Raw genomic sequence first — 115,343 nt, forward strand, 5'->3', positions numbered from 1 at the left:
CGCAACGCTGAAAGACGTACGGCTGCAGATACCGATGCAGGTTTACAGCGCCGATGGCGAACTGATCGCCCAATACGGTGAGAAGCGCCGCATTCCGCTGAAACTGGATCAAATTCCGCCGGTGATGGTGCACGCATTTATCGCCACCGAAGACAGCCGCTTCTATGATCACCATGGCGTCGATCCGGTCGGCATCTTCCGCGCCGCCTCAATCGCGCTGGTCTCCGGCCACGCTTCGCAGGGGGCCAGTACCATTACCCAACAGCTGGCGCGTAACTTCTTCTTAAGCCCGGAACGCACCCTGATGCGTAAAATCAAGGAAGCTTTCCTGGCGGTACGCATCGAGCAGATGCTCACCAAGGATGAAATCCTTGAGCTGTATCTGAACAAGATCTATCTGGGTTACCGCGCCTACGGCGTGGGCGCCGCCGCACAGGTCTATTTCGGCAAAGACGTCAGCCAGCTCACCCTGAGCGAGATGGCGACCATCGCCGGCCTGCCGAAAGCCCCGTCTACCTTCAACCCGCTCTATTCGCACGATCGCGCCGTTGCCCGCCGCAACGTGGTGCTGTCGCGCATGCTGGACGAGCATTACATCACGCAGGCGCAGTACGATCAGGCGCGCGCCGAAGATCTGGTCGCCAACTACCATGCGCCGGAAATCAGCTTCTCCGCGCCGTATCTCTCCGAGATGGTGCGTCAGGAGATGATCAAGCGCTACGGTGAAAACGCCTATACCGACGGTTACAAGGTTTACACCACCGTCACCAAACGGCTGCAGCTGGCGGCGCAGGAGTCGGTACGCAACAACGTGCTGGCCTATGACATGCGCCACGGCTACCGCGGCCCATCCAACGTGTTGTGGAAAGTCGGCGAAGCGGCCTGGGATCGCAAACAGATTGTCGACTCGCTGAAAAACTTGCCGAGCTACGGCCCACTGGCGCCGGCGGTCATCACCGCTACTAACCCGCAGGAAGCGACGGCGATGCTGGCCGACGGCAGCAGCATTGCCCTGCCGATGGCCACCATGCGCTGGGCGCGGCCGTACCGTTCAGACACTCAGCAAGGCCCAACGCCGAAACGCGTCACTGACGTGGTGCAGACAGGTCAGCAGGTATGGGTGCGTAAAGTGAACGACGCCTGGTGGCTGTCGCAGGTGCCGGACGTCAACTCGGCGCTGGTCTCGATCAACCCGAACGACGGCGCGGTGAAAGCGCTGGTCGGCGGCTTCGACTTCAACCAGAGCAAGTTCAACCGCGTGACGCAGGCCCTGCGTCAGGTGGGGTCAAACATCAAACCGTTCCTGTACACCGCCGCGATGGATAAAGGCCTGACGCTGGCCACCATCCTGAACGATTTGCCGATCACCCGCTGGGATGCCGGCGCCGGCACCGACTGGCGGCCGAAGAACTCACCGCCGACCTACGACGGCCCGATTCGCCTGCGGCAGGGGCTGGGGCAATCGAAGAACGTGGTGATGGTGCGCGCAATGCGTGCGATGGGCGTCGACTACGCGGCGGAATATCTGCAGCGCTTCGGCTTCCCGGCACAGAACATCGTGCATACCGAATCGCTGGCGCTAGGTTCCGCCTCCTTCACCCCGATGCAGCTGGTACGCGGCTACGCGGTGCTGGCGAACGGCGGTTACCTGGTTGACCCGTACTTCATCACCAAGATTGAAGACGACAACGGCAATACGGTGTTCGAAGCTAAACCGAAAGTGGTGTGCAGCAGCTGCAACCTGCCGGTGATCTACGGCGACACCCACCGTTCGGCGGTGCTGTCCGACGACAACATCGAAAACGTCGCCACCTCGCAGGAAGGCAGCAACAGCACGGTGCCGATGCCGCAGCTGGAGCAGGTTACCCCGGCTCAGGTGCAGCAAGACGGTGACCAACAGTATGCGCCGCACGTGATCAGCACGCCGCTGGCCTTCCTGATCCACGATGCGCTGAACAGCAACATCTTCGGCGAACCGGGTTGGATGGGCACTGCCTGGCGTGCCGGGCGCGATCTGAAACGTCATGATATCGGCGGCAAAACCGGTACCACCAACAGTTCCAAAGACGCCTGGTTCTCCGGCTATGGCCCGGATACCGTGACGTCGGTGTGGATCGGTTTCGACGATCACCGCCGCGATCTGGGCCGTTCGACGGTATCCGGCGCTATCCCGGATCAGATTTCCGGCGGTGAAGGCGGAGCCAAGAGCGCCCAGCCGGCGTGGGACGACTTCATGAAGACCGCGCTGGAAGGCATTCCGGAGCAGAAAGTCACGCCGCCGCCAGGCATCATCAGCGTCACCATCGACAAAAGCAGCGGCAAGCTCTCCGGCGGTGGCGGTGGCAGCCGTTCCGAGTACTTTATCGAAGGGACGCAGCCGACGGACTACCCATCGCGCGATACCGGCACCACGTTGACCGATCCGGGCGGTGAAAGCCACGAGCTGTTCTGATCGAAAAGGGCCAGAGAAATCTGGCCCTTTTTTTATTCGGCGCGAAGCGTATCAGCGCGACGCGCGCAAAAACGCCTCGGAGAGAAACAGCGCGCTGACGTTGCGCGCCTCACGGAAATCCGGTTCCGCCAGCAACGCCATCATGTTGGCGATCGGCCAGCGCACCTGCGGCAAGGGCTCCGGTTCATCCCCTTCCAGGCTCTGCGGGTAGAGATCGTGGGCCAGCACGATATTCATTTTGCTGGAAAAGTAGGATGGCGCCATCGTCAGCTTACTGAGAAAATCAAAGCGCTTCGCGCCGTATCCCACCTCTTCCATCAGCTCGCGGTTGGCCGCTTCCAGCACGCCCTCTCCGGGATCGATCAACCCTTTCGGGAAACCCAGCTCATAGGATTCAGTGCCCACCGCATATTCGCGGATCAGCAGCAGGTCATCGCCAATCACCGGCACGATCATCACCGCTTCGCGATCCGAAGGCCGCATGCGCTCATACACCCGCCGAACCCCGTTGCTGAATTCCAAATCGACCGACTCGACGTTGAACAAACGCGAACGCGCGACCGTTTCCACTTTCAGAATTTTAGGTTTTTGCAGGTGTTTATCCATGATTGCCTCAAAGAGGTTACCCAGGCGTGGACGGGGCAACCGAAATAATGATTGGCGTAACGCACGGCTCGTTGGCGCTCAAATGCTGACCAAATTCGATCCTGATCACATTGTGCGTTAATGGCAAGCTCCGCCGCAACGAGCATGAACAGTAATTTACTTTCTTTTAACAAGCGTAGCCAGCGGCGGGCGATTTTCCGTACTGATTCAGCAAACAGCACGCATGAAAATAGGATAATGCCGATATCGACGGCAGAGGCCGGTTGCTAGTATCACGCAGGCAAGAATCAGTGATAAAATGGCCTTGCGTCATGAAGGAATGAGATCCAGAGCGAGAATCTGTTTGTTCCCTCATTAGTTCTGGGTGCCTCCTGGCGGTTTACTCCGTATAATATTCAGCTTTTCATCAGGTTGGCGAAATTCACGGGTGTGAGATGGGGATTGCATGAGCACAATAGTGTTGATATTGGCCTTAGTGCTTGTCTGCCTGATTGCCGCCGGCCTGTACCTGTGGTTCAAGGCCCGCAACCCGTCGGCGCTGGCGCACGCGTTGCCGTTTATCAAGCCTGCCCACCGCAAGCTGACCGATGAAGAGCGCGCCGCGGTCGAGTTCTACCTCAATCAGCAAAACAAGCTGAGCAACAAACTGTTGCCCGGCGGCGGCGCTACGCTGCCCGCAGCCAAACTGGCGCTCACCCCGCAAAGCGATAACGTTTATCCCGTCACGCACGCCATCACCCGCTACGGTCTGGCCAGCGACGATCCCAATAAATGGCGCTATTACCTCGATGCCGAAGAGGTACATCTGCCGCCGTTTTGGGAACCCTACATCACCGCCGACAACCATGTGGAAGTGATCCGAACCCAGACGCTGCCGCTGGTGATTTCGCTCAACGGGCACTCGCTGAAAGATCATATTCACGACCGGCCGCAGCCGCCGGTGGTGACCGCCGCGCCGACCAAAAACGCTTCCATCCGCAAGGAAGAGAGCGAACATGTCGAGCTGGTGAACATTCGTAAGGAAACGCCGGAAGAGCATGCGCTGAACCGGCCGAACGGCATCCGTGAAGCCGTCATCATCTCCGCCGCGCTGCTGCTGCTGTTCTTCAGCCTGATCAGCCCGGTGCTGGTGATCCCGTGGATGATTTTCGTGGCGGTGCTGATGATCGCCTGGGGATGCTGGAACCTGTTCCGCCGTCCGGCGTCACGCGAGCTGAAAGAGATCCACTGCCTGCGCGGCACGCCGAAGCGCTGGGGACTGTTCGGCGAATCCGGCCAGGGACAGATCAGCAACATTTCACTCGGCATCATCGATCTTATCTACCCGCCGCACTGGCAGCCGTACCTGACGCAAGACTTGGGCAAGACCACCGATGTGGACGTCTACCTCAATCGGCAGGTGGTGCGCCAGGGCCGTTTCCTCTCGCTGCATGACGAAGTGAAGAATTTTCCGCTGCAGCAGTGGGGCCGCAACGCGGTGCTGGTCGCCAGTTCGGCACTGGTACTGCTGTTGTTGCTGATCTATATCCCGCTCAATCTGCCGCTGACCCTCAGCATGGCCTGGCTGCAAGGCGCGCAAAAAGTGGAAGTGACCAGCGTACAGGCGCTGGAAGCTACGCCGCTGCGCATCGGCGACACCCTGAAGGTGCGCGGCAGCGGCATGTGCTATGTGCCGCCGCCGGCCAACGGTGGCGGCGCCGTCAATTTTGCGCCGTTCGATTGCTCCGGCATTTACTGGAACAACGCCGCCCCGCTGCCGCAGCCGGAATCAGAAGTCATAGACAAAGCGACGGCCCTGCTGGCCACGGTCAACAGCCAGCTGCATCCGAGCGGTACCGATCAGAAGATCAACCCGCAGCTGGCCAGCGCCATCGAGAAATCCGGCATGATCCTGTTGGATGACTTTTCTGATATCGTTTTGAAAACACAGGATTTATGCCAGGCAGAAAACGACTGTGTGCGGCTGAAAAACGCGCTGGTCAACCTGGGCAACGCCAAAAACTGGAGCGGCCTGGTGAAACGCGCCAGATCAGGCGCGCTGCAAGGCGTCAACGTCCTGCTGCGCCCGGTAAGCGCCGAGTCGCTGGAAAGCCTGACCAAAGTGGCCACGTCGTCGTTCATCTTCAATGAAACGCGTCTGGCCGCCGCGGCGCTCAACAGCCCGCCGCCGGGCGGTTTCCTGATCCGCAGCGATGAAGGTCGACAGTTGGTCAGCCATCCGCAATCCTCAGCGCCGCAGAGCGAATACAACGCTCTTGACCAGTGGAATGAGTTGCAGCGCCTTTCCACTCTGCTGCTGCATACCCCATTCCAGGCGCAGGGGGTGATCACCAGCCTCAGCGTCGATGCCAACGGCACCCGCCACGTGGCGTTGCACAGCGAACCGGACATGATCACCCTGTGGCGCTACCTCGGTACCAGCCTGCTGTTGCTGGCGGTGGTCGTCAGCCTGGGCTATAACGCCTGGCGGCTGGTACAGCGTCGGCGCATCAATCAGCACCGCGTCGCCGATATCCAGCGTTACTACGACAGCTGCTTCAATCCGCAGCTCAATCCGATGTCAATGCGGCCGATGGCCTGAACCTGACGCCGGGGGTCTCCGCCCTGTCATCTGCTTATGCTACGCTAACGCTATTATTCTCATCTGCGGACCGCCCGTCGGTCCGCCCATGGAGTTTTTATGGTTCCCGAGTTTGATTGGCCGCAGATCGATACCGTGCTGCTGGATATGGACGGCACCTTGCTGGATCTGGAGTTCGACAGCCACTTCTGGCTCAGCCTGGTGCCGCAAGCGCTGAGCGAAAGGCGCGCCATTCCGTTCGACGAAGCCCGTCATATCATTGAACGGGAATATCAGGCGGTGCAGCACACCATGAACTGGTATTGCTTCGATTACTGGAGCGAGCGGTTGGATCTGGACATCTACCGCATGACCAGCGAAGTCGGTAGCCGCGCGCGGCTGCGCGAAGACACCGAGCCGTTTTTACGGGCGCTGCGCGACGCCGGTCTGCAAACCATTTTGCTGACCAACGCCCATCCTCACAGCCTGGCGGTGAAAATCGAGCATACCGGCCTCGATCGGCACCTTGATTTATTGTTTTCCACCCACACATTTGGTTATCCGAAAGAAGATCAGCGTCTGTGGCAGGCGGTGCAACAGCACACCGGGTTCAACCCACAGCGCACGCTATTTGTCGATGACGGCGAGCCGATCCTCGACGCGGCGCGCACTTTCGGCATTCGTTACTGCCTGGGCGTGCAAAACCCGGACTCCAGCACGGCGGAAAAAAGCTTCCAGCGCCATCCGTCGATGCGCGACTACCGTCTGCTGATACCGGCGCTGGCCAAGGGGGAAGCATGAAGGAAAAAGCGACGCGCGACGACGCGGTCCGGCTGGATAAGTGGCTGTGGGCCGCACGCTTCTATAAGACTCGCGCGCTGGCGCGCGAAATGATCGACGGCGGCAAGGTGCATTACAACGGCCAGCGCGGCAAACCGAGCAAGATTGTCGAACTCAATGCCGAGCTTAAGCTGCGACAGGGCAACGAAGAACGTACGGTGATCGTGCTGGCGCTGACCAACCAACGCCGCGGTGCCAACGAGGCGCAGCAAATGTATCAGGAAACCGAAGCCAGCATCGCCAACCGCGAAAAAATGGCGCTGGCGCGCAAGATGAACGCGTTGACCATGCCGCATCCGGACCGTCGTCCGGACAAAAAGGAGCGGCGCGACCTGATGAAATTTAAATTTGGTGAGCCGGAATAACCCCTCACCGTAATGAGAGAAGATTATGTCCAACCATGACCAATTGCACCGTTACCTGTTTGAAAACTACGCGGTGCGCGGCGAGCTGGTTACCGTCAGCGAAACCTATCAGCAGATCCTGAACAACCACGACTACCCGGCGCCGGTGCAAAAGCTGCTGGGTGAACTGCTGGTCGCCACCAGTCTGTTGACCGCAACCCTGAAGTTCGACGGCGACATCACCGTGCAGCTGCAGGGCGACGGCCCGCTGAAGCTGGCCGTGATCAACGGCAACAACCGCCAGGAGATGCGTGGCGTTGCGCGCACCCAGGCGCCTATCGCCGACGACAGCACCCTGCATCAGATGATCGGCAACGGCGTCATGGTCATCACCATTTCCCCGACGGAAGGCGAGCGCTATCAGGGCGTGGTCGGCCTGGAAGGTGAAACCCTGGCAGAATGCCTGGAAGCCTACTTCCGCCAGTCCGAGCAGCTGCCAACCCGCCTGTTCATCCGCACCGGCGAAGTGGAAGGCAATGCCGCAGCAGCCGGTATGCTGCTGCAGGTGCTGCCGGCGCAGGACGGCAACCTCGATGATTTCGATCATCTGGTGCAACTGACCAACACGGTCAAAAGCGAAGAGCTGTTCGGCCTGCCGGCCAACGAAGTGTTGTACCGCCTGTACCATCAGGAAGAGGTCACCTTGTACGAACCGCAGGACGTGCAGTTCCGTTGCACCTGTTCGCGCCAGCGTTGCGCCGACGCGCTGATGACCCTGCCGACCGATGAAGTGGCGGACATGCTGGAGCAGGACGGTAATATCGACATGCACTGCGACTACTGTGGCAGCCACTATGTCTTTGACCCGGTTGATGTTGCCGCGTTGTATGCGGGTAACACCAGTGAAAGCGACCAGTTGCACTAAGTAACACCTTTTCGGCGGGCGCCCCCGGCGCCCGCCAACGCCCGCCGTTTGCACGTTTGCTTTTTTCCGTGTGCTATCTCTCAGATCGTAACGAAATACCGCCTAAAACGTTAAATATTTGATACCCATCGCGGTTACTCACCGTTAGATCCCTACAATTGCCGCCAGAAATTCTGTGACCAAGGAGTAGTAACATGCGCGTTAAAGGTATAACCCCTCAGGATCTGGCCGCTTACGGCATTCACGACGTTAGCGAAATCGTTCACAACCCGAGCTATGAACTGCTGTTTAAGGAAGAAACAGACCCATCTCTGGAAGGTTTTGAGCGTGGGGTAGTCACCAAGCTGGGTGCCGTCTCCGTCGATACCGGCATCTTCACCGGCCGTTCGCCGAAAGACAAATACATCGTCCGCGACGACATCACCCGCGATACCGTGTGGTGGGCCGATCAGGGCAAAGGCAAAAACGACAACAAACCTCTCAGCCCGGAAGTGTGGGCCGATCTGAAACACCTGGTCACCGAGCAGCTTTCCGGCAAACGTCTGTTCGTGGTGGATACCTTCTGCGGCGCCAACGCTGACTCGCGCCTGAAAGTGCGTTTCATCACCGAGGTGGCCTGGCAGGCGCACTTCGTGAAAAACATGTTCATCCGCCCGAGCGACGACGAGCTGGCTGACTTCGAGCCGGACTTCGTGGTGATGAACGGCGCCAAATGCACCAACCCGAACTGGCAGCAACAAGGCCTGAACTCGGAGAACTTCGTCGCCTTCAACCTGACCGAGCGCATGCAGCTGATCGGCGGCACCTGGTACGGCGGCGAAATGAAGAAAGGCATGTTCTCGATGATGAACTACCTGCTGCCGCTGAAAGGCATCGCTTCGATGCACTGCTCGGCCAACGTGGGCGAGAAAGGCGACGTGGCGGTGTTCTTCGGCCTGTCCGGTACCGGCAAGACCACCCTTTCCACCGATCCTAAGCGTCAGCTGATCGGCGATGACGAGCACGGCTGGGACGACGACGGCGTGTTTAACTTCGAAGGCGGCTGCTACGCCAAGACCATCAAGCTGTCTGAAGAAGCCGAGCCGGACATCTATCACGCCATCAAACGCGACGCGCTGCTGGAAAACGTCACCGTGCTGGCCGACGGCAGCATCGACTTCAACGACGGTTCGAAAACCGAGAACACCCGCGTTTCTTACCCGATCTACCATATCCAAAACATCGTCAAGCCGGTGTCCAAAGCGGGTCACGCCACCAAAGTGATCTTCCTGACCGCCGACGCCTTCGGCGTGTTGCCGCCGGTATCGCGTCTGACCGCCAACCAGACTCAGTATCACTTCCTGTCCGGTTTCACCGCCAAATTGGCCGGCACCGAACGCGGCGTAACCGAGCCAACGCCAACCTTCTCCGCCTGCTTCGGCGCTGCGTTCCTGTCACTGCACCCGACGCAGTACGCCGAAGTGTTGGTGAAACGCATGCAGGCCGCCGGCGCCCAGGCTTACCTGGTCAACACCGGCTGGAACGGCACCGGCAAACGCATCTCGATCAAAGATACGCGCGGCATCATCGACGCCATCCTGAGCGGTGAAATCGACAAGGCGGAAACCGTTACCCTGCCAATCTTCGATCTGGCGATGCCGACCGCGCTGCCGGGCGTGAACCCAGAGATCCTCGATCCGCGCAATACCTACGCCAGCCTCGAGCAGTGGCAGGAAAAAGCGCAGGATCTGGCCGAGCGCTTCATCACCAACTTCGACAAATACACCGACACGCCTGCGGGCGCCGCGCTGGTTAGCGCCGGCCCGAAGCTGTAATTCGGTAGCGTTACCTCTTCAGCTAAGGCGCGGATCCCGCGCCTTTTTTTATTTTCATCGATTGCTTTTTAACCAGCAAGGCGAGAAAATAAGTCAATGCAATCATTGATAGCAAAGGAGGTTTAAATGGCGACTATCACCGTCAGAAATCTGGACGACGAAATCAAAGAGCTGCTGCGTATCTCAGCGGCGAAAAACGGCCATTCTATGGAAGAGGAAGCGCGCATGATCCTGAAGCAGGCGCTGGTGAAAAAGCCGCCTCGCTATGGATTGGGTACCTGGATGCATCAGCACTTCGCCGAATTCGGCGGCGTTGAGCTGGAGATCCCACCGCGTGACGCCGTGCCGCCACGCATCGTCACCTTTGATGATGAAGATGACAACGCATGATCATTATCGACACCAACGTCATTTCAGAAACGCTGCGTCCCAGCCCGTACTACAACGTCATTAACTGGTTAAATGAAAAGGACAATGACGAGCTCTATCTCAGCGCCATTGTCCTCGCCGAACTGTTCAGCGGCGTCGCCTGCATGCCTGACGGCAAGCGCCAGCGGGATCTCAAGCTGAAATTGGCGGACGCCATTGAATTGAAGTTCGAGGGGCAGATATTACCGTTTGATGGGCTGTGCGCGATGCAATACGCGGAATTGACGGCAAGGAATCGGCTGCTGGGTAAAGCGATGAGCGTGCCGGATACCCAAATCGCCGCCACCTGCCTGCATTACGGTGCCGCCCTGGCCACCCGCAATACCAAAGACTTCCTCCACTGCGGTATCGAATTAATCGATCCGTGGCAGGCGCCGACCGGCCGCCGGTTGCATGAGGATGCGGCGGAATACTACGTGATGAGCAGAAAGTCCTGACGGGGCCGCAGCGGCGCGGCCCACATCAGAGGTCAGGCGTTTTCCCTGGCCGTTTGATGACCGTTGGTCGACTCTTTTTTCTCCATCGGCAACGGAATATACGCGCGGATCAAAAGCCCGCCGCGCTCGCTGGTGCCGATATCCAGTTCGCCGTCATGCGCGTCGATAATACGCTGCACGATCGCCAGCCCCAGACCGGTGCCGCTGGTGCTGCGCGCGCTGTCACCGCGTACGAACGGCTGCAGCAGGTGCTTCAACTCTTCCGGCTTGATGCCCGGGCCGTCATCTTCCACCTGGAACCAGCCGCGCTGCAGCTCGCGGCCGCTGCTGACCTTGATCCAACCGTTGCCGTAACGCGCCGCGTTCACCACCATGTTCACCGCCGCCCGCTTAATCGACAGTGGGTGCACGTTCATCATCAGTTCGCCCGGTGACAACGCGGTTTCAATCACCCGCTCATAACCGCTCTCCGCCGCAACCACCTCGCCCAAAATGGCGTTCAGGTCGCTGCTTTCGGTCGGCATCTCCTGCCCGGTGCGCAGATAATCGATGAACTGCTCGATGATGGCGTTGCACTCTTCGATGTCTTTATTGATCGACTCTGCCAGATAACCGTCTTCGGCGCTCATCATCTCCGTCGCCAGCCGGATACGCGTCAACGGCGTGCGCAGATCATGGCTGACCCCGGCCATCAGCAAGGTGCGATCGTCCGCCAGCTGCTTGACGCCCGACGCCATCTGATTGAATGCGCGAGTCACCGACCGCACTTCGGAAGCCCCATACTCGCGCAGCGGCGGCGGAATAATCCCTTTGCCCACCTGCAGCGCCGCATGTTCCAGCTCCACCAGCGGGCGGTTTTGAATACGAATAAACAGCCAGGCACCGCCGATCGCGAGCAGCATGATCGCCAGCGTATAACGGAACAGCGGAGAGAAGTCGCCCTGATGGATTTCCGTCAGCGGTACGCGCACCCAGATATCGGGCTGCAGCCAGGTTTTCAGCCACACCACCGGGGAGTTCTTGTTCACCTCCACCCGCACATCGGTCGGCCCGCCGAGCTGCTGCGCCATCTGCTGGCTGAGGAACTGGTAGTGCTGCGCCCAGCGCAGGCCGCTCTCCTCCGCCGCCGAGTTGGTGTAGAGAGAAATGCCCAACTCGCGGTAGATCTCACGACGGAACGCCGGCGGCACTTCCAACAGCGTGCCGTCCTCCAGCTGCAGCCGATCGGTCATCAGCATACGCACTTCGTAAGCCAGTACCTTGTTGAACTGCTGCAGGCTGGGCAGGATGGCGAAGTTCAGCACCACCAGATAGGTCGTCACCAGGCTGACGAACAGCAAAGTGACGATCAACAACAGGGTTCGGGCAAACGAGCTACGCGGTGAAAAGCGCAATCGCCTCATGCCTTGCTGCCGTCCGGGACGAAGACGTAGCCGAGACCCCACACGGTCTGGATATAACGCGGATGCGCCGGATCTTCTTCAACCATGCGGCGCAGACGAGAGATCTGCACGTCGATGGAGCGCTCCATGGCGCTGTATTCGCGGCCACGCGCCAGATTCATCAGCTTATCGCGCGACAGCGGTTCACGCGGGTGGCTGACCAGCGCCTTCAGTACCGCGAATTCGCCGCTGGTCAACGGCATCGGCTCGTCTTCGCGGAACATCTCGCGGGTGCCGAGGTTCAGTTTGAATTTGCCGAAAGCGATCACCGCCTCTTCCTGCGAAGGCGCGCCCGGCAGTTCGTTCGCCTGGCGGCGCAGCACCGCGCGGATACGAGCCAACAGCTCACGCGGGTTGAACGGTTTAGGAATGTAGTCGTCGGCGCCGATTTCCAGCCCCACGATGCGATCGACCTCTTCGCCTTTCGCGGTGACCATAATGATCGGCATCGGGTTGCTCTGGCTACGCAGACGGCGGCAGATGGACAGGCCGTCTTCGCCCGGCAACATCAGATCGAGCACCATCAAATGGAAGGATTCACGGGTCAGCAAGCGATCCATTTGCTCAGCGTTGGCAACGCTGCGAACCTGGAAGCCCTGTTCGGTTAAATAACGTTCTAAAAGCGCGCGCAGGCGCATGTCATCATCGACAACCAGGATCTTATGATTCTCTTGCATGGTATTACTCCCAAAGGCTTTATTGCCTGACTCGAATATTGTTAGAAAACCTTGCCATTTGAGACAGCGTTTAATGGTATGTATTCTAGACGAAATTGTTACAAAGCTTATTCTTTTCCCCATTTATCAACAATTTTCAGTGAATGTCGACGGGGGTTCGTCAAAATTTCGCCCTTTATCGGCACAATGTGGGGCAGCGGCCCAATTTTGTGCAATTTCGCCACCGGGGAAGCGCCCGGTGGCGTTCAGCTGTCGGGTCAGGAGGTCTGCAGGAAACGTGCCAGCTGCCTACGCAGCTGCCGGTTCTCTTGCTGTAGCGCATCAACCCGATCGAGCAGCGTCAGCGCCATGGCGATCCCCGGCCAGTCCAGATCCAGCTCGGCCCGCAGCCTGCGCGCGCGCTGCAGATGGCTCAGCGCCGGATAATCGAACTCCCAGCGCGGCTGCGCCGGCTCCAACGGCACGATCACGCCCAGGCCGACGATCTCGACCAGCTCATCCTCTGAAATCTCCACTCGCTGACACAGCTCCACCACGGTGAATGTGATCTCTTTCTTCATCATGTGCTTTACTCCCATTCCGCGCGCGGGTTGAACGCCGCCTGTTCAGCCAGCTCTCGCCACAGGGCGCTGGCCTTCTCGTTCGGCTTCGGCGGCATCACCACCTTGAGAATGACATACAGATCGCCGGGCTCTTTCTTGCCCGCCAGCCCTTTGCCTTTGACCCGCAGCCGTTTGCCGCTCTGGCTGCCGGCCGGCACGGTCAGCGCGATTTTTCCGGTCAGCGTCGGCACCTCGATGCTGGCACCCAGTGCCGCTTCCCACGGAGCGAGCGGCGCCACGATGCTCAGGTTGTGGCCATCTATCTCAAACAGCGGGTGCGGCGCGAGGCGGATGACCAGATACAGATCGCCGTTTTGGCCGCCGCCCACGCCGGCAACGCCCTGCCCCTTGAGGCGAATGCGCTCGCCGTCGCCCACGCCGGCCGGGATTTTCACGTTCAACGTTTTGTTGGCTTCGCTCACCTGCCGCCCCAGCTCGTCATACACCGGCAGCGTATAGGAGATCTCGCGGCTTTGGCCATGCAGCGTTTCCTCGAGGAACAGCGGCACCTCCATCTCGAGATCCTGGCCGCGGAAGCCATGCCCGCCGTGCGAGTGTGAAGCGGAGCGATGCCCGCCCGCCGCCCGGCCGCCGAACATGCTCTCGAAGAAATCGGAGAAATCTTGCGTGTCGGCGCCGCCGTGCCATGAAGCGCTCTGCTGATGGCCGCCGTGATCGCCGCGCGCCTGGCGACCAAAGTTCGGATCGTTCCGGTGCAGCCTGATCTGATCGTACTCGGCGCGGCGCTCTTCGTCCTTCAGCACCTCATAGGCTTCGGCCAGCGCCTTGAATTTGCTCTCGGCGTCGTCTTCGGTGCTCACGTCAGGGTGATATTTACGCGCCAGCCGGCGGTAGGCCGTTTTGATGGTTTTCAGATCGGCGTTGGGCTCGACGCCCATCGTGGCGTAATAATCTTTAAATTCCATGCGGTAATACCTTCAATGTGTTGGGTTGTGCGCCAAAATTCCTTGTCTCTCTCGCCAGATATCCTCCTTATCGTCACATTCCTTTTCCGCTATCGCTAAGCATACTCCCGATTGTTAAAAGCTGCGCAAACTGAATAAAAACCGTGCGACAAGGCGCAGGCCCGCGCGCCATTTCTAAAGCCCCCCGCATTCACGTACACTGTGGCGGTGGCCCCATAAAGATAAATCACGATGAGAACTCAACTGATAACCCGTGAAGGGTATGACAAGCTCAAACAAGAGCTGGATTACCTCTGGCGCGAAGAACGCCCCGAGGTGACCAAGAAAGTGACCTGGGCCGCCAGCCTGGGCGACAGAAGCGAAAACGCCGACTACCAGTACAACAAGAAGCGGCTGCGCGAAATTGACCGCCGCGTCCGCTATCTGACCAAATGCCTGGAGCAGCTGAAGATCGTCGATTACTCCCCGCAGCAGGAAGGCAAAGTGTTCTTCGGCGCCTGGGTGGAAGTAGAGAACGAAGACGGCGAGACCAAACGCTTTCGCATCGTCGGTTACGACGAGATCTTCGGCCGCAAGGATTACATCTCCATCGATGCGCCGATGGCGCGCGCCCTGCTGAAAAAAGAGGTCGGGGACGTCGCCACCGTCAATACGCCGCTGGGCGAGGCGCAGTGGTACGTGAACGAGATAGACTACCCGAAGTAAGCTTTCAGCTTTTTCCGAACCGCCGCCAACGCCGCCGCCTGAGCTGTTCTCCACGCCGCGGCCGCGCGGCGGCGGCCCGCTCCACTGGCATTTTCCCCGATCAATCCGTATAACTGTCCCCCTGTTTATTCACCGTTCTCAATACAGATACCAGACCTATGAATGACCCACTGAGCCGCATTATTGCAACAGAACTGCAGGCCCGGCCGGAGCAAGTCGACTCCGCCATCCGTCTGCTGGATGAAGGTAATACCGTGCCCTTTATTGCACGCTATCGTAAGGAAGTCACCGGGGGCCTGGACGACACCCAACTGCGCCAGCTGGAAACCCGCCTGGGTTATCTGCGTGAACTGGAAGATCGTCGCCAGACCATCCTGAAGTCGATCGATGAACAGGGCAAACTGACCGAACAGCTGGCGGGGGCGATCAACGCCACGCTGAGCAAGACCGAACTCGAAGACCTCTACCTGCCTTATAAACCGAAACGCCGCACCCGCGGCCAGATCGCTATCGAAGCCGGTCTGGAACCGTTGGCGGATGCACTATGGCAGGATCCGCAACAGCAGCCGGAACAACTGGCTGAACGCTACGTCGACGCCGACAAGGGCGTGGCGGACGTGAAAGCCGCCCTCGACGGCGCGCGCTATATCCTGATGGAGCGTTTCGCCGAAGATGCCTCGCTGCTGGCCAAGGTGCGCGACTACTTGTGGAAAAACGCCCATCTGGTGTCCAAAGTGGTCGAAGGCAAGGAAGAAGAAGGCGCCAAGTTCCGCGACTACTTCGATCACCACGAACCGATTTCTCAGGTGCCTTCGCACCGCGCGCTGGCGATGTTCCGCGGCCGCAACGAAGGCGTGCTGCAGCTGGCGCTGAACGCCGATCCGCAATTTGAGGAAGCGCCGCGCGAAAGCCAGGCGGAGCTGATCATCATCAATCACCTCAACCTGCGCCTGAACAACGCCCCGGCCGACGCCTGGCGCAAGGCAGTGGTCAACTGGACCTGGCGCATCAAGGTGTTGCTGCACCTGGAAACCGAGCTGATGGGCACGGTGCGCGAGCGCGCGGAAGATGAAGCGATCAACGTCTTCGCCCGCAACATGCATGACCTGCTGATGACCGCGCCAGCCGGCATGCGCGCCACCATGGGTCTCGATCCGGGCCTGCGCACCGGGGTGAAAGTCGCCGTGGTCGACGCGACCGGCAAGCTGGTCGCCACCGACACCGTCTACCCGCACACCGGGCAAGCGGCGAAAGCCGCCGCCATCGTCGCGGCGCTGTGCATCAAACACAATGTAGAGCTGGTGGCCATCGGCAACGGCACCGCTTCGCGTGAAACCGAGCGGTTCTATCTCGACCTGCAAAAGCAGTTCAGCGACGTCCGGGCGCAGAAAGTGATCGTCAGCGAAGCGGGCGCATCGGTGTACTCCGCGTCCGAACTGGCGGCGCTGGAATTCCCGGATCTCGACGTGTCGCTGCGCGGCGCGGTATCCATTGCCCGTCGCCTGCAGGATCCGCTGGCGGAGCTGGTGAAGATCGATCCGAAATCCATCGGCGTCGGCCAGTATCAGCACGACGTCAGCCAGAGCCAGTTGGCGAAGAAGCTGGATTCGGTGGTGGAAGACTGCGTGAACGCCGTCGGCGTCGATCTGAACACCGCGTCGGTCCCATTGCTGACCCGCGTGGCCGGCCTGACGCGCATGATGGCGCAGAACATCGTCAACTGGCGCGACGAGAACGGCCGCTTCAGCAACCGTGAACAGCTGTTGAAGGTCAGCCGTCTGGGGCCGAAGGCCTTCGAACAGTGCGCCGGCTTCCTGCGCATCAACCACGGCGACAACCCGCTGGATGCCTCCACCGTTCACCCGGAAGCCTACCCGGTGGTGCAGCGCATCCTGGCCGCCACCGAGCAGGCGCTGCAGGACCTGATGGGCAACGCCTCGGCGGTGCGCAGCCTGAAAGCGGTCGATTTCACCGACGACAAGTTCGGCGTGCCAACGGTCACCGACATCCTGAAAGAGCTGGAGAAGCCGGGCCGCGACCCGCGTCCGGAGTTCAAAACCGCGACCTTTGCCGAAGGCGTGGAAACCCTCAACGATCTGCAGCCGGGGATGATCCTGGAAGGGTCGGTCACTAACGTCACCAACTTCGGCGCCTTCGTGGATATCGGCGTGCATCAGGACGGCCTGGTGCACATCTCCTCGCTGGCGGACAAGTTCGTCGAAGATCCGCACACCGTGGTGAAGGCCGGCGACATCGTCAAAGTGAAGGTGATGGAAGTCGATCTGCAGCGCAAACGCATCGCGCTGAGCATGCGCCTGGATGAGCAACCGGGCGAAGGTTCACCGCGCCGCGGCGGCAACGCGCCAGCACAGGCACGCGACAACGCCAACCGTTCGGCGGGCGGCAACAAGGCCAAACCGCGCAATGCGACGCCGGCCGGCAACAGCGCCATGGGCGACGCGCTGGCAGCGGCGTTCGGCAAGAAACGCTAAGCCAGAGCCAACAGGGCGGAGCCTGCTCCGCCCTTTCTGATGAATAAAACTTGCGGCATTTCTTGACCCGTCTCAATAAACCATCATCTTTTTATTTCCCGTTCCTGCGTGACCGCCCTCCCATTATTCAGGCAACAAAAATGCCTTCTGCAGCCATTTATTAACAACTCCGTTAACACATATTTTTCATCTCGCGAATTGTGAGAGAAACACAAATGGTTACCGCTCGCATTACGGCGGAATAATGTTATCGAATTGCCTTTCAGCGGAAATAAATAAAGGGAAAAAACCATCGATATTTGCAAACGAGAAAACTCGGCTACAAATACGTAACTGATTTAACTCGCCATTCTCATTTGTTCCCAAGCGCAAGCAGTGATAAAACATCGTTAATCAAGACAACGCCATCAAAAACTGCCGTCACTATAATAATTGGTTACAATACCCTTACTTTTTGTATTGAACGCGATAATGATAATTACTATTATTTGCGCTCACTTTATTGCATGACCTTATGGATGAATACCGCCGACGGCGTGGCATTTTCGCCGGCAACGTCCAATTATCATCAGACCGATGTTCATCGGCACCCGGAAGGTTAATCACATGCAGCTTCAACCTAAACGCACGTATAAGATTGTCGGCTTTTCCGGTGAAATTGCGCCGGCCTACCGCCAGAAATTGTTATCGCTCGGCATGCTGCCCGGCTCTTCATTCGACGTGGTGCGCGTCGCGCCGTTGGGCGATCCGATAGAAATTAAAACTCGCCGCGTCAGCCTGGTGCTGCGCAGGAAGGATCTGGCGCTGCTGCAGCTCGACGGCCAGCCCTGACCTCCGTTTGCCGACGCGCTCTTGCGCCGGCGCTGTTCTCCTTCAAGACGACACGCTGAACTATGAAAAAACTCACCATCGGCTTAATCGGTAACCCGAACTCCGGCAAAACCACGCTGTTCAACCAGCTGACCGGCGCACGCCAACGGGTCGGCAACTGGGCGGGCGTGACGGTCGAACGCAAAGAAGGCCATTTCACCACCCCGCAATCCGCTGTGCGGCTGGTCGATTTGCCCGGCACCTACTCCCTGACCACCATTTCAGAGCAAACGTCGCTCGATGAGCAGATCGCCTGCCACTACATTTTGAGCGGCGACGCCGATCTGCTGATCAACGTGGTCGACGCCTCCAACCTGGAGCGCAACCTCTACCTGACGCTGCAATTGCTGGAGCTGGGCATCCCCTGCATCGTGGCGCTGAACATGCTCGACATCGCCAAAAGCCAGCATATCGATATCGACGTCGCCGCGCTGTCGGCGCGCCTCGGCTGCCCGGTAGTGCCGATGATCTCCACCCGCGCCGACGGCATCGGCGTGCTGAAACAGATGATCGACAATCATCGCATCAACGAACAGCAGGCGCTGGTGAACTACCCGCCGTTACTGCTGAAAGCGGTCGCCACGCTGAGCGACGCCATGCCGCAAACGCTGCCGGCGGTGCAACGCCGCTGGCTGGCATTGCAAATGCTGGAAGGCGACATCTACAGCCACCGGCTGGCCGGCCCCGCCGCCGCGCTGCTGCCTGCGGCCATTCAGGCGTTGCAACAGCAGGAGCAAGAAGACCCGGCGCTGGTGATCGCCGACGCGCGCTACCAGTCTATCGCCGCCCTGAGCGACGCGGTCAGCAACTCACAGCAGGCGATGCCCAACCGCCTGACCGACATGCTGGATAAAGTGATCCTCAACCGCTGGCTGGGCGTGCCGATCTTCCTGTTGGTGATGTACCTGATGTTCCTGCTGGCGATCAATATCGGCGGCGCGCTGCAGCCGATCTTCGATATCGGCTCGGCGGCGATCTTCATTCAGGGCATTCAGTGGCTCGGCTACACCCTGCACTTCCCCGGCTGGCTGACCGTATTCCTGGCGCAGGGCGTCGGCGGCGGCATCAACACCGTGCTGCCGCTGGTGCCGCAGATCGGCATGATGTACCTGTTCCTGTCATTCCTGGAAGACTCCGGCTACATGGCGCGCGCGGCGTTCGTGATGGATCGCCTGATGCAGGCGCTCGGGCTGCCGGGCAAATCCTTCGTGCCGCTGATCGTCGGCTTCGGTTGCAACGTGCCGTCCATCATGGGCGCCCGTACGCTGGACGCCCAGCGCGAGCGCCTGATCACCATCATGATGGCGCCGTTCATGTCGTGCGGCGCCCGTCTGGCGATCTTCGCGGTGTTCGCCGCCGCCTTCTTCGGCCAGGACGGTGCTGGGGTGGTGTTCTCGCTATACATGCTCGGCATCGCGGTGGCGATCCTGACCGGCCTGGTACTCAAATATACCCTCATGCGCGGCGAAGCCTCACCGTTCGTCATGGAGCTGCCGGTTTACCACGTGCCGCACCTGAAAAGCCTGCTGCTGCAAACCTGGCAGCGGTTGAAAGGCTTCGTGTTGCGCGCCGGTAAGGTGATCGTGGTGGCCAGCATATTCATTGGCGGCCTGAACAGCTTCTCGTTCAGCGGCAAAACGGTCGACAACATCAACGACTCCGCGCTGGCCTCGGTCTCCAAGGTGTTGACGCCGCTGCTGCAGCCGATGGGCGTCCACAGCGATAACTGGCAGGCCACCGTCGGCCTGGTGACCGGCGCGATGGCGAAAGAAGTGGTGGTCGGCACGCTGAATACGCTGTATACCGCCGAGCACATCAACAAAGAGGCGTTCGACGCCGCCAACTTCAACCTGCTCGATGAGCTGGGCGGCGCGCTGCAGGAAACCTGGGACGGCCTGAAAAACACCTTCAGCCTGAGCGTGCTGTCCAACCCGATCGAAGCCAGCAAGGGCGACGGCGAGATGGGCGTCGGTTCGATGGGCGTGATGAGCAGCAAATTCGGCTCCGGCATTTCCGCCTACAGCTACCTGATCTTCGTGCTGCTGTATGTGCCTTGCGTTTCGGTGATGGGCGCCATCGCCCGTGAATCTAGCCGCGGCTGGATGACCTTCTCTATCCTGTGGGGGCTGAACGTCGCCTACTCGCTGGCGACGCTGTTCTATCAGGCGGCGACCTTCAACCAACACCCGCAGTACAGCCTGACGGCGATCCTGGCGGTGGTGGTGGTGAACCTGCTGGTGCTGTTCGGACTGCGCCGGGCGCGCAGCCGCGTCACGGTGCGCCTGGGCAACGCCACGCCGGCGGCCTGTTGCCAGAGCGCCAAAGGGAGCTGTCACTGATGGCCAGGCTGCTGCAGGTGCGCGATGCGCTGGCGCTGCGCGGCAGCGCCCAGGCGCAGCAGCTCAGCCAATCGCTGGCGACGCCGTTGCCGCTGGTGCAGGCGATGCTGGATCGTTTGACGGCAATGGGGAAAGTGGAACGTATCGAACAGGATGGCGGCGCCTGTCTGAGCGGCAGTTGCAAAAGCTGCCCGCAGGGCCAGGGATGCAGCACGGTGTTCTACCGGCTGAAGGCCTGACGATCAGGGGCGCCGCAGCGGCGCCCCTTGCCGTTCAAGGCTTATTGCTTGTCTTTGTAAACTTCGGCGATGGCGCTGAATTTACCGTGTTCGCGGCCCGCCAGGATCACGTAGTATTGACCGCCCTTTTCGTCTGCCAGTTTGGACAGCTCTTCCTTGGCATCCATCGGTGACGTGGTTTCCGCCGTCGTGGTGACGGTGCCGATCTTCTCGTATTTACCCGGATTCTTATCCAGATCTTCCTTGGTCAGCAGGGTTGCCGCCATGGAGCCGAAAGACACCGAACCCAGCACTGCCGCTGCAATAATCATCTTCAATGATTTCATGACACTAACCTCTCAATGGATAATTTATCTGTTATGAAAGCCGTCAAGGATCCATGCGTAGTACCGCAGGCTGCCGCGACATCCTCAGGCCTCGTTGCTTTCCCTGACGGGGCCTGTTTCCCAGAGACGAAACGCCAAAATGAAAATCGCCGCACGCGGTCTTTTCATTTTGCAGCCAACGCATTGACTCACTAAGTATTGAACAGCTTTGTCTTTTATCCACCCGGCGGCGTTTTTTTTCGCGCTCTATCGTGCGTTTTCACGCTGCATTCAATGTGCTGCAATAAACGCTTCGATCATCGTCACAAATTCATCGGGATGAGAGATAAATGGCGCATGGGCGGCTTTGGCCACGATCTGCGACGTAGAGTTCGGCCAGTCGGCGTCGAGCAGCTCGGCGACCTTGCGCGGCACCAGCCCGTCCAGATAGCCGTAGATCCGCAGCAGCGGCAGCGTCAACTCCGCCAGCGGTGCACGCAGATCGGCTGTGCGCAAGATCTCCAGCCCACCGTTCAGCACCTCGACGCTCGGCGTCGGTTGGTTGAGCACCACCGCTTTCAGTTGGCGCGCATCCTGACGCGCGCTCTCGGTGCCCAGCGTCTGCAGCGCCAGAAAACGCTCGACGGTGCGCTGGAAATCCAGGCTCAGCTGATGCTGGAAACCGCTCAGCACGTCCGGGCGGATCCCCGGCCACTCATCGCGGGCGGCAAAGCACGGCGAGGAGGCTACGGTGATAAGCCCCTTGACTCGCTCGGGCTGCATCAGCGCCGCCTGGCTGGCCACCAGCCCACCGAGCGACCAGCCAAGCCACCAGGACTGCGGCGGGGCAGCCGCCAGCACGATTTCCGTCATCTGCTCCAGCGACAGGGCACCGACCCCCTGGCTACGGCCGTACCCCGGCAGATCGACCAGGTGCAGGCGAAAATGCGGCGTCAGTCGCGCCTGAATGCAACTCCACACTTCGGCGTTCAATCCCCAGCCGTGCAGCAGCACAAGATCGCGTTTGCCTTCGCCTATTGTTTGCCAGTACAGCGCTGTCATTGGTTATTGTCCTTTCATACTTATCCGTCACGGAGACGCTATGCTATCAATCCGCAGCCGTTGTTGGCTATGCCGACAACCGTTGAGCCTGATCCGTCATGGCATCTGCAGCTGTTGCCTGCGTCATCTGCCGGCCCACCCGCCGTGTTGCCCGCGCTGCGGATTGCCCGCCGGGAAGACGCGAACGCCCTGCGGCCGCTGCCTGCAACGGCCACCGCCCTGGCAACGGCTGGTGTTCGTCGGCGACTACGTTGCGCCCCTCAGCCAACTGGTAAAAAGGTTCAAGTTCCACCGCGCGCCCGAGCTGGCGCCGACGCTAGCGCGCCTGATGTTGTTGCGGTGGCAGCAGGCGCGCAGAGAGCAGTATCTGAACAGACCCGACCTGATTTTAGCGGTACCCTTGTATGCAACACGCTGCTGGCACCGTGGTTATAACCAGAGCGATCTGTTGGCCCGGCCGCTGGCGCGCTGGCTGGGCTGCACCTATCAGCCCGCCGCCTTGCGCCGGGTGCGCAAAACCGCCCCGCAACAGCGGCTGAGCGCCGGGGTACGCAGGCGCAATCTGCAACGCGCGTTCGTTTGCGTGGCATCGGTCGCCGGCCGGCATATCGCCCTGGTGGATGACGTGGTGACCACCGGCAGCACCGTCGCGCAGATAGCGGCGCTGCTGCAGCGGCAAGGCGCCGCCTCGGTGCAGATATGGTGCATTTGCCGCACGTTGTAGTGCCACGGCAATGGGCGTATTATAACCGACTATAGAAGTCAACTATTGAGCTAATGCTATGATCCGTATAACAGATACTGCACAGGAACACTTTGCCAAACTGCTGGCAAATCAAGAAGAAGGCACCCAAATCCGCGTATTCGTGATCAACCCGGGCACGCCGACGGCCGAATGCGGTGTCTCTTATTGCCCGCCGGACGCGGTAGAAGCGACGGATACCGAACTGAAGTTCGACAAACTGTCCGCCTATGTCGATGAGCTGAGCGCGCCGTATCTGGAAGACGCCGAAATCGACTTCGTGACCGACCAACTGGGTTCTCAGCTGACGCTGAAAGCGCCAAACGCCAAAATGCGCAAGGTCGATGACGACGCGCCGCTGATGGAGCGCGTGGAATACGTGCTGCAGTCGCAGATCAACCCACAGCTGGCGGGCCACGGCGGCCGCGTCACGCTGATGGAGATCACCGACGACAACATGGCAATCCTGCAGTTCGGCGGCGGTTGCAACGGTTGTTCGATGGTCGACGTCACGCTGAAAGAAGGCATCGAGAAAGAGCTGCTGCAGAAATTCCCGGAGCTGAAAGGCGTGCGTGACCTGACCGAGCACCAGCGCGGCGAGCACTCCTACTATTGATACCCTTCTTACTTGAAGTTGCAGCGTTGTTGGCCGCATGCGCGCACCCCAGTCACTTACTTAAGTAAGCTCCTGGGGATTTACGCACTTGCCGCCTAGCTGCAACGCCAATTAATTCGGGTATCCGTCATTTGGATGGGACTAAAGTTCTCGTCCTTTGACCTAATACAACGACACCTCATCGTCACCCCACCGACACCTTGCGGCGCCGCTTGTCCAAATCCTTCAGTAAGCGGTTTATGTGCGGGTCGGCAAACATCTCCTCCAGCGTCTGGGTCAGCTTGCGCCGCCAGTTAGGGTACTGATCGCTGGTACCGGGAATATTGACCGGATCGGCCATATCCAGCCAGTCTTCCGGCTGCAGGCCGAGCAAGGCGCTGGCGCTGTCGGCGACATAGCGCTGTAGGCCGCGGTTGAGCAGCGGGCTCATGCCGAGCAGCGCTGCCTTCTTGCCCACCTTCTGCGGCACGCAGCCATAACGATGCAATCCATCCAGCAGCCCCTGCTTGGCGCGTTCCCGATCGGCGAACAGCGCCCGCAGGATCTCCGCGTCCGGGTAAAGACCCAGCCGGTTGCCGAGCGTTAGATCGTCGCTTTGCCAGTAGCCGCGCAGCGTCGGCAGATCATGGGTGGTGATGGTCGCCATCGCCTGCACCGGATAGGCCTGCGGCGCGCGGAAATGGTGTTCACCGTCGCTTTCGAAATAGAGCACTTTGTAGGAATAGACGCCGCTGTCGCGCAGCTTGCCGACGATTTCCACCGGCACCGTGCCGAGATCCTCGCCGATCACCATGCAACGGTGGCGCTGGCTTTCCAGCGCCAACACCGCCAGCAGATCGTCCACCGGGTATTTGACGTAGGCGCCGCGATCGGCGGTTTCGCCATACGGGATCCACCACAGCCGCAGCAGCGCCATGACGTGATCGATGCGCAGCGCGCCGCAGTTGGTCATGTTGGCGCGCAAAAGATCGATAAACGGCTGGTACCCGCGTGCCGCCATCACGTGCGGATCCATCGGCGGCAGGCCCCAGTTTTGCCCCAGCGGCCCCAGAATATCCGGCGGTGCCCCGACCGACGCTTTCAGGCAGTACAGTTCGCGGTCACACCAGGTTTCCGCCCCGCCTTCCGCCACCCCGACCGCCAGATCGCGATACAGGCCAATCGGCATCTGCTGCTGCCGGCTCTGGTCAAAACACTGCGCGAACTGCGTGGCCGCCAGCCACTGCAGCCACAGGTAAAAGCGGACCGCATCCTGATGTTCGGAGCAGAACAGCCGTACCGCTTCGCTCTGCCCCTGCCGATAGCGCTCTGGCCAGGCCGGCCAGCCCCACTGGTGGGCATCTTTGGCCGCCAGATGGGCATGCAGCGCGTCGAACGCCGCCTGCTGATACAGGCTGTCGCCGCCCTCGCTGACGAACTGTTCGAACGCCTGACGCTGCCCGTCGTTTGGCTGGCGCGCCTGAAACAGCGGGAACGCCAGCTTCAGCGCCGCCAGCTTCAGCTGCATCACGGCGGTGTAATCCACCCACTCCGCGGCGCGCGCCTTGGCCAGCTGCTTCTGCGTCGCCGGCTTCTGCCACCAGCGCTGCGCCGCATCGCTGCGCTGGAAATCCTCCACCGCGTTGACGTCGATATACGCCAGATTCAGCCAGCGGCGCGACGAGGGGCTGTAAGGGCTGGCGCTCTCCGGATTAGCCGGATACAGCGCATGGATCGGGTTAAGGCCAACGAAGGCGCCGCCGCGCTCCCCCACCTGCTCCACCATCAGACGCAGATCGCCGAAATCGCCGATGCCCCAGTTGCGATCGGAGCGCAGCGTATACAGCTGAACGCAAGCGCCCCACAGCTTCTTACCGGTCAGCAAGGCGTCCGGCTCGAAGCAGCGTCTCGGCGCGACGATCAGCCGGCATGGCCACTGCTGCTCGCCCTGGCTCAGCGTCAATTGGTGGTAACCCACCGGCAGATCGCCGGGCAGCGTCAAGGTCTTGCGCGCGCCGATGCGCCCCTGCAGGCATTCGCCGTCTTCACGTTGCAGCGCCCACAGGTACTCGCCTTCGCCCGCCGGGGTCAGCGCCAGCGGCGCGCCCTGATAGAACACCTTGACCGCCGGTAACGGCGGCGCCGCTCCTTCCTGCTCGGCATCGGTTCGGTTCATGGCCGCCAGCAGCTTGCGCTTGGTCTGCGGTTCAATCGCCTGCCGCTTGCCGTGGGCATTGATGAAATCGGCGGCGATCCCCGCCTGCGCTGCCGCCTGATCGATACGCTTGCGATCCATTCGCTCTCCTTAACGTTTGGCTTGCCAGATACGCTGCTGATAATCGCGGATCGAGCGATCCGAGCTGAACATGCCGACGCGCGCGGTGTTAAGGATAGTCCGCCGCGTCCATTCGTCCCGATCGCGATACAGCTCGTCGACCCGGCGCTGCGCCTGGCAGTACGAGGCAAAGTCCGCCAGCACCAGGTAGGGATCGCCGCCTTCCAGCAGGCTGTGCAGCATCATGTCGAACGCGTGCTTGTCGCCGTGGCTGAAGGTGCCGCTCGCCAGCTCGTCCAGAATCGCCTTCAGGTGCTTGTCTTTCTTGCGGTAGCTGAGCGGATCGTAACCCTTCGCCACTATCGCCTTCACCTGCTCCACGGTATTGCCGAAGATAAAGATATTGTCTTCGCCCACCTGCTCGGCGATTTCGACGTTGGCGCCGTCCAGCGTGCCGACCGTCAGCGCGCCGTTCAACGCCAGCTTCATGTTGCCGGTGCCGGAGGCCTCTTTGCCGGCGGTGGAGATCTGTTCGGAGATATCCGCCGCCGGGATCATCAGTTCGGCCACCGACACGCGGTAGTCAGGGATGAACGCCACTTTCAGGCGATCTTTCACCAACGGATCGTTATTGATCTTCTCGGCCGCCTGATTGATGGCGTAGATGATGTTCTTCGCCAGGTAGTAGCCCGGCGCCGCCTTGGCGCCGAACAGGAAGACGCGCGGCACGATGTCCAGGTTGGGGTTGTCGCGCAGCTGACGATACAGCGACAGGATGTGCAGCAGGTTCAGGTGCTGGCGTTTGTACTCGTGCAGACGCTTGATCTGCACGTCGAAGATCGCGTCCGGGTCAAGTGTCAGCCCCATTACGCCGTGTACGTAATGGGCCAGCGCCACCTTGTTGTCGCGTTTGATCTGCTGATAACGCTGGCGGAACGCCGCGTCGTCGGCGAATTTTTCCAGCCCGCGCAGCGCGTCGAGATCGCCCGCCCACTCCACCTTCAGCGTCTCGTCGATCAGGCCTGACAGCGCCGGGTTGCACTGTTTCAGCCAGCGGCGCGGCGTGATGCCGTTGGTGACGTTATGGAATTTGTTCGGCCACAGCTGGTGATATTCCGGGAACAGATCCTTCACCACCAGATCCGAGTGCAGCTGCGCCACGCCGTTGACCGCAAAGCCGCTGACCACGCACAGGTTGGCCATGCGCACCTGCTTGTTGTGGTGCACCGCCAGTTTCGCCCACACCGCCTCGTCGCCCGGCCAGTGCTTATCCACCAATTTTTTAAACCTGGCGTTGATCTGTTTGATGATGGAGAAATGGCGCGGCAGCAGGCTGCGCACCAGTTTTTCATCCCAGCACTCCAGCGCTTCCGGCATCAGGGTGTGGTTGGTATAGGCGAAGGTGTTGCTGGTGATCGCCCAGGCCGCCTCCCACTCCAGCTGGTGCTCGTCCAGCAGAATGCGCAGCATTTCCGGAATGGCGATGGTCGGATGGGTGTCGTTCAGTTGGATCACTTCGTACTTCGGCAGCTCTTCAATCTTGCGGCCGGCCTGATGGTGCTTGCGCAAAATGTCCGCCACCGAGCAGGCGCACTGGAAATACTGCTGCATCAGGCGCAGGCGCTTGCCGGCCTGATGGTTGTCGTTCGGATAAAGCACCTTGGTCAGTTTGTCGGCTTCTACGCCCTGCTTCTCCGCCTGCAGGAATTTGCCGTCGTTGAAATCGCTCAGGTTGAACGGATGCTGATGGGTCGCCTGCCACAGGCGCAGCGGCTGCGCCACGCCGTTGCGATAGCCCAGCACCGGCAGATCCCAGGCTTCGCCGCGCAGGGTGAAGGCCGGGCGCCACAGTTCGCGGCCATCGGCCTGCTTTTCCAGCTTGCCGCCGATGCCCACGTCCACCGCCAGCGCGGCGTTGTGGCGGAACCACGGGTAGCTCTCGCGCTGCCAGTTATCCGGCGCCTCTTGCTGCTGCCCGCCCTGGAACGACTGGCGGAACAGCCCGTACTGGTAGTTCAGCCCATAGCCGGTAGCCGGTTGTTCCACCGTCGCCATCGAGTCGAGGAAACAGGCCGCCAAGCGCCCCAGCCCGCCGTTGCCCAGCGCCGGATCGGTTTCCTGCTCCAGCAGATCCGCCAGCTTGACGTTCTGCTCGGCCAGCGCCTGCTCGACGGTGTCGTACCAGCCCAGGTTGATCAGGTTGTTCGCCGTCAACCGGCCAATCAGAAACTCCATCGAGATGTAGTTCACGTGGCGCAGCGGTTTGGCGCTTTTGCGCGGCGCCGGCTGTGCGGCCAGCTGCTCGGCCAGCGCCGCACTGACGGCCTCCCACCATTGATGTTGCGTCATCTGCTGTGCGGAACTGAGGCCGAACCGTTGCCACTGGCGGGCGAGCGCCGCCAGAAAAGCATCCTTCTTGAGCGTAGGCTGTGACATAAGGAAAACTCTCTATCCAGTAAGTGGGTCAAATTGCCGCTATCGTGCCGGTGAGAAAGTCTGACGGCATCATCCCGCCTGGGGATTAGCTGGGGAGGAGGATTGGGGCGTAGCTGGAATTGTGATCTCAGGCACTGTTTGACTCCCTTGCAACGATGCAAAAAAGCCCGCCAACGCGTGCGGCGAGCACTGAGAACGTTAACCATGACGTTAGCACAAGTATTCGCACTGCTGAAGTTTTGTCCATGGCCGGAAATGCGATCCGCAACCGTATCGCCGCGCGCCGGCGCCAAACGTAAAAAAGTGTGATCGATAGCAACTTAACTCCAAGCCGATGCGGAAGCTTGTTGCAATACGTTTAGGGTTGGCAGAAGTTAGGGGGAGCTATTAATTACGAACCATAAAATAATTAGCGCCACTCCAATCCCGGCGGGAACCGCGATTTATACCCTGGAATACTATGCTGATCCCATCAAAACTGAGCCGCCCGGTACGGCTGCAAAATACCGTGATCCGCGATCGCCTGCTGGCCAAACTGGCCAGCGCGGGCAACTATCGCCTGACACTGGTCAATTGCCCGGCGGGATACGGGAAAACCACGCTGATCGCCCAATGGGCGGCCGGCAAGGCCGATCTGGGCTGGTATTCGCTGGATGAGAGCGACAACCAGCCGGAGCGCTTCGCCAGCTACCTGATCGCCGCGCTGCAGCAGGCCAGCGGCGGCCGCTGCGTCAAGAGCGAGGTGCTGAGCCAGAAACACCAGTACGCCAGCCTGTCGGCGTTGTTCGCCCAGCTGTTTATCGAGCTGGCCGACTGGCACCAGCCGCTGTACCTGGTGATCGACGACTACCACCTGATCACCAACGACGCCATCCACGAAGCCATGCGCTTCTTCCTGCGCCATCAGCCGGAAAACCTGACGCTGATCCTGCTCTCACGCACCCTGCCGCCGCTCGGCATCGCCAATTTGCGGGTGCGCGATCAGCTGCTGGAAATGGGCACGCAGCAGCTGGCATTCACCCACCAGGAAGCCAAACAGTTCTTCGACTGCCGCCTGGCGGCGCCGATGGAACAGCAGGACAGCAGCCGCCTGTGCGACGAAGTCGAAGGCTGGGCCACCGCGCTGCAGCTGATCGCGCTGTCGGCCCGCCAGTCCGCCTCGTCGGCTCAGCTGTCGGCCAAGCGCCTGGCGGGGCTGAACGCCAGTCACCTGTCCGACTACCTGGTAGACGAAGTGCTGGACCACGTCGATGCCGATGCGCGCGCTTTCCTTCTGCGCTGTTCGGTGCTGCGTTCGATGAACGATGCGCTGATCGTGCGACTGACCGGCGAAGACAACGGCCAGCAGCGGCTGGAGGAGCTGGAGCGCCAGGGGCTGTTTATCCACCGCATGGACGACACCGGCGAATGGTTCAACTTCCACCCGCTGTTCGCCTCTTTCCTGCGCCAGCGTTGCCAGTGGGAACTGGCGCTGGAGCTGCCGGGGTTGCACCGCGCCGCCGCCGAGGGCTGGCTGGCGCTGGGGTATCCGGCGGAGGCCATTCACCACGCGTTGGCGGCCAGCGACGTCAGCATGCTGCGCGACATCCTGCTGCAACACGCCTGGTCGCTGTTCCACCACAGCGAACTGGCCTTGCTGGAGGAGTGCCTCAACGCGCTGCCCTATGAGCGCCTGATCCAAAACCCCAAGCTGGCGCTGCTGCAGGCCTGGCTGGCGCAGAGCCAGCACCGCTACAGCGAGGTCAATACCCTGCTGGAGCGCGCCGAGCGCACCATGCGCGAACAGAAAATCGAGATAGACCAAACGCTGCACGCCGAGTTCGACGCCCTGCGCGCCCAGGTGGCGATCAACGCCGGCAAACCGGAAGAAGCCGAGCGGCTGGCGACCGAAGCGTTGAAATTCCTGCCGCTGTCCAGCTACTACAGCCGCATCGTCGCCACCTCGGTGACCGGCGAAGTGCACCACTGCAAGGGCGAGCTGGCGCGCGCGCTGCCGATGATGCAGCAAACCGAACAGATGGCGCGTCGTCATCAGGCCAACCATTACGCGCTCTGGGCGCTGCTGCAGCAGAGCGAAATTCTTATCGCCCAAGGCTACCTGCAGGCCGCTTACGAAACCCAGGATAAGGCCTTCGAACTGATCCGCGAACAGCACCTGGAACAGCTGCCGATGCACGAATTCCTGCTGCGCATTCGCGCGCAGATCCTGTGGTCGTGGTCACGGCTGGACGAAGCGGAAGACGCGGCGCGCGCCGGGCTGAAAATTCTGGCGAACTACCAACCGCAACAGCAGCTGCAGTGCATCGCCATGTTAGCAAAATGCTCGCTGGCGCGCGGCGATCTGGACAACGCCAATACCCATCTGCAGCGGTGCGAAGCCCTGCTGCACGGCGCTCATTATCATCGCGACTGGCTGACCAACACCGACAAATCGCGGGTGATCCACTGGCAGATGACCGGCGACACCGCCGCCGCCGCCCAGTGGCTGCGCCACACCGAAAAACCCGGTATGGCGGACAACCACTTCACGCAGGGCCAATGGCGCAACATCGCGCGGGTGCAGATCCTACTCGGCCAGTATGAAGAGGCCGGCGTAGTGCTGGATGAACTGAACGAAAATGCCCGCCGCCTGCGGCTGGTGAGCGATCTCAACCGCAACCTGCTGCTCAGCAACCAGCTGTACTGGCTGCAAGAGCGCAAGGGCGAAGCGCAGCAGGCGCTGATCGAAGCGCTGTCGCTGGCTAACCGCACCGGCTTTATCAGCCACTTCGTCATCGAAGGCGAAGCGATGGCGCAGCAGCTGCGCCAGCTGATCCAGCTCAACACGCTGCCGGAGCTGGAGCAGCATCGCGCCCAGCGTATCCTGCGCGACATCAACCAGCATCATCGGCACAAATTCGCGCATTTCGACGAGAACTTCGTCGATAAGTTGCTGACCCACCCGCAGGTGCCGGAGCTGATCCGCACCAGCCCGCTCACCCAGCGCGAATGGCAGGTGCTGGGGCTGATCTATTCCGGCTACAGCAACGACCAGATCGCCGGCGAGCTGGACGTGGCGGCCACCACCATCAAGACCCATATCCGCAACCTGTATCAGAAACTGGGCGTGGCCCATCGCCAGGAGGCAGTGCAGCAAGCGCAGCAGCTGTTGAAGATGATGGGGTACGGCGCGTAAAAACCCTGATATCCCTCTGGTCTTAAACGCCGCCGAGTTGGTTACAATAGCGGCGTCCCCCAATAACGAGGCAGTCAGCAGTATGGAACAGTTCGAAGCGATCAACGTTGAGCAGGCGTACACCCGCTGGAAAGAGGGCAGCGCCGCCCTGGTCGACATCCGCGATCCGCAAAGTTTTGAAGCCGGGCATACGCCGGGCGCCTTTCACCTCACCAACGCCACCCTGTCGGCCTTTATGCAGCAAAACGACTTCGAGCGGCCGGTGATGGTGATGTGCTACCACGGCAACAGCAGCCGCAGCGCGGCGCAATACCTGCTGCACCAGGGGTTCGACGCGGTCTACAGCATCGACGGCGGTTTCGAAGCCTGGGCCCGCCAGTACCCGCAAGACGTGGAAACCTCTGCCTGATCCCCGCCGCCCGCTGCGCATCGGCGGGCTTTCCCTTCGATTTTATGCGCGTTTTCGCGGGTTTTTCGCAGATCCGTTTGCCAGCGCTCAGGATTTCGACGTTATAATCGGCCGTCAGGGTCATCGGCGAGCAAGCCGCGGCCAAAATCATTCACTTACGACGGAAGAGCAATGGTTAGAGTAATCGCCATATCCAACCCGCGCTTGGCGCTGGCCTTTGTCGACTATATGGCGACCCAGGGCATCCGGCTTGAGCTGCGCAACAGCGGCGAGGCGGCGGAAATCTGGCTGGCCGACGACAGCCACCTCGAGCAGGTGCAACACGAGCTGCAGCAGTTTCTGGTCGATCCGCTCAACCGCCGTTATCAGGCCGCCAGTTGGCAGACCGGCCATACCGACGCCGGCCTGCACTATCAGAGCGAATCCTACCTGCACACCCTGCGCAGCAAGGCCGGGCCGCTGACGCTCGGCGTGATGGTACTGTGCATCGCGGTCTACATCCTGATGCAGGTGCTGGGTGACGATACCGTGATGTACTGGCTCTCCTGGCCGCAAGACAGCAGCCAATACACGCAGCTGTGGCGCTGGGTCAGCCATGCGTTCCTGCACTTCTCCCTGCTGCATATTCTGTTCAACCTGATGTGGTGGTGGTATCTCGGCGGCCAGATGGAAAAACGCCTCGGCGCCGGCAAGCTGTTCGTGCTGGCGGTAGTGTCGGCCTTCTTCAGCGGCTGGGCGCAATCGCTGTTCAGCGGCGCGCTGTTCGGCGGACTTTCCGGCGTGGTCTATGCGCTGATGGGCTATGTGTGGCTGACGGGGGAACGGGCGCCGGAGCGCGGCCTGATGCTGCCGCGCGGCCTGATGGTGTTCTCGGTGCTGTGGCTGGTGGCCGGATATTTCGATATTTTAGGAATGTCGATCGCCAACGCGGCACACGTAGCCGGTTTAGTGTTAGGGTTATTGATGGCATTTTGGGATACGCGTCATCGCGCACACAACGAACAATAACAGCCGGGAGCTGTGCCCAGCGGGCATGGCGGGCGTTTTAGGGGATTATCGTGAAGCAAACACAGCGTCATGACGCAATTATCGAGCTGGTGCGCCTGCAGGGTTACGTCAGCACGGAAGAGCTGGTGGAACATTTTGACGTCAGCCCGCAAACGATTCGCCGCGATTTGAATGACCTGGCCGACCAGAACAAGATCCAGCGTCACCACGGCGGCGCGGCGTTGCCTTCCAGCTCGGTCAACGCTGCCTATAACGATCGCAAGGTGATGTGGTCGGAAGAGAAAGCCCGCATCGCGCAGCGCGTCGCCAGCCAGATCCCGGACGGCGCCACGCTGTTCATCGATATCGGCACCACGCCGGAAGCGGTGGCCCATGCGCTGATGAACCACAAGAACCTGCGCGTGGTCACCAACAACCTCAACGTCGCCACCCTGCTGACCGCCAAGGAAGACTTCCGCCTGATCCTGGCCGGCGGCGAAGTGCGCACCCGTGACGGCGGCATCATGGGCGAAGCCACCCTGGACTTTATCTCTCAATTCCGCCTCGATTACGGCATTCTCGGCATCAGCGGCATCGATATGGACGGCTCGCTGCTCGAATTCGACTATCACGAAGTGCGCACCAAACGCGCGATTATCGAAAATTCCCGCTGCGTGATGCTGGTCACCGACCACTCTAAATTCGGCCGCAACGCCATGGTCAACCTGGGCAACATGAACCTGATCGACTACCTGTTTACCGACCAGCTGCCGCCGCCGAGCGTGATGAAAATCATCGAGCAGTACGACGTGCAACTGGAGCTGTGCTGATCCGCTGTTAACCTGCGGGGCGCGCCGCCGCCCCGTTTCCTACTCCCCGCCCTCTTCATCGACAGCCGTTTGCGCGCTCGCGCCATATCCACATCATTTATGTGACTATCATCACCAAACTGTTACCTCTATCACGCCTAAATGTTTTTGTTTGGTTAAGTCTTGGCTTGCTTGTTGGTTTTTGATTACAATCATGAGCGAAAACGAACATGAAAGAGCTATTTCGAACATCTGGAGGAAGATGACGTGGAAACCAAAGACTTGATCGTTATCGGTGGCGGCATCAACGGTGCCGGCATCGCGGCGGATGCTGCCGGGCGCGGGCTGTCGGTACTGCTACTGGAAGCGCAAGACTTGGCCTGTGCTACGTCTTCCGCCAGTTCCAAACTGATCCACGGTGGCCTGCGCTACCTGGAACACTACGAATTCCGTCTGGTGAGCGAAGCGCTGGCCGAGCGTGAAGTGCTGCTGAAGCTGGCACCGCACATCGCGTTCCCGATGCGTTTCCGCCTGCCGCACCAGCCGCACCTGCGTCCGGCCTGGATGATCCGTATCGGCCTGTTCCTGTACGATCACTTGGGCAAACGCACCAGCCTGCCGGGCAGCAAGGGGTTGCGCTTTGGACCAGAGTCGGTGCTGAAGCCTGAACTGAAGCGCGGTTTCGAATATTCCGACTGCTGGGTTGACGATGCTCGCCTGGTGGTGCTGAACGCGCAGGAAGTGGAAAAACGCGGCGGCGAAGTGCGCACCCGCACCAAAGTGACCCGCGCATGGCGTGAAAACGGCCTGTGGATGGTGGAAGCGGTCGATATCGACAGCGGCAAAACCTTCACCTGGCGCGCCAAAGGCCTGGTGAACGCCACCGGCCCGTGGGTGAAAAACTTCTTCGACGACGGCCTGAAGCTGAAATCACCTTACGGCATCCGTCTGATCAAAGGCAGCCACATCGTGGTGCCGCGCGTGCACGATCAGCCGCAGTCTTACATTCTGCAGAACGAAGACCACCGCATCGTGTTCGTGATCCCGTGGAATGACGAGTTCTCCATCATCGGCACCACCGACGTGGAGTACAAAGGCGATCCGAAGGACGTGAAGATCGACGAGAACGAAATCGCTTATCTGCTGAAAGTGTACAACGATCACTTCAAGAAGCAGCTGGGCCGCGACGACATCGTCTGGACTTACTCCGGCGTGCGTCCGCTGTGCGACGACGAGTCCGATTCACCGCAGGCGATCACCCGCGATTACACGCTGGACGTGCACGATGAGCAGGGCAAAGCGCCGCTGCTGTCGGTCTTCGGCGGCAAGCTGACCACCTACCGCAAGCTGGCCGAGCATGCGATGGAAAAACTGGCCCACTACTACCCAGGCTGCGGCCCGGCGTGGACCAAAAACGCCACGCTGCCGGGCGGTGACATCGACGGCGACCGCGACGGCTACGCGGCCAAACTGCGCCGTGCGCACGGCTGGTTGCCGGAAGCTCTCGCGCGCCGCTATGCCCGCACCTACGGCAGCCAGAGCGAGCTGATCCTGGCCGGCGCCAACGGCCTCGCCGATCTGGGCGAAGATTTCGGCCACGGTCTGTATGAAGCCGAGCTGCGCTACCTGACCGAGAAAGAGTGGGTCGTAGAACTGGCCGACGCCATCTGGCGCCGTACCAAGCTGGGTATGTGGCTGGACGAGGCGCAGCAGGCGCGAGTGAAAGCCTGGCTGGCAGAACACGCGAAAACGAAAGCGCTGTCTCTGGCTTCCTGAGCCGCAGCGTAACGAAAAAGGGCCGGTTATCCGGCCCTTTGCTTTTTTCCTGTCCCGCTTTACAGCTTCACCGGCTGAATGTGCCAGATTTCGTCCGCGTATTCCTGAATGGTGCGATCGGAGGAGAAGTAGCCCATGTTGGCGATGTTCAGCACCGCACGCCGCGTCCATTCGTCCTGATTGAGATAGACCTCGTCCACCTTGTCCTGCGTGTCCACATAGCTGCGGTAATCCGCCAACAGCTGATAGTGGTCGCCGAGGTTGACCAGCGAGTCGAACAGATTGCCATAGCGTTTCGGCTCTTCCGGGCTGAACACGCCGGTAGCGATCTGCGTCAGCGCCTGATGCAGCTCCGGGTCTTGCTCATAGTACTGGCGCGGGTTGTAACCGTTGCGGCGCAGCTCCTCGACCTGCTCGGCGGTATTGCCGAAGATAAAGATGTTCTCCTCCCCCACGTGCTCGCGCATCTCGACGTTGGCGCCGTCCAGCGTGCCGATGGTCAGCGCGCCGTTCAGCGCGAACTTCATATTGCTGGTGCCCGAGGCCTCGGTGCCCGCCAGCGAGATCTGCTCCGACAGATCCGCCGCCGGGATAATGATCTGCGCCAGGCTGACGCCGTAGTTCGGAATGAACACCACCTTCAGTTGGGTATGCACGCGCGGATCGTTGTTGATCACTTTGGCCACGTCGTTGATCAAGCGGATGATCTGCTTGGCGGCATAGTAGGCCGAGGCCGCCTTGCCGGCGAAGATCACCACCCGCGGCACGCGCTCGATCTCCGGATCGTCCAGCAAACGGTTATACAGCGTGATGACGTGCAGCACGTTGAGCAGCTGCCGTTTGTACTCGTGGATGCGCTTGATCTGCACGTCGAACAACGCGTCCGGGTTGACCACCACGTTGAGCGTTTTGGCGATATACAGCGCCAGCCGCTCCTTGTTCTGCCGCTTGGCGCGCTGTACCGCCTGCAGGAAGCTCGGGTAGTCGATATTGGCCTGGATCTCGCTCAGCTGGCTGAGATCGGTGCGCCAGGTTTGGCCGATGCAGTCGTCCAGCACCGCCGCCAGCGGCGGGTTGGCCAGCGCCAACCAACGACGCGGCGTCACTCCATTGGTTTTGTTGCAGAAACGATTGGGGAACAGCCGGGCGAAGTCGGCGAACAACGACTGCACCATCAGTTCGGAATGCAGAGCGGAAACGCCGTTGACCTTGTGGCTGGCCACCACCGCCAGCCACGCCATGCGCACCCGGCGGCCGTTGGTTTCGTCGATGATCGAGACCCGCGCCAGCAGATCGTTGTCGCCCGGCGCCACTTCCTGCACCATCTTGAGGAAGTGATCGTTGATTTCGAAAATCAGCTGCAGGTGGCGCGGCAAGATGCGGCCTATCATGTCCAGCGGCCAGGTTTCCAGCGCTTCGCTCATCAGCGTGTGGTTAGTGTAAGAGAACACCTGCTCCACCACTTCCCAGGCGTCGAGCCACTTGAATTTGTGCTCGTCGATCAGCCGGTGCATCAGCTCGGGAATCGACAAGACCGGGTGGGTGTCGTTGAGGTGAATGGCGATCTTGTCCGCCAGGTTGTCGAAGGTTTTGTGCATCAGCCAATGGCGATTGAGGATATCCTGTACCGTGGCCGACACCAGGAAATACTCCTGCCGCAGCCGCAGTTCGCGCCCGGAGGAGGTCGAATCGTCCGGATACAGCACGCGCGACACGTTCTCCGAATGGTTTTTATCTTCCACCGCCGCGAAGTAATCGCCCTGGTTGAACTTGCCGAGGTTGATCTCGTTACTGGCCTGCGCGCCCCATAACCGCAGCGTGTTGGTGGCGTCGGTGTCAAAACCGGGGATCACCTGATCGTAGGCGATGGCCACGACCTCTTCGGTCTCCAGCCAACGCGCCTTGGCGCCCTCCTGCTGCACGCGGCCGCCGAAGCGCACCTTGTAGCGGGTGTTATGGCGCGGAAACTCCCACGGATTGCCGTACTCCAGCCAGTAGTCCGGCGATTCCATCTGTTGGCCGTTGACGATGTTCTGCTTGAACATGCCGTATTCATAGCGAATGCCGTAGCCGCGCCCCGGCAGCGCCAGCGTGGCCAGCGAGTCGAGGAAGCAGGCCGCCAGCCGGCCCAGACCGCCGTTACCGAGCCCGGGGTCGTTCTCTTCCTCCAGCAGCTCCGCCAGGTTCAGCCCCATCTCATTCAGCGCATTGTCGATATCCTGATAGATGCCCATCGACAGCAGCGCGTTAGACAGAGTGCGGCCGATCAGGAACTCCATCGACAGGTAATACACCTGCCGCACGTCTTGAGACAGCTGGGCGCGGTTGGAACGCAGCCAGCGCTCCACCATGCGATCGCGCACCGCGAACAGCACGGCGTTCAGCCAATCGTGCCGGTTGGCGATAGCCGGATCCTTGCCGACGATAAACATCAGCTTATAGGCGATGGAGTGTTTCAGCGCTTCCACACTGACCGTAGGTGAGGTGTAACTAAACGGTGAAGTCATGGCTTTTTAATCCCTTGTAGGGAGCCCCGCCATTCGCCGCGGAATAGCGGGCTCCGCTGAACATGGACGCGGTACGCCGCGCCCCGACAATCTACCCTTACGGCTGCCCGCCGTGCGTCAACCCGAGACGCGAAACGCGGGCTACAAGCGTTGATAAAGCGATAAATACTCTTTCGCCGCCACCGGCCAGCCGAAGTCCACACTCATGGCGTGGCGCTGAACGTGGCGCCAGTGTTTCGGCCGGCTCCACAGCACCATGGCGCGGCGGATGGCGTTGCCCAGCGCGACGGCGTCGCAATCGTCGAACACGAAGCCGCTGGCGGTGCCGTCGGCCAGGTTCTCTAGGGCGCAGTCCACCACCGTGTCCGCCAGCCCGCCGGTACGGCGCACCAGCGGCAGCGTGCCGTATTTCAGGCCGTAGAGCTGCGTCAGGCCGCAGGGCTCGAAGCGGCTCGGCACCAGAATGACGTCGGCGCCGCCGATGATGCGGTGGGAGAAGGATTCGTGATAACCGATCTGCACGCCGACCTGCTCAGGGTAGTCGGCGGCGGCGGCCAGAAACGCCTGCTGCAGCACCGCGTCGCCGGCGCCCAGCAGCGCCAACTGCCCGCCCTGCGCCAGCAATTCGGGCAACGCCTGCAGCACCAGATCCAGGCCTTTCTGGTTGGTCAATCGGCTCACCACCGCGAACACCGGCAGCGATTCGTCCACCTTCAGTCCCATGGCCTTTTGCAGATGCAGCTTGTTTTTGACCTTGCTTTTCAGATCGTCGGCGTCATAGCGGGCGCTCAGCCGCGGGTCGTGGGCCGGATCCCAAATCTTGTCGTCCACGCCGTTGAGGATGCCGCTCAGCCTGCCCTGCCGCTGCCGCTCCTGCAGCAGCCCCTCCATGCCGTAGCCGAACTCCGGCCGGGTGATCTCGCGCGCATAGGTCGGGCTGACGGCGGTCACGTGGTCGGCATAAAACAACCCGGCCTTGAGGAACGACATCTGGCCGTAGAACTCCAGGCCATAGACGTTGTAAAACGACGCCGGCAGCCACAGCTCGGTCACGTGATGGGCGGAGAACAGCCCCTGGTAGGCCAGGTTGTGCACCGTGAACACCGAACGCGCTGGGTGGCCGTTGGCGGCCAGATAGGCGCAGCTGAGACCGGCGTGCCAGTCGTGGGCGTGCACCAGCTGCGGGCGCCAGTAGCGATCCAGCCCCTTGGCCAGCTCGCAGGCCATCCAGCCCAGCAGCGCAAAGCGCCGATGGTTGTCGGGGTAGGCGTACATGGACTGATCGTGGTACGGGCTGCCCGGCCGGTCATACAGCCAGGGCGCATCGATCAGGTAAATGCCCACGCCATGATAGGTGCCGTAACGCAGGCCCACCCGGCCGGCGAACGAATCGATTTCCGCCACCAGCACGGTGTCCGGAATGCCGTTGCGTACGTCAGGGAAAGCGGGCAATAGCACCCGAACATCGGCGCCTTCGGCGATTTGCGCCGCCGGCAGCGCGCCAACCACGTCTGCGAGTCCGCCCGTTTTCAGCAGGGGGAACATTTCAGAACATACGTGTAAGACCTGCATTATCACTCCTGAAAGTCGGCCGAAGGCCTCTGGATAAGAAATAAAGCAGGCTTGCCGCTGTTATGTGTGCCGCGTTGCGCAAGCCATCGAACCGTTCATCGGGCGGCAGGCTATCGTTCTGCCGCCCACGTTAACTCACAATTTTGACAACATTTCGCGCGTCACCAGCACGATGCCGCCTTCCGAGCGATAGAAACGCTTGCTGTCCTCATCGGCGTTTTCCCCGATCACCATGCCCTCCGGAATATGGCAGGCGCGGTCGATGATGCAGCGCCGCAGGCGGCAGGAACGGCCGACGTTCACGTCCGGCAACAATACGGTAGAGTCGATGGTGCAAAACGAGTTCACTCGCACGCGCGGGAACAGCACCGAATGCACCACCACCGAGCCCGAGACGATACAGCCGCCGGACACCAGCGAGTTCATGGTCATGCCGTGGCTGCCGGAGCGATCCTGCACGAACTTGGCCGGCGGCAGCGGCTCCATGTGGGTGCGGATCGGCCAGGCGCGGTCGTACATATCCAGCTCCGGCGTTACCGACGCCAGATCGAGGTTGGCGCGCCAGTAGGCGTCCAGCGTGCCCACGTCGCGCCAGTAAGGCGGCAAGTCGGGGTTGGACGTCACGCAGGATAAGGTAAACGGATGTGCCCACGCCGCCTGCTGCGCGGTGATTTTCGGGATCAGATCCTTGCCGAAGTCGTGGCTGGAGCCGGGGGTCGACATATCCTCCTCCAATAGCTGGAACAGGTAGGCGGCATTAAAAATATAGATGCCCATGCTGGCCAGCGACATATCCGGGTTGCCCGGCATCGCCGGCGGATCGGTGGGTTTTTCCAGAAACTCGATGATGCGATCGCTTTCATCCACCTTCATCACGCCGAATTCACCGGCCTCGCTGCGCGGCACCGGCAGGCAAGCCACAGTGCACTGAGCGCCCTTCTCGACGTGGTCGATCAGCATGCGCGAATAATCCATCTTGTAGATGTGATCGCCCGCCAGGATCACCACGTATTCGGCCTCGTAGCGGCGGATGATATCCAGGTTCTGGTACACCGCGTCGGCGGTGCCCTTGTACCAATGCTCGGTGCTGAGGCGCTGCTGGGCCGGCAGCAGATCGACGAACTCATTCATCTCCTCGTTGAGGAACGACCAGCCGCGCTGAATGTGCTGCACCAGCGTGTGCGACTGGTATTGGGTGATCACGCCGATGCGGCGGATGCCGGAGTTCAGGCAGTTCGACAGGGCGAAATCGATGATGCGGAACTTGCCGCCAAAGTGGACGGCGGGCTTGGCGCGGGTGGAGGTCAAATCTTTCAGGCGCGAGCCGCGGCCGCCGGCCAGGATCAGCGCTACGGATTTAATCGGCAGCTGGCGCGCCAACATCAGGGGGTCTTTATTTTCAAACCTAACCATAGCGGACTCCTTTTATTATTTCCGTACCAGTACGCAAAGCGAGCGCGCGGCCTGGTGCCAGGCGGGCAATACCGCCCGTGAGTCTTCCTGAGTGAACGGGGCGACAATCTGCCAATCGCCTTCCGGCAACCTCATCTCCACCGCTTGCGGCGTGGCGTTGACCAGCAGCAGCCAGCGCTGCGACAGCAGGATCTGCATGCGCAGCTCGCCCTGTTCCCACTGCTGCGCGTCGAGCGCCTGCCCTTGCGCGTTCAGCCACTGCACGCTGCCGTCGTCCTGCTGCCACCAGCGGTCCTGTTGCAACGCGGGGATCTGGCGGCGCAGCGCGATCAGCGCCGCGACGTAATCGGTCAGCGCGTCGTCCGCCGTGGCCCAGTCGAGCCAGGTGGTGGCGTTGTCCTGACAATAGGCGTTGTTGTTCCCCTGCTGGCTGTGTCCCTGTTCATCGCCGGCCAGCAGCATCGGCGTTCCCTGGGACAGCAACAGCGTACCGAGCATCGCCCGCTGGCTGGCCCTGCGGCGTTGCACAATGGCGTCGTCGGCCACCAGGCCTTCGACGCCGTGGTTGTTGCTGAAATTGCGATCGCTGCCGTCGCGGTTGCCCTCGCCGTTGGGCTGATTGTGTTTCTCATTGAAGCTGACCACGTCTTGCAGGGTAAAACCATCATGGGCGGTCAGCATATTGACGGTGGCGTAAGGCGCTCGCCCGCGCTGGTTATACAGATCGCTGGAAGCGGCAAAACGCCGGGCGAACTGGCCGAGCGACACGCCGCTCTGCAGCCAGAAACGGCGCATGTCATCGCGGTAATGGTCGTTCCATTCGGCGAAGCGGCCGGGAAACGCCCCCACCTGATAGCCACCGGGGCCAACGTCCCAGGGTTCAGAGATGAGCTTGCAGCGCGACAGCACATCGTCCGCCAGCATCGCCTGGAACAGCGGGGCATCGCGATCGAACTCCGGCGTGCGGCCGAGCACGCTGCCCAGATCGAAACGGAAGCCGTCGACGTGGCACTCCCGTACCCAAAAACGCAGGCAATCCATCACCCAGGCCACGCCTTGCGGCTGATCCAACCGCAGCGTGTTGCCGCAGCCGGTGTCGTTGACATAGTCCCCTTCGGGCGTCAGCCAGTAGTAGCTCAGGTTATCGATGCCGCTCAGCGACAGCATCGGCCCGTCCCTATCCAGCTCGGCGCTGTGGTTAAACACCACGTCCAGGATCACCTCGATGCCGGCTTGGTGCAGCGCCTTGACCGCATCGCGGAATTCGTTCAGCGGCGTGGCATCGGTGCTCAGGCTGGCGTAGCGGTTGTCCGGCGCATAGGGCGCCAGCACGTTATAGCCCCAATAGTTGATCAGCCCCAACCGCTGCAGGCGCGGTTCGGAGGTATGTTGCTGCACCGGCAGCAGTTCCAGCGCGGTGATGCCGAGGCGTTTGAAGTGGGCGATCATCTCCGGGTGCCCCAATGCGGCGAAGCTGCCGCGCAGTGCCGGCGGGATCTTCGGGTGCAGCAGCGTCAGGCCGCGCACGTGCGCTTCATAAATCACCGTCTGGCCCCAGGGCGTGGCAGGCGGGCGATCGTCCTGCCAGTCATACCGTTCGTCCACCACCACACATTTCGGCATTAGCTCTGCGCTGTCGTGCGGGTCCGGCTGCTCGTAACCGCCGTGCAGGTGCGGGTGGTCCCCCACCGGCCCTTCCACCGCGCGCGCGGCTGGATCGAGCGCCAGTTTGTTGGGGTTGAAACGCTGTCCGTTCGCCGGGTCAAACGGGCCGTAGACCCGGTAACCGTAACGTTGCCCCGGCCTTCCGCCCGGCAAATAGCCATGCCAGATATCGCCGCTGCGCGCCGGCAGCGGCAGGCGCACTTCGCGCTGCTGGCCGTCGAACAGGCACAGCTCCACCCGCTCGGCGTGCGCCGAGTACAGGGTAAAGTTGATGCCTTCGCCGTCGTAATGCGCGCCCAGCGGCGCGGCGAGGCCGGCCGTCAGCTCCGTCATGGCGCCTCCCGCAGCAGATAAATGGTCGCCAGCGGCGGCAGCGTTACGCAGATGGAGAAGTCGCGGCCGTGGCTGCCGACCGCTTCAGAAGAGACCCGCCCCTGATTGCCGGCGTTGCTGCCGTGATAGTGGTGCGAATCGGTATTGAGGATCTCGCGGTAGTCACCGGCGCGCGAGAGGCCGATGCGGTAGCGGTAGCGCGGCACCGGGGTAAAGTTGCTGATGGCGATCAGCTCATTGCCCTGCGAATCGTAGCGCGCGAAGGCGAACACCGAGTTATCGTGATCGTCGACCACCAGCCACTCGAAGCCGTCCGGCCGGTAGTCGCGCTCGTACAGCGGCGCCTGCTGCCGGTAGCAGTGGTTCAGATCGCGCACCAGCCGCTGCACGCCGTTATGCCAGTTATCCAACCCTTCCAATAAATGCCAGTCGAGGCTGGTATCGAAATTCCACTCGCGCCCCTGCGCGAATTCGCAGCCCATAAACAGCAGCTTTTTGCCCGGATGCGCCCACATAAACCCGTAATAGGCGCGCAGGTTGGCGAACTTTTGCCAGGCGTCGCCCGGCATGCGGTCGAGGACCGATTTTTTGCCGTGCACCACTTCATCGTGCGAGATAGGTAACACGAAGTTCTCGGTATAGGCATACAGCATGCCGAAGGTCATCTGGTTGTGGTGATATTTGCGGTGCACCGGATCGCACTTCATATAATTGAGCGTGTCGTGCATCCAGCCGAGGTTCCATTTGTAGTGGAACCCCAGGCCGTTGGCGTCCGGCGGCAGAGTGACGCCGGGATAGTCGGTGGACTCCTCCGCCAGCGTCACCGCGCCCGGCTGCGCCTGGCCAATAGTTTGGTTGGTATAACGCAGGAAGGCGATGGCCTCCAGGTTCTCGTTGCCACCGTAGTAATTCGGCACCCACTCGCCGTCGGCGCGGCTGTAGTCGCGATAAATCATCGACGCCACCGCATCGACCCGCAGCGCATCGATACCGAAACGCTCCAGCCAATACAGCGCGTTGCCCGCCAGGTAGTTGCGCACCTCGTGACGGCCGTAGTTGTAGATCAGCGTATTCCAGTCCTGGTGGTAGCCCTCACGCGGATCGGCGTATTCGTACAGCGCGGTGCCGTCGAAATTCGCCAGGCCGTAGGCGTCGCTCGGGAAGTGCCCCGGCACCCAGTCGAGGATCACGTTGATGCCCGCCTCATGCGCCGCCGCCACGAACGCCCTGAAATCGGCCGGCGTGCCGAAGCGACGGGTCGGCGCATACAGCCCCAGCGGCTGATAGCCCCAGCTGCCGTCGAACGGGTGCTCGTTGATCGGCAGCAGCTCGATATGGGTGAATCCCATGTCCTTCACATAGTCGATAAGCTGCACCGCCAGCTCGCCGTAGCTGAGCCAGAAGTGATTATCGGTGTGGCGACGCCAGGAGCCGAGATGCACCTCGTAGATGGCGATCGGCTGGTCAAAATCGTTGGCACGGCAGCGCGCCTGCGTCGACGGCACCCTCTCAGGCAGCGGCGCCACCAGCGAGGCGGTGTCCGGGCGCATCTGCGCCTCGAAGGCGTAAGGATCGGCTTTCAGCTGGGTATTACCGTAGCAATCGACGATTTCATATTTATACAGCTGGCCGGCCCGCACACCGGGCAGGAACAGCTCCCAGATGCCGTTTTCACGCCGCAGACGCATCGGATGGCGGCGGCCGTCCCAGAAGTTGAACTCCCCCACCACCGAGACGCGCTGGGCATTGGGCGCCCAGACCGCAAAACTGACGCCGTCGATGCCATCCAGCGTAACGAGGTGGGCGCCCAGCCGTTCATAGGGACGCAAATGCGTGCCCTCGGCCAATAGCCAACTGTCGATATCCTGCAGCAGCGGGCCAAACCGGTAGGGATCGTCGACAGTCTGTTGGTGATCGCGCCAGCTGACCTGCAGCTGATAGCGGAAAGGATTTTTTCGCCGCGGCACCACGGCGCTGAAGAAACCGCGCGGATCGTCGCAGTTCAGCTGCACCAGCCGCCGGCCGGTTTGCTGTTCTACCAGCCAGACTGCGCCGGCGTCCGGCAGCAGCGCTCGCACCTGCAGACCGTTATCGGTCGCATGCATGCCAAGCAGAGCAAAAGGGTCGGCGTAATGGCCGGAGATGATCTGATCAATCACGTCACGATCGGGAAGTACAGGCATAGTCTTCTTCCTTAGATTAACAGCATGATCTAAGCACGGCTTGTTGGTTATTCCTTGGCCGTTTTGGTCATCATGCAATGCATTCGGACTCTAAAGCGTGATTGCGGTCGGTTATTGACCAATCTTTACTCTGCCGACCTGAATTTCGCTCTTTATGCTTATTTTTTGAAATATTTCAGTCATGGTGAAAAAGTGTTCACCCATGCGTTAAGCATAGCCAATGTCTGTTAAAAACTGCTCAGCATTGCTCAGGAAAATTCTTCATTAAGAAAACTGCCAGCCCGGCGGCGTCTGAATGCGGCGGCCGACGAGGCGATATGCGGGGTGGAGCCCAGTGAAACGAGGCTTGCGGTGACGTTGTCCGACGCGGTGCGCGGCGAACAAAAAGGCGGAAAATAAGGCTTTAGGGGGCTGAAATCAGCCAGCCCCCAGGAAGTGCGGGTTTACAACAGGATGCGCAGCATGCGGCGCAGCGGCTCGGCCGCGCCCCACAGCAGCTGGTCGCCCACGGTGAACGCCGACAGGTACTCCGGCCCCATGTTCAGCTTGCGCAGACGGCCGACCGGCGTATTCAGCGTGCCGGTCACCGCCGCCGGCGTCAGTTCGCGCATGGTCAGCTCGCGGTCGTTCGGGATCACGCGCACCCAGTCGTTGTGCGTCGCCAGCATCTGCTCGATTTCCGGCAGCGACACGTCTTTTTTCAGCTTCAGGGTGAACGCCTGGCTGTGGCAGCGCAGCGCGCCGACGCGCACGCACAGGCCATCGACCGGGATCACGCTGCCGGTATTCAGAATCTTGTTGGTTTCCGCCTGGCCTTTCCACTCTTCACGGCTCTGGCCGTTGTCGAGCTGCTTGTCGATCCATGGGATCAGGCTGCCGGCCAGCGGCACGCCGAAGTTATCGGTCGGCAGTTTGCCGCTGCGGGTGGCTTCGGTCACCTTGCGCTCGATATCCAGAATGGCGGAAGCCGGGTCCTGTAGCTCTTTCGCCACGTCGGCGTGCAGCATACCCATTTGGGTCAACAGTTCGCGCATGTGGCGCGCGCCGCCGCCGGAGGCCGCCTGGTAGGTGGCGACCGACGCCCACTCCACCAGATCGTTGGCGAACAGGCCGCCGAGGGACATCAGCATCAGGCTGACGGTGCAGTTGCCGCCGACGAAGGTTTTGATGCCTTTGTCCAGGCCCTGCTGGATCACCGCGTGGTTGACCGGATCCAGGATGATAATGGCGTCGTCCTGCATGCGCAGCGACGAGGCCGCGTCGATCCAGTAACCCTGCCAACCGCTGGCGCGCAGCTTAGGATAGACTTCGTTGGTATAATCGCCGCCCTGACAGGTAATAATGATATCGAGCGCGCTCAGTGCGTCGATGTCATACGCATCCTGCAGCGTGCCTTGCTGGCCGCCGAAGGCCGGCGCGGCAGAACCGTGCTGCGAGGTGGAGAAAAAGACCGGGCGAATGGCGTCGAAATCGCGCTCTTCCGTCATGCGTTGCATGAGAACCGAGCCGACCATTCCGCGCCAACCGATGAAACCAACGTTTTTCATAATATCTGTATCCCGCCCGGATAAGGGCTTATGTAGGTGATAACGAGTTGTGTGCAATATCTCCTCACCTTACAAAATGTCGGCGCGGGCGCAAAGTGAATTTATTCGATGGCTGAGGATTTCTCAGCAATCCTTCTTATAGGCAAGGACGCGGCCGAAAAGGCCGAGGCGTTTTCCCGATCACGAGGTCACCATGACAGAGATGATTTCCGCTACGGTATTGCTGTTTTTAATTATGGATCCGCTGGGCAACCTGCCGATTTTCATGTCGGTGCTCAAGCACCTGGAACCGCGTCGCCGCCGGGTGGTGCTGATCCGCGAGCTGCTGATCGCCCTGCTGCTGATGCTGATCTTCCTGTTCGCCGGCGAGAAAATTCTGGCGTTCCTCAATCTGCGCACCGAAACCGTCTCCATTTCCGGCGGCATCATTCTGTTTCTGATCGCCATCAAGATGATTTTCCCCACGCAGGAGGGGAACAGCTCCGGGCTGTCCGCCGGCGAGGAGCCGTTCCTGGTGCCGCTGGCGATCCCGCTGGTGGCCGGGCCGTCGATTCTGGCGGCGCTGATGCTGCTGTCGCACCAGTATCCGCATCAGTTGCCCCATCTGGTGGCGGCGCTGTTGATCGCCTGGGGCCTCTCTGCGGCCATTTTGCTGATGTCGAACCTGTTCCTGCGCCTGCTGGGCAGCAAAGGCGTCAGCGCGCTGGAGCGGTTGATGGGGCTGATTCTGGTGATGCTGTCGACCCAGATGTTCCTGGACGGCGTGCGGGCTTACATGAAGCTGTAGGCGCCTGGCGGCGCCGACAACGGCCCGCGCTCAGCGGGCGGTAACGCGGCGAATATAGGCGAGCGTATCGGCGACCACGCCGTCCAGCGGCTGGTTGATGTCAATCGCTTGCACATCCGGCTCCTGCTCGCCCGGCTCTTCCAACGTGGCGAACTGCGAAACCAGCATCTGCGGTTTGAAGAAGTGACCTTTGCGCTGCTTCAGGCGCTCCTCGATCACCGCCTTGTCGCCTTTCAGGTAGAGGAAATGCAGGTTGCTATTCCCTTCGCGCAGGCGGTCACGATAGCTTTTTTTCAACGCCGAGCAGACCAGCAGCGACACGGGATTGGTGCGTTGCATGGCGAAGATGGCGTCGTTCAAGGCCGCCAGCCACGGGGCGCGATCGTTGTCGTCCAGCGCGTGCCCGGCAGCCATTTTGTTAATGTTGGCGCGCGGATGCAGATAATCGCCGTCCAGCATGGCGGCCTCGGCCTCGTGGGCGACAGTGCTGGCTACGGCGGATTTGCCGCTGCCGGATACGCCCATCAGGATAAATACGTGATTCTGCGGATTGCTCATTGTGTCATGCCCCTATGGGAACTGGCGCGAGCGCGCCAAATGCGTCCCAACTGATAAAGATACTCTGGAACGCCGACGCCCCGCAGGGCGCCGGATAAAGATTATACGACCGTCGCCAGCAGCAGACAGCCCACCAGGCCGCACACCGAGATGATGGTTTCCAGCACCGACCAGGATTTGATGGTTTCCATGATGCTCAGGTTGAAATACTCCTTGAACAGCCAGAAGCCCGGATCGTTGACGTGCGAGAAGATGACGCTGCCGGAGCCGACCGCAATCACCATCAGCTCAGGGCTGACGCCGGTGGTGGCGATCAGCGGCGCGACGATGCCGCCGGCGGTGATTGCCGCCACGGTGGCGGAACCCAGCGCCAGACGCAGCGCGGCGGCGATTGACCAGGCCATCAGAATCGGCGAAACGTTGCTGCCCTCCATCAGGCCGGCGATGTACTGCTCGACGCCGCTGTCCACCAGCACCTGTTTAAAGGCGCCGCCACCGCCGATGATCAACAGCATCATCGCGATGATTTTAATCGAGTCGGTGATGGTGCCCATCACTTCATCCATGGTGCGGCCACGGTTCAGGCCGAAGGTGAAGATGGCGATCAGCACGGCGATCAGGGTCGCCATCACCGGGTCGCCGAAGAACTCGGCGAAGCGCAGCAGGCTGTGGCCCTTCGGCAGCACCATTTCAGCCACCGCGCGCAGCGCCATCAGGATCACCGGCACCAGCGACGTGGCAACGCTGACGCCAAAGCTCGGCATCTCCGCGTCGGTAAAGGTTTTCGGGTTGTACAGGCCTTCCGGCACCGGCTTGTCGATGCCTTTCAGGAAGCGGGCATAGACCGGGCCGGCCAGGATCACCGTCGGGATCGCCAGCAGCGTGCCATACAACAGGGTTTTACCCATGTCAGCATGGAAGATGGTGGCGATGGCGGTCGGGCCTGGATGCGGTGGCAGGAAGCCGTGAGTCACCGACAGCGCGGCGGCCATCGGCACGCCGACGTACAGCAGCGGAATGCGTGCGGAGGCGGCGATGGTGAACACCAGCGGCAGCAACAGCACGAAGCCCACTTCGTAGAACAGCGCGAAGCCGACGGTGAAACCGGTCAGCACCACCGCCCATTGAATGTGTTTTCTGCCGAACTTGTCGATCAGCGTGGTGGCGATGCGCTGTGCGCCGCCGCAGTCCGCCAGCAGCTTGCCGAGCATGGCGCCGAAGCCCATGATCAGCGCCAGGCTGCCCAGCGTACCGCCCACGCCGGCCTTGATGGAGCCGATGACCTTATCGACCGGCATACCCTGTGCAATCCCGACCGCCAGGGCAACCAGAACCAGAGAGATAAAGCCGTTCAGCTTGAAGCGGATCATCAGCAGCAGCAGCAGCGCTACGCCGCCTGCAACAATCACTAATGGCATAGTTTTTCTCCAACCTTTTATCGCGACTCTCTTTACGATAGGCGTAAAGCGTGCGGTTGTTTTATTTTTAGGCTCTTTCCCGGTGTTTAAGAAGAGCTGTAGGTGTTGTTGAGTCAGAGGTTCAGTCTTGCAGCAAGATGACCGCACACTCGTTGTTACCGGTATCATGATACCGGTAACAACATGAGCGCCGGAACCGGGTAAGCGGCTAAAATTCGCGTTCTGGGACAGAGATCAAACTTATGTCGGCAACGAGCGGCGGGCTTACAGGCGGGATAACCAGCGCGCCTCAGGGCGCGCTGCAAAAAGAAAGGGTGTTAAAACAGAACGTTAAAATGGCTCAGATACTGCCACCGGGGATCACGGTGAAACCGACGTCCACCATGCGTGGGCACACGGTTTCACCGCGCAGCCGGGCCAGCAAGCGCTCGGCGCCGATCTGCCCCATGCGTTCACGCGGCGTCAGCACGCTGGCCAGCTTCGGCACCATCACCTGGCCGATGTCATGGCCGTGGAAGCCGGCGATCGCCATGTCCTGCGGGATCGACAGCCCCTGCCGCTGGCACTCGAAGGCCGCGCCGATCGCCAGGTCATCGTTGGTGCAGAAGATACTGTCGATCTGCGGATAGTCGCGCTGCGCCACGCGCAGCAGTTCACCGCCGGCGGAATAGGAGGAAGATCGCGCGGTCATGATGCTGTACGGCTCCAGGCCGGATTCACGCATCGCCTGCTCATACCCCTGCTGCTTGATGATGGTACGTTCATCCTGACGGGCGCCGAAATAGACCACGTGACGGTGGCCGTGCGCGATGATCTGCTGGGTCATCTGGCGCGCCGCCTCGAAGTTGTTGAAGCCCACCGCCAGATCGATACACGGCGAGACGCAGTCCATCAGCTCTACCACCGGAATGCCCGCCACCTCGATCATTTTCAGGGTGCGCGGCGTGTGATGGCGCTCAGACAGGATCAGGCCGTCGATATTGTAAGACAGCAGCGAGGTCAGACGCTCTTCTTCACGCTCCGGCAGGTAGCCATAGTGCGCCAGCATGGTCTGGTAGTTGTGCGCGTCGGTCACGCTTTCGATGCCGCGCAGCACTTCGGCGAACACCTGGTTGGTCAACGACGGCAACAGCACGCCAATCGCCCGGCTGGTGGCGTTGGAGAGGATGTCCGGCGCGCGGTTGGGGATGTAGCCCAGCTCATCCAGCGCGACGGCGATTTTTTGCTGCAGGGCGGCGGAAACCTGGTCGGGATTGCGCAGATAACGGCTCACCGTCATCTTGGTCACGCCCACCTTGTCCGCCACATCCTGGAGTACCGGCCGTTTTTTCTTCATTATCAATGAACTGACTAACCGTGAATGGGCAGTCATTTTAGCAAAAAAAACGGCGGGCCGATATTGTCGGTTATGCGACGGCCAACGCAAAAAGGGCTCACATCGTGAGCCCTTCATACGCAGACAAAGGGGGAAAAAGCGTGGTTTCTCCCCCTTTGTGACGATCAGCCGAAAATCAATAAATTGATTTTCCTTGTTTTTATATGTTTTGCCGGCGTTAAGTCAGGCAACGTCGGCAGGCGAGTCACTCACCTCAAGGGCTCACACCGTGAGCCCTTGATATTTACCGCTTAATCACACCGGCGGCAGATCGAACAGCAGGATTTCGCTCTCTTCGTCGGCCTGGATCGTCAGCGCCGATTCATCCCACACTGCGAACGCGTCGCTGATGCCGGCGGTCTGGCCGTTGACCGAGACCTTGCCACGCACCACCTGGATCCAAACGCGACGGCCGGCGGCGATCGGGCATTCCCCCTGCTCGCCTTTATTCAGCGCCCAACGCGACAGCGTCATATCCTGGAACACCTTCAGCGAGCCGTCACGCGCATCCGGCGACAGCACCAGCTGACGGCCCTGCGGCGCGTCGAACATGCGCTGCTCGTAGCGCGGCTCAAGCCCGACCTGATCCGGGATGATCCAAATCTGGTACAGGTGCAATGGACGATCCTGATTGGCATTGTACTCGGAGTGACGCACCCCGGTGCCCGCACTCATGATCTGGAATTCACCGGCCTGGATCTGCTCCTTGTTGCCCATGCTGTCCTGATGTTCCACCGTGCCGCTCAGCACGTAGGTCAGGATTTCCATGTCTTTATGCGGGTGAGTACCGAAACCCTGCCCTGCATCGATCACATCTTCGTTGATCACCCGCAGCGCCGAGAATCCCATAAAGTTCGGATCGTAGTAATCGGCAAATGAGAAGGTGTGCCAGCTATCCAGCCAGCCATGATTGGCGTGGCCGCGGTCTTCCGCTTTACGTACATAAATCATATTCAACTCTCCTCAATGTTTTTTTACAGTCTAGTCCTGCCAGCAGAATAAGAAAGCGTAAAAAACTCATGCCTCTGTTCAAAAATTTCGATGGAATGAAACAGCGGATGGGCAGCGGATTTGTTGAAGGCGGAAACGGCTGAAAAAGGGCAAAAAAAAAAGCCAGCACCCGAGCTGGCTAAGTAAACACTGGAAGCAATGTGAGCAATGTCGTGCCTTCGCAGCGAGAGTATCAAGGGTTGATGCCCTCCCCGGAACGCATCGCAATAATAATCATTATCATTCGCACCTGTAAAGCGTTTTTTTTGACCCGTTGAAATAATATTGACTCAAGGCAGTAAACGGATAAATTCAGAGGTTATTCAACCGGTAAGCAAAAGGAGCAGCGACATGAGCGAGATCGTGATACGCCACGTGGAAACAACGGATGCGCAAGCCCTGCATCATCTTTATTCGCAGACGCCCGTCTACCGCGATACGCTGCAGCTCCCGCTACCGTCCGTCGAGTCCTGGCAGAAGCGACTCGCCAATCCCGAACCGGGCACGCATAACCTGGCGGCCATCATCGACGGGCAGCTTGCCGGCCAGTTGGTTGTGATGCTGAATCAGCGCGTTCGCCGCCGCCACGTCGCCACCTTCGGCATCGGCGTCGATCCGCGCTACCACGGCAAAGGCGTCGGCAGCCGCCTGATGCAGGCGATGATCGACCTGTGCGACAACTGGGCCGCCATCGAGCGCATCGAACTGACGGTGTTCACCGACAACCCGGCCGCCATCGCGCTATACCGCAAGTTCGGCTTCGAGATAGAGGGCACCAGCCGCGGCTATGCCATGCGCGACGGCGTGCTGGTCGACGCCTACCATATGGCGCGTCTGCGCTCCGGGCAGCCACGCGCAGATGCGTGATCTCATCCCCCCGCAGGGGCCGCTACGCCGGCTCCTTAACATCAACCGCCGAACCTTTTTACACGCGCTGGCCGGCCTGACCGCCGCCGTCGGCATATTCTCTCCTCTCACCCCATTAGGTGCCGCTATGCCAACTCCCGCCGCCGGGCGCCCAGGCGCTCGCAACCTGATTACCGATGTGCCGGGCCTGAAGGTCGGCGTGGCGCAGGACAGCCGGGTGCGCACCGGCGCGACGGTTATCCTGCCGGACAGCCCGGCGATTGCCGCCGTGGACGTGCGCGGCGGCGGCCCCGCCACACGGGAAACCGACGCGCTGGGTGAGGACAATTTGGTACAGACCGTCGATGCGCTGACGTTCAGCGGCGGCTCGGTTTACGGCCTGGCGGCGGCGGACGGCGTCGCGGCCTGGCTGGGGCAACAGGGCCGAGGCTACGCGCTGCGCCCGGCCCCCGGCGTGCCGGTCTCCCCTATCGTGCCCACCGCCTGCCTGTACGATCTGGCCAACGGCGGCGACAAAAACTGGCAGCTCACGCCGCCGTATCGCCAGTTGGGCATCGAGGCGGTCGGCAAAGCCGGCCTGGATTTTCCGCTGGGCACCGTCGGGGCCGGCTACGGCGCCATGACCGGCATGGGCAAGCTGAAAGGCGGCCTCGGTTCGGCGTCGATCGTGGCCACCAACGGCGCTACCGTCGGCGCGCTGGTGGCGGTCAACAGTTTGGGTGCGGTGGTCGCACCCGGCACCCGCGCCTTCTGGGCGACGCCTTATGAAATTAACGGTGAATTTGGCAACGGCGGCGCGGCGGCGCTGGCGCAACTGCATGCGCAGGGTGAAGACGGGATGGTGCAAGAGCCGCAGGGCGGCAGAAAGAACACCACCCTGGCCTGCATCGCCACCGACCTGGCGCTGACGCGAGTGGAGTTGAAACGGGTGGCCATCATGGCGCAAGACGGTATGGCGCGCGCTATTCGCCCGCTGCACAGCCCGTTTGACGGCGACGTGGTGTTCGCCCTGTCCACTGGGCAGCGCGAGGTACAGGGCAGCCGCGAACTGGCGGTGCTGCAAATCGGCGCGCTGGCGGCGGATACCCTCGCTCGGGCGATCGCCCGTGGCGTGCATGCCGCTACACCATGGCCAGGCAGCCAGGTCGCAACCTGGCAAACGCTCGGCGGCTAACGCGCCGCCATCAAAAAAGGGGCGCTGGCAGCGCCCCTCGATCTTTATTCACCCTTACCGCTTAAATACCGGCGGTTTCCCGAATATAGCGGCGCGCTTTCACCGCATACTCGAACGGGTTGGCCAGCGCCGGATCCTGCTCGGCCTCCACCACCATCCATCCCTTGTAACCGCGCTCGTCCAGCAGCTTGAACACCGGCCTGAAGTCGATCACGCCATCACCCGGCACGGTGAAGGTGCCCTTCTTCACGCCGTCGAGGAAGCTCAGCTTGTTGGCCTTCACTTCCGCCACCACCTCATCGCGCACGTCCTTCAGATGGACGTGGTTGATGCGCGGCAGATACTTCTCCAGGATCGCCATCATCGCCTGCTGGCTGCCTTCCGAATAGTAGGCGTGCCCGGTATCGAACAACAGGTAAACGTCGTCGTTGACCATGCTCATGTAGCGATCGATTTCGGCGGTAGTCTGAATGCCGGTACCCATGTGGTGGTGCAGACACACCTGCATGCCTTTGCCGGCGGCGATCTTCGCCAGCTCGTTGTAACCGTCGGCCACGCGCTGCCACTCTTCATCGCTGAAATACGGCTTCTCTTCGAACACGCCTTTGGTGGTGCCCTGAATGCTCTTGCTCTGCTCGGAGCAGCCAATCACCCTGGCGCCCATGGCATGCAGGAAATTCATGTGGTTGATAAATTCATCGATGGTTTTGTCTTTTTGGCCGTCGGCGAAAAAGGTGCTGAACCAGGCGTTGCAGATCTGAATGCCGCGAATATCCAGCATCGGTTTCAGCACCGCCGGATCGCGCGGGTATTTGCTGCCCACTTCGCTGCCGGTGAAACCGGCCAGCGCCATTTCGCTGACGCACTGCTGGAAGGTGTTTTCCTTGCCCAGATCGGGCATGTCGTCGTTGGTCCAGCCGATTGGCGCGATGGCCAATTTCACGTTGTCTTTATTCATGGTCTGCCTCGGTCCTTGGAGGGCCGCCGGTGCAAATGACGCCGGCGAGCCAAATAAGATTATTTGCCCAACAGCTCTCTTTCGATGCGCTCTCTGGTGGCCACCGCCTGGCTCGGCATCTTTTCCGGATAGCCGAACAGCGAGGTGCAGATGATCGATTCGCCGCCGGCCTTGAAGCTGCGGTTGGCAAATTCCATGTCGCGCAGCGTCTGGAACAGGGCGTCGAAATTCACCTCACCTTCGCCGATGCCGACGTGCTGATGCACCGCGGCGTCAACGCCCGGCGGATTGACGATATAACGGCAATGCTTGGTGTGATTCATGGTGTCGGCAATCAGCACGTGGGAAAGATCGTCCCCGGCGTACTGCAACATGCCGGCCACATCGCCTTGCCCCTTGTCGTAGTAGAAGGTGTGCGGCACGCTGTAGAGGTATTTGACGTGGTCGCTGCGCAGCGATTTCACCAGATCGGCGGTTTCGTTACTCAGCTCGCAGAAGTCCCACGGGTGCGACTGGATCTCCATACGGATACCTTCACGCTCGATGATCGGCAGCAGCTCCTCCATCGAGCGATACCACAGCTCCTCGCAGATCTCCGGCTCGTTGGGGTTGCCGGCCAGTTCGGTGTTGATCACCTGCACGCCCATTTCTACTGCGATCTCGATCATCCGTCGCCAGTTTTTGACTGCCGCCTGGCGGCGATCTTCGCCCGGCCCGGACCAGCGATACACCACGATAAATGAGGAGATCTCCACGCCGGTCGCTTTCAGGGCGTTTTTATACTCCGCCATGATTTCGCGGCTGGCCTTCGGATGCTTGTAAAACGGGTTGATCTGCGGGTGCGGCGACTGCTCGATGTATTTATAGCCCCAGTCCGCCACCTGCTGCACCATTTTGGTCACGCCCAAATCCCGGATAACGTCGACATCAAAAGCGATCTTCATGGTCACTCCTCTGCAATCATGGGTACGGGGTTCAAGCCGATGGCTTGTTGTAAAACGCCGGGCGCGCCGGCAGGGTCACCGGTACGATCTCACCGCTGAGCTGGGCCGCCACACAGGCGTCGGCGGTCACGGCGGCGGCGTAGCCGTCCCAGGCGGAAGGCCCGGTCAACTGGCCCGCGGCCACGTCGTTGATGAACCCCTGCAGCTCGACGTCATAGGCGTCGATAAAGCGATCCTTCCAGTCGGTCAGGATTTCGGTCGACAGGCGGGCGCCGCTGCGCATCTGCACCGAGGACGGCTCCGGCAGTTTGGCAATGCCGGTTTCCCCCACCACTTCACACTGAATGTCGTAGCCGTACTGGCAGTTGACGAAAATTTCGACGTCGATGCGCGTGCCTTTGGCGGTTTCGAACAACACAATCTGCGGATCTTTCAGATGCGGGAACGCCTTCGGGCTCTTGCGTGGGAACACCACCTGCACCGACACGTAGTCGTCGTCGAGCAGCCAGCGCAACACGTCGATTTCGTGGATCAGGGTGTCGGTGATCGCCATATCGGTGGTGTAAGCCTCGCCAACCGTCGGGTTGCGGTGCGCGCAGTGCAACATCAGCGGTTCGCCGATCTGGCCGCTGGTCAGCACCTGTTTCAGCGCGCGATAGCCCTGGTCATAGGGGCGCATAAAGCCGACCTGCACCAGCCGCTTGCCGTGCTTCGCTTCGGCATCAACGATGTTCTTGCAGCCCTGCGCGGTCACCGCCAGCGGCTTCTCGCAGAACACCGGTTTGCCGGCGGCGATGGCCGCAAGCACGAATTCTTCGTGGCTTGGCCCCCAGGAGGTGACCAGCACCGCCTGCACGTCGGCGGCCTTGATAAGATCGTGGCCGTTGTCATACACCCGCGCATCCAGCTGCAGATCGCTCACCACCTTGGCGGCGTTGTCGCGATTGATGTCGTTCACCGCCACGACGCGGGCGCCCTGCAAAACTTTGCTGCAGCGACGGATATGATCGCGGCCGATGGCGCCGGTGCCGATAACCCCAATGTTCAATGTCATTTTCGCTACCCTCTGGAAAGTGTGTTGTGTTCGAAAACGAATCAGTAATCGCGCGCCTTATCGATGTTTTCCTGCAGCTTGCGCGCCACTGCGACGATTTTCTCGCTGTCGGCCACCTGAGCGCCGCCCACGCGCCACCAGCTGAGATACTTGTGCACCATGGTCTTCGGCAGCACCTTGATGTCCAGCAGCGTGGACACGGTCTGCCTGCGGGCGTCGGCCAGCGCATCGAGCAGCTGCTGCTCGGTGGTGACGCGATAGGTTTTACAGCCGTAAGCCGCCGCCAGCATGGCGAAATCGACCGGCACCAGTTTGCCGTCGAGCTTGCCGCCCTCTGGATTGCGGAAGCGGAATTCGGTGGTGTAGCTGTCCATGCCGTGTTCCATCTGCAGGTTGTTGATGCAGCCGTTGGTCATGTTGTCGAACAGCACCACGTTGATCTTGCAACCTTCCTGAATCGAGGTGACCAGTTCGGAATGCAGCATCATGAAGGCGCCATCGCCCACCATCGCGTACACCTCACGCTGCGGCTCGGCCAGCTTGACCCCCAATGCGGCGTTCACCTCGTACCCCATGCAGGAGTAGCCGTATTCCACGTGATAACCGTGCTCGCCGCGGTTGTGCCACACCCGCTGCAGATCGCCCGGCAGGCTGCCAGCGGCGGCCACGATCACGCTGTCCGGCGGGAGCTCGCGGTTCAGCACCCCCAGCACCCGGCTTTGCGTCATCGCCGAGTCGGTCTGAGCGATAAATTCGGCGAACACCCGCTCGCGATCGAGGTGATCGTCTATTTCCGGCACAAAGCCTGCGCCGCTGTATTCCACCGCGTAAACCCGCTCGGTCTCTTCATGCTGGGCAGCGCGCGCCGCGGCGATGGCGTCGCCCCAGCCGGCGCGGTACTCGGTTTGCGTCAGCAGCGCGCCCAGTTCGCTCAGGGCCTCGCGGGCGTCCGCCAGCACCTGCACGCCGTCGAGCTTGCCGGCGTCGAAGGCGCTGACGTTGATATTGAGGAAGCTGACGTCCGGGTGTTGAAACAGCCATTTAGACGAGGTGGTGAAATCGGTGTAACGGGTGCCGACGCCAATCACCAGATCGGCCTGACGGGCCAGCGTGTTGGCCGCCAGGCAGCCGGTTTCGCCGATGCCGCCGAGGTTGAATTCATGGTCACTCGGCACCGCGCCTTTGCCGGCCTGGGTCTCGGCGAACGGAATGCCGAAGCGCTCGGCGAATTCGCGCAGCGCCCGCCCGGCCTGCGAGTATTTCACGCCGCCGCCGCACACCAGCAGCGGTTTGCGTTTGGCCGTCAGCAGCGCCAACGCGTCCGCCAACATGCCATCGGTCGCCGGGCGGCGATCGAGCCGGTGCACGCGTTTTTGGAAGAAATAGTCGGGGTAGTCGTAGGCTTCCCCCTGCACGTCCTGCGGCAGACACAGCGTCACCGCGCCGGTTTCCGCCGGATCGGTCAACACGCGCATCGCATTGATGCAGGCGCTCATCAGCTGTTCCGGTCGCACGATGCGGTCCCAGTATTTGCTCACCGCGCGGAACGCGTCGTTGGTGCTGATGCTGAGATCGTAAGACTGTTCGATTTGCTGCAGCACCGGGTCCGGCTGGCGGGAAGCGTAAACGTCGCCCGGCAGCAGCAATAAAGGAATGCGGTTGGCGGTGGCGGTGGCCGCGGCGGTGATCATATTGGCGGCGCCGGGGCCGACCGATGAAGTGCAGGCGTAGATCTGCCGGCGCAGTTTTTGTTTGGCGAAGCCGATCGCCGCATGGGCCATCCCCTGCTCGTTGCGGCCCTGATGCACCCGCAGATCGCCGCTATCCTGTTCCAGCGCTTGCCCCAGCCCCAGCACGTTGCCGTGGCCGAAAATCGCGAAAATGCCCGCGACGAATTTGGTTTCCACCCCGTCGGCCAGCAGATACTGGTTATCGAGAAATCTGACGAGCGCCTGCGCCATGGTTAGCCTGATCTTGCCCATTTACTCACCCTTTAGATTGAGGGCCGCCCCGGAAAGGGCTCGCGCCGAGCCGACAATCCCGTGTTTGTATTACGCGGCGGCAGCTATTATCTTGAGCAGGCGATGCCCGCTGCTCACGAAGTCGACAACCTGAAACGTGAAGCGATTATAAACAAATATATTTTTCATAAAATCACATTACAGAAGAAACATTTCATTTTGCGATAAAGATCGCATATTACATGAAAAGCCCGTTTCATCTCGTGATTCAGCCTTTACTGGCTTCGCGCCGCGCACCGGCCGATAACAACCGTTACCACACGGGCTGACAGCCTTTTATCCTGATCTAACCCCCTTTTCTGCGCGCGCCCGGTCGCCGTCTTATGGCCGCTTCATCGGCTTTTCCCGTTCTCCTGTCGATGTTTTAAACGCATCACATTTTCGGGGTGTAAATTTCATTCTATATTGAAATTGAAATTTTCATTCCCCATACTATCCCCATGCTTCCTGCAGGGCGCCACGCTCGGGCCGCCGCCGGAGTTTTGCTTAAACAGAAGGAAACGGGTATGGCTACACAAGAAAAACAGCTTGATGTCATTTGTCTCGGGCGCATCGCCGTCGATTTCTATGCTCAGCAGATCGGCGCGCGGCTGGAAGACGCCGGCACATTCGCCAAGTACCTCGGCGGATCTTCCGGCAACGTGGCCTACGGCACCGCCATTCAGGGGTTAAAATCCGGCATGCTGGCGCGCGTCGGCGATGAACACATGGGCCGCTTTCTGCGCGAAGAGCTGCAGCGCGTCGGGGCCGATACTCGCTGCCTGATCACCGACAAACGTCGGTTAACCGGCCTGGTGATCCTCGGCATCAAGGATCAGGAAACCTTCCCGCTGATCTTCTACCGCGAAAACTGCGCGGACATGGCGCTGACGCCCGACGACATCGACGAGGCCTACATTGCTTCCGCGCGCGCGCTGGCCATCACCGGCACGCACCTGTCGCACCCGAACACCCGCGCCGCGGTGCTGAAGGCGCTGGAATACGCGCGCCGCCACGGCCTGCGCACCGCGCTGGACATCGATTACCGCCCGGTGCTGTGGGGGTTGACGTCGCTGGGCGACGGCGAAACCCGCTTTGTGGAATCGGATCAGGTCACGCGCGAGCTGCAAGAGGTGCTGCACCATTTCGATCTGATCGTCGGCACCGAAGAGGAATTTCATATCGCCGGCGGCAGCACCGACACGCTGACGGCGCTGAAAAACGTGCGCCGGGCCACGGCGGCCACGCTGGTGTGCAAGCGCGGCGCGCAGGGCTGCTCGGTGTTCGAAGATGACATCGCCGACGACTGGGAGCAGGTGAAGCTGCACGCCGGCGTGCGGGTGGAGGTGCTGAACGTGCTGGGAGCCGGCGACGCCTTTATGTCCGGCCTGCTGCGCGGCTACCTGAACGATGAGGGCTGGGATCAGGCCTGCCGCTACGCCAACGCCTGCGGCGCATTGGTGGTCTCGCGTCACGGCTGCGCCCCGGCCATGCCGACCAAACGGGAGCTGGATGACTATCTGCAGCGTGAACAACAGGTCACGCGCCCGGACCGCGACGCACGCCTGAATCACCTGCACCGGGTCACCACCCGCAAGCAACAGTGGCCGGAATTGTGCGTATTCGCCTTCGATCACCGCAAGCAGCTGGCGGACATGGCGCGCGAAGCCGGCGTCAGCGAGGAACGCATTCCGCGCCTGAAAACCCTGCTGTTAACGGCGGCGCAACAGGCTGCCGCGCAGGCCGGCCTCAACGGCAACAGCGGCATTCTGGCCGACACCACCTACGGGCAGGCGGCGCTGAACGAAATCACCGGTCAGGGATGGTGGATTGGCCGGCCGGTGGAGCTGCCCAGCTCGCGCCCGCTGCGCCTGGAGCACGGCAACATCGGTTCGCAATTGATCGACTGGCCGCAGGAGCACGTGGTGAAGTGCCTGGTGTTTTATCATCCACACGACGCGGCAGAACTGCGCCGCGAACAGGATGAGCTGATCGCCGACGTCTACCGCGGCTGCTGCAAATCCGGCCATGAGCTGCTGCTGGAAGTGATCCTGCCGGACGGCAACGCCGACAAGGACGAGCGCTATTACCTGGAGATGATTGAACACTTCTACCGGTTGGGCATTCAGCCGGACTGGTGGAAACTGCCGCCGCTGAGCGCGGAAAACTGGCAGCAGGTCGGCGCGCTGATCGACGCCTACGATCCCGACTGCCGCGGCGTGCTGATCCTGGGGCTCGATTCCCCAGAGGCGGTGCTGAAGGCGGGCTTTGCCGCCGCCGCAGATGCGCGCTGGGTGAAAGGTTTCGCCGTCGGCCGCACTATTTTCGGCCAACCTTCGCGCCGCTGGCTGCAGGGGGAAATCGACGACGCGGCCCTGATCGAGCAGGTGAAACAAAAATACCTGACGCTGATCGGTTTCTGGCGCCAGTACCGTCCACAGGCGGGCGGTACGCACTGACAGCGAGAGCAGGTTCACGTCCCCTTAAGGCCATTTCGCCGCTTTAAGGGGATTTTTTTGCCCATTTTCTGTGAAGTCGCGCAATGTGCGATCGAATAAATCGCTTTTTGAGGAAATGAAATTTCCGCTCCGTCTGTTAAAATACCCTGTCAATATTTCAGGCGTCAGGCCAATGCGCCTTCACCCCACTGCGAGCCGAATGGATGAACAACCCAACTCAACTTTCGCTGTTACAGGACGAGATCCGCCACCGTTATGAAACGCTGAGCAAGCGTTTGAAGCAGGTGGCGCGCTATATTTTGGATAACAGTAACAGCATCGCTTTCGATACCGTTGCCTCCATCGCCGCACAGGCCAGCGTGCCGCCTTCCACCCTGATCCGTTTCGCCAACGCCTTCGGTTTCAGCGGCTTCAACGAAATGAAGCAGGTGTTCCGTCAGCATCTGATGGAAGAGACGGTGAACTATACCGAGCGCGCGCGCCTGTTCCGCCAAACCTCCACCGACGACAACGTCGCGCCAGAGAAGCCGGCGGAGATTCTCAACGTATTCACCATGGTCAACGCGCAGGCGCTGCAGCAGCTGGCGATGCAGATCGCCCCCGAGCAGCTGGATCGCGCCGTCGAGCTGCTCAACAACGCTGAAAACATCTACGTGATCGGCCTGCGCCGCTCGTTCAGCGTCGCTTCCTACCTCACCTATGCGCTGCGCCATCTGGAGCGCCGCGCGTTTCTGATCGACGGCCTGGGCGGGATGTTCACCGAACAGCTGAGCATGGTGAAACCGAAGGACGTGGTGATCGCCATCAGCTATTCGCCATACGCCCGCGAGGCGGTGGAACTGGTGGAATTGGGCGCCAAGCGCGGCGCGCAGCAGATCGCCATCACCGACAGCCAGGTCAGCCCGCTGGCCGCCTTCAGCGACGTCTGTTTCGTGGTGCGCGAAGCGCAGGTGGACGGGTTCCGCTCGCAGGTGGCTTCGATGTGCCTGGCGCAGACGCTGGCGGTCTCGCTGGCGCTGAATAACGCCCGGGACGAGTAAGGCTGACAAAAAAGCCCGGCAAGCCGGGCCTCAGGCGCTTATTGCGCGGCGGGATAGCCGTCGCCGTTAATCCAGGCGTGGTCTTTTTCCCAGGTGAATTTCCACTGCCGCACCGGCCCGGCCATCACGTTGAGGTAATAGTTGTCGTAACCCGCCAGGGTCGCCACCGGGTGATAACCGCGCGGCACTTTCACCACGTCACGATTGTAGACCGGCATGCACTCATCGAGCGTGCGATCGTCGGTATAGACGCGCTGCATGCAGAACCCCTGTTCCGGCTGTATGCGGTGATAGTACGTCTCTTCGAGATAGGTTTCGTGCGGTGAGTCTTCTTGATCGTGCTTGTGGCTCGGGTAGGAGCTGGTATTGCCCTCGTCGGTGTAAACCTCCACCACCAGTAGACTGTCGGCCGGCTCACTGTCCGGCAGAATGTTATGCACCAACCGCTGGTTACGCCCCTTGCCGCGCCGCTCCACGCCGATATCCGCCGGCGTAATCAGCCGTGAAGGCAGGTGGCCGCTGCCGGGCGCGCTGCACACCGCCAGCTCCAGATCGGTTTCTGCCCGCACGTCGATGCGATCGTGGTGCGGCACATACACTGCGTAAGGCGGCGTACGTTCGAACGGGCTCATGCGTTTACCGATATGCGGGTATTCGGCGCGCAGCGTGGCGACGGAGGCGATACCGGCAACCAGCACCAGGCACAGTTCCTGGTCGCCGCATTCCAGCTGCAGCGACTGCCCGGCGGCCAGGCGGTAAACGTCAAAGCCGACATAGCGCCAACCGGCATTTTCCGGCGTCACGTGCTGAATACGCCCCTCGGCATTCGGCGTCTGACATTTGGCAAGCAGTGAAGACATCTCGATTCTCCTGTTAATGACCCGTGCAAAGGCCGCTGCCCCGAAGGAGCAACGGCCTGGCCTGAATATGACAGCGCTTAACCCAGCGTCGGCATGCTGAATTCGGACACCGTCTGCTGCCCGGCCGGCCAGCGTGCGGTGGCGGTCTTCATGCGCGTGTAGAAGCGCACGCCGTCGGTGCCGTGCACGTTCAACGCGCCGAACACCGAGCGCTTCCAGCCGCCGAAGCTGTGGAACGCCATCGGCACCGGCACCGGCACGTTGACGCCGACCATCCCGGCCTGCACTTCCTGCACGAACTGACGCGCGTAGTGGCCGCTGCCGGTAAAGATGGCGCTGCCGTTGCCAAACTCATGGCCGTTGACCGTGTCGATGGCGGTGCGATAGTCCGGCACCCGCACGATGCCCAGCACTGGCCCGAAGATCTCTTCGCGGTAGATGCGCATATTCGGCTTCACATGGTCGAACAGCGTGCCGCCGACGTAGTAGCCTTCAGGGTAGCCCGGCACCTGATAATTGCGGCCGTCGGCCACCAGGGTTGCGCCTTCTTCCACGCCCAGATCGATGTAGCCCAGCACCTTTTTCTGGTGGGCAGACGACACCAGCGGCCCCATTTCATTCTCTTCGCCACCCTGCTGCAAGCCCGGCCCGACGCGCAGCTGCGCGATCAGCGGCTTCAGTTTGGCGATCAGTTTGTCGGCGGTATCGTCACCGACCACCACGGCGATCGGCAGCGCCATGCAACGCTCACCGGCGGAGCCGAACGCGCCGCCCATCAACGCGTTGACCGTGGCGTCCAGATCGGCGTCCGGCATGACGATCGCCTGGTTTTTCGCCGCGCCGAAGGCCTGTACCCGCTTGCCGTGCGCGCTGGCAGTGGTATAGATATGTTCCGCCACGGTGGAGGAACCGACGAAGCTCACCGCCTGAATGCGCGGATCGGTGCACAGCTGCGCCGCATCTTCATTGGCGCAGTGCACCACGTTGAACACGCCGTCCGGCAGGCCGGCTTCTTTCAGCAGCTCCGCCAGGCGCACCGAGGCCGAAGGCACCAGCGCCGGCGGCTTGAGGATAAAGGTGTTGCCGCAGGCCAGTGCGATGGGGAACATCCACATCGGCACCATCGCCGGGAAGTTGAACGGGGTAATGCCCGCCACCACACCCAGCGGCTGCATCAGCGAGAAGCTGTCGACGCCGCTGCCGACGTCCGGCGAATACTCTCCCTTGATCAGATGCGGGATACCGCAGGCGAATTCGACCACTTCCATGCCGCGCGTCAGTTCGCCCAGCGCATCCGAATACACTTTGCCGTGCTCGCTGACGATAAGCTCGGCCAGCTCGTCGCGGTGTTGTTCCAACAGCGCCTTGAAATTGAACATGATGCGCGCACGGCGCAGCGGCGTGGTGCGCGACCAGTCGGCGAACGCCCGATGCGCCACGTCGATGGCCTGTTTGACTTCGGCGGCGGTGCTCTGCGTGACGCGCCGCTCAACCTGCCCGCTGGCTGGGTTGTGCACGTCGATGGTTTGATTGCTGCTGCTCAGGCACACCTGCCCGTCAATAAAATTACCCACGGTTTTCATGTCACGCCCTCTTTTCAAGTCCGCTGTCGCCAGGCCACTCACAGGCGGCGCGGCGTTAATCGTCCCGCTCGCCAAACTCCGTCGGCAAGCCGGCTAAATCCTGACCGGATGCAGCAAACTCTATTTCATTGAAAAAAAAGTTTCAAATAAATTGTTTTGAAAAATTTGTTTTTAGTGCGTGAGGTCGCAATTTTGCGGTGTCGATCGGATTGGCGCTTTCATTGCCGTGCCAGGGAAAGCACAACAGCGGCGGAGAAAACAGAGCTAATACACACTGACTTTGCTACAGAAAACCCGCACTGAGCCTGCTCTGCCGTCGTTACCGTCCGCCCCCGAACGCCCAAGGCGCCTGGCGCAGAGGTGACGGTTTTTTTTGAACTGGATCTAAAAATCAATATTCCATTATTCACTAATTATGAAATAAATGTTCTTGTTTGTTCCAGCATTTATCGACGACATCGCCTTGATGACAGGCACGGTTCACACCCTTCCGCTCGCCCTCTTCCCGACACCCCGACCGTGCGGACGGAAGCCAGGATAAAAATCGGAGCAACACATGTCATATCAGCGTAAGCACAATACCGGCTACATATTGCGAATTTGCGGCATCGCCGCCCTGGGCGGCATTCTGTTCGGCTACGATACCGCCGTGATCTCCGGCGCGATCGAAGCGTTGAAAACCTATTTCGATCTCAGCCCGGCCGAAACCGGTTGGGCCGTCTCCAACGTGGTGATCGGCTGCGTGGTCGGCGCCTTCGCCGCCGGGCCGCTGGCGGCGCGCTGGGGCCGCAAAAAGGCGCTGATGCTGGCGGCGCTGCTGTTCACCGTGTCCGCCGTCGGCGCCGCATTGGCCCCGACCTTCACCTGGTTCGTCATCTACCGCATCATCGGCGGGCTGGCGGTCGGCATTGCCGCCACCGTGTCGCCGATGTACATGTCGGAGGTGTCGCCGAAAGACATGCGCGGGCGGGCGCTCAGCATGCAGCAATTCGCCATCGTCTTTGGCCAGATCGTGATTTTCTACGTCAACTTCAAAATCGCCAGCCTCGCCAGCGAAGCCTGGCTGGTGGAAATGGGCTGGCGCTGGATGTTCGCCTCGGGCGTGATCCCCTGCATTCTGTTCTGCATCCTGGTGTTCGTCATTCCTGAATCGCCGCGCTGGAACGTGATGATGGGCCGCGACGATCAGGCGCTGGCGATGTTGACCAAGGTCTCCAACGCCGCCCACGCGCAGAATCTGCTGAAAGAAATCAAAGACTCGCTGCAGCAGGATCAACAGCAGCAGCACCGGAAGCTGAACTACGGCGATGTGCGGGTGCGGTTTATCCTGTTCGTCGGCTGCATGATCGCCATGTTACAGCAGGTCACCGGCGTCAACGTGATGATGTACTACGCGCCGGTGGTGCTGAAAACCGTCACCGAAAACGCGCAGGAAGCGCTGTTCCAGACCATCTGGATCGGCGTGCTGCAGCTGGTCGGTTCGGTCATCGGCGCCATGCTGATGGATCGCATGGGCCGCATTCCGCTGATGCGTTACGGCACGCTGGGCGCCATCGCCGGCCTGCTGCTCACCTCGTACGCGCTCTACACGCAGGCCACCGGCTATTTCGCGCTGTTCGGCATGCTGTTCTTCATGGTGTTCTATGCGCTGTCCTGGGGCGTCGGCGCCTGGGTGCTGGTGTCGGAAATCTTCCCGAACCGCATGCGCGCGCAGGGGATGAGCATCGCCGTCGGCTGCATGTGGGTCGCCAACTTCGCGGTGTCGCAGTCGTTCCCGATGATCAACGACCACCCTTACCTGTTCTCGCATTTCCACGGCGCCTTCCCGATGTGGATCTTCGCCGCCTGCTGTCTGTTCAGCTACTGGTTTATCGGCCGCTATATTCCGGAAACCAAAGGCGTCTCACTGGAAAAAATGGAGCAGGTGGTGATGGCCAAACGCCACCGCCAATCCCTGCCCGACGGCAAGCCGCTGCCGCTGGAAAACGGCAAATCCTGATCTCTCAACCCTGACCGCTGGAGTCATGCCCATGAACATTGCGCTGGACCGCTTCTGCATTAACCGCAAGATCGCGCCGAATCTCAATCTGGACCATTTTTTCCGCCTGGTGAAACGCTGCGGGCTCAGCAAAGTTGAGCTGCGCAACGACATGCCCAGCGGCAAGGTGACCGACGATCTGAGCGACGCGCAGCTCAACGCGCTCGCCGCGCAATACGGCATGGAAATCGTCACGATCAACGCCCTCGGCATGTTCAATCTGATGGATGACCCGGCGGCGCTGCAGCAGCGCGCCGAAGCGTTGCTGGCGCAGGCGCAGGCCATCCACAGCCGGGCGCTGGTGCTGTGCCCGCACTGCAGCGCCGACGACACGCGCAGCGAGCAGCAAAAACGCGACGACACCCTCGCCGCGTTGCGGCTGCTGGCACCGCTGTTTGCGCGCTATGGCGTACAGGGATACGTCGAACCGTTGGGCTTCGGCATCAGCTCGTTGCGATCGTCGCTGCTGACCCAGGCGCTCATCCGCGACTCGGGCGCGCCGTACCGTATCGTGCTCGATACGTTCCACCACTATCTGAGCGGCGTGACGCAAGCCGACTTCGACGCGCAGATCCAGGTGGCGCAGATCGGCCTGGTGCATCTGTCCGGCGTGGAGGACGGGCGGGATAAAGGCACGTTGAGCGACGAAGAGCGCATTATGCTGAGCGAGGGCGATCGGCTAGAGAGCCGCCGCCAGGTACAGAACCTCGAACGCCTGGGCTACACCGGCGTCTATGCCTTCGAGCCATTCTCTTCACAACTGGACAGCTGGAGCGAGGCGGATATCGAACGGGAAATCCGCCAGAGCATCGCCCTGCTGCAAGGGTAAAAAAACGGCCTCCGCGGAGGCCGTTTTTCATGGCGTTACTTCAGGTTGCCGACCACCAGCTGGTGGCGCTCGTTGTAAAACTTACGGTAGGCCAAATAGCAGGCGATGATGGTTGACAGGCTGGCAGTAGAAAGCAGCATGAAGGTCACCATAATCTGGTATTTGATCGCTTTCACCGGATCGATACCGGCAAAGATCAGCCCGGACATCATGCCCGGCAAGCTGACCAGCCCAACGGTTTTCGCCGAGTCCACGGTCGGGATCAGCGAAGCACGGATGCTGTCGCGGATCAGCGCCGCCGACGCGAACTTGGGCGTAGCCCCCAGGCTGAGCATCTCCTGAATCTTCTGCTGCTCGCCTTTGAAACGCTGGCCGAGGTTGGTGTAGCACAGCCCCACCGCCACCATGGCGTTACCGGCGATCATCCCGGAGATGGGGATCACCTGCATCGGCGTAAATTCGATGGAGCCGGTCAATACCAGCACCGCCAGCGTCAGCACCGCGCCGGTGGTAATGGCGATAAACGACGTCACGAACGCGTGTTCGATGTACTTGCTGCGTTTCTTGGCGTTGTAGGCCGCGTTAAAGCAGATGAACAGCACCATCAACACGGTGAGAACGGCGTTATCCAGGTCGAAAATATACTTCAGCACGTAGCCGACGATGATCAGCTGCACCACCGCGCGGCAGATGCTCCAGATAATGTCCTTTTCCAGCGCCAGTTTTTCCCGGTGGCTGATCAGGATGGCGACCACCACCAGCACCATCGACAAGCCCAAGGATTCGTTGGTGATGTTATGCTGATTCATGCTGTTGCTCCTGTTGCTCCTGTTGCTCGGCGCCATGCGCGCGCAGGGTGATCACCTCGTCCGCATGCGCTATCTCTTCGGTATCGTGCGTCACCCACAGCACCGCCAGCCGGTGTTCCGCCACCAGTTGATGCACTATTTCGTTGACGTTGCGCTTATTTTCCTCGTCCAACGCGCTGGTGATCTCATCGAGCAACAGCACCCGCGGCATAAACTGCAGGTTGCGGATCAGGGACACGCGCTGCTTCTCCCCGCCGGACAGTTCATTGATGCTTTTGGTCAGCATCGCCTCCGGCAGGCCGAAACGCGCCAGATCGGCCTTCATTTTTCGCTCGGCCGGCGGCTGTTGACGGATCTGGTAGGGCAGCGCCAGATTGTCGTAAACCGTATTGCCGAACAGTGACGGCGTCTGGAAGCAGTAAGAGACCTGCTTGCGATACGCCTCCGGCGACATCTCGTCGATCGCCTGGCCGTCGAAATAGAGCTTTCCGCTGGTCGGATCCATTAAGGAAGAGATGATTTTCAGCAGGGTGCTTTTCCCGCAGCCGGAAGGCCCGGTGATCAGTTTGAACTCACCTTCACCCAGCGTGAAAGAGACGGAATCCAGGATCACCTGGCTGTCTATTTGATAATGAATATCATCCAATCTCAGTATGTCTTTCTTTTCCTTCATTACGATGCCGGCTCCCTACACCTGTTCCCGTCTGAGCGATAAGTATATGGCCGCAAAAAACATCTTAGCAATGGCTGTGCGGATGGCAGTGAACGAAGAGGGAGGATTGACGGAGCGAAACGCCCCGTCAAATGATAAATTTAATTAATGATTAGCTGTGGGAATAGTCAAAAGCGACCACCAAGGTCGAATCACTCTTTTTTTATCGCTGCCTGTTCGTCGCAGCTGTACCAACGGAGAGAATTGTTGATGCTGCGGTGGGTGCAGTGAACCTTGCCCTCCTTTTCCAGCGCCAGCAGCAGGGTGCGGGTGGTATAAATATTTTCGCCGCATTTATCCGCCAGCTCGCGCGTCTTCGGCCACTGTTCCGGCGGGGGATGATGGCCCCCGGATCCTTCCACACGCTCCCTGCACAACCCTTGCAACACATTCAGCATCAGCGATTTTCTGCTTTCAAACGTTTTCGGCGCCTTGGCCATAGCATTCCTCCTGAGTGGTTACTGCTGAGCACCCCGCTCACGGCTGCACGTCAGCGATGCGCAGGGTGTAAATCATGGTGGCATTCGGGGGGATCGCCGGCGGGCTGCCCTGTTTGCCGTACGCCAGCGCCGGCGGCACCACCAGCGTGATCGAGCCGTGGCGCTGCAGCTTCTCGATAGCGGCGCGAAACAGCGGCGGATAGCGCGTCAACGGCTGCGAGATCACCGTCCCCGCCAGCTCCATGTCTTTGACCACCCGCCCGTCGGTCAGGCTTTCGCGCACCACGATATCTACCCGATCGTCGGCGCCGATCGCCCCGCTGCCGGCATAGTCCACCCGGTAGTAGAAACCGAGCGCATCCTGCTTGACGCCCTCCTGGCGGGTAAAAGCGGCCAGATAGTCTTTACCGTCCAGAGGCGGAGCCTGCGTCTGCTGCGCCTGCTGCAAGCGCTGATGCGCCGTGCGCAGCGCGCTGTCGATGGCGGCCTCATCCAGCCGCAACCGCCCGGCCAGGGTATCGGCGATGCCCGCCAACAACAGCGGACTCTCCGCCTCCAGCCCCGCACGTCGGTTCTCCTGCTGCAGATGCAGAATGTCGCGCCCGAGCGACACGCCGGCGGCATATGCCAGCTTGTCCGCCTCACTGGCCAGCGCGGGTGGCTTGGCCGCCTGCTGCCGTTCGGCCAGCAAGGTCTCTACCCGCTGCTGCTGCTGTGCCAGTTGCGCCGCCAAACTTGCGCTGCGCTGTTCGGCCCGCGTGAGCGAAGCGGCCAATGCGCCCACCTCTGGCACCGGCGCAACGGCTTGCCGCAATCCCTTCAGGGCATCGGCCAGCGGCCGAATATCGACGACGACCCGCTCCCGTTTCGCCGCCGCCAACTGCCGCTCCAACTGACGGATTTTCTCCGCCTGTTGTTGCAAAGACTGCTTCAGCGACGTTAAACGAACGCTGTCTGCCCCGACGATGGCGGCCGGTTTGGTGGCCGGTTTGGTGACCGGTGCGGGCGCCGATTTACGCACGGTTTCTTCCCTGGGCGCGGCCGGTGGTGCCTGCCGTTGTTCGGCAAACTTCAACAGCGCGGGAATGCCGTCATCGGCGGCGCAAGCGGCCCCGCTCGCCGCTAACAGCAAAAGAACCATCGCCCATCCCTGCGCGCATCGCTTCATGGCTACAGATTCTCAACCCGGCTGGACAGATCGGACATCAGCTCATGCTCGACGTCGGCGCAGAATTTCTCGGTTTTATATTGATAAAGAGCATCTATCGCTTTACGGGTACTCTCATCCACGTTGCCGCGTACCCCGGCATATCCGGAGGCGTTGGAAAGAAGGCCGTTAAAATAGGCGATGCGTTTTTGGTAACTTTGCGGATTAATATTCTTTAATGAATTAACCCGTTGCTGACAAAGTGCGATGCGTTGCTCATCAGATTTATCATTAGGATTATTCTGTGAGATTTTTTTCACGGAATTCAGTTTTGTCTTGCTCCCGCCCGCACAGCCAGAAAGCGCCATAAAAGACAGCAGAAATATAGCCAAACCCATCCAGCGGCGCCCGCTGCAAGCATTAATCATCGTTATCATTCCGTTTATAATCCTTTAATTGTCACTTAGGTCATCATTATGTGGCGAACGGCAGCAGCACATGCCTTAATTTGATTAATCAAAATGGGTTAGAAGGTGAAAAATCCCTATACCGCAATGCGATAGGATAATTCACTACCGGTGTAATTGTTATTTAATTGTTAATCAATTAGGCTTAAACGCGAACTAAACGCGAATAAGAAACCCAATCTCTCGTGAACAAAAAACCATGAAACAACAATAAAAACAATGAATTATGTTTTATATTTTGTTTCTAAAGGGAAATGCATCATCTGCTGCCTAAGGGCGATATTAGCAAAACAATATTGTGAATTGTAGGTATCACCCTATTTTCCCCGATCTAATATCTCGCATATCGTTATTTATATAGTGATTTATACTGGATAATATTTGTATACGATCTATTGATTTTAAAGCAAATATGTTTCTTTTTCCTTTTGGTTTTATATTCTGAATTTGACTTAATTTAATAAAATCTATTTCCAAGCAATACTATTATTTGCAAGAATATTCCCAGCAACACGCCACACGTAAAACTCGTATTTTATTTACCAGAAAATCCATTGTCGATTTTCCAAATCTCGTTATTTCTCATAAATAACGGATGTCGGCGTATTGCCCAGAGCAAAAGGATCTGGCTCCAACCGCACGGACGGCGACATGGCGTTGCCGCCGCCGCGGGGGATTTAGATGTGCTGTTCTTTTATTTAAAAACTCTCTACAGGAACCTGAGAAATGAAACTGAATAAATTAATGCTGGCAACCGTGATTGCTTTCGCTTCCGCCTCTGTTGCTCATGCCGCATCTAATCAGGGCAGCGGTAAAGTCACCTTTACCGGCGAAATTATCGATGCGCCATGCAGCGTCGCGCCGGAATCCGTTGACCAAACCGTGCCGATGGGCCAGATCAGCAGCCGCATCCTGGCCAACCAGGGTAAATCCAGCATGCAGCCTTTCAACATCGAACTGAAAGATTGCTCCATCTCCACCATGAAAAACGTCAAAGTGACCTTTACCGGCACGCCTGATCCGGTCAACAACAAACTGCTGGCCCTGAGCGGCACGGCAACCGGCGCCGGCATCGTGATCTACGACAACCTGCACTCCAAAGAAGTGGAACTGGGCACCGCGACCGACGGCCAGGGCCTGAACGACGGCGACAACTCGCTGAAATTCGCCGCTTACCTGCAGGGCAGCAGCGCCTCAAGCGCCGTGGTACCAGGCGACTTCACCAGCGTGGCGAACTTCACCCTGGCTTACCTGTAATACCCCACAGGGGATGTCTCAGGGCATCCCCCGCTTTATTGCATGCCGCGGATACCGGCAAGGGAACAGGGAAAGACAGGGAGACGCCAGCATGACTATCCGCCTTTGCGGCCTGTTGCTCATCGCGCTCAGCGTCGGCAGCGCGGCGGCGGCAGCGAAAAATCAGGGCCACGGCAAAGTCAGCCTGGGCGGCACCATCGTTGAAACGCCGTGCGGCATCGCCAGCGACAGCCTGGATCAAACCGTCGATTTCGGTCTGATTTCCATGACCGACGCCTCGCAGGACGGGCAATCGGTGCTGATCGGCAGCCGCCGCCATTTCACGATCAAACTGGTGAACTGCGAGCTGGCCAGTCAGGTGAAACCTGACTTCATCTATCGCGCGGCCAACGTCACGTTCGACGGCACCGCCGACAGCGGGGATCCTTCCCTGCTCGGCGTTTACGGCGAGGCGCAGGGCGTGGCTATCGAGCTGTTGACCGATGCCGGCACCCCAATCCCGCTCGGCAGCACGACGGCGGATTACCAGATCGTCGCCGGCGACAACACGCTGCGCTTTGGCGCGCAGTTGCGCCTGCATCCTGACAAGGCGCGGGCAGGCGGCTTCAGCTCTCTGGCCAAATTCACCCTGTCTTATCTCTAGCGCCGGCGGGCGCTGCACAGCATTACGTATTCAGGTCGTACGGATGACCTGCTATTGGGCGCGGACTTGCCATGAGTGATTATGCTATGACGTCATTACTGACACGGAAACACCTACCTCTCCTCGTCATTCTATCTTTCCTCTGGGTACGTCCGGCATTTTCCGCCACGGAATTCAATACCGACGTCCTGGACATCGGTGAGCGCAGCAAAGTGGACCTTTCGCGCTTCTCCGACGCCGACTACGTCATGCCCGGCGCTTATTTGCTGGACATCAAGATCAACCAGAAAACGCTGCCTCAGCGCAGCATTCAGTATTTCCCGTCACCGGATAACAAGAGCGGCAGCCAGGTGTGCCTGCCGCCTGACCTGGTGGAAAAAATGGCGCTGAAAGAAGAGGCGGCCAAAAAAATCACCCTGTGGCACGACAACCAGTGCGCCGACATTCGCGGCATCAAAGGCGCGACCCTCTCCGATCGCATCGGCGGCGGCGTGCTGGCGATCACCATCCCGCAGGCGTGGATGAAATACTCCGATCCCGACTGGACGCCGCCCGAACAGTGGGACGACGGCATTCCCGGTCTGCTACTGGACTACAACCTGAGCGGCCAGTTAGGCAAGCAGAATCACAACAACAACACCGCCCAGAACCTGAGCAGCTACGGCACGCTGGGCGCCAACCTGGGCCCCTGGCGCCTGCGCGCGGACTACCAGGCCAATTACAATCAGCAGGCCGGCGATCGCAGCACCGGCTTCGACTGGAACCAGATCTACGCCTACCGCGCGCTGCCGATGCAGGCCGCCAAGCTGACGCTGGGTGAGATTTATCTCGACTCCAGGGTGTTCGACGCCTATCGCTTCACCGGCCTCAATCTGGCCAGCGACGAGCGCATGCTGCCGCCGAACCTGCAGGGCTACGCGCCGGAAGTGCGCGGCATCGCCAAGAGCAACGCCAAGATCACCGTCTCGCAGGAAGGCCGCACGCTGTACGAAACCACCGTGCCCGCCGGGCCGTTCGCCATTCAGGATCTCAACAGCTCGGTGCGCGGCAAGCTGGACGTCAAGGTGGAAGAGCAGGACGGCACCGTCTCGACCTTCCAGGTGGATACCGCCACCATTCCGTACCTGACCCGCCCGGGCTACGTGCGCTACAACGTGGCGCTCGGCAAAACCTCGGCCTACGACCACCGCACCCAGGGCCCGCTGTTTTCCGCCAGCGACTTCTCCTGGGGGCTGAGCAACGCCTGGTCGTTGTATGGCGGGGCGCTGCTCGGCGGCGACTATAACGCCTGGGCGCTCGGCCTCGGCCGCGATCTGAACGTGTTCGGCGCCATGTCGCTGGACGTCACCCAGTCGATCGCCCGTCTGCCCGGCGAGCCGACCGCCAGCGGTATGTCGTTCAAGCTCAACTACGCCAAACGCTTCGACGAGCTGAACAGCCAGATCACCTTCGCCGGCTACCGCTTCTCGCAGCGCAAGTTCATGAACATGTCGCAGTATTTGCAGGAGCGTTACGGCGATTACGACAAGAATTACAACGGCCGCCAGAAAGAGCTGTACACCATCACCGCCAGCAAAACCTTTATGGCGGAAGACAGCGCCAAGGCGATCACCGCCTACCTGACCTACTCGCACCAGACCTATTGGGATGCGCGAACCCAGGACCGTTACGGGCTGTCGGCCAGCAAGCTGTTCAGCGTCGGCGATATCAGCAACATCACCGCCTCGCTGTCGGCTTACCGCACCTATTACCAGGGCCGCACCGACGACAGCGTGATGCTCAACTTCACCGTGCCGATCGGCGACCGTCGGCGCGTCGGTTATGCGCTGCAAACCAACAACGGCGATGTCACGCAGACCGCGTCGTACAACGACTACAGCGATCCGGACAATACCTGGCAGGTCAGCGGCGGCTTTAATCAGTCCGGCAAATCGCTGGCGCGCGGGTACTACACCCACAACGCCTCGTTTGGCTCACTGAACGCCAGCGCCTCTTACCAGCAGGACAGCTACTCGTCGATCGGCGGCTCGTTCCGCGGCGGCCTCACTGCGACCCGGCACGGCATCGCGGCGCACCAGAACTCGAGCAACGGCGGCAGCCGCATGATGCTCGACACCGACGGCATCGCCGGCGTGCCGATCAACAACGGCCGCGCCTACAGCAACCGTTTCGGGCTGGCGGTGATTTCCGACATCACCAGCTACTACAACACCGACACCCGCATCGACGTCAACAAGCTGGCGGACGACGTCGAGGCCACCCGCGCAGTGGTGCAAGGCACGCTGACCGAAGGCGCCATCGGCTACCGCCACTTCGAGGTGGTGAAAGGCAGCAAGCTGCTGGCCACCATTCGCCTCGCGGACGGCAGCGAACCGCCGTTCGGCGCCGCGGTGCTGAGCGAGAAAGGCCGCGAGGTCGCAGTGGTCAACGACGGCGGCTCGGTCTACCTGACCGGCGTGCAGCCGGAGGAAAAACTGGACGTCGCCTGGGAAGGCCAACGCCGCTGCCGCATCGTGATCCCGGGCGCCGCCAAGCCGCTGGACCAGCTGTTGCTGCCGTGCGCCACCCTGTAATCCGTAACGCTGAGAAATAATGACATGAACACACACCCGATAACGCTACTGACCGCCGCCGGCCTGGCCCTGAGCGCCGTACTGCCTACCGCCGACGCGGCGATATCGCTGGATCGCACGCGCGCCGTCTATGTGAGCGACGCCAAATCGATCAGCCTGAATATCGTCAATGAAAACAAAGAGCTGCCCTTCCTGGCGCAGTCCTGGCTGGAGAACGAGCAGCACCAGAAAATCACCTCGCCGCTGGTGGTGCTGCCGCCGTTGCAGCGCGTGGAGCCAAGCGAGCGCAGCGTGGTACGCATCACCAAGACGCCGGAGGCGGATCGCCTGCCGCAGGATCGCGAGTCGGTGTTCTACTTCAACCTGCGCGAAATTCCGCCGAAAAGCACCAAAACCAACGTGATGCAGCTGGCGCTGCAAACGCAGATCAAGCTGTTCTACCGGCCGAAGGCCATCGTCGCGCCCAAGGGCCAGGTGTGGCAGGAAAAGCTGGTGTTCCGTAAAAGCGGCGGCGCTATCTCCGTCGATAACCCGACGCCGTTTTACATCACCCTGACCGGCATGACGCGGCAGACGCAAAAACAGGGCGGCGGCGCGATCGGCGGTTTTCAGCCGCTGATGCTGAAGCCGAAATCCAGCGAAAGCCTCAAGCTGCACGATACCAGCATGAACAGCTTCGTCATCACCTACATCAACGACTACGGCGGCCATCCGGAGCTGCGCTTCGTCTGCAATGGCGGCGTTTGCACCGCCGTGCCCGAGAAAAAATAAGGAGGTCCAGCATGGCTGAATTCACCGATCGACTGCGCCCGCTGCTGCTCGGCGCACTGCTGTGCGGCGGCAGCGCGATGGCGGCAACGCCGCTGGGCGTGATCGAAGGCACCACCGGCACCGTCAGCTTTCACGGCGGCCTGCTCAGCTCCCCCTGCAGCCTGACGCCGGACAGCCGGGATCAGTCCGTCGATCTGGGCGACGTCAGCGCACGCGACTTCCGCAACGCCGGCGATCGCAGCACGCCGGTACGTTTTCGCCTCTCGTTCCGCAACTGCCTGCTGGGCGCGCGCGCGCTGGCGGATAACCCGGCCGGCCCACGCAACGGCGACGCCGGCCGCCTCTACCTGCAGGGTGAGCAGGCCGCCACGCTGGTATTTCTTGGCGAAAGCGACGTCGACAACCCGTCGTTGCTGAAGCTGAACGGCGGCGTACAGGGCATCGGCCTGCGGCTGCAAGACCAGCAGGGCCAGGTGCTGGAGCTGAATCAGCGCAGCCGCCCTTACATTCTGCAGCCCGGCAGCAACACCCTGTGGTTCAGCGCCAGCGTGGAATCCACCCAGCGGGCGGTGATGGCCGCCGGGTTCGCCGCCGTGGCGCACATTCAGGTGATTTACCTGTGAGGTTCGAGAACGCGATGAAAACTCAACTGACCAAATTCTGCCTGCCGCTGGCGATCGCGCTGGCGGCCCCCGCCGCCTGGGCCAACGGCTACGTCACGCCGGACGGCGGCCCCAAACAGTTCTATATCGATCTGAATGAAAGCAACATCACCAACCAGGTGGGGTTCACCAAACTGTTTCCCTATGATCTGGGCGGCACCTATACCGGCAAGGTGTATTGCGATACCCCTATTCCCACCAGCCCACACTTTTACAAGTCGGATTCGGCGTTGCCCCCCTCCGACTACGGCAACGGCTATTTAAAACTGAATGACTTTTTGGATTTAAAAGCCGAGGTGTGGATCGCCGGCAACAAGAACGCCTACGTCACCGTGCCTTTTTACAACGAATCGAATTTGCTGAGCCAACACCGTTGCCAGCCGCCGTACTTACAGGTCAACAACTACGGCAGCGGTTCCAAAGGCAAGATCACCTTCCGGGTGCGCAAAAAAATCATTAACGGCGTCGAGATTAACGATCGGCAGATCATCGAGATGTACGGCCGCCTCGGCTCGACCGACGGCGGTTTCGGCCCCAATCCGATGGCGCAGGTGTTTATCCAGTCCGCGATCCTCTATGTACCGGATAAATGCGTGGTGAACGAAGGCCAGCTGATCAACGTCGAGTTCGGCGAGATCGGCGGCAGCGATCTCAACGGTTCGAATTATCCGCAGAGCATTCCGGTGCGCTTCCAGTGCGAGGGCGGCAGCTTCGAGGACGGCACGCTGAACATCAAGCTGGCGGTGTCGGGCACGGCGGCTTCCTTCAGCAACGAGGTGTTCAAAACCGACAAGAACGATCTCGGCATCCGGCTGACGCACAACGGCCAGTTGGTTATCCCGAATGAGTTTTACCCGGTGCCGAACATCGGCAACGGCGGCTCCTGGAACCTGGTGGCGGCGCCGTTCGCCAACGGCGGCGCAGAGATCGGCGAAGGGGAATTCAACGCATCGGCCACCATCGTGGCGGCATTCCAGTAACCGAGGGAGGAACGGAAAATGCGTCTACGCGCTTTAGCGCTGCTGAGCTGCGCGCCCTGGTGGGTTGCCATACCGGCGGCGGCGAACACCGAGCTTATCGGCGCGCCGGTGCAGTTCCACGGCACAGTGGTGAGCCGCCCGTGCAATATCGAACCGCAGTCCGCCGATCAACTGGTGGAGATGGGCACGGTGATCGTCAAAACCCTGTACCGCTACGGCCACACCACGCCGGTGCCGTTCAGCATCAAGCTGACCGACTGCAAGACCACGGTGTTCAAATCCGTCAGCGTGACCTTCAGCGGCACCGAAGACGGAGAGCTGCCGGGCAAGCTGGCGATCAACAACGGCGCGAACGGCGCCGCCATCGCCCTGTTCGATCATCAGGGAGCGGACATCGACCTGAATAAGGCCACCAGTGCCGTCGCGCTGCAAAACGGCCCCAACAGCCTGAACTTCACCGCCTATGTGCAGGGGCAGCCGAGCGCGATCCAGAACCAAAGCATTACCGAAGGCGAATTCACGTCCGTCGCCAATTTTGTGCTGGCGTACCAATAAGCCCGCACCACCCCAGGGAAATCAGGAAAACGACCGGCGCGCGAACGCCGGCAATGGGCCGTCACCGTTCGCTCCGGCGCGGTGCCACGGCCCTTTTAAGGAGCCACCCATGCCAGATATTCGCTTCACGCTGTTCGACAGCGATAACTTCTACCAGCAGGGGCTGCGTCTGCTGCTGCAGGACTATCTGCACTCCCTGAACGAATGCCAGCGTCTGTACCCGCAGTTCTCGCCGCTGGCGCTGCAGGCGTTGGATAACATCGAAATCGTGTTTCGCACGCCGGAAGAGCGCTGGGGTTGCGCCTGCTGCTACCAGAGCGCCTACGGCATCCCGCGCCAGCGGCAGCTGACCCTGCTGATCCTCGACGACACGACCCAGCAACAGGTGAAAAACCTGCCGCCGCTGTTCAGCATCCATCGGCGCGATTCGGCCTATGCCATCCGTCTCAAGCTGCAGATGGCGCTGGAAAAGTTCATCCAGCATCCGTGGGTGGCGCTGCACGCCGCCGGCCTGTGGAAATGCCAGGCCTGCCGCATCGCCGCGCTCAGCCACTGCGAAAAAAAGGTGCTGGGTTTGATGAGCAGCGGCATGTCCGCCTGCAGCATCGCCGGCCTGCTGCAGCGCAGCCAGAAAACCATCAGCGCCCATAAGCGTTCGGCGATGCGCAAGCTTAACGTGCGTAAAAACAGCGAGTTGAATAAGGTGCTGCTGAATCAGCGGGGGCTAAGCTGAGCGACAACAGGCTCGCGAGTGATATCAGAGTGGTTTACTCTGAATATTCATTTTTGTACTGCAAAGCGAGCCGGAATACATGCCCAGAACAGCCCAAGTCGTTGACGTCCCCGCCCTCGGCGAGCTCGATCGCCAGGCGGGGCAGCTTAGCCACCAGCTGGCGCAGGCCCTGCGCCAGGCCATCCATCGGGGCGATCTGAAAGCGGGCGATCTGCTGCCTTCGACACGCCGGCTGTCGGCGGCGCTGAATCTGGCGCGCGGCACGGTAATGGAGGCCTTTGCTCAGCTGACGGCGGAAGGTTTTCTCGAACCGCAGCCCGGTTCCGGCACCCGGGTTGCCCACTATCAGGCGCCGCGCCGCACGCCGCACGCCAACGCGCAGGCGAGTTCGGCGGTAGCGGTTCCGCTTTCTTCACAGGCGCAGCATCTGGCGCGCTTCGCCGCCCAGGCGCGGGCGCTGCCGCCGGTGCCGTTCACCGTCTCGGTGCCGATCGGCGATACCGCGCCCGACGATGTCTGGCGGCGGCTCGGCAACCGCATCCGGGCGCGCGGCCCCGGCGCCCCGTCGGGCTACGGCGATCCTCTGGGCGCGTTGCCGCTGCGCGAAGCCATCTGCGACTATGTGCGCCGTTCCCGCTCGGTCAACTGCACGCCGCAACAAATCCTCATCACCGCCGGCACGCAACAAGGGCTCTATTTGGCCGCGCAGATCCTGCTGGACGCCGGCGACAGCGCCTGGGTCGAGGACCCCGCCTACGCCGGCATCACCGCCCTTTTTAACAGCCTGTTTCGCGATCGGCACATGATCAGGGTACCCGTCGCTAACGACGGCATCGACGTCGCCGCCGGCGTGCGCCTGGCCGCCGACGCCCGCGCCGCCTTTGTCACGCCGTCGCATCAATACCCGCTGGGCATGCCGATGAGCATGGCGAAACGAAGCGCCCTGCTGGCCTGGGCCAAAGAGCGGCAGGCCTGGATCGTGGAAGACGATTACGACAGCGAGATGCGCTACGCCGGCCACCCGTTCCCCTCGCTACAAGGGTTGGCGCCCGAGCGGACGCTTTATCTCGGCACCTTCAGCAAGGTGCTGTTCCCTTCGCTGCGGCTGGGTTACGCCATCGTGCCGCCGCCGCTGGTCGACGCCTTTTGCGGCGCCCGGATCCTGATGGATCGTCACCCGCCCAGCGCGGATCAACACGTACTGGCCGCCTTTATCGCCGAAGGGTATCTCGACCGGCATATCCGCAAAATGCGCGGCGTCTACGCTGAGAAACGCCGGGTGCTGATCGAGGCGATCAACACGCATATCCCCGCCGATTTGGCGGTAGTGCAGCCCTGCGATCAGGGCATGCACATGGTGCTGTGGCTGAGGAAAGATCTCGATGACGTGCGGGTCGCCCAGTGCGCCAACGAAGCCGGGTTGGCGCTGCGGGCGGTGTCGCCGATGTATGCGCCCGGCCACGGTGAGCCGGGTCTGGTGCTGGGATTGGGCGGTTACCATGATCGCCAGGTACAGCAGGCGGTGAAACGGCTCGGCGAAGTGATCCTGGCCTGCGCCGGCAGCGGCGCCTAGCGGGAAAAACGCTTGGCGCCGAACACGCAAACCACCACGCCGGCCATCACGGCGATCATCATCGGCTGAACGGTTTCCTGCAGCAGCCAGGCCGCCAGCATCAGGCCGAAGAACGGCTGCAGCAGCTGCAGCTGCCCGACGGCGGCGATGCCGCCCTGCGCCAGGCCGCGATACCAGAAGATAAACCCAATCCACATGCTGAACACCGAGACGTACACCAGCGACAGCCAGGCGGCACCGCTGACGGCAGGCCAAGTGGCCGGCGCCGCCCACCACGCCGCCACCAGCGTCAACGGCAAGGCGACCACCAGCGCCCAGGAGATCACCTGCCAGCCACCGATCCGGCGCGACAGCACCGCCCCTTCGGCATAACCCAGACCGCACAGCAGCACCGCGCCGATCATCAGCGCATCCCCCTGCCAGGCACCGCCGCTTTCCTGGCTCAGCGCGAACGCCCCCACCAGCGCGGCCCCGATACCGGAAAAGGCCCAAAAAGCGGGCTTGGGCCGCTCTCCGCCGCGCAAGACGCCAAAACCGGCGGTCGCCAGCGGCAGCAGGCCGATATACACCAGCGAATGCGCCGAGGTGGTGTGCTGCAGCGCCAGCGCCGTCAGCAGCGGGAAGCCGATGACCACGCCGAGCGCCACAAACAGCAGCGGCGGCAAATCGGCCCTCGTCGGCCGCGCCTGGCGGGTGATCAGCAACGCGCACAGGGCCAGCAAGGCGGCGATCGCCGCCCTGACTGCCGTCAGAAACAGCGGATCGAGCTCCAGCACCGCCACCCGCGTGGCGGGCAGCGAGCCGCTGAAGATAATCATGCCGAGGAAGCCGTTCATCCAGCCCTGAGCGGAATGTCCGACAACGGGATGAGCGGGGGTAACAACGAGAGTTTTTTCAGACTGACTGTCCATGATGCGAACGCTCCGCACGCCTGAGGCATACCGAAATCGGCAACCCGCGAGGCGAGGTCATAGTGAAAGAGAACAGCATTCCCCGGCGTCGCTTGCCGGGGTTGCGTTCTATTTTTCAGATAAAGCGGCTCACGGACAGGTCCAGATAGCGAGATTTTCACTGTGCCGGTTGCCAAAGCGCATCGCTAACGCCGAAGAAGGGCGTTTTTCGGGCTGTCCTTGGCCGTTTGGCGCCGCCGCCTGCGGGGTATCATGGACTTTTATGCGTTTTTGCAGAACAGGACAAGGTGCGGTGCCGTGGTGAAACCCTTCTTACGCAGTGGCAGTTTGGATGATGTGCTCGCTTTAGGCGAGAACGGGCAACCGATCTACGCCTGCGCGCAGCAGCTGCGGGAAACCCTGCGTCTTCGCCGGCATCCGCAGGCCGCCGACTGTCTGGCGATCCCCCAGCCGAACGAAAGCGGCACCCGCATCGACTGGTATGCGCCCTTCCCGGGAAAGGTGACCTCCTGGCTGGCGGCAAGCGACGCCCAGCGCGCGCAGGCGGTGCGCCACCTGGAACACTGTCTGGCGACCTTCCGCAGCCTGACGGAACAGACCCGGGCGACCGATCATCCCAGCCACCGCCTGTTCGGCGCGCTGCTGGCCAAAGCGATGCATATTCCCGATCCCAACCACGTCTACCTGGTAGACGACCGACCGGTGCTGACCTTTTGGGGCTTTATCAAACCGCAGGCGCAGAGCCCGGACGATCCGTTAGCCTGCCTGCGCCCGCTCGAATCGGAAGTGGAAAAACCGGCGCCGATCGCCGCCGCACCACGCAAGCCGGCCGTTGTTGAACCGGCAAAACCAACACCGGCCACCGAGCCTGAACCGGTGCTCGCTCCGGCGGCCCCCGTCAAATCCCCTGCCGTCGTGCGCCCGCGTCGGCGCCACGCGCTGTGGCTGTTACCGGTACTGCTGTTAGGCAGTGCGGCGCTGGCCGCCTGGCTGCACCGCTCACCGCCGCCGCAACCGGCGATGCCGGCTGAGGTGCACCCTCCGGCACCACCGGAAAAAACCGCCGCGCCATTGCCTAAGCTGCGCTTGCCGCTGGCGCACGCCACGCTGATGCCGCCGCCCCCGGCGCCGACCATCCCGCAACCGCTGGACAAAAATGCGCTGGTGCTGCCACCCGAGGCGGTGAAGGCTGGCTCCACCCGTTTCCTTAACGGCAAATGGCGCGCCACGGTGGCGCTGAAAGATCCGATCACCGGCAAACGCCCCAGCCTGCAATACCGCCTGAACGCGGGCAAAGGCAACGCCATCATCGCCTACGGCGACGGCGTCACCTGCCGGGTCGCGGTCGAAGCCGGCCTGATGCAGTCCGGCAATCTGGTGATCAACAGCCGCACCAAGGCGCGCTGCAGCGACGGCAGCCGCTATCAGATCCCGGAAATCGTCTGCCGCCAGGGCGAGACCGGCGCGGCGGAGTGCACCGGCCGCTACGATGCGGACACCACCTATCCCATGACGTTCAAGCGCGAGAGTAAATGATGCTGGCCCCCCTCACTGACTACAAACACGGCGTTACGCTGATTCAGGACAGCGGCATTCAGTTTCTGGACTTTGCCCTGACGCCGCGGCTGGACACCGAGTTTCCCGGCAAATTCGTACGCAAGACCGCCAGCGGCCCGCTGCTGCGCCTGCAATGGGAGGCCGAGAGCGGCAAATACCAACTGCCGGCCGAGGGCGGACAAGCCGCCGAAGTGGTGCGGCCTGAGTTCAGCTACCCGCTGCAGCAGTCGCTGCGCCTGCTGGATAAGCTCTGGCTGCCGTTGCCGTTCCTGCGCTACACCGCCTCGGGAATGTTTTTATCGGGCCCGGATAACTGGGCACGTCTGCAGGTGGTGCAGTTGGATGAGCCGGATCAGGACGGCAATCTGCTGCGCGTGGTGCTGGCCTTCGACACCCGTGCCGCCGCGCCCGGCCAGGAAGCGTTGGCGCCGGGCGAAAGCGATCTCGGCACCGGGCTGAACTTCACGCTGGCGCACCGCAACCACGAGCTGGGCGAGTTCCTCGATCTGACCTGGGTGGACGGCTGGCTGCGCGAGGCGTTCAGCCAGCGTGCCACCGAGCGGGAACAGCGCGCCGAGGCGGAGATCAACGCCGGACTGAAAACCTTCGAGTATCAGGCGCACTACCTCAACCTGTTGCACATGCTCGGCCATCAGCTGGCGGTGCCGCAGATAAAAATGGTGGCGGCGACGCTGCAACAACCGGCGATCGACGTCGATCTGGTGCTGGACGTCGGCAATTCTCACACCTGCGGCGTGCTGGTCGAGGACCATCCGGAAGAGAGCAACGGCCTGAAGCAAACCTATGAGCTGCAGCTGCGCTCGCTGTCCGAACCGCATCAGGTCTACAACGAACTGTTCGAGAGCCGGGTGGAGTTTTCTCGGGCCGCGTTCGGCAAGCCGCATCTGTCCTTCCAGAGCGGACGCGACGATGCCTTCCAATGGCCGTCCATCACCCGCGTCGGCCATGAAGCCGCGCAATTGGCGCAGCGACGCGAAGGGCATGAAGGCACCACCGGCATCTCCAGCCCACGGCGTTATCTGTGGGACGAGGAGCGCTATGCGCCCGGCTGGCGCTTCAACGAGCGGCACGAGCCGATGGCCGCCGCCGCGCCGTTGACCACCCTGATCAACGATGAGGGCGTGCCGCTGTCCGCCCTGCCGACGGCCGAACGGCTGCCGGTGTTCGCCGCCCATTACAGCCGCAGTGCGGTGATGAGCCTGATGTTGAGCGAGCTGTTGGCGCAGGCGCTGATGCAGATCAACAGCATCGCCCAACGCAGCCGCATGCCGAACGCCACCGCGCCGCGCCGTTTACGCGCCATCATCCTGACGCTGCCTTCGGCGATGCCGAAGCCGGAGCGCGAGATCTTCCGCCGCCGCATGCAGGAAGCGATTGGGCTGGTATGGAAAGCCCTCGGCTGGCACCCGCAGGATGCGCCGTTCAACGGCGAGCACACCCGCCTCCCGGCGCCGCAAGTGCAGATCGAGTGGGACGAAGCCACCTGCGGCCAGATGGTCTATCTGTACAACGAAACCCAGGTGAACTTCGCCGGCCGCACCGACGCCTTCTTCGCCGCCATGGCGCGGCCCGATCGGCCGCTGGCGCCGGGTGAACAGCCCGGCAAGACGTTGCGCATCGCCTCCATCGACATCGGCGGCGGCACCACCGATCTGGCGATCACGCACTACTCGCTCGATGACGGCGTAGGCAACAACATCAAAATCAACCCGCGCCTGCTGTTCCGCGAGGGCTTTAAGGTCGCCGGCGACGACATCCTGCTGGACATCATCCAGCAGTTTGTCCTGCCCGCCGTGCAACAGGCGTTCGAAGCCGCCGGCGTGAACGCCGCCGCGGCACTGATGGACAAACTGTTCGGCAACGAAGGGCGCATGGACGGGCTTTCCACCCTGCGTCAGCAGGCCGCGCTGCAGATCTTCATGCCCGCCGGGCGCGCGCTGCTCGGTGCCTATGAGCAGTACGATCCGCTGGACAGCCGGGCGGAAATCGCCGCCAACCTCGGCGATCTGCTGCCGCAGCCGCCGACGCCGCAGGTGCTGGCGTTTATCAACGGCGAAGTGCAGCGCGAAGCCGACAGCGACGCCTTCGATATTCTGCACACCCCGCTGGTGACCCGCCTGGCCGATCTGCACGCCGCCTTCTTGTCCGATCGCATCGGCATCGGCCGCTGCCTGCGCCTGCTGGCCGAAGTGGTGGCGCTGTATACCTGCGACGTGCTGCTGCTGACCGGCCGCCCGGCGCGTTTCCCCGGCGTGCAGGCGCTGCTGCGCCACCTGCAGCCGCTGCCCGCCAGCCGCATTCTGCCGCTCGAGGGCTACCACACCCGCAGCTGGTACCCGTTCAACAAACGCGGCCGCATCGACAACCCGAAATCCACCGCTGCCGTGGGCGCCATGCTGTGCCTGCTGGCGATCGATCTGCGGCTGGAGAGCTTTTACTTCAACGTCGGCGATTTCCAGCCCTACTCCACCATTCGCTATCTGGGCATGCTGAACGGCAACAACATGCTGGCGGACGATAACGTCTATTACCGCGATATCGATCTGGATCGCGCCGATTTCGCGCTCGATCCCGCCGTCAGCTTCCAGCTGCGCGGCCCACTGCGTCTGGGCTTCCGCCAGTTGGACAACGAACGTTGGCCGGCCTCCCCGCTCTATACGCTGACCATCAATGACGCCCAGCTGGCGCGCAAGCTGGCCGGCGACGCGGTGATCGGCCTGCGTCTGGCCATCACCGCCAGCGCCGAACAGGGCGCCGAAAGCGTCAAGATCGCGCAGGCGGTGCTGGCCGACGGCAGCCCCGTCCCGGCTCACCACCTGCAACTGAAACTCAATACCCTGGCTGCCAGCGCCTCCGGTGCGACCCACTACTGGATAGACAGCGGGAGCATTTACCCACGATGAAAACGCACACCTTTGCCCCAGCGGCTCCGAATAACGCGCTCAGCGCCGGCATTGTGCAGGCGATCGACTGGGTGGACGCCACACGCCGACAATCCGCCCGCCTGGAGCGGGAAGCCGATCGCCTGACGCTGCGTCTGCGCGGTTGCCATAACCGCGCCGTCCAGTTGGAAAACACCCGGCCTGCGCAGGTCGCCATCGGTTTGTATGGCCACAACGCCGCCGCCAAGGCCCATCTGCTGGCGGCGCTGGCGCCTGGCGCCAAACGCTTCAACGCGGACCTGTCGCTCGCGGTGCGCTACTGCACGGCGGCCGAAACGGGGCCCGCCGATTATCCGATCGCCCTCGCGCTGCTCAACGAAGCGCAGTGGTTGGCCATTACGATCGACGCCGCCGCGATGCGCGGCTTTCGCCCGGACTGGGACGCCCGCGCCATCGCCAGCCATTTGCAAGCGTTGGCGCGCCACCGCCAAGCCGTCGCCCTCGATGGCCTCGATGGCAACGCCGTGCTGGCGCTGTGGGACAACCAACGCCGCCACGGCGGCAAAGAGCAACCCACGCTCGACAGGCACTTCTGGCCGCAGGCCGTGGCGCTGGCGCCGCAGCTGAGCATCGACGATCGCGCGCGCCTGTTTGCACCGCTGTGGGGAGAGGAGGCGACGTTGACGGCGCGTTATCGCCAGCTGGCGCACGCGTTGCAGGCGCTCGACGGCAGCCGACAGGTTCATGCCCCGCGCCACGCGTTGGCGCTGCTGACCGCAAGCGCCGCACCGGAAAACGCCACGATCGCCGTCATGACCGAAAACGGCGATGAACGGGAGATCGCACTGAGCGATCTGGCCTGGCTGACCGCAGAAGTGACCACCCTGCTGCCGCAAACGGCGCAGGCAGGCTTGCCCGCCGACGTGGCGCTGATCGACCTGCCCGGCAGCCGCAGCTGTCCGCAGGCGGAGCCGGCGCAGCGTCTGCAGCAGGCGAAGCGCGCCCATTTACTGGCCCGTTGCGCCGACGGCCTGCACGCCAGCCTGCTGCTGGTGACCGATGCCGCCGCCACGCCGCAGGACGCCGCGCGCATCGGCCAGGCGCTCGGCGATTGGGTCAACCACACCCAGGGGGAAACCCCGGCGCTGCGCCAACGCCGCAAGCCCGGTTTAATCTGGGCAATCACGCCGTTCGACTCGCGTCAGGAAGGCAAAGCGCGGCCCGACGACGCCGTCCAGCGTCAGGTCGGCGAGCCCGGCGACAGCTGGGCCACGCTGCTGGCGCTGGATGAACAGGACTGTCGCCGCATGGTGAACTACCTGGCCGCTCAGGCGCGTCCGGCCCACAAGCAAGCGCGCCTGCTCGAACAGCGTGAGGAATTGCAGCGCGAGCTGACGGAAAGCCTGCTCGGCAACTGGCTCACCGCCGCCGATCCGCACGCGACGCAGCAACGCGCGCAACAGCTGCTGCGCGCACTGCAGGCACAGGCCGGCCGCCACGGCGAACTGCTGGAGCGGTTGCTACCCCAGCGCGATACGCTGCGCCAGCTTTATCAGCAACAGCAGCACACCGCACCGGCTCCGACGATGGCGCCTTCACCGTTCGGGCTGGATATCGATCTGTTCGGCGAGCAAGACCCTGCGGCGCCCGGCGAGCAGCCCGCATCGCCTTTTGCCGCACGGATCTTCGCAGACTGGGTCAATCATCTGCGTGCGCTGCCGGACAGCCGCCGGTTGCTGGATCTGCTCGGCGTCGAGAAACCACACCTGGAATTGCTGGTCGATGCGCTGATCGGCGCCGCCTGCCGCCTGCAGCTCGACGACGAACTGGAGCGTGCACTGTGCGCCGGGGGCCTGCCGGAACAGGGTGAAGATCGGCAGATCAGTCAGGCGCTGGCGCTACTGGGCGACTTCGTCGCCTGGCTCGGCTTCCCGCGGCGCGATGTGGCAACGCGCCCCGAAAGCCGCGTCAATCCCGGCCAGCCGATCTTTACCCCGCCGCCGCAGCCGGCGGTGGATTGGAGCGGCCAGCAGCGGCTAACCCGACTGGCGCCGACGCCGACCAAGAATACCGCGTTTTATATCTATGACTGGCTGATCGGCCTGCAAACCCTGCTGGCGGAGAATGCGGCACAGGCGCAGCCCGCGCTGGCAGACGAGCAGCGCGCCGACCTGGCGGCGATCGTGGCCGCTTTACGCGCGGTGCCGTAGTAGACGCCGCCGGCGATCAGTGGCAGGCCGGCCCGGCCGACATCACTTCGCGGAAATGGGTGACCAGCGGGCGCAGGTTGGCCTTGTGCCACACTGCCCACAGCTGCGTGGTGTATTGCATCCAGGGCAGTTCGCGCAGCACCACGCCCTGCGGCGCGTTATGCCGCAGGCTGTGCTGGATCAGCGTCATCCCCAACCCGGCGGCGACCAACCCCAGTGCGGTCAGCGGCTCGCCCGCTTCCAGCCGAATATCCGGATCGAACCCGGCCTTCACGCAGGCCGCCACAAAGTCGTCGCGCGAATGAGCATCCTCTTTGTGGATCACCGAGATCCAGGCCTGATCGGTGAGATCCGCCGGCTGCAGCGTCTCCCTTTCAGCCAGCGGATGCGTCTGCGGCAGGGCCAGCAGCATGCGATCGTCCAACACCTGCGTATAGTCCAAATCCTGATCGTCACGATCTGGCGCCGTATTGACCAACGCCACGTCCAGGCTACGCTGCCGCAGCCCTTCCAGCTGCATGGAAGAAGGTTGGCTGTAAAGCACGATGTGCACATCCGGCCGGGAAACCCGCAGCGATCGCAATGCGTTCGACAAAACGCCGGAGTGCATCGCATTTTCGATATAGCCGATGCACAGCCCGCCGTCTTCCCCCCGCCCCAGGCGGCGCCCGAGCGACTCAAGCCGGTTGGCGTGCGTCAACAGCGCGCGGGTTTCGGCCAGAAACGTCTGGCCGTCGGCGGTCAGGCGGATGCGCTGCTGATTGCGCTCAAACAGCATCAACCCGAGGCGCTCCTCAAGCTGGGAAATCTGCCTGCTCAGTGGGGACTGGGAAATGTGCAGCCGTTCGGCGGCGCGGCCGACGTGCTCCTCTTCCGCCACCGCGACAAAGTATTTCAACTGACGTAAATCGATCATGTGAGACCTCAAAGGACTTAACTTAGACGAATTATGTCCTATCAAGTCACAACTTGCCACGTTATCTTTAGCCTCGTGACGGGGCAGACAGGTATGAGCCCCATAAGTTTCCCTGAAAAGATAACGTATTGAGGATCGACTATGAGCATCAAAAATATTTTACCCGGCAAGATCGGTTTGGGCGGCGCGCCGCTTGGCAATATGTTCCGCAACATCCCGCAAGAGGACGTGCAAGCCACCGTCAGCGGCGCCTGGGATCTGGGCATCCGCTACTTCGACACCGCGCCGCTCTACGGTTCCGGCCTGTCGGAAATCCGCATGGGTGAAGTGCTGTCGCAATACCCACGCGACGAGTATGTGCTGAGCACCAAAGTGGGCCGCATCATGCTGGACGAAGAAGAAGACACCTCCGCCCGCGATCTGGGTGAGAAAGGCGGTTTGTTCGAACACGGTTTGAAGAACAAGATCGTCAACGACTACTCCGCCGACGCCACGCTGCGTTCCATTGAAGACAGCCTGAAGCGCCTGAAAACCGACCGTCTGGACATCGTCTGGATCCACGATCCGGCCCAGGACTTTTACGGCGACAACTGGATTGAGCAGTTCAACATCGCTCGCACCGGCGCTTTCCGCGCGCTGACCCGTCTGCGTGAAGAAGGGGTGATCAAGGCCTGGGGCCTCGGCGTCAACCGCGTCGAGCCTTGCGAATTGGCGCTGGGTCTGAGCGAAACGCAGCCGGACGCCTTCCTGCTGGCCGGCCGTTACAGCCTGCTGGATCATGAACGCGCGCTGCAGCGTTTGATGCCGGAAGCCCTGGCGAGCAACGTCGACATTGTCGTCGGCGGCCCTTACAACTCCGGCGTGCTGGCCGGTGGCGAGCACTACGAATACCAGAAAGCATCCCCGGCGGTGTTGGCGAAAGTGGCGCAAATCAAAGCGATCGCCGCTCGCTTCCAGGTCGACGTCAAAGCCGCCGCGCTGCAGTTCGCGCTGGCTAACCCGGCGGTCGCCGCCGTGATCCCCGGTTCGAGCCGCCCTGGCCGCATGGCCGAAGATCTGGCTGCGCTGGACGCCGTTATCCCGGCTGAATTCTGGGCCGAAATGCGCCGTCAGAAACTGGTGGCCGACAACGCGCCGCTGCCGATTCGTTAAGTTTTATGGGGCCGCATGGCCCCATTACCCCCATTAACTCGATGAGATACATGATGAAACTGGATCTTTCAGGCAAAGTCGCCGTCGTCAGCGGCTCCACCTCCGGCATCGGCCTCGGCATCGCGCGCGGGCTCGCCAAAACGGGCGCCACCGTCGTGATCGTCGGCCGTCAGAAAAGCGGGGTCGATCACGCCATCGCCGACATCAGCGCCAACGTGCCCGGCGCGCAGGTACGCGGCGTGGTCGCGGATCTCGGGACGGAACAAGGGGCTGCTACCCTGTTCGCCGCGGAACCGAAAGCCGACGTGCTGATCAACAACCTGGGCATTTTCAACGATAAAGACTTCTTTACCGTGCCCGACAGCGAGTGGATGCACTTCTATAACGTCAACGTCCTCTCGGGCGTGCGTCTTGCGCGCCACTATGCGTGGAGCATGACCGAGCAGGGTTGGGGACGCATTATTTTCGTGTCGTCCGAATCCGGCGTCGCCATCCCGGCGGACATGATCAACTACGGCGTCACCAAAAGCGCCAACCTGGCGGTGTCTCACGGCCTGGCGAAACGCCTCGCCGGCACCGGTGTGACGGTCAACGCCATTCTGCCGGGGCCAACCTTTACCGAAGGCCTGCAAGAAATGCTGGCGGATGCGGCGGCCAAATCCGGGCGCAGCGCACGCGATCAGGCCGACGAGTTCGTTAAAACCGAACGCCCAAGCTCCATCATTCAGCGCGCGGCGGACGTCGATGAAGTGGCCAACCTGGCCGTTTACCTCGCCTCTCCGCTGTCTTCGGCCACCACCGGCGCGGCGCTGCGCGTTGACGGCGGCGTCGTAGATACGCTGGCAATGTAACCCTGTATCCGAAACCGATATTAAGAGAGAAAGAAAATGGCTACTACATCCGTCTCTATGGACATCCCGGCATCTGCCGACACCGTATGGCAACTGATCGGCGGCTTCGACGCCTTGCCTGACTGGCTGCCGTTCATCCCAAAAAGCGTCGTTTCTGAAGGCGGCCGCGTGCGTACCTTAACCACCGCCGACGGCGGTATCGTCATCGAGCGGCTGGAAGCGTTCGACAACCGTCAACGCAGCTACAGCTACTCCATCATGCAAGCGCCGTTCCCGGTGGTGAATTACCTGTCCACCCTGTCAGTGCACGCCACCGACGACGCCAACGTGGCGCGCGTGGAATGGTCGGGCAGCTTCACGCCGGTCAACATCAGCGACGACGAGGCCATCGCCCTGTTCAGCGGCATCTACCAGGGCGGCCTGGATGCGCTGAGCGGCAACTTCCCTCGTTAACGCTTGAACGCTTAAGCCCCACGGTCGATGGCTGCACCCATCGGCCGTTTTTTTTTGGGGTTTGGGCGCACGAACGGGCACGCCGCGCAGCAGGATAAATCCGTCATCGCCGCTTATGCTGTAAAGGAGATGTTCATTTGAGGAGATGACCGTGCGCCCCTTCAACTTGCAACGGCTGGATCATGTGGTTCTGCGCGTGCGCGATATGCAGAACAGCCTGCGTTTTTATACCCAGGTCATCGGCTGTGATATCGCCAAACAGCGACCGGATTTGGGGCTGGTGCACCTGCGCGCCGGTGCCTCCATGATCGACCTGGTGGACATCAATGGCGTGCTGGGGAAAAAAGGCGGCGAAGCGCCCGATCCTCATAGGCAAAATGTCGATCACGTCTGCCTGCGCATCGATCCGTTCAACGAAGAGGCGTTGTTGACCTATCTGCGATCGCAGGGGATCGGCGTTGATCCCGCCGAATCGCGCTATGGGGCGGAAGGCGACGGGCCGTCCATTTATTTCAGCGATCCGGACGGTAATCGCGTGGAATTGAAAGGGCCGGCGGGATGAGATTAACGTGCCATAGATAATGGAGCCTTATCGGCCCCATCTGTTTGAACGCCACGGGTAGGTGTTCCACGCACCAACAATAAGCTGCTAGCTTATGGTTCTATCAATGTCATTGGCTATGAGAGGCGCTGCCCCATATGAGAAAACCGATCGCCTCGGTGATTTTTGTCCTGGTATTCGCTGTCTTGCCGAACATCATTCCCTCTCGGCTGCTGCTGACACCGGACATGGCGTTGGAAATGGTTCACAAGTCTAATGAATGGGGTCTCGGCGATCCGCAAGCGCTTTCGACAACCTGCCTGCTAATGCTTTATGCAGCTGTCGCGGGGTTGTGTCTGCGTTTTATGCCAAAAAAATCGGCCTAACCCGTCACTGCTGAACGTTAACGCCCCTGCGCCGCCAGCGCCTGGGCGCAGGCCCAGGCCGAGCTCCAGGCCCACTGGAAGTTGTAGCCGCCCAACCACCCGGTCACGTCCACCACTTCGCCGATAAAGTAGAGCCCCGGCGCCTTGTGGGCCTCCATCGTCTTGGAGGAAAGTTCATTGGTGTCGACGCCGCCAAGCGTCACTTCCGCCGTGCGGTAGCCTTCGGTACCGTTCGGCTGCACGCGCCAGTTCTGCAACAGATCCACCAGCGCCGCCTGCTGCGGCGCATTCAGCTGCTTCAGCGTCGCCTCCGGCAACTGTCCCAGGGTCTGCAAACACTCCACCAGCCGCTTCGGCAATTGCAGCGCCAGGGTGTTTTTCAGGCTTTGGTTCGGGTGCTCCCGGCGTTGATCATCCAGGAAGGCCGCCAAATCCAGCTCAGGAAGTAAGTTAACGCTCACATACTCACCCGGTTGCCAGTAGCTGGACAGCTGCAGCACCGCCGGGCCGGACAGGCCGCGATGGGTAAACAGAATGCTTTCACGGAAGCTGACGCCGTTCTCGGCGGTGATCACCGCCGGCACCGAGACGCCGGACAGCGTCTGTACATGCTCCAACAGCGGTTTATGCAGGGTAAACGGCACCAGCCCGGCGCGCGTCGGCAGCACCTTAAGGCCGAACTGCTCAGCCAGTTTGTAACCGAACGGCGACGCGCCCAACCCCGGCATGGATAATCCGCCGCTGGCCACCACAAGTGAACGAGCGCTCACTTTTTCACCATTCAGCGCCAGCGCGTAGCCATTCTCGGTTTTCTCTACGTCCAGCACTTCGCTGCGCAGGCGCATCGTCACCTGGCCCAGCTCGCACTCTTTGACCAGCAGATCCACCACCTGCTGCGCCGAATCGTCGCAGAACAGCTGCCCCAGCGTTTTTTCATGGTAGGCGATGCCGTAACGGTTGATCAGATCGATGAAGTCCCACTGGGTGTAGCGCGCCAGCGCCGACTTGCAGAAGTGCGGGTTGTTCGACAGATAGGCCGCCGGTTCGGCGTACATGTTGGTGAAGTTGCAGCGCCCACCGCCGGACATCAGGATCTTGCGGCCCGGTTTTTTGCCGTTGTCGAGCAGCAATACGCGGCAACCGAGTTGCCCCGCCTGCGCGGCGCAAAACATGCCGGCGGCGCCCGCCCCAATCACTACGACATCAAACTGTTCCACCTGAGCCTCACTTATCAAAACCACAATCGCGACAAAAGAGCGCCATATTACGCCGTTTCGCCGCCGGTCACCGCCAAATTCACGGCGGCAGATTGTAAAGCCCCGGCGGCGCCAACGCCATAGTAAGAAAATATTACAGAGGTCAGAGCAGATTAACGCGTTGATATTCCATATTTTTGTTATAGGCGCGTCATCGTTTCGTCATGTCCAAATCAAAAAAACGTCATATTTTCCTTTTCCCCGGCCCCGGTTGTCACTGATAATGCGCGGCGTTCATGTCCACAAACTGGCGTAACGCTTATGCTGCATTTGTTCGCTGGCCTGGATTTCCATACCGGCCTGATGTTAATTCTCGCATTGTTGTTCGTGTTGTTTTATGAAGCCATCAACGGTTTTCATGATACGGCCAATGCGGTCGCTACAGTTATTTATACCCGCGCCATGCGCTCGCAACTTGCGGTCGTGATGGCAGGTTTGTTCAACTTTCTTGGCGTAATGCTCGGCGGTTTGAGTGTTGCTTACGCCATCGTCCACTTGCTGCCTACCGATCTGTTGTTGAACGTCAGTTCAGCACACGGATTAGCCATGGTCTTCTCCATGCTGCTGGCGGCAATCATCTGGAACCTCGGCACCTGGTATTTCGGTTTGCCGGCCTCCAGTTCCCATACGCTGATAGGCGCAATCATCGGTGTCGGTTTAACCAACGCCCTGATGACCCACACCTCGGTCGTGGATGCGCTTAACGTCCCGAAAATGATTGGCATTTTCCTTTCTCTGCTGTTCTCGCCGCTGGTCGGCATGATGGTAGCGGGAGTGATGGTGTTCGCCTTGCGCCGCTATTGGAGTGGCACCAAGAAACGCCAGCGTATCCACATGACCCCTGCGGAACGTGAAAAGGTCGACGGCAAACGCAAGCCGCCGTTCTGGACCCGTATCGCGCTGATCCTGTCGGCGATTGGCGTCAGCTTCTCGCACGGCGCCAACGACGGCCAGAAAGGTATCGGCCTTATCATGCTGGTGCTGATCGGCGTTGCGCCGGCTGGCTTCGTGGTCAATATGAATGCAACCGGTTATGACATCACCCGTACGCGTGATGCCGTGACCCACCTGCAGCAATATTACCAGCAGCACGGCGACGCGCTGTCGCATGCGGTGTCGCTGACGCCGCTGGTGCCAAGCCCGGATGACGAAGCCGCGCCTGGCAAGCCTGCCGAGTTCCACTGCGACAGTTCGCGCGCCATGCCGGCGATCGAGCTGGCTCAGGGCATGCTGACCAACCTGCAAAGCTACGATCAGCTGACGGTTGACCAGCGCAGCCACCTGCGCCGCCTGCTGATGTGCGTGACCGACACGGCGGATAAAGTCGCCAAGCTGCCGGAAACCTCATCCGCCGACCAGCGTTTCCTGAAGAACCTGCGTCAGGATCTGCTGCAGACCGTCGAGTACGCGCCGATGTGGATCATCGTCGCCGTCGCGCTGGCGCTGTCGCTCGGTACCATGGTGGGTTGGAAACGCGTGGCCACCACCATCGGCGAGAAGATCGGCAAGAAAGGCATGACTTACGCCCAGGGCGTATCGGCCCAGATGACCGCGGCGCTGTCTATCGGCGTGGCGAGTTATACCGGCATGCCGGTCTCCACCACCCACGTCCTCTCTTCGGCGGTTGCCGGGACGATGATCGTGGACGGCGGCGGCGTGCAGAGCAAAACCGTGAAGAACATCCTGTTGGCCTGGGTACTGACCCTACCAATCTCGATCCTGCTTTCCGGTGCGCTGTATTGGGTTGCGTTGAAGCTGATCTAAGCGATAAGCATCATGAGGAAGGCGGCCCCAGGGCCGCCTTTTTTTTGCCTGCATCAAGGGAAACAGGAAGGCATTAATACCAGATCATCAGCGCTATCAGGCTGATGACCACCAGGCCGCACAGGGCCGAGGTCAGCATAAACTGCCCGCGCACCCGCTCGCAGCGGCGGATAAACTCCGGATCGTGATGCTCGACATAGCGCTGCGCGAAGATATAGCGCACCAGCCTCAGCTGCTTGCTGGGTTGCCCGTGGGCGGTGAAAAAACCGCCGCCGTCGACGTACTGGTACAGCAACGGGTCACAGCCGCGCAATACCACCAGCAGCGCGCGCAGAGAAGAGTAATACCGCACCATGTTTACCACACACACCACACATAAGGCCCAAAACAGCGCGACGGTACTGATCATGATTACCCCCTCAAGGCGTTGTTATCCGCGGCCTTCCGCCGGGTCCAACCGCCCTACCTCATTACCCGATACTCTGCTGGAGCTTACCGCTCTCATCCCCTTTTTTGCCTGCACGGGCCATGCCCATAACCCACCGCCTCCGGAGACGTTACCGCACCGCACAGAGAGATTTGCACGGCGTGGTTCCACTCAGAGGGGAAATGATGAGGCCCATATCCATCATTGTAGGTTAATGAAACGCAAACTGGCCTGAGCAGTGGATAAAATTTACCGCCCTGTGCCGAAAAGTCACCTGCCGGGACGTTATAAGCGATAACCGCCCGTTTTCGATTAGGCGGTTTTTATGGATAGTCTATCCCGCGCCACGCCGCTGATCTTTCCCCCCACGCTGGCTAGACTCAGGTTTCCGTTACGTTCATCCAAGGAAACTGTTATGGCAAACCATTCAATCAAGGGAAAAACCGTCCTCATCGCCGGCGGCGCCAAGAACCTCGGCGGGCTGATCGCGCGCGATTTGGCTGAGCAAGGCGCCAAAGCGGTGGTGATCCACTACAACAGCGCCGCCTCCAAAGCCGAAGCGGAGAAAACCGTCGCCGCCATTCAGGCCGCCGGTGCGCAAGGCGTCGCGCTGCAGGCCGATCTGACCACCGCGGGCGCGGTCGAGAAGCTGTTCGCCGATGCGGTCGCCGCCGTCGGCAAGCCGGATATCGCCATCAATACCGTCGGCAAGGTGCTGAAAAAGCCGATGGTCGACATCAGCGAAGCCGAGTACGACGAGATGACCGCGGTCAACGCCAAAACCGCGTTCTTCTTCCTGAAAGAGGCGGGCAAGCACCTTAACGACAACGGTAAAATCTGCACGCTGGTCACCTCGCTGCTCGGCGCCTTCACGCCGTTTTACGCCGCTTACGCCGGCACCAAAGCGCCGGTGGAGCACTTCACCCGCGCCGCCGCCAAGGAGTTCGGCGAGCGTGGCATCTCCGTGACGGCGGTCGGCCCCGGCCCGATGGACACCCCGTTCTTCTACCCGGCTGAGGGTGCGGACGCCGTGGCCTACCACAAGACGGCGGCGGCGCTGTCGCCGTTCAGCAAAACCGGCCTGACCGATATCGAAGACGTGGTGCCGTTCATCCGCCATCTGGTCAGCGACGGCTGGTGGGTAACCGGCCAAACCATCCTGATCAACGGCGGCTACACCACCAAATAAGTTCGACGGGGGGCGGAGATGCCCCCGCACCTGCTCGCGCGCAACCGCGTCATACGGCTACACTCTCTGTCAGAAACGGCGCCACGGAACAGCAGGTCACGAGATGGACAGATTTAATCAATACCGCGTATTCGTGCAGGTGGCGGAAATGGGCAGCTTTATCCGGGCTGCCCACGCGCTGGAGGTGCCGCGCGCCTCGGTGTCCGCCGCCGTGCAACAACTGGAAACGCAGCTGGGCGTGCGCCTGCTGCACCGCACCACGCGGCAAGTGCGGCTGACCGCCGACGGCGAACAGCTGCTCGAGCGGCTGCGCCCGCTGCTGGCCGAGGTGGAAGACATCGATCAGTCGTTTCAGGCCAGCCAGCGGCAGGCCTCCGGGCGGCTCAGCGTCGACGTGCCGAGCCGCATCGCTCGCCGGTTGATCGCCCCGGCGCTGCCTAGCCTGTTGCGGCGCCACCCTCATCTGCAGCTGGTGCTCGGCTCCGCCGATCGCGCCATCGATCTGGTGCAGGAAGGGGTCGACTGCGCGGTGCGCGTCGGCGATCTGCACGACAGCAGCCTGGTGATGCGCCCGCTCGGCCATATCGCGCTGATCAACTGCGCCAGCCCCGCCTACCTGAGCGAATTCGGCCATCCACGCCAGCCCGGCGATCTCATCGAGGGGCACTGGAGCATCGGTTACGCCTCGCCCAAAACCGGCCGCGAATCCCCCTGGGAATACCTGACCGACGACGGCCATACGCAACGCCTCGAACTGCCCAGCCGGGTGGTGGTCAACAACGCCGAAAGCTATATCGCCTGCTGCCGCGCCGGGCTGGGGCTGATGCAAATCCCGCGCTACGACGTGCAACACCTGCTCGACGCCGGTGAACTGGTGGAAGTCCTGCCCGGTTACCGCGCCGCCTCCATGCCGATCGCCCTGATCTACCCCCATCGCCGCCAGCGATCGCGCCGCCTGGCGGTGTTTCATGAGTGGTTTGAAAGCCTGCTGCAGCCGCATCTGGAGCGCTGATTGCACATTTAGCGCTATACTTTGTTTAATAACGCTTATAATTCAAGCGGTCAGACTGTTAAAGCCCGCATAACCCATAGGCTTTTACGCCGCGCGGGTGTACAACGAAAGGTATCGGGCGGAGAGATTTTCGATGCGGCGCAGTGTGATCGCCCCAACATATCATTGCGTTATCCGAATGATACTATGGAACCAAAAGCGCCAGGCGGGTAAACGGAACGCCTGCTAACCCTTTTTAATCGGCATGTTTATGGAAGGAGTATTCTTATGGCTTACAAACACATACTGATCGCGGTGGACCTATCCCCGGAAAGCAAGATCCTGGTAGAAAAAGCCGTCTCGATGGCGCGGCCGTACAACGCTAAAGTTTCTCTGATCCACGTCGATGTCAACTATTCCGACCTCTATACTGGCCTGATCGACGTCAATCTCGGCGACATGCAAAAACGCATCTCCGAGGAAACCCATCAGGCGCTGACCGAGCTGTCGCAAAACGCCGGCTACCCGATCACCGAGACCCTGAGCGGCAGCGGCGATCTGGCGCAGGTATTGGTCGATGCCATCAAGAAATACGACATGGACCTGGTACTGTGCGGCCACCATCAGGACTTCTGGAGCAAGCTGATGTCTTCCGCTCGCCAGCTGATCAATACCGTGCACATCGATATGCTGATCGTGCCGCTGCGCGACGAAGAAGACGAATAAAGTAAGCGCTTGCTAACTTAACTACCCAACGCCCGCGCCCTGCGGGCGTTTTTCATGCCGCCACGCCGATTAATCGCTTGATAATCAACCGCCCTCCGATGATATAGTCGCTAAAGACACAACATCCTCCCCCGGGCATCACCCACACCCAAATCTATAAGAAATAGCGGGGGAAACTTAATGCGAAAAGGAGTTATCCATGGAATATGCCGTATCGGTAGAGTCTTTCCTGTCCTCGTTACAACGCCATAACCCCCACCAGCCGGAATATCTGCAGGCGGTGCGCGAAGTGTTCACCTCGCTGTGGCCGTTTATCGAGCGCAACCCGCGCTATCGCGAACAGGCGCTGCTGGAACGCCTGGTAGAGCCCGAGCGCATCATTCAGTTCCGCGTCAGCTGGGTGGACGATCGCGGCCAGGTGCAGGTCAATCGCGCCTTCCGCGTGCAGTTCAACTCAGCCATCGGCCCCTACAAGGGCGGCATGCGCTTCCACCCATCGGTAAACCTGTCGATCCTGAAGTTCCTCGGCTTTGAGCAGACCTTCAAGAATGCGCTGACTACCCTGCCGATGGGCGGCGGCAAAGGCGGCTCCGATTTCGATCCGAAGGGCAAAAGCCAGGGCGAGATCATGCGCTTCTGCCAGGCGCTGATGACCGAGCTGTACCGCCATCTGGGGCCGGACACCGACGTGCCGGCCGGCGACATCGGCGTCGGCGGCCGTGAAGTCGGCTTTATGGCCGGCATGATGAAGAAACTGTCCAACAACACCGCCTGCGTATTTACCGGCAAAGGGCTCTCCTTCGGCGGCAGCCTGATCCGCCCCGAGGCGACCGGCTACGGCCTGGTGTACTTTACCGACGCCATGCTGCAGCGCCACGGCCTGGGCTTTGAGGGCATGCGGGTGGCGGTATCCGGTTCCGGCAACGTGGCGCAGTACACCATCGAGAAAGCGCTGGAGCTGGATGCGCGCGTGATCACCGTGTCGGATTCCGGTGGCACCCTGGTGGACGAAGACGGCTTCACCACCGAGAAGCTGGCGCACCTGGCGGAGATCAAAAACCAGCGTTACGGCCGGGTGGCGGACTACGCCCGCGAACGCGGTCTGACCTACCTGGCGGGCCAGCAGCCGTGGAACGTGCCGGTGGATATCGCCCTGCCGTGCGCCACCCAGAACGAACTGGATCTCGAGGCGGCGCAGACGCTGATCCGCAACGGGGTGAAGGCGGTAGCGGAAGGCGCCAACATGCCGACCACCATCCAGGCCACCGACGCCTTCCTCGACGCCGGCGTGCTGTTCGCGCCCGGCAAGGCGGCCAACGCCGGCGGCGTGGCCACGTCGGGGCTGGAGATGGCGCAAAACGCCGCGCGCATCGGCTGGCGGGCGGAAAAAGTGGATGTACGTTTACAACATATCATGGCGGATATTCACCATGCCTGCGTGGAATACGGCGGCGAGGGCAAGCAAACCCACTATGTACACGGCGCGAATATCGCCGGTTTCGTCAAGGTCGCGGAGGCGATGCTGGCCCAAGGCGTGCTGTAATCCGTCGTAAAGGTGATCTTGTTCACACATCGATTAAATGCTTCAATGCCGGCCTCTGCGCCGGCATTTTTTTATGCCTTCACGCCATCAGAATGATGCAAATTAGTTAAATAAAAGTTAATAAATAGTTATTTATTGCCATTTGATTGGTGGTAAATTTACCACCATCAAATAATTAAACATTTATTTAACACTAAATACGCCAATATTTTACTTAAATGTGCGCAGATCACATTTCATTAACTTCAGCTACGCCCCCTCTTCCATTCCTTTGTAATCTGCAGCGGTGGAAAAACCGCCACCCCTACAGATAAAAAAAGGTACAGCTAATGAAATTTAACCTCGCATTATTAAATGCATGTGTGGTTTCTGCGTGCATGTTATCGACAACACCTGTGTTCGCCGCTGATAAGTATGAGATTGCCGTAGTCGCTAAAGTGACCGGCATCCCGTGGTTCAACCGCATGGAAGTGGGCGTCAACGAAGCGGCGAAAAAACTCGACGTCAACGCCTACCAGACCGGCCCTTCTACGCCGGATCCGGCCGCGCAGGTCAAGGTGATTGAGGATCTGATCGCCAAGAACGTTAACGCCATCATCGTGGTGCCGAACGACGCCAAGGTGCTGGAACCGGTGCTGAAAAAAGCGCGCGACAAAGGCATCGTGGTGCTGACCCATGAATCCCCGGACCAGCAGATCGGCCAGTGGGACATCGAGACCATCGACAGCGAGAAATACGCGCAGGCCAACGTCGATGAGCTGGCGAAAGACATGGGCGGCAAAGGCGGCTATGCGATCTACGTCGGTTCGCTGACCGTGCCGCTGCACAACGCCTGGGCCGACTTCGCCATCAAATACCAGAAAGAAAAATACCCGGACATGTTTGAAGTCACCTCGCGCTTGCCGGTGGCGGAAAGCATCGACAAATCCTACGCCACCACGCTGGATCTGATGAAAACCTATCCGCAGATGAAGGGCATCATCGGCTTCGGTTCGCTCGGCCCGATCGGCGCCGGCCAGGCGGTGGCCAAGAAACGCGCCAAGGACAAAATCGCGGTGGTGGGCATCGCCATGCCGGCGCAGGCCGCCCCTTACCTGATGCGCGGCGACATCAAGAAAGCGCTGCTGTGGGATCCGAAAGACGCCGGTTATGCGCTGGTGACGGTGGCCGACCAGCTGCTGCAGGGCAAGGAAGTGAATAAGGACCTGTCGATCGAGGGCCTCGGTAAGGCCGACGTCGATATGGAACACAAAGTGATTCGGTTTAATAAGATTTTGGAAGTGACCAAAGACAACGCCAAATCGCTCGGATTCTGATTTTTCGCGTAATTTCGCCACACCGGGAAAGAAGTTAAACCCTCGTAGGGGCGCAGCGTTGCTGCGCCCAGGGCTTCGGCCGCTACGCAAGCACAGGTTAACGTTATGACAGCCTCCCCCGCATTTATCACCCTGGAGAATATCAGCAAGCGATTCCCAGGCGTGCTGGCATTAGACCAGATCAACCTGACGCTGAATAAAGGCGAAGTGCACTGCCTGGCCGGGCAAAACGGCTGCGGCAAAAGCACCATTATTAAAATCATCTCCGGCGTCTATCAGCCGGAAAAAGGCGCCAACATTTCGCTGGAAGGCAAACTCTTCCACGCCCTGACGCCGCAGCTGTCCGGTTATTACGGCATACAGGTGATCTACCAGGACCTGTCGCTGTTCCCTAACCTGACGGTGGCGGAGAACATCGCCATCCACCGTTACCTGCCCGGTGGCCACTTCTGGGTGCGCAAGCGGGTGATGCGCCAGACGGCGCTGGACGCCATGGCACGGGTCGGCGTACACATCGATCCCGATAAAAAGGTGGAAAAATTGTCGATCGCCGATCGGCAGCTGGTGGCGATTTGCCGCGCCATCGCCGCCGAAGCGCGGTTGGTTATCATGGACGAACCGACCGCCTCGCTGACACGCCAGGAAGTCGACGGCCTGCTGCGGGTGGTTAACGAACTGAAGGCGGCCGGCATCTGCGTGGTGTTCGTCAGCCACAGATTGGACGAAGTGATGGAAGTCGCCGATCGCATCAGCGTAATGCGCGACGGCAAGCTGGTGGGCACCTGGCCGGCCAGCGAACTGGACAGCCATGAACTGGCGTTCCTGATGACCGGCCAACGCTTCCATTACAGCCCGCTGCCGCCGCTGCCGCCGGCTGAACAAGCGCCGCTGCTCGAGGTGCGCAACCTCAGCCGCGGCGAAAAATACCGCAACGTCAATCTGGCGCTGCGCGGCGGCGAGATCGTCTCGATCGTCGGCCTGCTCGGCGCCGGCCGCACCGAACTGTGCCTCAGCCTGTTCGGCATGACGCGGCCGGACAGCGGCGAGATCCGCATCGAGGGCCGCACGGTGCAGCTGCACAACAACCGCGAAGCGGTGCGCCACGGCATCGGCTATGTGTCGGAAGATCGCCTGACGCAGGGGTTGATCATGGAGCAATCGATCTACGACAACACCATCGTCACCGTCTTCGATCGGCTGCATACCTCGCTCGGGCTGTTGGATCACGCCAAGGCGACCGAGCTGGTCAACCGGCTGATCCGTGATTTGAACATCAAGGTGTCCGACAGCGCATTGCCGGTGAAAACCCTGTCCGGCGGCAACGCCCAACGTATCGCCATCGCCAAATGGGTGGCGACCCAGCCGAAGATCCTGATCCTCGACTCGCCTACCGTCGGCGTGGACATTGCCAACAAAGAGGGGATCTACCAGATCGCCCGCGATCTGGCGCAGCTGGGCATGGCGGTGCTGATGATCTGCGACGAGATCCCGGAAGCCTATTACAACAGCCATCGGGTGATGGTGATGCGCAAGGGCGAATTGATCGCCGAATTCGCGCCGCACCAGAGTACCGAACAACAGATCGCCGAGGTGGTGAATGGATAAGTCATTATTGGCCCGCCTGGCCGGGCGGCACGAGTTTTATCTCGGCCTGTTGGTGCTGCTGCTGGCGATCGGCCTAAGCGCCGGCACCGATGAGTTTCTGACGCTCGGCAACCTGACCGACGTCGCCACCAGCTACGCCATTCTCGGCATTCTGGCCTGCGGGCTGTTCGTGGTGCTGATCGCCGGCGGCATCGACATTTCGTTCCCGGCGGTCACCGCCATCGCCCAGTATGTGATGGCCAGTTGGGTGATCCAGCACGGCGGCAGCTTCCCGCTGGCGTTCGCCCTGGCGATCGGCGTCGGCCTGCTGCTCGGGCTGGTGAACGGTTTCCTGGTGTACTGGCTGAAGGTGCCGGCGATCATCATCACCATCGCTACCCTTAACCTGTTCTACGGCCTGCTGGTGTACGCCACCAACGGCACCTGGCTGTACGGCTTCCCAGACTGGTTCATGAACGGCATCAACTGGTTCTCGTTCCAGGGCGCCGACGGTTACGACTACGGCCTGACGCTGCCGCTGCTGTGCCTGCTGGCGACCATCGTCGTCACCGGCGTGCTGATGAACCGCACTCGGCTGGGGCGCCAGATCTACGCCATGGGCGGCAACCGCGACGCGGCGTCGCGCCTGGGGTTGAACCTGCTGCGGCTGCACTTCTGCGTCTACGGCTATATGGGCATTCTGGCCGGCGTCGCGGCGGTAGTGCAGGCGCAGATCACCCAGTCGGTGGCGCCCAACTCGCTGCTCGGCTTCGAGCTGACGGTATTGGCGGCGGTGGTGCTGGGCGGCACCAGCATGAGCGGCGGCCGCGGATCGTTGACCGGCACCCTGCTCGGCGTGGTGCTGCTGGCCTTCCTGCAAAACGGGCTGACGCTGCTCAGCGTCTCGGCCTATTGGCACCAGGTGTTCAGCGGCGCGATCATTTTGATCAGCATCAGCACCACCGCCTGGAACGAAAAACGCAAGCTGCTCAAGGAGATCTGACATGACGCAGTTAACTCGGTTGATCCCAAGCGATCGGATCATTCGTCTGCAGGGCGCGATCATCATCGCGGTGGCGCTGCTGTTCGCCGGTCTGCTCGGATCGCGCTTCTTCAGCCTTGGCAACTTCCAGTCGATCGCCTCGCAGCTGCCGATCCTCGGCCTGCTGGCGCTCGGCATGGGCATCACCATGCTGACCGGCGGCATCAATCTGTCGATCATCGCCGGCGCCAACGCCTGTTCACTGGTGATGGCGGCGATCATCGTCAGCCATCCCGACCAGCCGCTGTTCCTGGCACTGGCGCTGTTGGCCGGCCTGCTGGTGGCGGTGGCAATCGGCGCACTGAACGGGGTGCTGGTGGCCTGGATCGGCGTCTCGCCCATCCTCGCCTCGCTCGGCACCATGACCCTGATCACCGGCCTGAATATCCTGCTGTCCAACGGCGCGGTGATCTCCGGCTTCCCGGCGGCGATTCAATTTCTTGGCAATGGCGCCGTGCTCGGCGTGCCGGTGGCGCTGATCCTGTTCCTGCTGGTAGCGGTCGGGCTGTGGCTGCTGCTGGAGCACACCACGCTGGGCCGCAGCCTGTACCTGATCGGCTCCAACGAGCAGGCCACCCGCTTCAGCGGCGTGAACACCGCGCGGGTGCAGATCGCGGTGTATATCCTGTCGGCGCTGCTCGGCTGGGGCGCCGCCCTGCTGATGATGGCCAAGTTCAACTCGGCCAAGGCCGGCTACGGCGAATCTTATCTGCTGGTGACCATTCTGGCCTCGGTGCTGGGCGGCATTAACCCGGACGGCGGTTTCGGCCGTATTCTGGGGCTGGTGCTGGCGCTGATCGTGCTGCAAATGTTGGAAAGCGGCCTCAATCTGCTGGGGGTCAGCAGCTACCTGACCATGGCCCTGTGGGGCGGCGTGCTGATCCTGTTTATCGCGTTACAGAATCGAAAAGCCTGAGGAGAAAATAATGGCAAGCTATTTTATTGGCGTAGATGTGGGCACCGGAAGCGCGCGCGCAGGCGTATTCGATCTCAACGGCCGCATGGTAGGCCAGGCCAGCCGGGCCATCGATCTGTACCGGCCGAAGGCGGATTTCGTCGAGCAGTCGTCGGATAACATCTGGCAGGCGGTGTGCAATGCGGTGCGCGACGCGGTCAACCAGGCCGACATCAACCCGATCCAGGTCAAGGGGTTGGGCTTCGACGCCACCTGTTCGCTGGTGGTGCTGGATAAAGAGGGCAAGCCGCTGACCGTCAGCCCCTCCGGCCGTACCGAACAGAACATCATCGTGTGGATGGATCACCGGGCGATCGCCCAGGCCGAGCGCATCAACGCCACCAAACACCGGGTGCTGGACTTCGTCGGCGGCATTATCTCGCCGGAGATGCAGACGCCGAAACTGCTGTGGCTGAAACAGCACATGCCCACCACCTGGGCCAACGCCGGCTACCTGTTCGATCTGCCGGACTTCCTCACCTGGCGCGCCACCCAGGACGCCACCCGTTCGCTGTGCTCGACGGTGTGCAAGTGGACCTATCTCGGCCACGAGCAGCGTTGGGACAAGAGCTACTTCCAGCAGATCGGGCTGGAAGACGTGCTGGAACACGACGCGGCCAAGATCGGCAGCGACGTTAAAATGATGGGCGAGCCGCTGGGCCACGGCCTGACTCAGCGCGCCGCCAGCGAGATGGGGCTGATCGCCGGCACGGCGGTGAGCGTATCGATAATCGATGCCCACGCCGGCACCCTCGGCACGCTGGGCGCCACCGGCGTCTCCGGCGAGGTGGCCGACTTCAACCGCCGCGTCGCGCTGATCGGCGGCACCTCCACCGGTCATATGGCGATGTCGCGCACCGCGCGCTTTATCGGCGGCGTCTGGGGGCCGTATTACTCGGCGATCCTGCCGGAATACTGGCTGAACGAGGGCGGCCAGTCTGCCACCGGCGCGCTGATCGACCACGTCATCCAGTCGCACCCGTGCTACCCGGAGCTGCTGGCGCAGGCGAAAACCCAGGGGCAGACCATCTATGAGGTGCTGAACGCCATTCTGCGCCGCATGGCCGGCGAGCCGGAGAATATCGCCTTCCTGACGCAGGACATTCACATGCTGCCGTACTTCCACGGCAACCGCTCGCCGCGCGCCAACCCGACGCTGACCGGCATCCTGACCGGGCTGAAGCTGTCGCGCACGCCGGAGGATATGGCGCTGCACTACCTGGCCACCATTCAGGCCATCGCGCTCGGCACCCGCCACATCATCGAAACCATGAACCACAGCGGCTACAGCATCGACACCATCATGGCCAGCGGCGGCGGCACCAAGAACCCGATCTTCGTGCAGGAGCACGCCAACGCCACCGGCTGCGCCATGCTGCTGCCGGAGGAAAGCGAAGCGATGCTGCTCGGCGGTGCGATGATGGGCACCGTGGCGGCGGGCGTGTTCGACACCTTGCCGGAGGCGATGAGCGCCATGAGCCGCATCGGCAAGACGGTGACGCCGCAGACCAACCAGATAAAAAGCTACTACGACCGCAAATACCGGGTGTTCCATGAGCTGTACAACGACCACATGAAATACCGCCAGCTGATGCAGGAGGAGGCGTGATGCAGCAGGAATGGCGGCAGGCCGTGCAGGGTTGGCAAACCTACAGCCAGGAGCTGGCGCAGCTGGGCGAGCGCCTCGACGCGCGCACCTGGCAACGGCTGCTGGCGCAGCTGGCCGACTGCCGCGGTAAAATCGCCGTCACCGGCGTCGGCACCTCGGGGATTGCGGCGCGCAAGATAGCCCACATGCTGGCCTGCGTGGAACGGCCGGCGGTCTACCTCGACGCCACCGGCGCGGCGCACGGCGATCTGGGTTTTCTGCGCGCCGACGATCTGCTGATCCTGATCTCGCGCGGCGGCAATTCCGACGAGCTGACCCGCCTGCTGCCGACGCTGCAGGCCAAAGGGGTGACGCTGATCGCGGTGACGGAAAACCCGCACTCCGCCATCGCGCAGGCGGCGCAGCTGACGATCGCCACCGGGGTGCAAAAGGAGATAGATCCGCTGAACATGCTGGCCACCACCTCAATTGTGCTGGTGCTGGCGATCTTCGACGCCGCCTGCGCCTGCCTGATGGCGCGCAGCGGTTACGACAAGGAGACCTTGCTGGCGGTGCATCCGGGCGGCGGCGTGGGGAAAAGCTTGCGGGAGGAAAACTGAGGGCCCGACACGGCGGGCCCGGCTGACATTACAGCGGCATGTAGATATCGAAACGGTGGCTTTTGGTCAGCGTGGCGGCGTGCGCCGGCACGTCGGCCAGCGGCGGCGCGTAGTCCGGGCGTTTCACCACCACGCGCTTGGTCGCCAGGCGGCGCGCCGGCTCCAGCAGGCCGTCGGCGTCATCGTCGCTGCCCACCAGCGATTGAAACACCCGCATCTCTTTCTTCACCAGCGCGCTTTTTTGCTTGTGCGGGAACATCGGATCGAGATACACCACCTCGGGGCGCGGGCTGAGATCCGCCAGCGCCGTCAGGCTGGAGGCGTGCAACAGCGTCAGGCGCTCGCGCAGCCACGGGCCGATTTCCGCATCCTGATAGCCGCGCTGCAGTCCGTCGTCCAGCAACGCCGCCACCACCGGATTGCGCTCCAGCATCCGCACCCGGCAGCCCAGCGCCGCCAGCACGAAGGCGTCGCGCCCCAGCCCGGCAGTAGCGTCCACCACGTCCGGCAGGTAGCTGCCCTTGATGCCGACCGCCTTGGCCACCGCCTCGCCGCGGCCGCCGCCGAAACGGCGCCGGTGCGCCATGGTGCCGGTGACGAAGTCGACATAGATCCCGCCGAGCTTCGGCTCGTCGCGCTTACGCAGCTCCAGCCGTTCCGGCGTCAGTACCAGCGCCATCGGCGCATCGTCGTCGGACGTCAGCTGCCAGCGCTGCGCCAAAACAGACAAGGCACCGGGATCGGCGCCTGCTTCACACAATAAACACACGCTCACGTGTCGGGTTATCCTTTAATGCCGTAATGGCGCAGCATAGCATCCAGCTGCGGCTCGCGGCCACGGAAGCGTTTGAACAGCGTCATCGGCTCTTCCGACCCGCCGCGCGACAGGATGTTGTCGAGGAAGGATTTGCCGGTTTCGGCGTTGAAAATCCCCTCTTCTTCGAAGCGCGAGTAGGCGTCAGCCGACAGCACTTCCGCCCACAGATAGCTGTAGTAACCCGCCGCGTAGCCGCCGGCGAAGATGTGGCTGAAGGCGTGCGGGAAGCGGCCCCAGCTCGGCGAAGGCACCACCGCCACCATTTTCTTCACTTCCGCCAGCGTCGGCAGGATCTGCGCGCCTTTTTCCGGGCTGTATTCGAAGTGCATGCGGAAATCGAACAGGCCGAACTCCAGCTGGCGCAGGATGAACAGCGCCGCCTGGTAATTCTTGGCCGCCAGCAGCTTGTCGAGCATGGCCTTCGGCAGCGGCTCGCCGCTCTGGTAATGGCCCGAGATAAACGCCAGCGCTTCCGGCTCCCAGCACCAGTTTTCCATAAACTGGCTCGGCAGTTCGACCGCATCCCACGGCACCCCGTTGATACCGGAGACGCCGGCGGTATCGATCTGCGTCAGCATGTGGTGCAGACCGTGGCCGAACTCGTGGAACAGCGTGGTCACTTCGTTATGGGTGAACAGCGCCGGCTGGTCGCCCAGCGGACGGTTGAAGTTGCAGGTCAGGTAAGCGACCGGTTTTTGCAGCGTGCCGTCGGCCTTGCGCAGACTGCCGACGCAGTCGTCCATCCAGGCGCCGCCGCGTTTGTTTTCGCGGGCGTACAGATCGAGGTAGAAACTGCCGCGCAGCTCGCCGTCGGCGTCGAACAGATCGAAGAAGCGCACGTCCGGATGCCAGGTCTCCACGTCTTTACGCTCTTTGGCGGTGATGCCGTAGATGCGTTTCACCACTTCGAACAGCCCTTCCACCACACGCTGTTCCGGGAAGTACGGGCGCAGCTGCTCGTCGCTGATGGAGAACAGGTGCTGCTTCTGTTTTTCGCCGTAATAGGTGATGTCCCAGGCGTCGAGCTCGTCCACGCCATAGTGCTGTTTGGCGAAGGCGCGCAGCTGTGCCAGCTCCTGCTCGGCCTGCGGGCGGGCGCGTTTGGCCAGATCGCTCAGGAAGCCGATCACCTGCTCCGGGCTTTCCGCCATCTTGGTCGCCAGCGACTTGTCGGCGTAGGTGTCAAAGCCCAGCAGCTGAGCCAGCTCATGGCGCAGCGCCAGCGTTTCCGCCATCACTTCGCTGTTATCCCATTTGCCGGCATTCGGCCCCTGATCGGAGGCGCGGGTGGCGAAGGCGCGGTACATCTCTTCGCGCAGCGCGCGGTTGTCGGCGTAGGTCAGCACCGGTAGGTAGCTCGGCATGTCCAGCGTCAGCAGCCAGCCGTCTTGCTCTTTGGCCTGCGCCATCGCCTGGGCCTGCGCCAGCGCGCTTTCCGGCAGGCCGCTCAGCTCGGCTTCGTCGGTAATCAGTTTGCTCCAGCCCATGGTGGCGTCGAGCACGTTGTTGCTGTAGGTGGAACCCAGCTCGGACAGGCGCGCGACGATCTCGCCGTAGCGCTGCTGTTTGTCCGCCGACAGGCCGATGCCCGACAGCTCGAAGTCGCGCAGCGCGTTGTCCACCGCCTTGCGCTGCGGCACGCTCAGCGTCTCGAACGCCGCGCCCTCTTTCAGGCTGCGGTAGGCCTGGTACAGCCCTTCGTGCTGGCCGACCCAGGTGCCGTACTCGGACAGCAGCGGCAGCGCCTGCTCATAGGCGGCGCGCAGCTCCGGGCTGTTTTTCACCGAGTTCAGGTGCCCGATCGGCGACCAGATGCGCGACAGGCGATCGTCCGACTCCGCCAACGGCTGACACAAATTGTCCCAGGTGAACGGCCCCGGCTGCGCGACCACGCGCTCTACCGCGGCGCGGCAGTCCGCCAGCGCGGATTGCACCGCAGGCACGATATCTTCAGGGCGGATCGCCGAAAACGGCGGCAGGGAAAACGGGGTCAGCAACGGATTTGTCATAGGGCAGTCCTGATTAGCGTTGGGGCCCGCCGCGAGGGCGAGCCTTAAAATGCGTATGAATCTCTAACATGGAGCCGGGCAACAGGAAAATCAATGCCCGGCGTTGATCGTTCGTGCCTTAAACGGCGCATTGGCGAATGCGGGCGGCCAGCGCCGCCAGCTGTTTGTCGTCGGCGCGCGCCGCATCGTGGGAGGAGATATAGCCTTCGTAACGCGTGAAAAACTTCGGCGAGGTCGATTCGATCGGCCGCCACTGTTCCAGCGACGCGGTGCCGTGCAGCGGGATCAGTTTGGCGTGCACATGGTCAACGCCGTAGCCCTCAAACACCATGCCGCAGCGGCCGACGTCGTCGAACGCGCGATCCAGCTGCTTTGCCACCCGCTGGGTCGCCAGCATCAACGCGCTCAGCACCTCGTCCGGCAGGTCAAAGGCGTAGCTCGGGTGGTGCGCCTTGGGGATCACCACGCTGAAGCCGTCGGTGTTGGGAAAGATGGACAGGAACGCCAGATGGTCGTCGTCTTCCCAGATTTTATGGCACGGCGCCTTGCCCGCCACGATGTCGCAAAAAATGCAGCTCATCCTTTCTCCTTGTGATTCACAGCGTTTCAACCCGTTCGAATTCTTCGAACACCAGCCACATGTCCGGCGCAAAGCTCCCCTCGCGGGTAAAGAATGCCTGATGCCCCTCGCGCCAAAACGCCAGGCTTTTGTCGCCTTCGCCCTCTTTGGCCGCCATCTCGGCGGTCACCTGGTCGTAGCGCACCAGGCGCAGCGCCAGCGTTCTGATCACGCAGGCCGGTTCGCCGCGGCCATCGAGAACGATGCTGTAATCGCCGATCCGCGGGGTTTGTTCCCGACGATAGCTCGCATAGGAACTGCAGGTGGCGGTTTTATCCCCGCTCAGCACCAATCCCAGCAGTTCGTCGGCTAATGCAGGGCCGTCGCCGAACGCCCAGCGCGCCGCGTCGGGGTAATTCGCCAAAATCGCCTGTTTGCTCATCGTCCTGTCCCTTTCTGTTAACGTCTGCGGCAACGGAGTCCGGTTTTTCCCGGCCAGACAGTTTATACTGTGCAGATTATAAGCCTTATTGCATTGAATGCTCCGTCTGCGGAGCACAAGGAACCGCCACCCGTCATGTTAAGTTATCGCCACAGTTTCCACGCCGGCAACCACGCCGACGTGCTCAAACACACCGTTCAGAGCCTGATCATCGAGTCGCTGAAGGAAAAAGAGAAGCCGTTCCTGTATCTGGATACCCACTCGGGCGCGGGCCGTTATCAGCTCAGCGGCGAACACGCCGAGCGCACTGGCGAATACCTGGAAGGCATCGGCTTGCTGTGGCAACGCGACGATCTGCCGGAAGAGCTGGCGGCCTACATGAGCGTGGTGCACAACTTTAACCGTTCCGGCACGCTACGCTACTATCCCGGCTCGCCGCTGATCGCCCGCCAGCTGCTGCGCCCACAGGACAAAATTCACCTGACCGAGCTGCACCCGAGCGACTACCCGCTGCTGCGCAGCGAGTTCCAGAAAGACGAGCGCGCCAAAGTGCAGCGCGCCGACGGCTATCAGCAGCTGAAATCCCAGCTGCCGCCCCTGTCGCGCCGCGGCCTGATCCTGATGGATCCGCCGTATGAAATGAAGACCGATTACCAGGACGTGGTCAAAGGCATTCAGGAAGGCTACAAGCGTTTCGCCACCGGCACCTACGCGCTGTGGTACCCAGTGGTGATGCGCCAGCAGATCAAACGCATGTTGCGCGATCTGGAAGCCACCGGCATTCGCCGCATTCTGCAGATCGAACTGGCGGTGAAACCCGACAGCGATCAGCGCGGCATGACCGCCTCCGGCATGATCGTCATCAACCCGCCGTGGAAGCTGGAACAGCAGATGAAAAACGTGCTGCCGTGGCTGCACAAGGTGCTGGTGCCGTCGGGCATCGGTCACCATCTGGTGAACTGGGTGGTACCGGAATAATCCCCATCAGGGCGCGGTTTGCCGCGCCCTGCGCCCACCTATCGCAGCCATCGACGCAATCTTTGCGACAAACCCCGGTCAGGCGTTAAACTCTTACCCTCTTCAAATTCACAACTCATGGAAATCCCAGATGACGAAACATTACGATTATCTAGCAATTGGCGGCGGCAGCGGCGGTATCGCATCGATCAACCGGGCAGCCATGTATGGCCAAAAGTGTGCGCTGATTGAAGCCAAAGAGCTGGGCGGCACCTGTGTAAACGTGGGTTGTGTACCGAAAAAAGTCATGTGGCACGCGGCGCAGATCGCCGAGGCCATCCATCAGTACGGCCCGGACTACGGCTTCGACACCACCGTCAACGCCTTCGACTGGAAGAAGCTGGTCGCCAACCGCACCGCCTATATCGATCGCATCCACAACTCCTACGATAACGTGCTGGGCAAGAACAAGGTCGACGTGATCAAAGGCTTCGCACGCTTCGTGGATGCGCACACCGTGGAAGTGAACGGCGAGACCATCACCGCCGACCACATCCTGATCGCCACCGGCGGCCGCCCGAGCCATCCGGCTATTCCGGGTGCGGAATACGGCATCGACTCCGACGGCTTCTTTGAGCTGGACGCCATGCCGAAGCGCGTCGCCGTAGTCGGCGCCGGCTATATCGCCGTGGAGATCGCCGGCGTGCTGAACGCGCTGGGCGCGGAAACGCACCTGTTCGTGCGCAAGCACGCGCCGCTGCGCAGCTTCGATCCGATGATCGTCGAAACCCTGGTGGAAGTGATGAACACCGAGGGGCCGAGCCTGCACACCGAATCGGTGCCGAAAGCGATCGTCAAGAACGCCGACGGCAGCCTGACGCTGCAGCTGGAAAACGGCAAAGCATTCACCGTCGACTGCCTGATTTGGGCCATCGGCCGCGAACCGGCGACCGACAACCTGAACCTCGGCGTCACCGGAGTGAAAACCAACGAGCAAGGCTACATTGACGTCGATAAGTTCCAGAACACCAACGTCAAAGGCATCTACGCGGTGGGCGACAACACCGGCGCGGTAGAGCTGACCCCGGTCGCCGTGGCCGCCGGCCGCCGCCTGTCCGAGCGCCTGTTCAACAACAAGCCGGACGAGCACCTGGATTACAGCAACATCGCCACCGTGGTATTCAGCCACCCGCCGATCGGCACCGTCGGCCTGACCGAGCCGGAAGCCATCGAGAAATTCGGCGCGGACAACGTGAAGGTGTACAAATCCTCCTTCACCGCCATGTACAGCGCCGTGACGCAGCACCGCCAGCCGTGCCGCATGAAGCTGGTGTGCGCGGGTAAAGAAGAGAAGATCGTCGGCCTGCACGGCATCGGCTTCGGCATGGATGAAATCCTGCAGGGCTTCGCGGTGGCAGTGAAGATGGGCGCCACCAAGAAGGACTTCGACAACACCGTGGCGATCCACCCGACCGCGGCGGAAGAGTTCGTCACCATGCGCTAACCCCTGCGGTTAGCCCACTCACAGGCCGGGTAAATACCGGCCTGTTCTTTTTGTGCGGTTTACTATTCCCTTCGCACCCGCCTGCTTTTTCTGCCATTATTCTGCCTGATAAATTAGCGGGACTGATACAACCTCCCCGCGCCTCTGGAGAACACCTATGCTGTTCAAACTATGCAAAACCCTTGCGATGGCCTGCGTGGCCCTGATTATCGCCCAGAGCAGCGCGCTCAGCTTTACCCTGGAAGTGGCGGGCAAGATCGACAACGTGACCGACCCGGTCAAAAAAAGCTATCTGTTCACCGACAAGCAACTGTTGGCGATGCCGCTGCACAGCATCACCACCTCCACCTCCTGGACACCGCAGAGAAAGTTTGAAGGGATTTCAGTGGCTGACATCCTGGAGCGCGTCGGCGCCAAGGGCGAAACGCTGACCTTCTACGCGCTGAACGATTATTACATCGACGTGCCGCTGTCCGACGTCACGAAATACAACATGATCCTGGCCTACAAGATGGACGGGGAGATGTTGAAGCTTAGAAACTTCGGCCCGCTGTTCCTGGTGTACCCGCGAGACGCCGCCGGGCCTGAGCTGAACTCACCGTTATACAACTCGCGCTTTATCTGGCAAGTCGACAGGATCGTGATCAAATGAAGCTGACGACCTTTAAGAACGGCAGCAGACTGGCGATCCCGGCCATCTTCGCCGCGCTGTTTTTGGTGGCGTCGACCGTCACGCTCTATTACTACAGCGCCACCCTGTCGAAGAAAGGGCTGTATGCCATCGCCGGCACGCAGGAGAACTACTCGTGGTCGATCGCCAAGTTCTCCATCAAGCTGGCGGAATTCGACACCTTCGTCGAGCAGCAGAGCCACGCGCCGCAGGTGGACAACGACAATCTGCGGCTGCGGTTCGAAATCCTCTATTCGCGCTTTTACGTGCTGGAAACCGTCTCCGAATCGACCCAGCCGCTGTACGCCGAGCCGGGTTACCCGGAAGTGGTCAAACAGATGCGTCTGCAGATGGATCGCATCGATAAGCTGCTGGACAGCCCGAAAATCGACTTCGACCAGGTTTTCGCCGCCATGAAGGCCATCAAGCCTTATTCCATCGAAATGGCCAACCTGACCGACCACGCCGAGGTGAAGCAGCGTACCGCCGCCTATGAGGACTACATCGAGAAACGGCACATCATTTTCTATGGGTTGGTGATCGTCATGTTCTCGGTGATTGCGTTGATCGCCATCACCCTGATCGTGTTCCGCCAGCAGCGGCTGACCATTCGCCAACAGGCCAAGGCGATTGAGGCAGAGAAAGCGACCCGCACCAAAAATGCTTTCCTCGGCGCGATCGGCCACGAGCTGCGCACCTCATTGCAGAGCGTGATGTCGGCCATCGACGTGCTGGTGAATACCCGGGTGTCGGCGGAG

Annotated in this window: 97 protein-coding genes (2 of these 97 cut by a window edge); 59 read left to right on the plus strand and 38 right to left on the minus strand. The window is 61.2% G+C overall.

All coding sequences use genetic code 11. From position 1 onward, the window contains the following. Positions 1–2,452, plus strand: partial view of a peptidoglycan glycosyltransferase/peptidoglycan DD-transpeptidase MrcA gene (mrcA, locus tag ACJ8J5_RS22530; RefSeq protein WP_325979022.1) — the 3' portion only. Its footprint begins 107 nt before the window's first position; the window shows 2,452 of its 2,559 coding nt (coding positions 108–2,559); its start codon lies off the left edge, out of view; it ends in the stop codon at positions 2,450–2,452. Positions 2,453–2,503: 51 nt separating this feature from the next. On the opposite strand, the gene nudE is transcribed toward mrcA, so the two are convergent. Further along, positions 2,504–3,058: an ADP compounds hydrolase NudE gene (gene nudE / locus ACJ8J5_RS22535; RefSeq protein WP_015379304.1), complete on the minus strand. Its 555-nt coding sequence runs from the start codon at positions 3,056–3,058 to the stop codon at positions 2,504–2,506. A 445-nt stretch (positions 3,059–3,503) separates the two neighbouring features. Between nudE and ACJ8J5_RS22540 the strand changes: the two genes are divergently transcribed. The 7 genes from ACJ8J5_RS22540 (at position 3,504) to ACJ8J5_RS22570 (ending at position 10,407) form a co-directional block, all read left to right on the plus strand. Continuing rightward, the gene (locus tag ACJ8J5_RS22540; RefSeq protein WP_025304545.1) at positions 3,504–5,639 is read left to right on the plus strand and encodes an intracellular growth attenuator family protein; all 2,136 of its coding nucleotides are present in this window, start codon (positions 3,504–3,506) and stop codon (positions 5,637–5,639) included. A 99-nt stretch (positions 5,640–5,738) separates the two neighbouring features. After that, positions 5,739–6,419, plus strand: a complete 681-nt coding sequence (yrfG, locus tag ACJ8J5_RS22545; RefSeq protein WP_025304546.1) for a GMP/IMP nucleotidase — start codon at positions 5,739–5,741, stop codon at positions 6,417–6,419. Beyond that, positions 6,416–6,823 carry a ribosome-associated heat shock protein Hsp15 gene (gene hslR / locus ACJ8J5_RS22550; protein WP_151429165.1) on the plus strand — a complete coding sequence of 136 codons (408 nt, stop codon included), beginning with the start codon at positions 6,416–6,418 and terminating at the stop codon, positions 6,821–6,823. Before yrfG ends, hslR begins: the two co-directional genes overlap by 4 nt. 25 nt (positions 6,824–6,848) lie before the next feature. Next, positions 6,849–7,727 (plus strand): Hsp33 family molecular chaperone HslO, encoded by an 879-nt coding sequence (hslO, locus tag ACJ8J5_RS22555; RefSeq protein ID WP_147823723.1) that lies wholly within the window; start codon positions 6,849–6,851, stop codon positions 7,725–7,727. A gap of 194 nt (positions 7,728–7,921) precedes the next feature. Next, positions 7,922–9,541, plus strand: coding sequence for a phosphoenolpyruvate carboxykinase (ATP) (gene pckA, locus ACJ8J5_RS22560; protein ID WP_043138920.1), 1,620 nt, complete (start codon positions 7,922–7,924; stop codon positions 9,539–9,541). A 126-nt stretch (positions 9,542–9,667) separates the two neighbouring features. Beyond that, positions 9,668–9,931 (plus strand): FitA-like ribbon-helix-helix domain-containing protein, encoded by a 264-nt coding sequence (locus ACJ8J5_RS22565; RefSeq protein WP_004930730.1) that lies wholly within the window; start codon positions 9,668–9,670, stop codon positions 9,929–9,931. After that, positions 9,928–10,407 (plus strand): type II toxin-antitoxin system VapC family toxin, encoded by a 480-nt coding sequence (locus ACJ8J5_RS22570; RefSeq protein WP_016930378.1) that lies wholly within the window; start codon positions 9,928–9,930, stop codon positions 10,405–10,407. Before ACJ8J5_RS22565 ends, ACJ8J5_RS22570 begins: the two co-directional genes overlap by 4 nt. A gap of 32 nt (positions 10,408–10,439) precedes the next feature. On the opposite strand, the gene envZ is transcribed toward ACJ8J5_RS22570, so the two are convergent. The 4 genes from envZ to cbpA all read right to left on the minus strand — a co-directional run bounded on the left by envZ (position 10,440) and on the right by cbpA (position 14,054). Further along, positions 10,440–11,810 carry a two-component system sensor histidine kinase EnvZ gene (gene envZ, locus ACJ8J5_RS22575; RefSeq protein WP_015379311.1) on the minus strand — a complete coding sequence of 457 codons (1,371 nt, stop codon included), beginning with the start codon at positions 11,808–11,810 and terminating at the stop codon, positions 10,440–10,442. Then, positions 11,807–12,526: an osmolarity response regulator transcription factor OmpR gene (ompR, locus tag ACJ8J5_RS22580; RefSeq protein WP_004709363.1), complete on the minus strand. Its 720-nt coding sequence runs from the start codon at positions 12,524–12,526 to the stop codon at positions 11,807–11,809. The genes envZ and ompR overlap by 4 nt, the downstream gene beginning before the upstream one ends. A gap of 257 nt (positions 12,527–12,783) precedes the next feature. Beyond that, positions 12,784–13,089 (minus strand): chaperone modulator CbpM, encoded by a 306-nt coding sequence (locus ACJ8J5_RS22585; protein ID WP_004930739.1) that lies wholly within the window; start codon positions 13,087–13,089, stop codon positions 12,784–12,786. Between the two features lie 5 nt (positions 13,090–13,094). Continuing rightward, entirely contained in the window at positions 13,095–14,054 is a 960-nt protein-coding gene (cbpA, locus tag ACJ8J5_RS22590; protein WP_414105007.1) for a curved DNA-binding protein, read from the minus strand. A gap of 231 nt (positions 14,055–14,285) precedes the next feature. Here cbpA and greB point away from each other — a divergent pair, with 231 nt between their 5' ends. The 5 genes from greB to ACJ8J5_RS22615 all read left to right on the plus strand — a co-directional run bounded on the left by greB (position 14,286) and on the right by ACJ8J5_RS22615 (position 20,699). Beyond that, complete coding sequence (greB, locus tag ACJ8J5_RS22595) at positions 14,286–14,759, plus strand: transcription elongation factor GreB (RefSeq protein WP_038878177.1); 474 nt, start codon at positions 14,286–14,288, stop codon at positions 14,757–14,759. A gap of 158 nt (positions 14,760–14,917) precedes the next feature. Beyond that, entirely contained in the window at positions 14,918–17,251 is a 2,334-nt protein-coding gene (locus tag ACJ8J5_RS22600; protein WP_442520500.1) for a Tex family protein, read from the plus strand. A 606-nt stretch (positions 17,252–17,857) separates the two neighbouring features. Further along, positions 17,858–18,082 (plus strand): ferrous iron transporter A, encoded by a 225-nt coding sequence (feoA, locus tag ACJ8J5_RS22605; RefSeq protein ID WP_025304553.1) that lies wholly within the window; start codon positions 17,858–17,860, stop codon positions 18,080–18,082. Between the two features lie 62 nt (positions 18,083–18,144). Beyond that, entirely contained in the window at positions 18,145–20,460 is a 2,316-nt protein-coding gene (gene feoB / locus ACJ8J5_RS22610; RefSeq protein ID WP_414105009.1) for a Fe(2+) transporter permease subunit FeoB, read from the plus strand. After that, on the plus strand, positions 20,460–20,699 hold the full coding sequence (locus ACJ8J5_RS22615) for a FeoC-like transcriptional regulator (protein WP_025304555.1): 240 nt from the start codon (positions 20,460–20,462) through the stop codon (positions 20,697–20,699). The genes feoB and ACJ8J5_RS22615 overlap by 1 nt, the downstream gene beginning before the upstream one ends. A 41-nt stretch (positions 20,700–20,740) precedes the next feature. On the opposite strand, the gene ACJ8J5_RS22620 is transcribed toward ACJ8J5_RS22615, so the two are convergent. Both ACJ8J5_RS22620 and bioH read right to left on the minus strand, forming a co-directional pair. Then, complete coding sequence (locus ACJ8J5_RS22620) at positions 20,741–21,025, minus strand: YdgH/BhsA/McbA-like domain containing protein (protein ID WP_004930765.1); 285 nt, start codon at positions 21,023–21,025, stop codon at positions 20,741–20,743. 270 nt (positions 21,026–21,295) lie between these two features. Continuing rightward, the gene (gene bioH, locus ACJ8J5_RS22625) at positions 21,296–22,066 is read right to left on the minus strand and encodes a pimeloyl-ACP methyl ester esterase BioH (protein ID WP_414105010.1); all 771 of its coding nucleotides are present in this window, start codon (positions 22,064–22,066) and stop codon (positions 21,296–21,298) included. A 40-nt stretch (positions 22,067–22,106) separates the two neighbouring features. Here bioH and gntX point away from each other — a divergent pair, with 40 nt between their 5' ends. Continuing rightward, positions 22,107–22,790, plus strand: a complete 684-nt coding sequence (gntX, locus tag ACJ8J5_RS22630) for a DNA utilization protein GntX (RefSeq protein ID WP_025304557.1) — start codon at positions 22,107–22,109, stop codon at positions 22,788–22,790. 58 nt (positions 22,791–22,848) lie between these two features. After that, positions 22,849–23,424, plus strand: coding sequence for a Fe-S biogenesis protein NfuA (gene nfuA, locus ACJ8J5_RS22635; protein ID WP_025304558.1), 576 nt, complete (start codon positions 22,849–22,851; stop codon positions 23,422–23,424). A gap of 184 nt (positions 23,425–23,608) precedes the next feature. On the opposite strand, the gene malQ is transcribed toward nfuA, so the two are convergent. Beyond that, entirely contained in the window at positions 23,609–25,699 is a 2,091-nt protein-coding gene (gene malQ, locus ACJ8J5_RS22640) for a 4-alpha-glucanotransferase (RefSeq protein WP_404758842.1), read from the minus strand. 9 nt (positions 25,700–25,708) lie between these two features. Beyond that, positions 25,709–28,114 (minus strand): maltodextrin phosphorylase, encoded by a 2,406-nt coding sequence (malP, locus tag ACJ8J5_RS22645; RefSeq protein WP_414105011.1) that lies wholly within the window; start codon positions 28,112–28,114, stop codon positions 25,709–25,711. 460 nt (positions 28,115–28,574) lie between these two features. Here malP and malT point away from each other — a divergent pair, with 460 nt between their 5' ends. From malT to glpD, 5 genes are all read left to right on the plus strand, one after another. After that, positions 28,575–31,289, plus strand: a complete 2,715-nt coding sequence (gene malT, locus ACJ8J5_RS22650; RefSeq protein WP_060435144.1) for an HTH-type transcriptional regulator MalT — start codon at positions 28,575–28,577, stop codon at positions 31,287–31,289. Positions 31,290–31,371: 82 nt separating this feature from the next. Further along, on the plus strand, positions 31,372–31,698 hold the full coding sequence (gene glpE / locus ACJ8J5_RS22655) for a thiosulfate sulfurtransferase GlpE (RefSeq protein ID WP_004930790.1): 327 nt from the start codon (positions 31,372–31,374) through the stop codon (positions 31,696–31,698). A gap of 171 nt (positions 31,699–31,869) precedes the next feature. Beyond that, positions 31,870–32,706 (plus strand): rhomboid family intramembrane serine protease GlpG, encoded by an 837-nt coding sequence (gene glpG / locus ACJ8J5_RS22660; RefSeq protein WP_043138958.1) that lies wholly within the window; start codon positions 31,870–31,872, stop codon positions 32,704–32,706. Between the two features lie 50 nt (positions 32,707–32,756). Next, positions 32,757–33,515, plus strand: coding sequence for a DeoR/GlpR family transcriptional regulator (locus ACJ8J5_RS22665; protein WP_004930797.1), 759 nt, complete (start codon positions 32,757–32,759; stop codon positions 33,513–33,515). 246 nt (positions 33,516–33,761) lie between these two features. Further along, entirely contained in the window at positions 33,762–35,270 is a 1,509-nt protein-coding gene (gene glpD / locus ACJ8J5_RS22670; RefSeq protein ID WP_043138961.1) for a glycerol-3-phosphate dehydrogenase, read from the plus strand. Between the two features lie 59 nt (positions 35,271–35,329). Here the strand turns inward: glpD and glgP are convergent, their stop codons facing one another. The 6 genes from glgP to asd form a co-directional block, all read right to left on the minus strand. Continuing rightward, positions 35,330–37,777 carry a glycogen phosphorylase gene (glgP, locus tag ACJ8J5_RS22675; RefSeq protein ID WP_261439182.1) on the minus strand — a complete coding sequence of 816 codons (2,448 nt, stop codon included), beginning with the start codon at positions 37,775–37,777 and terminating at the stop codon, positions 35,330–35,332. Positions 37,778–37,918: 141 nt separating this feature from the next. Continuing rightward, the gene (gene glgA, locus ACJ8J5_RS22680; protein WP_025304565.1) at positions 37,919–39,349 is read right to left on the minus strand and encodes a glycogen synthase GlgA; all 1,431 of its coding nucleotides are present in this window, start codon (positions 39,347–39,349) and stop codon (positions 37,919–37,921) included. 135 nt (positions 39,350–39,484) lie between these two features. Next, complete coding sequence (gene glgC, locus ACJ8J5_RS22685) at positions 39,485–40,762, minus strand: glucose-1-phosphate adenylyltransferase (protein ID WP_025304566.1); 1,278 nt, start codon at positions 40,760–40,762, stop codon at positions 39,485–39,487. Between the two features lie 15 nt (positions 40,763–40,777). Beyond that, positions 40,778–42,760 (minus strand): glycogen debranching protein GlgX, encoded by a 1,983-nt coding sequence (glgX, locus tag ACJ8J5_RS22690; protein ID WP_414105014.1) that lies wholly within the window; start codon positions 42,758–42,760, stop codon positions 40,778–40,780. Beyond that, positions 42,757–44,943, minus strand: coding sequence for a 1,4-alpha-glucan branching enzyme (glgB, locus tag ACJ8J5_RS22695; RefSeq protein WP_173889100.1), 2,187 nt, complete (start codon positions 44,941–44,943; stop codon positions 42,757–42,759). Before glgB ends, glgX begins: the two co-directional genes overlap by 4 nt. A 443-nt stretch (positions 44,944–45,386) precedes the next feature. Continuing rightward, the gene (gene asd, locus ACJ8J5_RS22700; RefSeq protein ID WP_016930397.1) at positions 45,387–46,490 is read right to left on the minus strand and encodes an aspartate-semialdehyde dehydrogenase; all 1,104 of its coding nucleotides are present in this window, start codon (positions 46,488–46,490) and stop codon (positions 45,387–45,389) included. A 193-nt stretch (positions 46,491–46,683) separates the two neighbouring features. On the opposite strand from asd, the gene ACJ8J5_RS22705 reads away from it, so the two are divergent. Next, complete coding sequence (locus ACJ8J5_RS22705) at positions 46,684–47,277, plus strand: YhgN family NAAT transporter (protein WP_004930825.1); 594 nt, start codon at positions 46,684–46,686, stop codon at positions 47,275–47,277. A 30-nt stretch (positions 47,278–47,307) separates the two neighbouring features. On the opposite strand, the gene gntK is transcribed toward ACJ8J5_RS22705, so the two are convergent. From gntK to ACJ8J5_RS22725, 4 genes are all read right to left on the minus strand, one after another. After that, a complete protein-coding gene (gene gntK / locus ACJ8J5_RS22710) occupies positions 47,308–47,835 on the minus strand; it encodes a gluconokinase (protein WP_016930399.1) in 528 nt (175 codons plus the stop codon). A 101-nt stretch (positions 47,836–47,936) separates the two neighbouring features. Beyond that, entirely contained in the window at positions 47,937–49,253 is a 1,317-nt protein-coding gene (gene gntT, locus ACJ8J5_RS22715) for a gluconate transporter (RefSeq protein WP_016930400.1), read from the minus strand. Between the two features lie 340 nt (positions 49,254–49,593). Continuing rightward, entirely contained in the window at positions 49,594–50,589 is a 996-nt protein-coding gene (gene gntR, locus ACJ8J5_RS22720; protein ID WP_043138978.1) for a gluconate operon transcriptional repressor GntR, read from the minus strand. Positions 50,590–50,883: 294 nt separating this feature from the next. Next, a complete protein-coding gene (locus tag ACJ8J5_RS22725) occupies positions 50,884–51,579 on the minus strand; it encodes a pirin family protein (protein ID WP_004930835.1) in 696 nt (231 codons plus the stop codon). 390 nt (positions 51,580–51,969) lie between these two features. On the opposite strand from ACJ8J5_RS22725, the gene ACJ8J5_RS22730 reads away from it, so the two are divergent. Further along, complete coding sequence (locus ACJ8J5_RS22730) at positions 51,970–52,485, plus strand: GNAT family N-acetyltransferase (RefSeq protein WP_060435150.1); 516 nt, start codon at positions 51,970–51,972, stop codon at positions 52,483–52,485. Then, positions 52,478–53,659, plus strand: a complete 1,182-nt coding sequence (locus ACJ8J5_RS22735) for a P1 family peptidase (protein ID WP_414105015.1) — start codon at positions 52,478–52,480, stop codon at positions 53,657–53,659. The genes ACJ8J5_RS22730 and ACJ8J5_RS22735 overlap by 8 nt, the downstream gene beginning before the upstream one ends. Before the next feature lie 61 nt (positions 53,660–53,720). On the opposite strand, the gene iolE is transcribed toward ACJ8J5_RS22735, so the two are convergent. The 4 genes from iolE to iolD are packed head-to-tail and all read right to left on the minus strand — an operon-like array spanning position 53,721 to position 58,597. Next, complete coding sequence (gene iolE / locus ACJ8J5_RS22740) at positions 53,721–54,617, minus strand: myo-inosose-2 dehydratase (protein WP_019455194.1); 897 nt, start codon at positions 54,615–54,617, stop codon at positions 53,721–53,723. Positions 54,618–54,676: 59 nt separating this feature from the next. Then, positions 54,677–55,561 (minus strand): sugar phosphate isomerase/epimerase family protein, encoded by an 885-nt coding sequence (locus tag ACJ8J5_RS22745; protein ID WP_049205585.1) that lies wholly within the window; start codon positions 55,559–55,561, stop codon positions 54,677–54,679. A gap of 31 nt (positions 55,562–55,592) precedes the next feature. Then, the gene (locus tag ACJ8J5_RS22750; protein ID WP_025304575.1) at positions 55,593–56,615 is read right to left on the minus strand and encodes a Gfo/Idh/MocA family protein; all 1,023 of its coding nucleotides are present in this window, start codon (positions 56,613–56,615) and stop codon (positions 55,593–55,595) included. Between the two features lie 41 nt (positions 56,616–56,656). After that, complete coding sequence (gene iolD, locus ACJ8J5_RS22755; protein ID WP_025304576.1) at positions 56,657–58,597, minus strand: 3D-(3,5/4)-trihydroxycyclohexane-1,2-dione acylhydrolase (decyclizing); 1,941 nt, start codon at positions 58,595–58,597, stop codon at positions 56,657–56,659. Between the two features lie 545 nt (positions 58,598–59,142). Between iolD and ACJ8J5_RS22760 the strand changes: the two genes are divergently transcribed. Together ACJ8J5_RS22760 and ACJ8J5_RS22765 are read left to right on the plus strand one after the other, a co-directional pair. Continuing rightward, on the plus strand, positions 59,143–61,074 hold the full coding sequence (locus tag ACJ8J5_RS22760) for a bifunctional 5-dehydro-2-deoxygluconokinase/5-dehydro-2-deoxyphosphogluconate aldolase (protein WP_025304577.1): 1,932 nt from the start codon (positions 59,143–59,145) through the stop codon (positions 61,072–61,074). Positions 61,075–61,277: 203 nt separating this feature from the next. Beyond that, complete coding sequence (locus tag ACJ8J5_RS22765) at positions 61,278–62,114, plus strand: MurR/RpiR family transcriptional regulator (protein WP_004930856.1); 837 nt, start codon at positions 61,278–61,280, stop codon at positions 62,112–62,114. A gap of 38 nt (positions 62,115–62,152) precedes the next feature. Here the strand turns inward: ACJ8J5_RS22765 and iolB are convergent, their stop codons facing one another. Together iolB and ACJ8J5_RS22775 are read right to left on the minus strand one after the other, a co-directional pair. Then, entirely contained in the window at positions 62,153–62,974 is an 822-nt protein-coding gene (gene iolB / locus ACJ8J5_RS22770) for a 5-deoxy-glucuronate isomerase (RefSeq protein ID WP_025304578.1), read from the minus strand. A 77-nt stretch (positions 62,975–63,051) separates the two neighbouring features. Further along, positions 63,052–64,557, minus strand: coding sequence for a CoA-acylating methylmalonate-semialdehyde dehydrogenase (locus ACJ8J5_RS22775; protein WP_025304579.1), 1,506 nt, complete (start codon positions 64,555–64,557; stop codon positions 63,052–63,054). Between the two features lie 556 nt (positions 64,558–65,113). Here ACJ8J5_RS22775 and ACJ8J5_RS22780 point away from each other — a divergent pair. Both ACJ8J5_RS22780 and ACJ8J5_RS22785 read left to right on the plus strand, forming a co-directional pair. Beyond that, a complete protein-coding gene (locus tag ACJ8J5_RS22780) occupies positions 65,114–66,556 on the plus strand; it encodes a sugar porter family MFS transporter (RefSeq protein WP_197769818.1) in 1,443 nt (480 codons plus the stop codon). A 31-nt stretch (positions 66,557–66,587) separates the two neighbouring features. Next, the gene (locus tag ACJ8J5_RS22785) at positions 66,588–67,424 is read left to right on the plus strand and encodes a TIM barrel protein (RefSeq protein WP_261427272.1); all 837 of its coding nucleotides are present in this window, start codon (positions 66,588–66,590) and stop codon (positions 67,422–67,424) included. Between the two features lie 35 nt (positions 67,425–67,459). On the opposite strand, the gene fetB is transcribed toward ACJ8J5_RS22785, so the two are convergent. From fetB to ACJ8J5_RS22810, 5 genes are all read right to left on the minus strand, one after another. Further along, complete coding sequence (fetB, locus tag ACJ8J5_RS22790) at positions 67,460–68,233, minus strand: iron efflux ABC transporter permease subunit FetB (RefSeq protein WP_025304582.1); 774 nt, start codon at positions 68,231–68,233, stop codon at positions 67,460–67,462. Next, positions 68,220–68,906 (minus strand): iron efflux ABC transporter ATP-binding subunit FetA, encoded by a 687-nt coding sequence (fetA, locus tag ACJ8J5_RS22795; RefSeq protein ID WP_060435162.1) that lies wholly within the window; start codon positions 68,904–68,906, stop codon positions 68,220–68,222. Before fetA ends, fetB begins: the two co-directional genes overlap by 14 nt. Before the next feature lie 191 nt (positions 68,907–69,097). After that, positions 69,098–69,385 (minus strand): FaeA/PapI family transcriptional regulator, encoded by a 288-nt coding sequence (locus ACJ8J5_RS22800; protein WP_004930885.1) that lies wholly within the window; start codon positions 69,383–69,385, stop codon positions 69,098–69,100. A gap of 37 nt (positions 69,386–69,422) precedes the next feature. Beyond that, the gene (locus ACJ8J5_RS22805; RefSeq protein ID WP_414105016.1) at positions 69,423–70,526 is read right to left on the minus strand and encodes an FKBP-type peptidyl-prolyl cis-trans isomerase N-terminal domain-containing protein; all 1,104 of its coding nucleotides are present in this window, start codon (positions 70,524–70,526) and stop codon (positions 69,423–69,425) included. A 29-nt stretch (positions 70,527–70,555) separates the two neighbouring features. Further along, on the minus strand, positions 70,556–70,930 hold the full coding sequence (locus tag ACJ8J5_RS22810) for a hypothetical protein (RefSeq protein WP_373275267.1): 375 nt from the start codon (positions 70,928–70,930) through the stop codon (positions 70,556–70,558). A 795-nt stretch (positions 70,931–71,725) separates the two neighbouring features. Between ACJ8J5_RS22810 and ACJ8J5_RS22815 the strand changes: the two genes are divergently transcribed. The 9 genes from ACJ8J5_RS22815 (at position 71,726) to pdxR (ending at position 80,746) form a co-directional block, all read left to right on the plus strand. After that, positions 71,726–72,256, plus strand: coding sequence for a fimbrial protein (locus ACJ8J5_RS22815; RefSeq protein WP_015379342.1), 531 nt, complete (start codon positions 71,726–71,728; stop codon positions 72,254–72,256). A 91-nt stretch (positions 72,257–72,347) separates the two neighbouring features. Then, positions 72,348–72,899, plus strand: coding sequence for a fimbrial protein (locus ACJ8J5_RS22820; protein WP_025304586.1), 552 nt, complete (start codon positions 72,348–72,350; stop codon positions 72,897–72,899). 71 nt (positions 72,900–72,970) lie between these two features. Further along, positions 72,971–75,472: a fimbria/pilus outer membrane usher protein gene (locus ACJ8J5_RS22825; protein WP_173889081.1), complete on the plus strand. Its 2,502-nt coding sequence runs from the start codon at positions 72,971–72,973 to the stop codon at positions 75,470–75,472. A 24-nt stretch (positions 75,473–75,496) separates the two neighbouring features. Beyond that, positions 75,497–76,243, plus strand: a complete 747-nt coding sequence (locus ACJ8J5_RS22830; RefSeq protein ID WP_261127990.1) for a fimbrial biogenesis chaperone — start codon at positions 75,497–75,499, stop codon at positions 76,241–76,243. 11 nt (positions 76,244–76,254) lie between these two features. Then, a complete protein-coding gene (locus tag ACJ8J5_RS22835; protein ID WP_060435173.1) occupies positions 76,255–76,866 on the plus strand; it encodes a fimbrial protein in 612 nt (203 codons plus the stop codon). 14 nt (positions 76,867–76,880) lie between these two features. Then, a complete protein-coding gene (locus ACJ8J5_RS22840; protein ID WP_049205605.1) occupies positions 76,881–77,885 on the plus strand; it encodes a fimbrial protein in 1,005 nt (334 codons plus the stop codon). Between the two features lie 18 nt (positions 77,886–77,903). Then, positions 77,904–78,440 carry a fimbrial protein gene (locus ACJ8J5_RS22845; protein WP_025304591.1) on the plus strand — a complete coding sequence of 179 codons (537 nt, stop codon included), beginning with the start codon at positions 77,904–77,906 and terminating at the stop codon, positions 78,438–78,440. A gap of 109 nt (positions 78,441–78,549) precedes the next feature. Continuing rightward, complete coding sequence (locus tag ACJ8J5_RS22850) at positions 78,550–79,173, plus strand: helix-turn-helix transcriptional regulator (protein WP_043139025.1); 624 nt, start codon at positions 78,550–78,552, stop codon at positions 79,171–79,173. Positions 79,174–79,252: 79 nt separating this feature from the next. After that, positions 79,253–80,746 (plus strand): MocR-like pyridoxine biosynthesis transcription factor PdxR, encoded by a 1,494-nt coding sequence (pdxR, locus tag ACJ8J5_RS22855; protein ID WP_147823707.1) that lies wholly within the window; start codon positions 79,253–79,255, stop codon positions 80,744–80,746. Here the strand turns inward: pdxR and ACJ8J5_RS22860 are convergent. After that, positions 80,743–81,657, minus strand: coding sequence for a DMT family transporter (locus ACJ8J5_RS22860; RefSeq protein ID WP_049205608.1), 915 nt, complete (start codon positions 81,655–81,657; stop codon positions 80,743–80,745). The genes pdxR and ACJ8J5_RS22860 overlap by 4 nt on opposite strands. 297 nt (positions 81,658–81,954) lie before the next feature. Here ACJ8J5_RS22860 and ACJ8J5_RS22865 point away from each other — a divergent pair, with 297 nt between their 5' ends. Genes ACJ8J5_RS22865 through ACJ8J5_RS22875 form a run of 3 tightly spaced genes read left to right on the plus strand, consistent with a single transcriptional unit; the run spans position 81,955 to position 88,327 of the window. Beyond that, positions 81,955–83,193 carry an SrfA family protein gene (locus ACJ8J5_RS22865; protein WP_197769827.1) on the plus strand — a complete coding sequence of 413 codons (1,239 nt, stop codon included), beginning with the start codon at positions 81,955–81,957 and terminating at the stop codon, positions 83,191–83,193. Then, complete coding sequence (locus tag ACJ8J5_RS22870) at positions 83,193–86,138, plus strand: virulence factor SrfB (protein WP_414105028.1); 2,946 nt, start codon at positions 83,193–83,195, stop codon at positions 86,136–86,138. Before ACJ8J5_RS22865 ends, ACJ8J5_RS22870 begins: the two co-directional genes overlap by 1 nt. Further along, positions 86,135–88,327: a virulence factor SrfC family protein gene (locus ACJ8J5_RS22875; RefSeq protein ID WP_147823705.1), complete on the plus strand. Its 2,193-nt coding sequence runs from the start codon at positions 86,135–86,137 to the stop codon at positions 88,325–88,327. The genes ACJ8J5_RS22870 and ACJ8J5_RS22875 overlap by 4 nt, the downstream gene beginning before the upstream one ends. 16 nt (positions 88,328–88,343) lie before the next feature. Here ACJ8J5_RS22875 and ACJ8J5_RS22880 read toward each other — a convergent pair whose 3' ends face one another. Continuing rightward, positions 88,344–89,243, minus strand: coding sequence for a LysR substrate-binding domain-containing protein (locus ACJ8J5_RS22880; protein ID WP_141972040.1), 900 nt, complete (start codon positions 89,241–89,243; stop codon positions 88,344–88,346). 141 nt (positions 89,244–89,384) lie between these two features. On the opposite strand from ACJ8J5_RS22880, the gene ACJ8J5_RS22885 reads away from it, so the two are divergent. The 5 genes from ACJ8J5_RS22885 (at position 89,385) to ACJ8J5_RS22905 (ending at position 92,626) form a co-directional block, all read left to right on the plus strand. Next, entirely contained in the window at positions 89,385–90,395 is a 1,011-nt protein-coding gene (locus ACJ8J5_RS22885) for an aldo/keto reductase (protein ID WP_060435182.1), read from the plus strand. 53 nt (positions 90,396–90,448) lie between these two features. Further along, positions 90,449–91,246, plus strand: a complete 798-nt coding sequence (locus ACJ8J5_RS22890) for an SDR family NAD(P)-dependent oxidoreductase (RefSeq protein ID WP_414105029.1) — start codon at positions 90,449–90,451, stop codon at positions 91,244–91,246. 36 nt (positions 91,247–91,282) lie between these two features. Next, positions 91,283–91,699 (plus strand): SRPBCC family protein, encoded by a 417-nt coding sequence (locus ACJ8J5_RS22895; RefSeq protein ID WP_197769831.1) that lies wholly within the window; start codon positions 91,283–91,285, stop codon positions 91,697–91,699. A 145-nt stretch (positions 91,700–91,844) separates the two neighbouring features. Further along, entirely contained in the window at positions 91,845–92,261 is a 417-nt protein-coding gene (locus ACJ8J5_RS22900; protein WP_197836039.1) for a VOC family protein, read from the plus strand. A gap of 137 nt (positions 92,262–92,398) precedes the next feature. Beyond that, positions 92,399–92,626 carry a hypothetical protein gene (locus ACJ8J5_RS22905; protein ID WP_025304603.1) on the plus strand — a complete coding sequence of 76 codons (228 nt, stop codon included), beginning with the start codon at positions 92,399–92,401 and terminating at the stop codon, positions 92,624–92,626. Between the two features lie 17 nt (positions 92,627–92,643). Here the strand turns inward: ACJ8J5_RS22905 and ACJ8J5_RS22910 are convergent, their stop codons facing one another. Further along, positions 92,644–93,843 carry an NAD(P)/FAD-dependent oxidoreductase gene (locus ACJ8J5_RS22910; protein ID WP_414105018.1) on the minus strand — a complete coding sequence of 400 codons (1,200 nt, stop codon included), beginning with the start codon at positions 93,841–93,843 and terminating at the stop codon, positions 92,644–92,646. 300 nt (positions 93,844–94,143) lie between these two features. On the opposite strand from ACJ8J5_RS22910, the gene pitA reads away from it, so the two are divergent. Next, positions 94,144–95,646 (plus strand): inorganic phosphate transporter PitA, encoded by a 1,503-nt coding sequence (gene pitA, locus ACJ8J5_RS22915; RefSeq protein ID WP_025304605.1) that lies wholly within the window; start codon positions 94,144–94,146, stop codon positions 95,644–95,646. Between the two features lie 73 nt (positions 95,647–95,719). Here the strand turns inward: pitA and uspB are convergent, their stop codons facing one another. Beyond that, positions 95,720–96,055, minus strand: a complete 336-nt coding sequence (gene uspB, locus ACJ8J5_RS22920) for a universal stress protein UspB (RefSeq protein ID WP_016930435.1) — start codon at positions 96,053–96,055, stop codon at positions 95,720–95,722. Between the two features lie 433 nt (positions 96,056–96,488). Here uspB and ACJ8J5_RS22925 point away from each other — a divergent pair, with 433 nt between their 5' ends. From ACJ8J5_RS22925 to ACJ8J5_RS22970, 10 genes are all read left to right on the plus strand, one after another. After that, positions 96,489–97,262, plus strand: a complete 774-nt coding sequence (locus tag ACJ8J5_RS22925) for an SDR family oxidoreductase (protein WP_025304606.1) — start codon at positions 96,489–96,491, stop codon at positions 97,260–97,262. 103 nt (positions 97,263–97,365) lie between these two features. Beyond that, positions 97,366–98,274 (plus strand): LysR family transcriptional regulator, encoded by a 909-nt coding sequence (locus ACJ8J5_RS22930; protein ID WP_049209143.1) that lies wholly within the window; start codon positions 97,366–97,368, stop codon positions 98,272–98,274. Positions 98,275–98,541: 267 nt separating this feature from the next. Continuing rightward, positions 98,542–98,979: a universal stress protein UspA gene (gene uspA, locus ACJ8J5_RS22935; RefSeq protein ID WP_004930988.1), complete on the plus strand. Its 438-nt coding sequence runs from the start codon at positions 98,542–98,544 to the stop codon at positions 98,977–98,979. 199 nt (positions 98,980–99,178) lie between these two features. Further along, positions 99,179–100,522 carry an NADP-specific glutamate dehydrogenase gene (gdhA, locus tag ACJ8J5_RS22940; RefSeq protein ID WP_021505207.1) on the plus strand — a complete coding sequence of 448 codons (1,344 nt, stop codon included), beginning with the start codon at positions 99,179–99,181 and terminating at the stop codon, positions 100,520–100,522. Positions 100,523–100,851: 329 nt separating this feature from the next. Next, the gene (locus tag ACJ8J5_RS22945) at positions 100,852–101,838 is read left to right on the plus strand and encodes an autoinducer 2 ABC transporter substrate-binding protein (protein WP_025304608.1); all 987 of its coding nucleotides are present in this window, start codon (positions 100,852–100,854) and stop codon (positions 101,836–101,838) included. Positions 101,839–101,943: 105 nt separating this feature from the next. Further along, positions 101,944–103,443 (plus strand): sugar ABC transporter ATP-binding protein, encoded by a 1,500-nt coding sequence (locus ACJ8J5_RS22950; protein ID WP_025304609.1) that lies wholly within the window; start codon positions 101,944–101,946, stop codon positions 103,441–103,443. Further along, a complete protein-coding gene (locus ACJ8J5_RS22955; RefSeq protein WP_015379367.1) occupies positions 103,436–104,425 on the plus strand; it encodes an ABC transporter permease in 990 nt (329 codons plus the stop codon). The genes ACJ8J5_RS22950 and ACJ8J5_RS22955 overlap by 8 nt, the downstream gene beginning before the upstream one ends. A gap of 1 nt (position 104,426) precedes the next feature. Continuing rightward, positions 104,427–105,380: an ABC transporter permease gene (locus ACJ8J5_RS22960; RefSeq protein WP_049294968.1), complete on the plus strand. Its 954-nt coding sequence runs from the start codon at positions 104,427–104,429 to the stop codon at positions 105,378–105,380. Positions 105,381–105,390: 10 nt separating this feature from the next. Then, entirely contained in the window at positions 105,391–107,028 is a 1,638-nt protein-coding gene (locus ACJ8J5_RS22965; protein ID WP_025304611.1) for an FGGY-family carbohydrate kinase, read from the plus strand. Beyond that, positions 107,028–107,627, plus strand: coding sequence for an SIS domain-containing protein (locus ACJ8J5_RS22970; protein ID WP_414105019.1), 600 nt, complete (start codon positions 107,028–107,030; stop codon positions 107,625–107,627). Before ACJ8J5_RS22965 ends, ACJ8J5_RS22970 begins: the two co-directional genes overlap by 1 nt. A 28-nt stretch (positions 107,628–107,655) precedes the next feature. Here ACJ8J5_RS22970 and rsmJ read toward each other — a convergent pair whose 3' ends face one another. The 4 genes from rsmJ to ACJ8J5_RS22990 form a co-directional block, all read right to left on the minus strand. Continuing rightward, a complete protein-coding gene (gene rsmJ / locus ACJ8J5_RS22975; protein ID WP_025304613.1) occupies positions 107,656–108,402 on the minus strand; it encodes a 16S rRNA (guanine(1516)-N(2))-methyltransferase RsmJ in 747 nt (248 codons plus the stop codon). An 8-nt stretch (positions 108,403–108,410) separates the two neighbouring features. Continuing rightward, a complete protein-coding gene (prlC, locus tag ACJ8J5_RS22980) occupies positions 108,411–110,453 on the minus strand; it encodes an oligopeptidase A (RefSeq protein WP_025304614.1) in 2,043 nt (680 codons plus the stop codon). A gap of 118 nt (positions 110,454–110,571) precedes the next feature. Further along, entirely contained in the window at positions 110,572–111,033 is a 462-nt protein-coding gene (locus ACJ8J5_RS22985; RefSeq protein WP_414105020.1) for an HIT family protein, read from the minus strand. A 16-nt stretch (positions 111,034–111,049) separates the two neighbouring features. Continuing rightward, on the minus strand, positions 111,050–111,454 hold the full coding sequence (locus ACJ8J5_RS22990) for an ASCH domain-containing protein (RefSeq protein ID WP_025304616.1): 405 nt from the start codon (positions 111,452–111,454) through the stop codon (positions 111,050–111,052). Positions 111,455–111,589: 135 nt separating this feature from the next. Here ACJ8J5_RS22990 and ACJ8J5_RS22995 point away from each other — a divergent pair, with 135 nt between their 5' ends. From ACJ8J5_RS22995 to ACJ8J5_RS23010, 4 genes are all read left to right on the plus strand, one after another. Beyond that, positions 111,590–112,432, plus strand: a complete 843-nt coding sequence (locus ACJ8J5_RS22995) for a 23S rRNA (adenine(2030)-N(6))-methyltransferase RlmJ (protein WP_004931012.1) — start codon at positions 111,590–111,592, stop codon at positions 112,430–112,432. Positions 112,433–112,562: 130 nt separating this feature from the next. Next, positions 112,563–113,915 (plus strand): glutathione-disulfide reductase, encoded by a 1,353-nt coding sequence (gene gorA, locus ACJ8J5_RS23000; protein ID WP_025304617.1) that lies wholly within the window; start codon positions 112,563–112,565, stop codon positions 113,913–113,915. 157 nt (positions 113,916–114,072) lie between these two features. After that, the gene (locus tag ACJ8J5_RS23005; RefSeq protein ID WP_351165069.1) at positions 114,073–114,567 is read left to right on the plus strand and encodes a molybdopterin-dependent oxidoreductase; all 495 of its coding nucleotides are present in this window, start codon (positions 114,073–114,075) and stop codon (positions 114,565–114,567) included. Further along, on the plus strand, positions 114,564–115,343 hold the 5' end (the start) of the coding sequence (locus ACJ8J5_RS23010) for an ATP-binding response regulator (protein WP_414105021.1). 1,005 nt of this gene lie beyond the right edge of the window; only the first 780 of its 1,785 coding nucleotides appear in the window; it begins with the start codon at positions 114,564–114,566; the stop codon falls past the right edge of the window. Before ACJ8J5_RS23005 ends, ACJ8J5_RS23010 begins: the two co-directional genes overlap by 4 nt.

This window comes from Serratia sp. CY43202, assembly GCF_052168755.1.
Lineage (GTDB): Bacteria > Pseudomonadota > Gammaproteobacteria > Enterobacterales > Enterobacteriaceae > Serratia > Serratia bockelmannii.

What these genes read in the sequence shown, in the direction of transcription:
- ACJ8J5_RS22810 (WP_373275267.1), bottom strand. Translation starts at nt 70,930, where the DNA reads ATGGGTTTGGCTATATTTCTGCTGTCTTTTATGGCGCTTTCTGGCTGT.
- malQ (WP_404758842.1), bottom strand. Translation starts at nt 25,699, where the DNA reads ATGGATCGCAAGCGTATCGATCAGGCGGCAGCGCAGGCGGGGATCGCC.
- cbpA (WP_414105007.1), bottom strand. Translation starts at nt 14,054, where the DNA reads ATGGAATTTAAAGATTATTACGCCACGATGGGCGTCGAGCCCAACGCC.
- ACJ8J5_RS22540 (WP_025304545.1), top strand. Translation starts at nt 3,504, where the DNA reads ATGAGCACAATAGTGTTGATATTGGCCTTAGTGCTTGTCTGCCTGATT.
- ACJ8J5_RS22785 (WP_261427272.1), top strand. Translation starts at nt 66,588, where the DNA reads ATGAACATTGCGCTGGACCGCTTCTGCATTAACCGCAAGATCGCGCCG.
- ACJ8J5_RS22750 (WP_025304575.1), bottom strand. Translation starts at nt 56,615, where the DNA reads ATGACATTGAACATTGGGGTTATCGGCACCGGCGCCATCGGCCGCGAT.
- yrfG (WP_025304546.1), top strand. Translation starts at nt 5,739, where the DNA reads ATGGTTCCCGAGTTTGATTGGCCGCAGATCGATACCGTGCTGCTGGAT.
- ACJ8J5_RS22600 (WP_442520500.1), top strand. Translation starts at nt 14,918, where the DNA reads ATGAATGACCCACTGAGCCGCATTATTGCAACAGAACTGCAGGCCCGG.
- ACJ8J5_RS22870 (WP_414105028.1), top strand. Translation starts at nt 83,193, where the DNA reads ATGCTGGCCCCCCTCACTGACTACAAACACGGCGTTACGCTGATTCAG.
- gorA (WP_025304617.1), top strand. Translation starts at nt 112,563, where the DNA reads ATGACGAAACATTACGATTATCTAGCAATTGGCGGCGGCAGCGGCGGT.
- pckA (WP_043138920.1), top strand. Translation starts at nt 7,922, where the DNA reads ATGCGCGTTAAAGGTATAACCCCTCAGGATCTGGCCGCTTACGGCATT.
- greB (WP_038878177.1), top strand. Translation starts at nt 14,286, where the DNA reads ATGAGAACTCAACTGATAACCCGTGAAGGGTATGACAAGCTCAAACAA.
- ACJ8J5_RS22820 (WP_025304586.1), top strand. Translation starts at nt 72,348, where the DNA reads ATGACTATCCGCCTTTGCGGCCTGTTGCTCATCGCGCTCAGCGTCGGC.
- ACJ8J5_RS22725 (WP_004930835.1), bottom strand. Translation starts at nt 51,579, where the DNA reads ATGATTTATGTACGTAAAGCGGAAGACCGCGGCCACGCCAATCATGGC.
- glgC (WP_025304566.1), bottom strand. Translation starts at nt 40,762, where the DNA reads ATGGTTAGGTTTGAAAATAAAGACCCCCTGATGTTGGCGCGCCAGCTG.
- feoA (WP_025304553.1), top strand. Translation starts at nt 17,858, where the DNA reads ATGCAGCTTCAACCTAAACGCACGTATAAGATTGTCGGCTTTTCCGGT.
- ACJ8J5_RS22620 (WP_004930765.1), bottom strand. Translation starts at nt 21,025, where the DNA reads ATGAAATCATTGAAGATGATTATTGCAGCGGCAGTGCTGGGTTCGGTG.
- bioH (WP_414105010.1), bottom strand. Translation starts at nt 22,066, where the DNA reads ATGACAGCGCTGTACTGGCAAACAATAGGCGAAGGCAAACGCGATCTT.
- ACJ8J5_RS22765 (WP_004930856.1), top strand. Translation starts at nt 61,278, where the DNA reads ATGAACAACCCAACTCAACTTTCGCTGTTACAGGACGAGATCCGCCAC.
- ACJ8J5_RS22615 (WP_025304555.1), top strand. Translation starts at nt 20,460, where the DNA reads ATGGCCAGGCTGCTGCAGGTGCGCGATGCGCTGGCGCTGCGCGGCAGC.
- gdhA (WP_021505207.1), top strand. Translation starts at nt 99,179, where the DNA reads ATGGAATATGCCGTATCGGTAGAGTCTTTCCTGTCCTCGTTACAACGC.
- ACJ8J5_RS22585 (WP_004930739.1), bottom strand. Translation starts at nt 13,089, where the DNA reads ATGATGAAGAAAGAGATCACATTCACCGTGGTGGAGCTGTGTCAGCGA.
- ACJ8J5_RS22985 (WP_414105020.1), bottom strand. Translation starts at nt 111,033, where the DNA reads ATGAGCTGCATTTTTTGCGACATCGTGGCGGGCAAGGCGCCGTGCCAT.
- gntT (WP_016930400.1), bottom strand. Translation starts at nt 49,253, where the DNA reads ATGCCATTAGTGATTGTTGCAGGCGGCGTAGCGCTGCTGCTGCTGCTG.
- ACJ8J5_RS22845 (WP_025304591.1), top strand. Translation starts at nt 77,904, where the DNA reads ATGCGTCTACGCGCTTTAGCGCTGCTGAGCTGCGCGCCCTGGTGGGTT.
- iolE (WP_019455194.1), bottom strand. Translation starts at nt 54,617, where the DNA reads ATGAATAAAGACAACGTGAAATTGGCCATCGCGCCAATCGGCTGGACC.
- ACJ8J5_RS22990 (WP_025304616.1), bottom strand. Translation starts at nt 111,454, where the DNA reads ATGAGCAAACAGGCGATTTTGGCGAATTACCCCGACGCGGCGCGCTGG.
- ACJ8J5_RS22835 (WP_060435173.1), top strand. Translation starts at nt 76,255, where the DNA reads ATGGCTGAATTCACCGATCGACTGCGCCCGCTGCTGCTCGGCGCACTG.
- ACJ8J5_RS23005 (WP_351165069.1), top strand. Translation starts at nt 114,073, where the DNA reads ATGCTGTTCAAACTATGCAAAACCCTTGCGATGGCCTGCGTGGCCCTG.
- ACJ8J5_RS22945 (WP_025304608.1), top strand. Translation starts at nt 100,852, where the DNA reads ATGAAATTTAACCTCGCATTATTAAATGCATGTGTGGTTTCTGCGTGC.
- pitA (WP_025304605.1), top strand. Translation starts at nt 94,144, where the DNA reads ATGCTGCATTTGTTCGCTGGCCTGGATTTCCATACCGGCCTGATGTTA.
- ACJ8J5_RS22880 (WP_141972040.1), bottom strand. Translation starts at nt 89,243, where the DNA reads ATGATCGATTTACGTCAGTTGAAATACTTTGTCGCGGTGGCGGAAGAG.
- feoB (WP_414105009.1), top strand. Translation starts at nt 18,145, where the DNA reads ATGAAAAAACTCACCATCGGCTTAATCGGTAACCCGAACTCCGGCAAA.
- glgP (WP_261439182.1), bottom strand. Translation starts at nt 37,777, where the DNA reads ATGACTTCACCGTTTAGTTACACCTCACCTACGGTCAGTGTGGAAGCG.
- fetA (WP_060435162.1), bottom strand. Translation starts at nt 68,906, where the DNA reads ATGAAGGAAAAGAAAGACATACTGAGATTGGATGATATTCATTATCAA.
- ACJ8J5_RS22895 (WP_197769831.1), top strand. Translation starts at nt 91,283, where the DNA reads ATGGCTACTACATCCGTCTCTATGGACATCCCGGCATCTGCCGACACC.
- ACJ8J5_RS22840 (WP_049205605.1), top strand. Translation starts at nt 76,881, where the DNA reads ATGAAAACTCAACTGACCAAATTCTGCCTGCCGCTGGCGATCGCGCTG.
- malT (WP_060435144.1), top strand. Translation starts at nt 28,575, where the DNA reads ATGCTGATCCCATCAAAACTGAGCCGCCCGGTACGGCTGCAAAATACC.
- hslR (WP_151429165.1), top strand. Translation starts at nt 6,416, where the DNA reads ATGAAGGAAAAAGCGACGCGCGACGACGCGGTCCGGCTGGATAAGTGG.
- iolD (WP_025304576.1), bottom strand. Translation starts at nt 58,597, where the DNA reads ATGGGCAAGATCAGGCTAACCATGGCGCAGGCGCTCGTCAGATTTCTC.
- uspB (WP_016930435.1), bottom strand. Translation starts at nt 96,055, where the DNA reads ATGATCAGTACCGTCGCGCTGTTTTGGGCCTTATGTGTGGTGTGTGTG.
- gntX (WP_025304557.1), top strand. Translation starts at nt 22,107, where the DNA reads ATGCTATCAATCCGCAGCCGTTGTTGGCTATGCCGACAACCGTTGAGC.
- ACJ8J5_RS22905 (WP_025304603.1), top strand. Translation starts at nt 92,399, where the DNA reads ATGAGAAAACCGATCGCCTCGGTGATTTTTGTCCTGGTATTCGCTGTC.
- ACJ8J5_RS22815 (WP_015379342.1), top strand. Translation starts at nt 71,726, where the DNA reads ATGAAACTGAATAAATTAATGCTGGCAACCGTGATTGCTTTCGCTTCC.
- ACJ8J5_RS22850 (WP_043139025.1), top strand. Translation starts at nt 78,550, where the DNA reads ATGCCAGATATTCGCTTCACGCTGTTCGACAGCGATAACTTCTACCAG.
- ACJ8J5_RS22760 (WP_025304577.1), top strand. Translation starts at nt 59,143, where the DNA reads ATGGCTACACAAGAAAAACAGCTTGATGTCATTTGTCTCGGGCGCATC.
- prlC (WP_025304614.1), bottom strand. Translation starts at nt 110,453, where the DNA reads ATGACAAATCCGTTGCTGACCCCGTTTTCCCTGCCGCCGTTTTCGGCG.
- ACJ8J5_RS22735 (WP_414105015.1), top strand. Translation starts at nt 52,478, where the DNA reads ATGCGTGATCTCATCCCCCCGCAGGGGCCGCTACGCCGGCTCCTTAAC.
- ACJ8J5_RS22875 (WP_147823705.1), top strand. Translation starts at nt 86,135, where the DNA reads ATGAAAACGCACACCTTTGCCCCAGCGGCTCCGAATAACGCGCTCAGC.
- gntK (WP_016930399.1), bottom strand. Translation starts at nt 47,835, where the DNA reads ATGAGCAATCCGCAGAATCACGTATTTATCCTGATGGGCGTATCCGGC.
- ACJ8J5_RS22955 (WP_015379367.1), top strand. Translation starts at nt 103,436, where the DNA reads ATGGATAAGTCATTATTGGCCCGCCTGGCCGGGCGGCACGAGTTTTAT.
- ACJ8J5_RS22825 (WP_173889081.1), top strand. Translation starts at nt 72,971, where the DNA reads ATGAGTGATTATGCTATGACGTCATTACTGACACGGAAACACCTACCT.
- malP (WP_414105011.1), bottom strand. Translation starts at nt 28,114, where the DNA reads ATGTCACAGCCTACGCTCAAGAAGGATGCTTTTCTGGCGGCGCTCGCC.
- ompR (WP_004709363.1), bottom strand. Translation starts at nt 12,526, where the DNA reads ATGCAAGAGAATCATAAGATCCTGGTTGTCGATGATGACATGCGCCTG.
- ACJ8J5_RS22965 (WP_025304611.1), top strand. Translation starts at nt 105,391, where the DNA reads ATGGCAAGCTATTTTATTGGCGTAGATGTGGGCACCGGAAGCGCGCGC.
- ACJ8J5_RS22960 (WP_049294968.1), top strand. Translation starts at nt 104,427, where the DNA reads ATGACGCAGTTAACTCGGTTGATCCCAAGCGATCGGATCATTCGTCTG.
- ACJ8J5_RS22705 (WP_004930825.1), top strand. Translation starts at nt 46,684, where the DNA reads ATGACAGAGATGATTTCCGCTACGGTATTGCTGTTTTTAATTATGGAT.
- hslO (WP_147823723.1), top strand. Translation starts at nt 6,849, where the DNA reads ATGTCCAACCATGACCAATTGCACCGTTACCTGTTTGAAAACTACGCG.
- ACJ8J5_RS22805 (WP_414105016.1), bottom strand. Translation starts at nt 70,526, where the DNA reads ATGGTTCTTTTGCTGTTAGCGGCGAGCGGGGCCGCTTGCGCCGCCGAT.
- nfuA (WP_025304558.1), top strand. Translation starts at nt 22,849, where the DNA reads ATGATCCGTATAACAGATACTGCACAGGAACACTTTGCCAAACTGCTG.
- fetB (WP_025304582.1), bottom strand. Translation starts at nt 68,233, where the DNA reads ATGAATCAGCATAACATCACCAACGAATCCTTGGGCTTGTCGATGGTG.
- nudE (WP_015379304.1), bottom strand. Translation starts at nt 3,058, where the DNA reads ATGGATAAACACCTGCAAAAACCTAAAATTCTGAAAGTGGAAACGGTC.
- glgA (WP_025304565.1), bottom strand. Translation starts at nt 39,349, where the DNA reads ATGCAGGTCTTACACGTATGTTCTGAAATGTTCCCCCTGCTGAAAACG.
- envZ (WP_015379311.1), bottom strand. Translation starts at nt 11,810, where the DNA reads ATGAGGCGATTGCGCTTTTCACCGCGTAGCTCGTTTGCCCGAACCCTG.
- ACJ8J5_RS22900 (WP_197836039.1), top strand. Translation starts at nt 91,845, where the DNA reads ATGACCGTGCGCCCCTTCAACTTGCAACGGCTGGATCATGTGGTTCTG.
- ACJ8J5_RS22565 (WP_004930730.1), top strand. Translation starts at nt 9,668, where the DNA reads ATGGCGACTATCACCGTCAGAAATCTGGACGACGAAATCAAAGAGCTG.
- ACJ8J5_RS22885 (WP_060435182.1), top strand. Translation starts at nt 89,385, where the DNA reads ATGAGCATCAAAAATATTTTACCCGGCAAGATCGGTTTGGGCGGCGCG.
- ACJ8J5_RS22775 (WP_025304579.1), bottom strand. Translation starts at nt 64,557, where the DNA reads ATGAAAACCGTGGGTAATTTTATTGACGGGCAGGTGTGCCTGAGCAGC.
- ACJ8J5_RS22570 (WP_016930378.1), top strand. Translation starts at nt 9,928, where the DNA reads ATGATCATTATCGACACCAACGTCATTTCAGAAACGCTGCGTCCCAGC.
- ACJ8J5_RS22890 (WP_414105029.1), top strand. Translation starts at nt 90,449, where the DNA reads ATGAAACTGGATCTTTCAGGCAAAGTCGCCGTCGTCAGCGGCTCCACC.
- asd (WP_016930397.1), bottom strand. Translation starts at nt 46,490, where the DNA reads ATGAAAAACGTTGGTTTCATCGGTTGGCGCGGAATGGTCGGCTCGGTT.
- ACJ8J5_RS22730 (WP_060435150.1), top strand. Translation starts at nt 51,970, where the DNA reads ATGAGCGAGATCGTGATACGCCACGTGGAAACAACGGATGCGCAAGCC.
- ACJ8J5_RS22780 (WP_197769818.1), top strand. Translation starts at nt 65,114, where the DNA reads ATGTCATATCAGCGTAAGCACAATACCGGCTACATATTGCGAATTTGC.
- ACJ8J5_RS22995 (WP_004931012.1), top strand. Translation starts at nt 111,590, where the DNA reads ATGTTAAGTTATCGCCACAGTTTCCACGCCGGCAACCACGCCGACGTG.
- ACJ8J5_RS22930 (WP_049209143.1), top strand. Translation starts at nt 97,366, where the DNA reads ATGGACAGATTTAATCAATACCGCGTATTCGTGCAGGTGGCGGAAATG.
- uspA (WP_004930988.1), top strand. Translation starts at nt 98,542, where the DNA reads ATGGCTTACAAACACATACTGATCGCGGTGGACCTATCCCCGGAAAGC.
- ACJ8J5_RS22925 (WP_025304606.1), top strand. Translation starts at nt 96,489, where the DNA reads ATGGCAAACCATTCAATCAAGGGAAAAACCGTCCTCATCGCCGGCGGC.
- glpG (WP_043138958.1), top strand. Translation starts at nt 31,870, where the DNA reads ATGGTTAGAGTAATCGCCATATCCAACCCGCGCTTGGCGCTGGCCTTT.
- ACJ8J5_RS22860 (WP_049205608.1), bottom strand. Translation starts at nt 81,657, where the DNA reads ATGGACAGTCAGTCTGAAAAAACTCTCGTTGTTACCCCCGCTCATCCC.
- ACJ8J5_RS22970 (WP_414105019.1), top strand. Translation starts at nt 107,028, where the DNA reads ATGCAGCAGGAATGGCGGCAGGCCGTGCAGGGTTGGCAAACCTACAGC.
- ACJ8J5_RS22800 (WP_004930885.1), bottom strand. Translation starts at nt 69,385, where the DNA reads ATGGCCAAGGCGCCGAAAACGTTTGAAAGCAGAAAATCGCTGATGCTG.
- glgX (WP_414105014.1), bottom strand. Translation starts at nt 42,760, where the DNA reads ATGACGGAGCTGACGGCCGGCCTCGCCGCGCCGCTGGGCGCGCATTAC.
- ACJ8J5_RS22830 (WP_261127990.1), top strand. Translation starts at nt 75,497, where the DNA reads ATGAACACACACCCGATAACGCTACTGACCGCCGCCGGCCTGGCCCTG.
- ACJ8J5_RS22950 (WP_025304609.1), top strand. Translation starts at nt 101,944, where the DNA reads ATGACAGCCTCCCCCGCATTTATCACCCTGGAGAATATCAGCAAGCGA.
- iolB (WP_025304578.1), bottom strand. Translation starts at nt 62,974, where the DNA reads ATGTCTTCACTGCTTGCCAAATGTCAGACGCCGAATGCCGAGGGGCGT.
- glgB (WP_173889100.1), bottom strand. Translation starts at nt 44,943, where the DNA reads ATGCCTGTACTTCCCGATCGTGACGTGATTGATCAGATCATCTCCGGC.
- ACJ8J5_RS22745 (WP_049205585.1), bottom strand. Translation starts at nt 55,561, where the DNA reads ATGAAGATCGCTTTTGATGTCGACGTTATCCGGGATTTGGGCGTGACC.
- pdxR (WP_147823707.1), top strand. Translation starts at nt 79,253, where the DNA reads ATGCCCAGAACAGCCCAAGTCGTTGACGTCCCCGCCCTCGGCGAGCTC.
- gntR (WP_043138978.1), bottom strand. Translation starts at nt 50,589, where the DNA reads ATGAAGAAAAAACGGCCGGTACTCCAGGATGTGGCGGACAAGGTGGGC.
- glpE (WP_004930790.1), top strand. Translation starts at nt 31,372, where the DNA reads ATGGAACAGTTCGAAGCGATCAACGTTGAGCAGGCGTACACCCGCTGG.